The organism is Leclercia adecarboxylata, from assembly GCF_006171285.1.
Taxonomy (GTDB): domain Bacteria; phylum Pseudomonadota; class Gammaproteobacteria; order Enterobacterales; family Enterobacteriaceae; genus Enterobacter; species Enterobacter barmai.
The window spans coordinates 1-94,635 of record NZ_CP040895.1; the positions used below are offsets into that span (position 1 = coordinate 1).

The 94,635-nt window shown below is 51.5% G+C and carries 100 protein-coding genes and 13 pseudogenes; 62 read left to right on the plus strand and 51 right to left on the minus strand.

What is annotated here, in order from left to right; genetic code table 11:
- Positions 1–720, plus strand: a 720-nt coding sequence (locus tag FHN83_RS27460) for a replication initiation protein (RefSeq protein WP_001749982.1), incomplete at its 5' end; no start/stop codon positions are given.
- A 1,026-nt stretch (positions 721–1,746) separates the two neighbouring features.
- On the opposite strand, the gene FHN83_RS27470 is transcribed toward FHN83_RS27460, so the two are convergent.
- Together FHN83_RS27470 and FHN83_RS27480 are read right to left on the minus strand one after the other, a co-directional pair.
- Positions 1,747–2,316 (minus strand): recombinase family protein, encoded by a 570-nt coding sequence (locus FHN83_RS27470; RefSeq protein ID WP_001749988.1) that lies wholly within the window; start codon positions 2,314–2,316, stop codon positions 1,747–1,749.
- 392 nt (positions 2,317–2,708) lie between these two features.
- Positions 2,709–2,930 (minus strand): annotated as a pseudogene (locus FHN83_RS27480) (tyrosine-type recombinase/integrase); the annotation flags it as partial.
- Positions 2,931–2,995: 65 nt separating this feature from the next.
- On the opposite strand from FHN83_RS27480, the gene FHN83_RS27485 reads away from it, so the two are divergent.
- On the plus strand, positions 2,996–3,700 hold the full coding sequence (locus tag FHN83_RS27485) for an IS6-like element IS26 family transposase (protein ID WP_001067855.1): 705 nt from the start codon (positions 2,996–2,998) through the stop codon (positions 3,698–3,700).
- A gap of 53 nt (positions 3,701–3,753) precedes the next feature.
- A pseudogene (locus FHN83_RS27490) lies at positions 3,754–3,960 on the plus strand (DUF2790 domain-containing protein); the annotation flags it as partial.
- Between the two features lie 163 nt (positions 3,961–4,123).
- On the opposite strand, the gene ltrA (FHN83_RS27500) reads toward FHN83_RS27490, so the two are convergent.
- The 3 genes from ltrA (FHN83_RS27500) to FHN83_RS27515 form a co-directional block, all read right to left on the minus strand.
- The gene (ltrA, locus tag FHN83_RS27500; protein ID WP_047352390.1) at positions 4,124–5,545 is read right to left on the minus strand and encodes a group II intron reverse transcriptase/maturase; all 1,422 of its coding nucleotides are present in this window, start codon (positions 5,543–5,545) and stop codon (positions 4,124–4,126) included.
- A gap of 517 nt (positions 5,546–6,062) precedes the next feature.
- Positions 6,063–7,355 (minus strand): group II intron reverse transcriptase/maturase, encoded by a 1,293-nt coding sequence (gene ltrA / locus FHN83_RS27505; protein WP_017341082.1) that lies wholly within the window; start codon positions 7,353–7,355, stop codon positions 6,063–6,065.
- Between the two features lie 731 nt (positions 7,356–8,086).
- Positions 8,087–9,412: an OprD family porin gene (locus tag FHN83_RS27515; protein WP_077750296.1), complete on the minus strand. Its 1,326-nt coding sequence runs from the start codon at positions 9,410–9,412 to the stop codon at positions 8,087–8,089.
- 24 nt (positions 9,413–9,436) lie between these two features.
- On the opposite strand from FHN83_RS27515, the pseudogene umuC reads away from it, so the two are divergent.
- Positions 9,437–10,219 (plus strand): annotated as a pseudogene (gene umuC / locus FHN83_RS27520) (translesion error-prone DNA polymerase V subunit UmuC); the annotation flags it as partial.
- A gap of 3 nt (positions 10,220–10,222) precedes the next feature.
- Here umuC and FHN83_RS27525 read toward each other — a convergent pair.
- Entirely contained in the window at positions 10,223–10,612 is a 390-nt protein-coding gene (locus tag FHN83_RS27525; RefSeq protein WP_111969894.1) for a plasmid partitioning/stability family protein, read from the minus strand.
- A gap of 116 nt (positions 10,613–10,728) precedes the next feature.
- On the opposite strand from FHN83_RS27525, the gene FHN83_RS27530 reads away from it, so the two are divergent.
- Positions 10,729–11,957, plus strand: a protein-coding gene (locus tag FHN83_RS27530; RefSeq protein WP_110129298.1) for an IS3-like element ISEc36 family transposase whose coding sequence is annotated in 2 segments (ribosomal slippage) — positions 10,729–11,044 and positions 11,044–11,957 — 1,230 coding nt in all. Because the reading frame shifts where the segments join, the coding sequence is not laid out codon by codon here.
- A 10-nt stretch (positions 11,958–11,967) separates the two neighbouring features.
- Here the strand turns inward: FHN83_RS27530 and parM are convergent.
- Positions 11,968–12,924: pseudogene (gene parM, locus FHN83_RS27535) on the minus strand (plasmid segregation protein ParM domain-containing protein); the annotation flags it as partial.
- Between the two features lie 229 nt (positions 12,925–13,153).
- Here parM and FHN83_RS27540 point away from each other — a divergent pair.
- Positions 13,154–13,789: an AAA family ATPase gene (locus FHN83_RS27540; protein ID WP_111969896.1), complete on the plus strand. Its 636-nt coding sequence runs from the start codon at positions 13,154–13,156 to the stop codon at positions 13,787–13,789.
- 1 nt (position 13,790) lies between these two features.
- Positions 13,791–14,084: a hypothetical protein gene (locus FHN83_RS27545; RefSeq protein ID WP_111969897.1), complete on the plus strand. Its 294-nt coding sequence runs from the start codon at positions 13,791–13,793 to the stop codon at positions 14,082–14,084.
- Positions 14,085–14,238: 154 nt separating this feature from the next.
- On the opposite strand, the gene FHN83_RS27550 is transcribed toward FHN83_RS27545, so the two are convergent.
- From FHN83_RS27550 to FHN83_RS27565, 4 genes are all read right to left on the minus strand, one after another.
- A complete protein-coding gene (locus FHN83_RS27550; RefSeq protein ID WP_111969898.1) occupies positions 14,239–15,018 on the minus strand; it encodes a site-specific integrase in 780 nt (259 codons plus the stop codon).
- On the minus strand, positions 15,015–15,836 hold the full coding sequence (locus FHN83_RS27555) for a hypothetical protein (RefSeq protein ID WP_111969899.1): 822 nt from the start codon (positions 15,834–15,836) through the stop codon (positions 15,015–15,017). Before FHN83_RS27555 ends, FHN83_RS27550 begins: the two co-directional genes overlap by 4 nt.
- Before the next feature lie 958 nt (positions 15,837–16,794).
- Positions 16,795–18,603, minus strand: coding sequence for an ATP-binding protein (locus tag FHN83_RS27560; protein ID WP_139565671.1), 1,809 nt, complete (start codon positions 18,601–18,603; stop codon positions 16,795–16,797).
- A complete protein-coding gene (locus tag FHN83_RS27565) occupies positions 18,600–19,646 on the minus strand; it encodes an SIR2 family protein (protein WP_139565672.1) in 1,047 nt (348 codons plus the stop codon). Before FHN83_RS27565 ends, FHN83_RS27560 begins: the two co-directional genes overlap by 4 nt.
- A gap of 355 nt (positions 19,647–20,001) precedes the next feature.
- Here FHN83_RS27565 and vapB point away from each other — a divergent pair, with 355 nt between their 5' ends.
- The 3 genes from vapB to FHN83_RS27580 all read left to right on the plus strand — a co-directional run bounded on the left by vapB (position 20,002) and on the right by FHN83_RS27580 (position 21,160).
- Positions 20,002–20,232 carry a type II toxin-antitoxin system VapB family antitoxin gene (gene vapB, locus FHN83_RS27570; protein ID WP_039032651.1) on the plus strand — a complete coding sequence of 77 codons (231 nt, stop codon included), beginning with the start codon at positions 20,002–20,004 and terminating at the stop codon, positions 20,230–20,232.
- Positions 20,229–20,645 carry a type II toxin-antitoxin system VapC family toxin gene (locus FHN83_RS27575; RefSeq protein ID WP_103793600.1) on the plus strand — a complete coding sequence of 139 codons (417 nt, stop codon included), beginning with the start codon at positions 20,229–20,231 and terminating at the stop codon, positions 20,643–20,645. Before vapB ends, FHN83_RS27575 begins: the two co-directional genes overlap by 4 nt.
- 188 nt (positions 20,646–20,833) lie before the next feature.
- Positions 20,834–21,160, plus strand: coding sequence for a four-helix bundle copper-binding protein (locus FHN83_RS27580; protein WP_103793601.1), 327 nt, complete (start codon positions 20,834–20,836; stop codon positions 21,158–21,160).
- A gap of 366 nt (positions 21,161–21,526) precedes the next feature.
- Here FHN83_RS27580 and FHN83_RS28420 read toward each other — a convergent pair whose 3' ends face one another.
- On the minus strand, positions 21,527–21,592 hold the full coding sequence (locus FHN83_RS28420) for a hypothetical protein (RefSeq protein WP_406807662.1): 66 nt from the start codon (positions 21,590–21,592) through the stop codon (positions 21,527–21,529).
- A gap of 863 nt (positions 21,593–22,455) precedes the next feature.
- On the opposite strand from FHN83_RS28420, the gene FHN83_RS27590 reads away from it, so the two are divergent.
- Both FHN83_RS27590 and FHN83_RS27595 read left to right on the plus strand, forming a co-directional pair.
- Positions 22,456–22,641, plus strand: a complete 186-nt coding sequence (locus tag FHN83_RS27590) for a general stress protein (protein ID WP_103793602.1) — start codon at positions 22,456–22,458, stop codon at positions 22,639–22,641.
- A 1,479-nt stretch (positions 22,642–24,120) separates the two neighbouring features.
- Positions 24,121–24,357, plus strand: coding sequence for a glycogen synthase (locus tag FHN83_RS27595; protein WP_139565673.1), 237 nt, complete (start codon positions 24,121–24,123; stop codon positions 24,355–24,357).
- Here FHN83_RS27595 and FHN83_RS27600 read toward each other — a convergent pair.
- Positions 24,303–25,007, minus strand: coding sequence for an IS6-like element IS26 family transposase (locus FHN83_RS27600; RefSeq protein WP_001067855.1), 705 nt, complete (start codon positions 25,005–25,007; stop codon positions 24,303–24,305). The genes FHN83_RS27595 and FHN83_RS27600 overlap by 55 nt on opposite strands.
- A gap of 96 nt (positions 25,008–25,103) precedes the next feature.
- On the opposite strand from FHN83_RS27600, the gene FHN83_RS27610 reads away from it, so the two are divergent.
- Positions 25,104–25,709 (plus strand): hypothetical protein, encoded by a 606-nt coding sequence (locus FHN83_RS27610; RefSeq protein ID WP_032650439.1) that lies wholly within the window; start codon positions 25,104–25,106, stop codon positions 25,707–25,709.
- Positions 25,710–25,753: 44 nt separating this feature from the next.
- Here the strand turns inward: FHN83_RS27610 and FHN83_RS27615 are convergent, their stop codons facing one another.
- From FHN83_RS27615 to FHN83_RS27635, 4 genes are all read right to left on the minus strand, one after another.
- Positions 25,754–26,371: a DUF2913 family protein gene (locus FHN83_RS27615; RefSeq protein WP_032650436.1), complete on the minus strand. Its 618-nt coding sequence runs from the start codon at positions 26,369–26,371 to the stop codon at positions 25,754–25,756.
- Complete coding sequence (locus tag FHN83_RS27620; protein ID WP_157843898.1) at positions 26,368–26,811, minus strand: ProQ/FINO family protein; 444 nt, start codon at positions 26,809–26,811, stop codon at positions 26,368–26,370. The genes FHN83_RS27615 and FHN83_RS27620 overlap by 4 nt, the downstream gene beginning before the upstream one ends.
- A gap of 1,165 nt (positions 26,812–27,976) precedes the next feature.
- Positions 27,977–28,840: an incFII family plasmid replication initiator RepA gene (repA, locus tag FHN83_RS27630; protein WP_139565674.1), complete on the minus strand. Its 864-nt coding sequence runs from the start codon at positions 28,838–28,840 to the stop codon at positions 27,977–27,979.
- Positions 28,841–29,133: 293 nt separating this feature from the next.
- Positions 29,134–29,334, minus strand: a complete 201-nt coding sequence (locus tag FHN83_RS27635) for a hypothetical protein (RefSeq protein WP_139565675.1) — start codon at positions 29,332–29,334, stop codon at positions 29,134–29,136.
- Positions 29,335–29,997: 663 nt separating this feature from the next.
- On the opposite strand from FHN83_RS27635, the gene FHN83_RS27640 reads away from it, so the two are divergent.
- From FHN83_RS27640 to FHN83_RS27660, 4 genes are all read left to right on the plus strand, one after another.
- Positions 29,998–30,270: a sigma factor-like helix-turn-helix DNA-binding protein gene (locus FHN83_RS27640; RefSeq protein WP_139565676.1), complete on the plus strand. Its 273-nt coding sequence runs from the start codon at positions 29,998–30,000 to the stop codon at positions 30,268–30,270.
- A gap of 36 nt (positions 30,271–30,306) precedes the next feature.
- The gene (locus tag FHN83_RS27645; RefSeq protein ID WP_001067855.1) at positions 30,307–31,011 is read left to right on the plus strand and encodes an IS6-like element IS26 family transposase; all 705 of its coding nucleotides are present in this window, start codon (positions 30,307–30,309) and stop codon (positions 31,009–31,011) included.
- Positions 31,012–31,203: 192 nt separating this feature from the next.
- Positions 31,204–31,518, plus strand: coding sequence for a TrfB-related DNA-binding protein (locus tag FHN83_RS27655; protein ID WP_159439626.1), 315 nt, complete (start codon positions 31,204–31,206; stop codon positions 31,516–31,518).
- 52 nt (positions 31,519–31,570) lie between these two features.
- Positions 31,571–32,566: an IS630 family transposase gene (locus tag FHN83_RS27660; RefSeq protein WP_407214780.1), complete on the plus strand. Its 996-nt coding sequence runs from the start codon at positions 31,571–31,573 to the stop codon at positions 32,564–32,566.
- Between the two features lie 319 nt (positions 32,567–32,885).
- Here the strand turns inward: FHN83_RS27660 and FHN83_RS27665 are convergent, their stop codons facing one another.
- Both FHN83_RS27665 and FHN83_RS27670 read right to left on the minus strand, forming a co-directional pair.
- Positions 32,886–34,154 (minus strand): putative porin, encoded by a 1,269-nt coding sequence (locus FHN83_RS27665; protein WP_139565677.1) that lies wholly within the window; start codon positions 34,152–34,154, stop codon positions 32,886–32,888.
- A 196-nt stretch (positions 34,155–34,350) separates the two neighbouring features.
- Complete coding sequence (locus FHN83_RS27670) at positions 34,351–34,710, minus strand: hypothetical protein (protein ID WP_197228372.1); 360 nt, start codon at positions 34,708–34,710, stop codon at positions 34,351–34,353.
- Positions 34,711–34,822: 112 nt separating this feature from the next.
- Between FHN83_RS27670 and FHN83_RS27675 the strand changes: the two genes are divergently transcribed.
- Positions 34,823–35,740 carry an IS5-like element ISEc35 family transposase gene (locus FHN83_RS27675; protein WP_072657383.1) on the plus strand — a complete coding sequence of 306 codons (918 nt, stop codon included), beginning with the start codon at positions 34,823–34,825 and terminating at the stop codon, positions 35,738–35,740.
- Positions 35,741–36,060: 320 nt separating this feature from the next.
- Here the strand turns inward: FHN83_RS27675 and FHN83_RS28785 are convergent, their stop codons facing one another.
- The 4 genes from FHN83_RS28785 to FHN83_RS27695 all read right to left on the minus strand — a co-directional run bounded on the left by FHN83_RS28785 (position 36,061) and on the right by FHN83_RS27695 (position 41,099).
- Complete coding sequence (locus FHN83_RS28785; RefSeq protein ID WP_197228371.1) at positions 36,061–36,543, minus strand: MFS transporter; 483 nt, start codon at positions 36,541–36,543, stop codon at positions 36,061–36,063.
- Positions 36,544–36,611: 68 nt separating this feature from the next.
- The gene (locus FHN83_RS27685; protein ID WP_197228370.1) at positions 36,612–36,740 is read right to left on the minus strand and encodes a heavy-metal-associated domain-containing protein; all 129 of its coding nucleotides are present in this window, start codon (positions 36,738–36,740) and stop codon (positions 36,612–36,614) included.
- A gap of 309 nt (positions 36,741–37,049) precedes the next feature.
- Positions 37,050–38,054, minus strand: coding sequence for an IS110-like element IS4321 family transposase (locus FHN83_RS27690; protein ID WP_000427623.1), 1,005 nt, complete (start codon positions 38,052–38,054; stop codon positions 37,050–37,052).
- A gap of 78 nt (positions 38,055–38,132) precedes the next feature.
- A complete protein-coding gene (locus FHN83_RS27695; protein ID WP_003100881.1) occupies positions 38,133–41,099 on the minus strand; it encodes a Tn3-like element ISPa38 family transposase in 2,967 nt (988 codons plus the stop codon).
- Between the two features lie 158 nt (positions 41,100–41,257).
- Here FHN83_RS27695 and FHN83_RS27700 point away from each other — a divergent pair, with 158 nt between their 5' ends.
- The 8 genes from FHN83_RS27700 to FHN83_RS27735 all read left to right on the plus strand — a co-directional run bounded on the left by FHN83_RS27700 (position 41,258) and on the right by FHN83_RS27735 (position 45,182).
- Positions 41,258–41,548 (plus strand): nucleotidyltransferase family protein, encoded by a 291-nt coding sequence (locus tag FHN83_RS27700; RefSeq protein ID WP_001247892.1) that lies wholly within the window; start codon positions 41,258–41,260, stop codon positions 41,546–41,548.
- Positions 41,545–41,946 (plus strand): DUF86 domain-containing protein, encoded by a 402-nt coding sequence (locus tag FHN83_RS27705; protein WP_001293886.1) that lies wholly within the window; start codon positions 41,545–41,547, stop codon positions 41,944–41,946. Before FHN83_RS27700 ends, FHN83_RS27705 begins: the two co-directional genes overlap by 4 nt.
- Positions 41,936–42,292 carry a cupin domain-containing protein gene (locus FHN83_RS27710; protein ID WP_003465043.1) on the plus strand — a complete coding sequence of 119 codons (357 nt, stop codon included), beginning with the start codon at positions 41,936–41,938 and terminating at the stop codon, positions 42,290–42,292. The genes FHN83_RS27705 and FHN83_RS27710 overlap by 11 nt, the downstream gene beginning before the upstream one ends.
- 254 nt (positions 42,293–42,546) lie before the next feature.
- Entirely contained in the window at positions 42,547–42,873 is a 327-nt protein-coding gene (locus FHN83_RS27715; RefSeq protein WP_003100858.1) for a hypothetical protein, read from the plus strand.
- Positions 42,870–43,370, plus strand: coding sequence for a hypothetical protein (locus FHN83_RS27720; protein ID WP_003100856.1), 501 nt, complete (start codon positions 42,870–42,872; stop codon positions 43,368–43,370). The genes FHN83_RS27715 and FHN83_RS27720 overlap by 4 nt, the downstream gene beginning before the upstream one ends.
- The gene (locus FHN83_RS27725) at positions 43,367–43,738 is read left to right on the plus strand and encodes a hypothetical protein (RefSeq protein ID WP_003100853.1); all 372 of its coding nucleotides are present in this window, start codon (positions 43,367–43,369) and stop codon (positions 43,736–43,738) included. Before FHN83_RS27720 ends, FHN83_RS27725 begins: the two co-directional genes overlap by 4 nt.
- On the plus strand, positions 43,732–44,289 hold the full coding sequence (locus FHN83_RS27730; protein WP_003100847.1) for a recombinase family protein: 558 nt from the start codon (positions 43,732–43,734) through the stop codon (positions 44,287–44,289). Before FHN83_RS27725 ends, FHN83_RS27730 begins: the two co-directional genes overlap by 7 nt.
- 188 nt (positions 44,290–44,477) lie before the next feature.
- Positions 44,478–45,182 (plus strand): IS6-like element IS26 family transposase, encoded by a 705-nt coding sequence (locus tag FHN83_RS27735; RefSeq protein ID WP_001067855.1) that lies wholly within the window; start codon positions 44,478–44,480, stop codon positions 45,180–45,182.
- A gap of 52 nt (positions 45,183–45,234) precedes the next feature.
- Here FHN83_RS27735 and intI1 read toward each other — a convergent pair.
- A pseudogene (gene intI1 / locus FHN83_RS27740) lies at positions 45,235–46,032 on the minus strand (class 1 integron integrase IntI1); the annotation flags it as partial.
- Positions 46,033–46,184: 152 nt separating this feature from the next.
- On the opposite strand from intI1, the gene FHN83_RS27745 reads away from it, so the two are divergent.
- The gene (locus FHN83_RS27745; RefSeq protein WP_015060105.1) at positions 46,185–46,925 is read left to right on the plus strand and encodes a subclass B1 metallo-beta-lactamase IMP-4; all 741 of its coding nucleotides are present in this window, start codon (positions 46,185–46,187) and stop codon (positions 46,923–46,925) included.
- An 89-nt stretch (positions 46,926–47,014) separates the two neighbouring features.
- On the opposite strand, the gene ltrA (FHN83_RS27750) is transcribed toward FHN83_RS27745, so the two are convergent.
- Positions 47,015–48,364, minus strand: a complete 1,350-nt coding sequence (gene ltrA, locus FHN83_RS27750; protein ID WP_044067521.1) for a group II intron reverse transcriptase/maturase — start codon at positions 48,362–48,364, stop codon at positions 47,015–47,017.
- A 133-nt stretch (positions 48,365–48,497) separates the two neighbouring features.
- On the opposite strand from ltrA (FHN83_RS27750), the gene FHN83_RS27760 reads away from it, so the two are divergent.
- The 4 genes and pseudogenes from FHN83_RS27760 (at position 48,498) to FHN83_RS27775 (ending at position 51,499) form a co-directional block, all read left to right on the plus strand.
- Positions 48,498–49,618 (plus strand): IS3 family transposase gene (locus tag FHN83_RS27760; RefSeq protein WP_097432954.1). Its coding sequence is split into 2 segments (ribosomal slippage): positions 48,498–48,756 and positions 48,756–49,618, totalling 1,122 coding nucleotides; the frame shifts between segments, so codons are not numbered across the junction.
- A 707-nt stretch (positions 49,619–50,325) separates the two neighbouring features.
- Positions 50,326–50,484: pseudogene (mobC, locus tag FHN83_RS28790) on the plus strand (plasmid mobilization relaxosome protein MobC); the annotation flags it as partial.
- A 58-nt stretch (positions 50,485–50,542) separates the two neighbouring features.
- Positions 50,543–50,617: pseudogene (locus tag FHN83_RS28795) on the plus strand (EAL domain-containing protein); the annotation flags it as partial.
- Positions 50,618–50,734: 117 nt separating this feature from the next.
- Positions 50,735–51,499: an IS6-like element IS6100 family transposase gene (locus tag FHN83_RS27775; RefSeq protein WP_001389365.1), complete on the plus strand. Its 765-nt coding sequence runs from the start codon at positions 50,735–50,737 to the stop codon at positions 51,497–51,499.
- Positions 51,500–51,638: 139 nt separating this feature from the next.
- On the opposite strand, the pseudogene FHN83_RS28365 reads toward FHN83_RS27775, so the two are convergent.
- Positions 51,639–51,704 (minus strand): annotated as a pseudogene (locus FHN83_RS28365) (EAL domain-containing protein); the annotation flags it as partial.
- Positions 51,705–51,765: 61 nt separating this feature from the next.
- On the opposite strand from FHN83_RS28365, the gene FHN83_RS27790 reads away from it, so the two are divergent.
- Positions 51,766–52,974 carry a type II site-specific deoxyribonuclease gene (locus tag FHN83_RS27790; RefSeq protein ID WP_001749969.1) on the plus strand — a complete coding sequence of 403 codons (1,209 nt, stop codon included), beginning with the start codon at positions 51,766–51,768 and terminating at the stop codon, positions 52,972–52,974.
- A 33-nt stretch (positions 52,975–53,007) separates the two neighbouring features.
- Here FHN83_RS27790 and FHN83_RS27795 read toward each other — a convergent pair whose 3' ends face one another.
- Positions 53,008–54,441, minus strand: a complete 1,434-nt coding sequence (locus FHN83_RS27795) for a DNA cytosine methyltransferase (RefSeq protein ID WP_001288432.1) — start codon at positions 54,439–54,441, stop codon at positions 53,008–53,010.
- 98 nt (positions 54,442–54,539) lie between these two features.
- Here FHN83_RS27795 and FHN83_RS27800 point away from each other — a divergent pair.
- A pseudogene (locus FHN83_RS27800) lies at positions 54,540–54,812 on the plus strand (IS1 family transposase); the annotation flags it as partial.
- Between the two features lie 10 nt (positions 54,813–54,822).
- On the opposite strand, the gene FHN83_RS27805 reads toward FHN83_RS27800, so the two are convergent.
- Genes FHN83_RS27805 through FHN83_RS27830 form a run of 6 tightly spaced genes read right to left on the minus strand, consistent with a single transcriptional unit; the run spans position 54,823 to position 57,054 of the window.
- Positions 54,823–55,029, minus strand: coding sequence for a hypothetical protein (locus FHN83_RS27805; RefSeq protein ID WP_001749967.1), 207 nt, complete (start codon positions 55,027–55,029; stop codon positions 54,823–54,825).
- A gap of 4 nt (positions 55,030–55,033) precedes the next feature.
- Positions 55,034–55,675 carry a restriction endonuclease gene (locus FHN83_RS27810; protein WP_001749966.1) on the minus strand — a complete coding sequence of 214 codons (642 nt, stop codon included), beginning with the start codon at positions 55,673–55,675 and terminating at the stop codon, positions 55,034–55,036.
- Between the two features lie 55 nt (positions 55,676–55,730).
- Entirely contained in the window at positions 55,731–56,042 is a 312-nt protein-coding gene (locus tag FHN83_RS27815; RefSeq protein WP_001452736.1) for a hypothetical protein, read from the minus strand.
- A 35-nt stretch (positions 56,043–56,077) separates the two neighbouring features.
- Positions 56,078–56,392 carry a TrbM/KikA/MpfK family conjugal transfer protein gene (locus tag FHN83_RS27820; RefSeq protein ID WP_001749965.1) on the minus strand — a complete coding sequence of 105 codons (315 nt, stop codon included), beginning with the start codon at positions 56,390–56,392 and terminating at the stop codon, positions 56,078–56,080.
- Positions 56,389–56,733, minus strand: coding sequence for a hypothetical protein (locus tag FHN83_RS27825; RefSeq protein WP_001749964.1), 345 nt, complete (start codon positions 56,731–56,733; stop codon positions 56,389–56,391). The genes FHN83_RS27820 and FHN83_RS27825 overlap by 4 nt, the downstream gene beginning before the upstream one ends.
- Positions 56,734–56,748: 15 nt before the next feature.
- A complete protein-coding gene (locus tag FHN83_RS27830) occupies positions 56,749–57,054 on the minus strand; it encodes an H-NS family nucleoid-associated regulatory protein (protein ID WP_000960954.1) in 306 nt (101 codons plus the stop codon).
- 108 nt (positions 57,055–57,162) lie between these two features.
- On the opposite strand from FHN83_RS27830, the gene FHN83_RS27835 reads away from it, so the two are divergent.
- The 14 genes from FHN83_RS27835 (at position 57,163) to FHN83_RS27900 (ending at position 68,021) form a co-directional block, all read left to right on the plus strand.
- Positions 57,163–57,897: a lytic transglycosylase domain-containing protein gene (locus FHN83_RS27835; protein ID WP_001749963.1), complete on the plus strand. Its 735-nt coding sequence runs from the start codon at positions 57,163–57,165 to the stop codon at positions 57,895–57,897.
- Positions 57,898–57,905: 8 nt separating this feature from the next.
- Complete coding sequence (gene korA / locus FHN83_RS27840; RefSeq protein WP_000440698.1) at positions 57,906–58,187, plus strand: transcriptional repressor KorA; 282 nt, start codon at positions 57,906–57,908, stop codon at positions 58,185–58,187.
- A 9-nt stretch (positions 58,188–58,196) separates the two neighbouring features.
- Positions 58,197–58,490, plus strand: coding sequence for a hypothetical protein (locus tag FHN83_RS27845; RefSeq protein WP_001749962.1), 294 nt, complete (start codon positions 58,197–58,199; stop codon positions 58,488–58,490).
- A gap of 49 nt (positions 58,491–58,539) precedes the next feature.
- Positions 58,540–58,857 (plus strand): VirB3 family type IV secretion system protein, encoded by a 318-nt coding sequence (locus tag FHN83_RS27850; protein WP_000496058.1) that lies wholly within the window; start codon positions 58,540–58,542, stop codon positions 58,855–58,857.
- Complete coding sequence (locus FHN83_RS27855; protein WP_001749961.1) at positions 58,857–61,457, plus strand: VirB4 family type IV secretion/conjugal transfer ATPase; 2,601 nt, start codon at positions 58,857–58,859, stop codon at positions 61,455–61,457. The genes FHN83_RS27850 and FHN83_RS27855 overlap by 1 nt, the downstream gene beginning before the upstream one ends.
- 17 nt (positions 61,458–61,474) lie before the next feature.
- Positions 61,475–62,188, plus strand: coding sequence for a type IV secretion system protein (locus tag FHN83_RS27860; protein ID WP_001749960.1), 714 nt, complete (start codon positions 61,475–61,477; stop codon positions 62,186–62,188).
- Between the two features lie 7 nt (positions 62,189–62,195).
- A complete protein-coding gene (gene eexN / locus FHN83_RS27865; RefSeq protein WP_001749959.1) occupies positions 62,196–62,423 on the plus strand; it encodes an IncN-type entry exclusion lipoprotein EexN in 228 nt (75 codons plus the stop codon).
- 15 nt (positions 62,424–62,438) lie between these two features.
- Entirely contained in the window at positions 62,439–63,479 is a 1,041-nt protein-coding gene (locus tag FHN83_RS27870; RefSeq protein WP_001749958.1) for a type IV secretion system protein, read from the plus strand.
- Between the two features lie 100 nt (positions 63,480–63,579).
- Positions 63,580–63,708, plus strand: coding sequence for a conjugal transfer protein TraN (locus FHN83_RS28880; RefSeq protein ID WP_071882546.1), 129 nt, complete (start codon positions 63,580–63,582; stop codon positions 63,706–63,708).
- Positions 63,698–64,396: a virB8 family protein gene (locus FHN83_RS27880; protein ID WP_000646594.1), complete on the plus strand. Its 699-nt coding sequence runs from the start codon at positions 63,698–63,700 to the stop codon at positions 64,394–64,396. The genes FHN83_RS28880 and FHN83_RS27880 overlap by 11 nt, the downstream gene beginning before the upstream one ends.
- 10 nt (positions 64,397–64,406) lie before the next feature.
- Positions 64,407–65,291: a TrbG/VirB9 family P-type conjugative transfer protein gene (locus FHN83_RS27885; protein WP_000735066.1), complete on the plus strand. Its 885-nt coding sequence runs from the start codon at positions 64,407–64,409 to the stop codon at positions 65,289–65,291.
- Entirely contained in the window at positions 65,291–66,451 is a 1,161-nt protein-coding gene (virB10, locus tag FHN83_RS27890) for a type IV secretion system protein VirB10 (protein WP_000101710.1), read from the plus strand. Before FHN83_RS27885 ends, virB10 begins: the two co-directional genes overlap by 1 nt.
- Positions 66,452–66,492: 41 nt before the next feature.
- Complete coding sequence (locus FHN83_RS27895) at positions 66,493–67,488, plus strand: ATPase, T2SS/T4P/T4SS family (protein WP_000128596.1); 996 nt, start codon at positions 66,493–66,495, stop codon at positions 67,486–67,488.
- Positions 67,488–68,021: a phospholipase D family protein gene (locus FHN83_RS27900; RefSeq protein WP_000792636.1), complete on the plus strand. Its 534-nt coding sequence runs from the start codon at positions 67,488–67,490 to the stop codon at positions 68,019–68,021. The genes FHN83_RS27895 and FHN83_RS27900 overlap by 1 nt, the downstream gene beginning before the upstream one ends.
- A gap of 173 nt (positions 68,022–68,194) precedes the next feature.
- Here FHN83_RS27900 and FHN83_RS28885 read toward each other — a convergent pair whose 3' ends face one another.
- Positions 68,195–68,500 carry a DUF6710 family protein gene (locus FHN83_RS28885; protein ID WP_011742557.1) on the minus strand — a complete coding sequence of 102 codons (306 nt, stop codon included), beginning with the start codon at positions 68,498–68,500 and terminating at the stop codon, positions 68,195–68,197.
- 248 nt (positions 68,501–68,748) lie between these two features.
- Here FHN83_RS28885 and FHN83_RS27910 point away from each other — a divergent pair.
- A pseudogene (locus FHN83_RS27910) lies at positions 68,749–68,928 on the plus strand (ArsR/SmtB family transcription factor); the annotation flags it as partial.
- 64 nt (positions 68,929–68,992) lie between these two features.
- Positions 68,993–69,697: an IS6-like element IS26 family transposase gene (locus FHN83_RS27915; RefSeq protein WP_001067855.1), complete on the plus strand. Its 705-nt coding sequence runs from the start codon at positions 68,993–68,995 to the stop codon at positions 69,695–69,697.
- Between the two features lie 53 nt (positions 69,698–69,750).
- Here the strand turns inward: FHN83_RS27915 and FHN83_RS27920 are convergent.
- Positions 69,751–70,382, minus strand: a pseudogene (locus FHN83_RS27920) (transposase); the annotation flags it as partial.
- Between the two features lie 394 nt (positions 70,383–70,776).
- Here FHN83_RS27920 and FHN83_RS27925 point away from each other — a divergent pair.
- The gene (locus FHN83_RS27925) at positions 70,777–71,433 is read left to right on the plus strand and encodes a quinolone resistance pentapeptide repeat protein QnrS1 (protein WP_001516695.1); all 657 of its coding nucleotides are present in this window, start codon (positions 70,777–70,779) and stop codon (positions 71,431–71,433) included.
- Positions 71,434–71,751: 318 nt separating this feature from the next.
- Here the strand turns inward: FHN83_RS27925 and FHN83_RS27930 are convergent, their stop codons facing one another.
- Entirely contained in the window at positions 71,752–72,366 is a 615-nt protein-coding gene (locus FHN83_RS27930) for a recombinase family protein (RefSeq protein WP_014839983.1), read from the minus strand.
- A gap of 161 nt (positions 72,367–72,527) precedes the next feature.
- On the opposite strand from FHN83_RS27930, the pseudogene FHN83_RS27935 reads away from it, so the two are divergent.
- The 5 genes and pseudogenes from FHN83_RS27935 to FHN83_RS27955 all read left to right on the plus strand — a co-directional run.
- Positions 72,528–72,710: pseudogene (locus FHN83_RS27935) on the plus strand (DUF4158 domain-containing protein); the annotation flags it as partial.
- Positions 72,711–72,800: 90 nt separating this feature from the next.
- Complete coding sequence (locus FHN83_RS27940) at positions 72,801–73,391, plus strand: plasmid pRiA4b ORF-3 family protein (protein ID WP_012477564.1); 591 nt, start codon at positions 72,801–72,803, stop codon at positions 73,389–73,391.
- A gap of 136 nt (positions 73,392–73,527) precedes the next feature.
- Complete coding sequence (locus tag FHN83_RS27945; protein WP_001493762.1) at positions 73,528–74,100, plus strand: recombinase family protein; 573 nt, start codon at positions 73,528–73,530, stop codon at positions 74,098–74,100.
- A gap of 36 nt (positions 74,101–74,136) precedes the next feature.
- Positions 74,137–75,528: an ISKra4-like element ISKpn19 family transposase gene (locus FHN83_RS27950; RefSeq protein WP_014839878.1), complete on the plus strand. Its 1,392-nt coding sequence runs from the start codon at positions 74,137–74,139 to the stop codon at positions 75,526–75,528.
- A 33-nt stretch (positions 75,529–75,561) separates the two neighbouring features.
- Positions 75,562–75,765: pseudogene (locus tag FHN83_RS27955) on the plus strand (Tn3 family transposase); the annotation flags it as partial.
- 9 nt (positions 75,766–75,774) lie between these two features.
- Here the strand turns inward: FHN83_RS27955 and FHN83_RS27960 are convergent.
- The 4 genes from FHN83_RS27960 to FHN83_RS27975 are packed head-to-tail and all read right to left on the minus strand — an operon-like array spanning position 75,775 to position 81,323.
- Complete coding sequence (locus FHN83_RS27960; RefSeq protein ID WP_012561167.1) at positions 75,775–76,140, minus strand: DUF6710 family protein; 366 nt, start codon at positions 76,138–76,140, stop codon at positions 75,775–75,777.
- Positions 76,140–79,376, minus strand: a complete 3,237-nt coding sequence (gene mobF / locus FHN83_RS27965) for a MobF family relaxase (RefSeq protein ID WP_012561166.1) — start codon at positions 79,374–79,376, stop codon at positions 76,140–76,142. The genes FHN83_RS27960 and mobF overlap by 1 nt, the downstream gene beginning before the upstream one ends.
- Entirely contained in the window at positions 79,376–80,905 is a 1,530-nt protein-coding gene (locus FHN83_RS27970) for a type IV secretion system DNA-binding domain-containing protein (protein ID WP_000342688.1), read from the minus strand. The genes mobF and FHN83_RS27970 overlap by 1 nt, the downstream gene beginning before the upstream one ends.
- A 1-nt stretch (position 80,906) precedes the next feature.
- Positions 80,907–81,323, minus strand: coding sequence for a hypothetical protein (locus tag FHN83_RS27975; protein WP_001749975.1), 417 nt, complete (start codon positions 81,321–81,323; stop codon positions 80,907–80,909).
- Positions 81,324–81,813: 490 nt separating this feature from the next.
- On the opposite strand from FHN83_RS27975, the gene stbA reads away from it, so the two are divergent.
- The 4 genes from stbA (at position 81,814) to FHN83_RS27995 (ending at position 83,854) form a co-directional block, all read left to right on the plus strand.
- Positions 81,814–82,233 carry a plasmid stabilization protein StbA gene (gene stbA, locus FHN83_RS28800; protein WP_001749974.1) on the plus strand — a complete coding sequence of 140 codons (420 nt, stop codon included), beginning with the start codon at positions 81,814–81,816 and terminating at the stop codon, positions 82,231–82,233.
- 8 nt (positions 82,234–82,241) lie between these two features.
- Positions 82,242–82,958, plus strand: a complete 717-nt coding sequence (stbB, locus tag FHN83_RS27985) for a StbB family protein (RefSeq protein ID WP_001749973.1) — start codon at positions 82,242–82,244, stop codon at positions 82,956–82,958.
- Position 82,959: 1 nt separating this feature from the next.
- Positions 82,960–83,328 carry a plasmid stabilization protein StbC gene (gene stbC, locus FHN83_RS27990; RefSeq protein WP_000414913.1) on the plus strand — a complete coding sequence of 123 codons (369 nt, stop codon included), beginning with the start codon at positions 82,960–82,962 and terminating at the stop codon, positions 83,326–83,328.
- 181 nt (positions 83,329–83,509) lie between these two features.
- Positions 83,510–83,854: a hypothetical protein gene (locus FHN83_RS27995; protein WP_000999874.1), complete on the plus strand. Its 345-nt coding sequence runs from the start codon at positions 83,510–83,512 to the stop codon at positions 83,852–83,854.
- Between the two features lie 110 nt (positions 83,855–83,964).
- On the opposite strand, the gene ccgAII is transcribed toward FHN83_RS27995, so the two are convergent.
- The 10 genes from ccgAII to ardB form a co-directional block, all read right to left on the minus strand.
- Positions 83,965–84,285 (minus strand): protein CcgAII, encoded by a 321-nt coding sequence (ccgAII, locus tag FHN83_RS28000; RefSeq protein ID WP_001749971.1) that lies wholly within the window; start codon positions 84,283–84,285, stop codon positions 83,965–83,967.
- A gap of 54 nt (positions 84,286–84,339) precedes the next feature.
- Complete coding sequence (gene ccgAI, locus FHN83_RS28005; protein WP_000214483.1) at positions 84,340–84,519, minus strand: protein CcgAI; 180 nt, start codon at positions 84,517–84,519, stop codon at positions 84,340–84,342.
- A 725-nt stretch (positions 84,520–85,244) separates the two neighbouring features.
- A complete protein-coding gene (locus FHN83_RS28010; protein WP_000129958.1) occupies positions 85,245–85,754 on the minus strand; it encodes an antirestriction protein ArdA in 510 nt (169 codons plus the stop codon).
- 1,347 nt (positions 85,755–87,101) lie between these two features.
- On the minus strand, positions 87,102–87,434 hold the full coding sequence (locus tag FHN83_RS28015) for a hypothetical protein (RefSeq protein ID WP_012561126.1): 333 nt from the start codon (positions 87,432–87,434) through the stop codon (positions 87,102–87,104).
- Positions 87,435–87,642: 208 nt separating this feature from the next.
- The gene (gene ccgC, locus FHN83_RS28020; protein ID WP_001750002.1) at positions 87,643–87,927 is read right to left on the minus strand and encodes a protein CcgC; all 285 of its coding nucleotides are present in this window, start codon (positions 87,925–87,927) and stop codon (positions 87,643–87,645) included.
- A gap of 68 nt (positions 87,928–87,995) precedes the next feature.
- Positions 87,996–88,337 (minus strand): hypothetical protein, encoded by a 342-nt coding sequence (locus FHN83_RS28025; RefSeq protein ID WP_015344948.1) that lies wholly within the window; start codon positions 88,335–88,337, stop codon positions 87,996–87,998.
- Between the two features lie 14 nt (positions 88,338–88,351).
- Positions 88,352–88,648: a protein CcgD gene (gene ccgD, locus FHN83_RS28030; RefSeq protein WP_000545925.1), complete on the minus strand. Its 297-nt coding sequence runs from the start codon at positions 88,646–88,648 to the stop codon at positions 88,352–88,354.
- Between the two features lie 885 nt (positions 88,649–89,533).
- Entirely contained in the window at positions 89,534–89,773 is a 240-nt protein-coding gene (locus tag FHN83_RS28035) for a hypothetical protein (RefSeq protein WP_000932975.1), read from the minus strand.
- Positions 89,774–89,782: 9 nt separating this feature from the next.
- The gene (gene ardR / locus FHN83_RS28040) at positions 89,783–90,187 is read right to left on the minus strand and encodes an antirestriction protein ArdAB regulator ArdR (RefSeq protein ID WP_000881513.1); all 405 of its coding nucleotides are present in this window, start codon (positions 90,185–90,187) and stop codon (positions 89,783–89,785) included.
- Between the two features lie 57 nt (positions 90,188–90,244).
- Positions 90,245–90,670, minus strand: coding sequence for an antirestriction protein ArdB (gene ardB / locus FHN83_RS28045; protein ID WP_000447669.1), 426 nt, complete (start codon positions 90,668–90,670; stop codon positions 90,245–90,247).
- Positions 90,671–91,084: 414 nt separating this feature from the next.
- Between ardB and mucA the strand changes: the two genes are divergently transcribed.
- From mucA to FHN83_RS28065, 3 genes are all read left to right on the plus strand, one after another.
- Positions 91,085–91,525 (plus strand): translesion error-prone DNA polymerase V autoproteolytic subunit MucA, encoded by a 441-nt coding sequence (gene mucA / locus FHN83_RS28055; protein ID WP_000861760.1) that lies wholly within the window; start codon positions 91,085–91,087, stop codon positions 91,523–91,525.
- A complete protein-coding gene (gene mucB / locus FHN83_RS28060; protein ID WP_001749980.1) occupies positions 91,513–92,778 on the plus strand; it encodes a translesion error-prone DNA polymerase V subunit MucB in 1,266 nt (421 codons plus the stop codon). Before mucA ends, mucB begins: the two co-directional genes overlap by 13 nt.
- Positions 92,779–92,928: 150 nt before the next feature.
- On the plus strand, positions 92,929–93,720 hold the full coding sequence (locus tag FHN83_RS28065) for a SprT-like domain-containing protein (RefSeq protein WP_001452808.1): 792 nt from the start codon (positions 92,929–92,931) through the stop codon (positions 93,718–93,720).
- Positions 93,721–93,734: 14 nt separating this feature from the next.
- Here FHN83_RS28065 and ardK read toward each other — a convergent pair whose 3' ends face one another.
- Positions 93,735–94,076, minus strand: coding sequence for an antirestriction protein ArdAB regulator ArdK (gene ardK, locus FHN83_RS28070; protein ID WP_000057569.1), 342 nt, complete (start codon positions 94,074–94,076; stop codon positions 93,735–93,737).
- Positions 94,077–94,635 lie beyond the last annotated feature (559 nt).

The window sequence follows — 94,635 nt, forward strand, 5'->3', positions numbered from 1 at the left end:
ATGGATAAGTTGCTGAACAAAAAGATAAAAGTTAAGCAGTCTAACGAGCTTACCGAAGCTGCTTACTACCTCTCGCTAAAAGCAAAGCGCGTTCTCTGGTTATGTCTTATGCAGACGTATTTCACAGCTTCAGTAAGCGAAGATGATGATGAGATGGCTGTACTCGGTGACTCTACTTTCAAAGTAAAGGTGGCTGACTATGAGCAAATTTTTCAGGTAAGCCGTAACCAGGCTATCAAGGATGTTAAAGAAGGCGTGTTTGAGTTAAGCCGTTCTGCGGTAATCTTTTACCCGAAAGAAGGAAGTTTTGACTGCGTCGCGCGCCCCTGGCTAACAGAGGCTGGCAGCCGATCAGCTCGTGGTATCTGGGAAATCGAATTTAACCATAAACTCCTGCGGTACATTTACGGCCTGACGAACCAGTTCACCACCTACTCGCTCCGCGATTGTGGCAGTCTTCGAAATCCACGGACGATCCGCCTTTATGAAAGTCTTGCTCAATTCAAATCTTCAGGCTTATGGGTTACTACTCATGCTTGGTTAAATGACCGTTTCCTTTTGCCGGAATCCCAACAGAAGAACTTGGCAGAGTTGAAACGATCTTTCCTTGATCCTGCACTCAAGCAGATAAATGAGAAAACACCTTTACTTGCTAAGTATAGTATTGATGATTCAGGAAAATTTCTGTTCTCAATAATTGATAAGCAAAATCCCGTCTGACATAAATCAGCACACATGAGCCTGTCATTTGACAAATTTTTGTCATGAAGATGGGCGAATTTCCACACAGCACCGGCGCCCGGCAAGGTGGGCGGATTCCCACACGGCACCGGCGCCCGGCAAGGTGGGCGGATTCCCACACGGCACCGGCGCCCGGCAAGGTGGGCGGATTCCCACACGGCTCCGGCGCCCGGCAAGGTGGGCGGATTCCCACACGGCACCGGCGCCCGGCAAGGTGGGCGGATTCCCACACGGCTCCGGCGCCCGGAAAGGGTGGGCGGATTTCCACACAGCACCGGCGCCCGGCAAGGTGGGCGGATTCCCACACGGCACCGGCGCCCGGCAAGGTGGGCGGATTCCCACACAGCACCGGCGCCCGGCAAGGTGGGCGGATTCCCACACAGCACCGGCGCCCGGCAAGGTGGGCGGATTCCCACACGGCACCGGCGCCCGGCAAGGTGGGCGGATTTCCACACGGCACCGGCACCCGGCAAGGTGGGCGGATTCCCACACGGCACCGGCGCCCGGCAAGGTGGGCGGATTTCCACACAGCACCGGCGCCCGGCAAGGTGGGTGGATTCCCACACGGCACCGGCGCCCGGTAAGGTGGGCGGATTTCCACACGACAGCGGCGCCCGGCAAGATGGGCGGATTCCCATATCGACATGTATGTAGCTTGTGTTATCCGTGGATTGTGCAGCTCAGCGGGTCGCTGGTCGTATGGCGTAGTGTCCCCCGTAACCGGCCGCGTGCGGCCGCTAACTCGCAGTACGGCGCCGCGACCCGAAGGCGGGCCGCCGTTCCCGCGCGCAGGCGCGCGGCGCCCACTGCGCACCCCCGTGGGGGACATACGGCAGCTGTGTGGCGGTGAGCGGGATTAGGGCTTTGCAGGGAGGGGGCTGGGTCGGGCGATACGTTCAGCATTGCGGTTTCCGGCGATTTGCGGCCGGTGCCCGTTTAACTCCGGCGTGGTCGCCTTCCATGCCCTGACGGCATAAGAAAATAAAACCGCCATGCTGCGGTCATTCATGATTTTGTGGTGTAGCGATAAATAGTCATGCGAGAAACGTTGAAGCGCTTAGCAACTGCACCAACTGTCATTTCAGGATCAGCAAGTAAGATTCTAATTTGTTTAACATCTTCTTCAGAAAGTGACGGTTTTCTCCCTCCCACACGGCCCCTTGCGCGTGCAGCTGCAAGGCCTGAGCGCGTTCTTTCAATATTGCGGTTGCGTTCAAAGCTAGAGAATATCGCCATCAGATGAGTATAGATTTCCCCTATAACTGGCGCATTTGTGTCTATTCTGTCCTTGATGGCTATGAAAGTTATTCCGCGTTTCTTCAGGTCGTCGAGTAAAGTAATGACTTGACCCAATGAACCGCCGAGCCGATCTAGTGCCCAAACTACTAGGGTATCTCCCTCGCGCAATGCTTTCAGGCAGTTCTCCAGTTCCGGCGCACCTTTTTTGTCGCGCTTTGGGCCGCTACGTGAGGTCTGATCCTGATAGATTTGCTCACATCCAGCTTTTGTTAGTTCGTCAACCTGGTGCGCCACATCCTGAAGATGCGTAGATTTACGTGCATAGCCGATTTTCATTCTTTTCTCGCTAATTAGTTATGGGGTTATTGTTATGTTGATACAGTAACGAGTTTTGTTACATGAGGGGAGTCATTTTTCGGGAGAAGTCAGGACTTTTCAAGACTGTCACAAAAACCATCGTTTTTGATACATTAATTTAACCAATAGGTTGCAGATCAAATCGCCTGTAACAGCCTTTCTGGCTGTTTGTCGTTTTCAGAAGACGGCTGCACTGAACGTCAGAAGCCGACTGCACTATAGCAGCGGAGGGGTTGGATCCATCAGGCAACGACGGGCTGCTGCCGGCCATCAGCGGACGCAGGGAGGACTTTCCGCAACCGGCCGTTCGATGCGGCACCGATGGCCTTCGCGCAGGGGTAGTGAATCCGCCAGGATTGACTTGCGCTGCCCTACCTCTCACTAGTGAGGGGCGGCAGCGCATCAAGCGGTGAGCGCACTCCGGCACCGCCAACTTTCAGCACATGCGTGTAAATCATCGTCGTAGAGACGTCGGAATGGCCGAGCAGATCCTGCACGGTTCGAATGTCGTAACCGCTGCGGAGCAAGGCCGTCGCGAACGAGTGGCGGAGGGTGTGCGGTGTGGCGGGCTTCGTGATGCCTGCTTGTTCTACGGGGCACTGTTGCAAATAGTCGGTGGTGATAAACTTATCATCCCCTTTTGCTGATGGAGCTGCACATGAACCCATTCAAAGGCCGGCATTTTCAGCGTGACATCATTCTGTGGGCCGTACGCTGGTACTGCAAATACGGCATCAGTTACCGTGAGCTGCAGGAGATGCTGGCTGAACGCGGAGTGAATGTCGATCACTCCACGATTTACCGCTGGGTTCAGCGTTATGCGCCTGAAATGGAAAAACGGCTGCGCTGGTACTGGCGTAACCCTTCCGATCTTTGCCCGTGGCACATGGATGAAACCTACGTGAAGGTCAATGGCCGCTGGGCGTATCTGTACCGGGCCGTCGACAGCCGGGGCCGCACTGTCGATTTTTATCTCTCCTCCCGTCGTAACAGCAAAGCTGCATACCGGTTTCTGGGTAAAATCCTCAACAACGTGAAGAAGTGGCAGATCCCGCGATTCATCAACACGGATAAAGCGCCCGCCTATGGTCGCGCGCTTGCTCTGCTCAAACGCGAAGGCCGGTGCCCGTCTGACGTTGAACACCGACAGATTAAGTACCGGAACAACGTGATTGAATGCGATCATGGCAAACTGAAACGGATAATCGGCGCCACGCTGGGATTTAAATCCATGAAGACGGCTTACGCCACCATCAAAGGTATTGAGGTGATGCGTGCACTACGCAAAGGCCAGGCCTCAGCATTTTATTATGGTGATCCCCTGGGCGAAATGCGCCTGGTAAGCAGAGTTTTTGAAATGTAAGGCCTTTGAATAAGACAAAAGGCTGCCTCATCGCTAACTTTGCAACAGTGCCGTATGCAATTAGCCAGGGGAAAAGCGCCCCTGTGGCGAAAGAATACGAGTACGGGATGAAGGTGGATGTTGTAAAGGTGATCAGTGTGGTGCGGCCTGCAAAAGTCTGCGCAGTGGTGCCCGCCGCAATGACCTATGAAGATTCAAAAGGGCAGCTAAATACAATTAGGTACACTGTGGCTGGAGAGTGTCGCCAACGAGGTGGCTAGCAGCTATGCTGCTGTCAGAGGGATTCATAACGCTCAATTAACCTCAACAGTTAGAGGGGTCGGGCGTTTTTTATATGCTCGTGTTTTAACCGATCGAGTAGGAGGCGGATTTACATCCGCCGTCCTCTCACACCACCGTACGTACGGATCCGTATACGGCGGTTCAAGCTATGCGGTTAAGCCGGTTTATCGTATCCAGTACCGAGACTAGTCCAAGTTGATCCCATAGTTTCTTCGGCAATGCCTGATTCATATGAGATGCCCCTGAGCTCCACCATGGGCCACGACCATTGAACGCTGATATGCAGGCGCGCGCTTCGCTAAGCCCCAGGCGCATCAAGTTACGCGCCCTCGTTGAGGGCTGCTTCCATTGACGCCAGACGACGCAGCGAAGCTTGCGACGCACCCAGCCGTCAATTTCCTCAAGTGGCCGTTTGCTTTGACTTAGCTTGAAGTAGCCTGCCCAGCCACGCAGCACTGGGTTTATCCGCTCGATGACACTCGCCATCTTGTGGCCCCGCGCTCCGCGCAGCAGCTCTCTGAGCCGGTCGCGCAAGCGACGCAAGCTCATCGTTGCCACTCGTAAGCGTGGCTGTCGATGCCAGCTCATCCCATAGCCCAAGTAATCACACATCCACGACCCGGCTACTCGGCTCTTTTCCCGGTTCAGCGTCAGTTTCAGGCGCTGCCTCAGGAATCGCTCAACGCTGGCCATCACCCGCTCACCTGCGCGACGACTGCGCACATAAATGTTCGCATCGTCGGCATAGCGTACGAAACGATGGCCCCGTCGTTCTAGCTCGTGGTCGAGTTCGTTGAGCAGAATGTTCGACAGCAACGGCGAGAGCGGGCCGCCTTGCGGCGTCCCTTCCTGCCGTCGGCTGACGAGTCCACCTGACATCGTTCCCGCTTCGAGATAGCGACGGATCAGCGTGAGCACACGTTTATCTTCGATTTGACGCTCGATGTAGGCCATCAGCACGTCGTGGTTGACCCGATCAAAGAACTTCTCAAGATCGAGTTCCACGCAGCAGCGATGACCCGCCGCCACGTGGGCACGGGCAGTTTCGATGGCTTGGTGAGCACTTCTACCCGGACGGAAGCCGTAGCTGTAATCCGAGAACAGAGGGTCGAAGATCGGCGTGAGCTGTTGCAGCAGAGCCTGTTGGATCAGGCGATCCACGACGCTGGGGATACCCAGCTGCCTTGTCCCGCCTTTGGGCTTGGGGATTTCGACGGCACGTACACCTTGCGGGTGGTACTCGCCTGCCAACAACCGAGCCTTGAGGGTCGGCCAATACTGTTTCACGTAGCCTGACAAATGCTCGACCGTCATGCCATCGGCACCCGGCGCGCCTTTGTTGCTGACTACGCGTTGGTACGCACGTCTGAGGTTGGCGGGTGCAAGCACCCGCTCCATCAGCGTGTCCGGCTCCGCGTTCGTCCACGTCACAGACGCCGCCGATACCTGTGCGCTGTCAGCCGTCATCCTCGGATACTGTCCGGGACTCGGAGTAACAGTCTTCTCTTGGAGAAATTTCTGCATTTCGGTATTCAACGAGACTTTGACGCCTACTGGCGGCATAACTTGTTCGGCCCTTGGTGACGCGGTTATCCGCCACTTACTACGGCCTCGGCTGACTTCTGCACGTTCATCCCGTCGCCTCTCGACGCTCGGTAGCACTGTGGCAAACGTGCAGATCTCCCAGGGTAATTCGCGCGACCTTCCTGCTTATGCCTGTCGGATCTACGTCGCAGCGTCCCGTGCAAGTATTGGGCTTTAGGGAAACACGCCCCTTTACCCCGCTGCGCCGCCTCTATCCGCTTGCTGTTCGTCAGGCCAGCATTTTGCCTCGGGCTTCCTTCAGATTCGCGGTCACCCGCGACACCCTTGCCTCTGGCTAACACTTCCCCTTGCCGGGTGTGTAGAGGACTTTCACCTCCAAGTCACCAGCGAGGCCACCACAGCCAAGCTGGTTGCGCTTGCGCGCAACGCGCCATGCCTGGCGCACGCATCGGCATAGGGGACGGCCTTCATAGGCCGCTCCCCTGCCACACCACCCGGCATGCGGGTCCGCACCGGGCGGTTCGAGAGATTGAGGTTATGAGAGGCGCGCCAATCCCAGCCTGTCGAACCACGCAATATTCAGCACACGATTCAACTCAAAACGGCTATTACGCCACCAGCGATGAGAGTTACTGGCCACCCTCTGCGCCACCTGCTGGCTCGCCCCCAGTGTCCGCAGCTCTCGATAGATCGTAGGGCCACGCTTCCACTGCCTGAGCTGGATCGCTCTCAGTCGATGTCGTATCCATTCGTCCAGCTTGCGCCAGACTGCCGGTGTTTGCGACAACGTGAAGTAGGCTTTCCAGCCCAAAAGATAAGGCCGAAGATTATCTGCGACCTGTTGCAAGCTACGCCCGCAGGAGCGCCGGGTAAGCCAGCGGATACGCTGCTTGAACTGTTTCTGCGCCTTATAAGAGACCGCGCGCTTGACTTCACTTCGGGCTGACCACAACTCATAGCCCAGAAACTTGCGACCAAACGCGCTCGTCACTGCACTCTTGCTCTCGTTGACGCTCAAGTGCAGCTTTTCGTACAGCCGCCTCAGCAGGGCCATTACCCGCTGCCCCGCCTTCTGACTGCGCACATACACGTTCGCATCGTCGGCATAGCGCACGAAACAATGGCCTCGGCGTTCAAGCTCCCGATCCACTTCGTCCAGCAGCACGTTCGCCAACAACGGCGACAGTGGGCCGCCTTGCGGCGCCCCGCAGCGGCTTTTCTCGACCACGCCATTGATCAGCGTTCCCGCATCCAGATAGGCGCGAATCAGCCGGATAACCGCCTGATCCGTAATCCGTTTGCGCAAACGATCCATCAAGATGTCGTGATCGACCCGGTCGAAGAACTTCTCCAGATCAACATCCACCACCACTTTACGTCCTGAAGAGGCATAGCGCTGAGCCGCTAAAACGGCGTCCTGCGCACAGCGTCCCGGACGGAAGCCGTAGCTGTGTTCACTGAAGGTCGGATCGAGTAATGGCTGCAAGGCTTGCAGCAACGCTTGTTGGATCAAACGGTCGGTGACCGTTGGGATACCCAACTCGCGTTGACCGCCGTCAGGTTTGGGAATGACCACACGCCGTACCGGACTGGGCCGGTAGACTCCTGAAAGAAGCTGTTCACGAATCCCCGCCCATTGGGTCAGCAGGTACTCGGCCGTCTGATCAATATCCAGACCGTCGACTCCCGCTGCACCTTTGTTGGCCTTGACCCGTTTCCACGCCCGTTTCAGGTTTTCTCTCGCAAAGGCCCGTTCCAGCAGCCCTTGTCCTGCGTTATCGGGTTCATTTTGCGGGCGATTGACCTCGTCGCTGACAGGATTTCTCACGGTTTCACCGCTCGTTATCTCCGTCCGCCCCGCGTTTGGCAGGCATCTGACTTCCGGTCTTTCGCATCAACATGGCCTATGACGCTTTCTCTCGTTCGGCCCTTCGTCAAAAAAAAAGACTACTACGGCCTCTGCTGACTTCTCGCTCCGACTCGCGCCGTCGCCCTTTCAGGCACAAGGCGAGATCTCCCCAGGTAAGAACGCAATCCTTCACCGCACAACCGCCGGATTTACGCTGCCTGACCCTTGACCACAAGAGCTTCGCGGTTTTATGCCCGCTCGCCCTGGTCGGCTTCGCCTTGTATCCGGTTCTTGTACATCGGCTCGCGGTTTCGATTCACGCTTCCTCCCCACACTCGGTCGCCCTCATGCAGTTGCGCTTCACTTCGTTCGCTGTGGTCAGCTTACGGCGGGACTTTCACCCACAAGATTGCGCCCATGCTGGGCGCACATAAAAAAGACGTCCCGAGGGACGTCTTAAAAATTCACCTTTTTCCAAAGGAGCTTCTAAAGGTGAGCTTGGAGCTTTAACTGAATAGCAATGAGTTTCAGATTTTCACAGACTAGCTACTTGTCTGTAGGACTCCAACCAGATGCGCTAGCTAGGTTCCTATTAACTCCCACTTACTATAGGTGATTCAAGTTAACATGGGAATGACTGAAAAATTACATTTTTGAAATCTTTCGACTGAAAACGGGATGTTCGTCCAGTGAATCATCCCATTCAGGTATTACAGAATCGCTAGTGGATACTCAATGATCACACGAACTTCATCCAGATCCGATTCAAATTCAGTTGAGCGAAAGTTCATTTGTCGCAAGCGGAAGGACATATCTTTCAAGGAGCCTGCCTGAACGACGTATTTTACTTCGATGTCGCGCTCCCAACGTTTCTGATCGGTCAACGGGTTTCCATCCGCATCGCGCCGCATGTATGTGGCGTTGGCGTTGGAGTAGTCGGCGTCGGTGCCACGACCATAACGTGTCATAAACGACAAGCCAGGTACACCATACGAGCTCATGTCGAGGTCGTAACGCACCATCCATGAACGTTCTTTTGGCGAGTTGAAGTCGCTGTACTGGATTGAGTTGTCGAGAAAGATGGAATCCGACTGACGCAGATAGTCGAAGTCGTCGTTACCATTATTTCGCTGGTGAGAAAGTGCAAGTGAGTGTGCGCCATACTTCACGCCAACCTTAGCGCTCCAAATATTGTTGTCGAACTCGCCCAGCAGTTTTTTCCCTTCATCCACGGCCTTGTAGTAATTCACACCGCCGAATACAGAAAGCTCATCAGACAAGGAGTAGTTCAACCCGGTACCAGCATAGTATTGATTCCAGGCGTCTTTGAGACGACTGGAGTAAAGACTAACGATAATATTCTTATTCACATTGTAGTCGCCACCAAAATAGCCGACCCAAGGTGAGTTAACAGGGCCTGCATAGAAGGTTGCGAAGTTGTCGCGCATATTGCTGGAGACTGGTTGACTCATAGCATGCAGGCGGCCACCCTGAACTGTCAGCCCTTCGATGCTGGTATTGGTAGCGGTCACACCCCGGAAACTTTCCGGTAAAAGCCTTGAGTCGCCAGACGCCACGACAGGGTTGGCGGGAAATACATCACCTACTTTCACCACAGTGTCAAAAGCGCGAACTTTTGCCGCGCCACCGACTTTCGTGTATTCATCTCGAGCTTCGCCGTCGCCATTGACAGGTAGTACATCGAATGAACTACGACCGCCGTTACGACCGTCACCCGTATCAAGCTTCAAACCGATCATCGCGAAAGCGTCGACGCCCACGCCTACAGTGCCTTGGGTAAACCCGGATTCGAACTTACTGATAATCGCATGCGACCAAGCTTCGGAGTAGCCATTGCCCGTGGGGCTTGATTGACCGTTGCGATGATCACGATTGAAGTAGAAATTTCGATTGAGCACGGTAAGGCTGCTGTCTTCGATAAATCCCCCAGTCTTTTCCTCCGCAAATACCATAGACGGCCCAGAACTGACAACCAACGCCAAAGCGGCCATCGAAAATTTTGTATTGTTATCCATTAATCACTCCTTAGGTTCGGCAGGATTACCCTCCATCCCAACAATCCCCGTAGAATAGCAAAGTTACTAGCATTACAGCCAGTAGAGGAAGTCTGGGGTGTTGGCAGTCGCATAGCAAAAAAGCTGAGCACAATGGGGATCACTACAGCCCTGCAACTGGCGCAAGCAAACCCATCCTTCATCCGCCGAAATTTCAATGTCGTGCTTGAACGAACAGTTAGGGAACTTAACGGTGAATCCTGTATTGCTCTGGAAGATGCACCTGCAGCAAAGCAACAGATCGTATGCAGTCGCTCATTTGGTGAACGTGTCACAACCTATGCTGATATGCGGCAGGCTGTTTGCCAGCATGCTGAGCGTGCAGCTGAAAAATTGAGGGGAGAACGTCAGTTCTGCCGGCAGATAGCACTATTTATCAAGACATCCCCATTTTCGGCAGCGCCCTATTACGGGAATGTGGCCTGCGAAAAGTTATACACACCAACACGCGATACACGAGACATTATTGCTGCAGCTACGAATGCACTTGATCGGATCTGGGTCGATGGGCATCGATATGCGAAAGCAGGAGTAATGCTGAATGATTTCACTCCTACAGGCGTGTCACAGTTAAATCTTTTCGACGACGTTCAGCCACGGAAGCATAGTGAGGAACTGATGAAAGTCCTGGATGGCATAAACCATTCAGGACTCGGAAAGATATGGTTTGCGGGGCGCGGAATTGCACCAGAATGGCAAATGAAAAGAGAGATGCTTTCTCCGGCATACACAACGAGATGGTCCGATATTCCCAGCGCCTCAATTTGAGTATTAAATGAAGTTTTTCATTTTTTTTCTGGCCTCATCCATACGTCTTTGCTCATCATCATCTGGCAATTCATGCTGAACAGCAGGGCCAGACAGCCCTGCCCCCAATTCAGCAAGGACAACCCGGATGTCTGCCTGTGATGGCTTCCACCCTGTAGTCTGGCTGAGCAAACTGACCAGTTGATCTGCTGAAAAATCCTGATTTAGCAATACGGCAATCAAGCCAGGAAGCCGCGAGTCGAGCTGATGAAGAGCTAACCCAGAGATTAGGGACTTCCTGAACAAATCCCCCCTCTCGTTTCGGGGAACAGACTCAATGATATCCAATGACACACGGTCTGCCTCCTGATCCGGGTGAAGATAGATAGTTAACTTCTTCCGCTCGTCAGTCACAACATCACTCCCCTTTAAATGCGGCTAGACTGGCCCCCTGAATCTCCAGACAGTTGGTATCACTTAAGTTAGTGATAGTCTTAATACTAGTTTTTAGACTAGTCGTTGGAGTCCGAATGATTGATGTTTTAGGTCCAGAGAAGCGCAGACGGCGAAGTGTTCAGGAAAAAATCGCCATTGTTCAGCAGAGTTTTGAGCCCGGAATGACCGTGTCGCTGGTCGCCCGTCAGCATGGCGTTGCTGCCAGTCAGCTGTTCCTGTGGCGTAAGCAGTATCAGGAAGGCAGCCTTACAGCCGTTGCCGCAGGAGAACAGGTTGTGCCCGCGTCGGAGCTGGCATCTGCGATGAAGCAAATTAAAGAGCTGCAGCGCCTGTTGGGCAAGAAAACCATGGAAAACGAGCTGCTAAAAGAAGCCGTTGAATATGGCCGACAAAAAAAGTGGATAGCGCACGTGCCCTTGTTGCCGGAGGATGGCGAATAAGCCTTGTCAGTCGTTGCCTCCGGGTCTCACGTGCGCAACTGCATGCCATGGCCCGTCGGTCGAAGGACTGGCAGGATCGTCGGTGCAAGCGCAAGCCTGATGATACTGACGCGCTGGCCCGTATCCATACCGTTATCGGCGATCTGCCCACCTATGGTTATCGTCGGGTATGGGCACTGCTGCGCAGACAATCAGAAACTGACGACATGGCGGTGATCAATGCCAAACGCGTATACCGCATCATGCGTCAGAATGCGCTGCTGCTTGAGCGTAAACCGGAAATACCGCCATCGAAGCGGGCGCATACAGGGAAAGTGGCCGTTGGAGAAAGTAACCAGCGGTGGTGCTCTGACGGCTTCGAGTTCAGCTGTGATAACGGTGAAAAACTGCGGGTCACGTTCGCTCTGGACTGTTGCGATCGCGAGGCACTTTACTGGGCGGCCAGTAACGGTGGATATGACAGTGAAACCGTGCAGGACGTCATGCTGGGTGCCGTGGAGCGTCGCTTCGGTAACAGCCTGCCGACATCCCCAGTTGAGTGGCTGACAGACAACGGTTCAGCCTACCGTTCTTATCAGACGCGTCAGTTCGCCAGAATGGTAGGACTGGAGCCTAAACATACGGCGGTACGTAGCCCGGAAAGCAACGGGATGGCAGAGAGCTTCGTGAAAACGATGAAGCGCGATTACATCAGCATCATGCCGAAACCCGACGGGTTAACAGCGGTAAAGAACCTTGCGGAGGCCTTCGAACATTACAACGAATGGCATCCGCATAGTGCACTGGGGTATCGTTCGCCACGGGAATATCTGCGGCGACGAACCAGTCATGGGTTAAGTGATAAAAAGTGTATGGAAATATAGGGGCCAATCCAGCGGCAATAGCTTCCACAAGTGAAGTCTGTGGAGAATCCATCATAACGACTTTAGAACCCAGATGCTGCCATGCCGCTTTAACTGCATCTTCAATCAGTGGGGCTCCCCCACCAACAATGTAAACACGATTCACATGACGGAAATCGGCAAGGTCATCGACTACACGGGCACCCAAGCTGGCGATCGCGCTTTCTATGGTATCCAGCACAAGCGCTGTTTTGCTTTCATCATTCACAACCTGGCGAACAAAGTCAGCGTCTTTACGCTGCTTAATTAGCTCATCAGCGATTAAAGAACTGGTATCACTGGATGCCATCTTTAATGCTGTGCGGGCAGCGTTCGTCACCATTGATACACCGATCTCAGAATTACCATGAATTGCGCTAACCGAGTCGAACTGGCCAACAATGATCCCAACATCGAGGGTAGTACCACCAAGGTCAATAACTAGAGACTTCTCGTACTGCCCAACGTTGTCCTTCACCAGTCGAGCAAATACCGCAGGCAAGGATTCTGGCATCACATCTACATGCTCGATGGTAAATACCTCACCTTTATTCAGTTTTACCGGACGCATCAGGTTGTCGATCTTCCGTTGAATATTCAGCTCATTCTTCTGGCACTCTTTGGTGTAGAACTCACTGATCGGTAAGGTCACTGTCAATGATACTGGTTGAGGTTTCAGACCACTGTTCAGAAGAGCATGGTGAACTGCCAGAGCGTTCACATCTGTATACTGATACTCAATATGAGTAGTTATGATGGATTCATTACTGACTTCGTCATAGGTATATTTCTTACCTTCGAGTTCATAGTTGAAGGTCTGTCGAACCCCCATTCCCTCCACCTTCCAACCCTGACGGAAAGAGTTAGATGACAATGACTTATGAAGTTTTTTATTGTCTAGCCACGCAAGTTTAACGGTTGTAGAACCATCATCACAATACACTTTCATCTTGAACCCCTTGATACTCAAATTGAGTAAACCGATTAAACATGAGCGCCTAAGCACTCAAATTGAGTATTAAATCATAAGTATGAATTAATAAAACACAAGTAATATTTATGATGTCATATGAATTACTTCATACTTCATACTTCACAAATTTGATTTGTTCAGTTGACTCTGTGGGGGCTTATGAGAGAATACTTCATACTTCACACATCACATTTATGAGGCTGAAATGATTACTGTCGTAGGCGGAAACAAAGGTGGGTCCGGTAAGACAACCACAGCTGTAAATCTGGCGGTGGCTCTAGCACTTAGGGGGGAAGATGTTTGCCTCTTGAATGCAGATTTACAGCGATCTGCCGCCAAATGGCATGCTGAGCGTGAGGCATCCGAGATGAATCCAACGCTAACTTTAATTGAAAAGTTCGATAATCTTACGTCGACATTACGGGCTCTTGACGAAAAGTACACGCACGTCATCGTCGATGTAGCTGGACGCAATTCACGTGAATTTATCACCAGTGGGGTTGCAGCTCACCAAATTATCGCGCCATTGCAGTGCTCACAACCAGACCTTGATACCCTGGTTGAGTTACAGCAGCAAATTGAAGCCATGAGAGACCTTAATCCAGATTTAAAAGTTTTCTGCCTGCAAAGCATGGCAACAACAAATCCAGTCCTTCGAGGGAACGAGAGAAAAGAGTTCCTAGAGTATTTAGAAGAATTCCCAACTATAAAAACTATGGAGACTGTTATCTGCTTTAGAAAAGTATACAGGGACTGTATGAGTAATGGCTCCGGTGTTCTGGAAACAGATAATAAGGCCGCGATAGCAGAGATCGAGCAACTTGTGACAGAGGCATTCTAAAATGGTAAAAAAACCCAGCCTGCAAGCCTCTTCCAATCGACCAAACATTACGGACGAACAATCAGAAGCCCTTGCACAACGTCTGGCAGATAAGCCTTATGGGGCGACCGAGAGACTGGAGCCAGAAAAAAATGAACAAGAAGTACAGTGTCGTACAACAATTTCACTTGGCGAAGCCATGCTAAGGAAAACAGAAGACCGGGCATTACGTAACAAACGAAGTGGTAAAGACCCTAAAAACGTCAGCGCCATTGTCAGAGAAGCACTAGACCTCTATTTCGAAAAAAACCCATAGTTAATACTTCATAAGTGTGATTTATGATAGTACCGGGCCGGGATTAAATGTAATCCCGGTTAAATCCAATCCCGCATCACCCCAAAAATCTTACAAATCACAACCCCTGTGGCTTTGTTCCCGTCTGACGGGAGTCTCACCAAACTGTGAAAAATTACCTGCGTTCTTTCAGCATCGCCACTGCATCCATCTCGGGCATCTGAAATTGCACCCTGTGCCGTGCAGCGACATCGAGAGCAAACACCTTCGTATACACTTCTGTCGAGCTGACCGATTTGTGCCCCATCAGGCTCTGCAGCACCTTCAGCGGAATTCCCGCGTACAGCATGTGCATCGCATAGCTGTGGCGGAAGGTATGTGGTGTCACCGGTACGGAGAACATTACGCCGTCGGCCGCAGCCGCTTCCACGGCTTCACTCAGCCAGGTACGGACCGTGCGATCGGTGATTTCCCAGATACGCGCCTTCTCTGTCTTGCCGGTTCGCTTATTGCGGCGCTCCAGCGGGATCTTCAGGGTGGCCACCATCGTCTCCAGCTGGCTGACATAGTTCGCATCGGAAAGCGGAACGATACGATGACTCTGGCTACCGGCCGGAGCGCGGCCGGCCGTTCTGGTGGCTTTTTCGGTCCGCTGTTTGAGCGTGGCCAGTTGCACGAACGGGTAGGGCGGTGCCAGCGAAAAATCCCCCCGTGTCAGCGCCAGCGCCTCATTAATACGCGCCCCGGTATTCCACAGGGTTGCCAGCAGCATCTTGCGGTGCAGATCGGGCACGTAGTGGAGCAGGGCGCTCACTTCCGGGGCCAGCAGGTATTTCGGCAGTTCGTCCTGGACCAGAGCCATCTGACGTAGGGCCAGAGCGGCTGGATAGTCGATAGACACAGGTAACTGAGCACCTGCTGCCGAATGCCCTCCCAGGGTAACGAGTCCGGTCATGAGGATGACTCTCCCTTCGGAGATATGCGCAGTGCTGACGCGATGATTTCCCGGTTTTCTTCATTACGCCAGTTACCAAACAAGTCAATTTCCTGCCGCATCGACAGATCTGCAGCATCAATTAGTTCTGACACTTTCTGCAGGGCGTTCTGCAGCTGCTGTGCTGAGATCACTCGAGGCTCATCGTGTTCATCCACACCGTTACGGTGTACCAGGTCGTTTCGCCAGTCTGCGATGATACCCAGCGGCTGAACCGGCCAGACGGGCGGAATGTGCAGCACGGCGCCGAAATAGCGCTCAATGGTTTTCACGTTATGAAAGGTCATCCGGGAAACAAAATTCTGAGCCGCAGGCCGGAAAAGTGAAAGATCCATTTCACGTGCCGCATGTTTTACCGGATTTTTGATTTTATCGGACTTCATATAAAACTCATCCCTGAAGCGTGTAAGCGGCCAGTCATGCTCCAGCAGGGCCCTGGCACAGTACATCAGGTACGCCTCCATGACCGTCACTGCATGGACGAAAGACATCCTGTACACCAGTTCAGGCTGCTCCTTATCGAGCAAGGTATATAGTTTCTTCAGTTCCTGCTTTGCGTGCAGATAACGCTGATGAACATTGTTCAGGGAAGCCACAAACAGACCGTGTTCATGATCCCACTGAGCCTGATCGGCAATCGCCTCCTGCTCCCAGTAGTAAAGGTTCGCGGCCTGCTCCCATTCTTCAGAGTTCGGGACAACATCCGGGTAATTATCCGCAAGCCATTCATCAAATCGTTCAGATTCAATATCCATCATCTGCTCTTTCATGCTTCCCATAAGGCCAGTCCCCTTCTGTGTTGTTCTTTAAGTTAGAAATCCCGCCAGCCATTATTTTTTCCTTAATACCAGTTACAGTCCGAGGAAAATGAGACCACTATAAATACTGTTGTGATCAAGATAAGTATCAGAAGGTGGGCAAAGATAAATTTCATCGGACTGTTCATGGAATGCGGTTCTTCCTGTTTGAGACAGGTCAACAAGAAACCAGCATTCATAGCCAGGCAACCATTCTGCGATAACCAATCCTGTTCCGGTAACGATGACCGGCTGGCCTTCGTAACTCGACCCTCGCAAATTTGTCTGATACTTCGAGGGCCAGGTTCTGTAATCCAGCCACAAATGCTTATGCTCGAATGTTCCAGTAAGCGCCATCCATATAGTTTCAACCCCCTGATACATAGTGCCTCGCTAATAGTCACTCAGAGTAATGATGACGCGCAGCACAATCGGCTGAGCACCACCCACATCTGTCACGCTAATGATTTTCACTGCCGTCATCATTTCTGTTCTGATAATAAGCAGCCATATAACCACGGGATTAAATTACCGGAAGCCCGGTTCGCGGTGATCCGATTTTTTCCATATTTACAGGTTTCCGGAAGTGTACCACGCACGAGGAATAAGCAAAGCGGCAATATCGGCCGCTGGGCAGCAGGTCACGATCAGGGGGCGGAATACAACATATAGCGTCATCAGCAGCTGATAAGGACACTACATGTTGTGTGGCGGGGCCGGTGAGCAGCCGGTGACGATCAGCAGATCCGGAACCTGGGGTTTTCGGATCTCTGGAAAAGAAAGGAGTGGGAGATAAAACCTGTTCACTATTAAAGATATAAAAGCAATGTTTAAAACAATAAAAAGCACTTTCTGTTCTTACTACTAGCACTAGCGCGCCCTGTGGAATCTCTGACACGCAGACATGCTGCCGTTCTTTTCTGAGAAGCGGCAGCCGTGACTAGAGCATTAAGTCCTCAAAATTCAGCGTACGGCTGTGAGGCTTTCTGCGGAAAGACAACTCGTTTATACGGAGCTTAAGTGGCATCGGGCAGATCACGCCACTGAATATGCAGGTGCCAGTTGCAAGCGTTGGAATAGATTCTTCAGTCATGCGATCTATATAGGAAACTGATTTCTCAATGGCATATAGATCGTTCTGGTTTATCAGCCGGTGAATGAAATAGTTATGTGCCTGAGAAATAATAGTCGGGGAGATGTCATTTGGCCGCTGGCTAGATATCGTCACAAAGACGCCAAATTTCCTGCCCTCCTTAATTATCTCTTCAAAAGTTTCGAGCCGATAATCCTTCCAGCTTTCTGACTCCCTGAATGAGGTGTTCGAGAGGATATTGTGTGCTTCGTCTATGATGAGATTAAGAGTGGACAACGCCTTATCCATTTTTTTTGCTGCATAAGCCCATTTGGCTATCAAAAGTGGAAGCGTTTTTTTCATGGTCAGATTAACCATATTGAGGTTTAAAACAACAAAGTTCGTTTCTGCCCAGATGGTTCCACCGGCCGCAGTATTGAAAATTTTGCGGATATCCTTTTTCAGTCCGCTCATCCTGTTGATGACAGGAGAAAGATGTTCAGGGTTTGAACGACTTGAAAGATATTCAATAATTAGCTGAACATACATATAATCCAGCAACTCCTCCATTATATCGCCGGGGAATTCATAATTCTGAGCCTTACAGTACATATTACACTGATGAGTGTTTTCTTCATTAGAAAAGTAAACACCTGTCTTTGTTCGCCATACTCCGCCGTTGTTGTAAAAAAATTCAATATCCGCTACCAGGTCTTCGTCCTTCAGAACGGGCCGGAATAAATCAATCAGGTCGTCGCTTTTTTTCTTTTCGCAACCAAACAGAGTTTCGGTGACCCGCCTCTTCAGAATTTCACGAAAGTAGGACTGTGGATTCTGCTTTGACTCCACTCGCTTTTTGAGTTCAAGCACTCGCTTCAGAAAAGGTTTCTGAGTTTTGTCGGTAGCATCCGTCAGAACAGAGAGGATTTCATGCTCAAGCAGTATCTCTGCAGGCATCGGAATGCGGTCACCTTCTTCATCATGCGTACTAAGATTGTAGACCACCTTGTCGCGCGTGATGCAGCCTCTCCCACCGTATTCACCATTGAAATCAAATAAAAGAAACCGTGACTGACTCCTGAATCCTTCGCCAAGTAGGGTTTTAAGGGCCGCATAGCCATGCTGGTAAAGCGCAGCCAGTGTATTGGACTTACCGCTGCCGGTATTACCGAATATGGCGATGTGCGAATTAAGAAGGCCGCTTATCGGAAGAGTGATATCAATATCCTCGAGATCGGTGCGCGAAAAGTTCAGCCCTCCCTCGCCCGCTGGCGCGATCGAGTGGATAAGATGAAGTTGTTCCTCAGTCATCAGAAAAACTTCATTGCCGATTAGAGGCAACTCGCGTGTTCCGCCGGTAAAGCGTCCGTTCCGGTCAATGTAGCCTGCCAGTGAGGCCGTAAGGTAGCGCCGGAAGCGAAGCGAATCGCTTCCGCTACCAACAGGCGATTTTTCCTCAACAATTTTCTCGGTTTCTACCTTCGCAATTAGGCTCGTGAAGCCTTTCTTGACTTCAATGAAACTGCCCACCGAAACATTTTTAAGCACCTTACCGTGATAGAAAAGGTCACTCAGATTTTTGTTTTTATCAACAAGCACGCTGAGCGTTCTACCCGACACTTCACGGACCTCACCGATCCTTAATATTGCTTCTTCGTTAACAAAAGCTGAGGTCATTTCATACCTCCCAGAAAGCTGATTATAATTTCATTCATCTTTTTAAAGTCCAACGGCGCACCAGGCGTAGAAACTACGTCAACGTTGGAATAATCACGAAATTTATCAAGAAATAGCTCTTTCGCCGCCTCGTTGTAGGCGAATATCACAATTTTGAGCGTGGCGTTTCGCAGCGCTTTTTTGGTAAGGGTTTCAATATGCTCGTCCGCAAAAGAAAATCCGAAAACCATAAGCAGAGAGCCTTCTTTATCCAGCTCATTTGAGTAAGTCCGTAGCAAATCGTAATATACGTTTTCCAGTAAGGTCTCACGAAATTTATCCTTCCGCGGCAGAACCAATTGATGGGACATAACCCAGTCCTGCCTATCTTTTGGTGTACGGAACGTAACTGGCTTCATATCCTGAATGGCATAGTAAATTTCTTTATCATAGCTATGCCATGAAAGGGAACCATGCAGCTTGATGAGATTCACCGTAGGTAGTTCTACGCTGTAATTATAAAGGTTCCCTGTTGCGTGTATGGTCTGATAAAAGCATTTAGCGTCGAATACTATACGGTTGTAAATATCGGCGCGCTGACGGAATCCATCATTTAGAATAACGTTGTTATTTTTAACCGCCGCATCCTCAATGAATAAATCGTAGTTAGTCGTAAAGAGATTGACGCGCCGCGGTAGCAATCCAGTTCGCCGCCTTGTCAGAAGCATTTCTAATGCACGCATGAATTTTGCGTAATTGTCCTGTGTCGATCTGACATCATCCATTAACGCAGGGAGAATTACCTCTTCGGGCCTGCTTCGCTTCAGGAGGACGTTGTTTGCCTTCCATACACTGTCCAGAAAAGACTCAGATTTACTGAAGTATTCATCATCTTTTCCGGCGCGGACCAGACTCTCAAGGTCGCTTTCAATATCGCCCAGTACGCTGATTGCGGGCAGTGAAGCTCCTGAGCCAATGATGAAATTGATGTTTGCTGACTGAAATATGCGTTCAAAATATTCACGATCTCTGTCCTGACCGTAGTAAGCCCGATAAGTAGCCACGCTGTGCTTTTCCTCAAGTATCGTAGATAAGATTTATCTTACATGCTTCAACAAGCGATGCACCCTGTTCAAACTGCATTCTTTGACCCATATAACAACGGAGCTAAATGAATCAGTCGGGTAGTTGGATCACTTCCGGCTTTACCTTTTTTCGGATCTGCGCAAAAAAGAGAATACTCCGTATAGGCTGACCATATCCATATGCCATACATCTGCATATCTAGACTCTATACATATGCCTCACATCTGCATATACTATACCTATGCAATGGTGGGTGGTGTTTTTTTATTCGCCTGTGCTTTTCACAGGCCATGCCCAGAGTATCGGGCGCATGCATTATGGGGTGTAACGTAAATGAGAACCGTATCCATTTTTAAAAATGGCAACAACCGCGCCATCCGCCTCCCCCGCGATCTCGATTTTGAGGGGGTGAGCGAGCTGGAGATCGTCCGGGAAGGGGACAGCATTATTTTGCGTCCCGTCCGGCCGACCTGGGGCTCGTTCGCGCAGCTCGAGAAGGCAGACCCGGACTTTATGGCGGAGCGCGAGGACGTTGTCACCGACGAAGGACGATTTGATCTGTGAATAAAACCTATATGCTGGACACCTGTATCTGCTCATTCATCATGCGCGAGCAGCCGGAAGCCGTCCTGAAGCGTCTGGAGCAGGCGGTGCTGCGCAACCAGCGTATCGTGATCTCGGCCATCACCTATTCCGAGATGCGCTTCGGCGCCACCGGCCCGAAAGCCTCCCCGCGCCACATCCAGCTGGTTGACGCATTCTGCGCCCGCCTCGATGCCATCCTGCCCTGGGACAGCGCTGCGGTGGACGCCACCACGGACATTAAGGTCGCGCTGCGCCTCGCCGGGACGCCAATCGGCCCTAACGACACGGCAATTGCCGGGCATGCGATTGCTGCTGGTGCCGTCCTCGTGACGAATAATGTGAGAGAGTTTGAACGCGTGCCGGGCCTGGTGCTGGAAGACTGGGTTAACTGACGGCAGACAGAACGGAGAAAGGGGGATGTCCGCTTTGTGCCAGAAGCGGGCATTGGTGCTTAAGTAACCCTAAATTTGCATTTAAAATCATATGAGTGAAACCTTGAAAAGGTTATTAACTAATTCCATTATTGTATAATCAGTTATCTCTTCTATGCTTAATACGTAACCTTAGCTGAGGAGATATTATGTTAGACGAATATAAAAAATGCATCGAATCCTGTTATCTATGCGCAACTGCATGTGATAACTGTGCGGCTTCGTGTCTCGAAGAAGAGAATCTTGAGATGATGCGCGAGTGCATAAAACTGGATATGCAATGTGCAAATATCTGCCGTCTTGCAGCTCAATTCATGACACTAAATAGCGATTCAGCCCAAGCGCTCTGCCGTCTTTGCGCTGACGTTTGTCAGAAGTGCGGCGATGAGTGTGGAAAGCATGAACATGACCATTGCCAGGAGTGCTCCAGAGCTTGTCATCACTGCGCAGAGCAATGCAGAAAGATGGCCGCCTGAGAATAAATTCAAATTACTAAACCCGCTTCGGCGGGTTTTTTACTCCCGGTGATAAGCCGTAGGTGAGTGAGAAAGGTGAGTTTAAGGGGGCGGGCGGGAAATGGATCTACCCGAAAGTGCTGGCCTTAATGACAAATTTTGGCACAGATTATTTGAATGGCTCAATGTCCGCTTCCCGCTCATAGTGGACATTAGAGGCCACAAGGGGAGACATTAAATCTCCCCCCGCCATGGCGTTCAAATTTATGCCGCTTCTTATACCGGACACTCATCACTGTCAGTTAAGTTGAAGAAAAATGCCACCCGTCCCACCACTTCGGCTTCTTCCTCAGACTTACCCCTCGATCTCCGCAGCATCACTGGATATCAGCGTACGATCAGCAGAGCAGAAAATCTCATCGTATAACGAGGCGACAACATATCCCGCTTCATCTGTCACTGCTGCTGTAGCCCCTGTCCTGGCCCCATTTGCGCCTGCGCCGTTGAGCCAGGCAACGACCTGAAAAATTGCCTTCTTAAAGTAATTGTTTATGCTGTCGATAGGTTATATACCTGCGTCCTGAGCGCGGGATTGATAACAAAACTAAGGGAATTATGCCCGCTCCCGTGCGGGCTTTTTTCTCTCCAGTTCGATCGTAAATGCGCCAACGGGTAATTACTGCTGAATAGGCCATGGCTTCCGGCTGGCGCTGGTTCCGGATGTTTTCTGCGGGCATTTCCACGCGGACAGATATGTACAATTTTGTCCGACAATATGGATCTATTGAAAAATATCAAACCTGACGCTAAAAGTGTCGAGAATATTTATGATCGTTATATTCTGAACGTTAGTATGTGATACAGGCATGGTCACCTCTTATGTAATTCAACTTGTGAAAAATGAAAACAACAGCTAGCCTGAAATAGTATGAAAGCATCTGGATTTCCCTTGTTTACAGCCGCTCCCCAGCGGCTTTTTTTTGGCCAAAATAAGAAAAATCCGTTTTATATCTTTGGAAACTGATTGCTTACACATGAAAACATTGTGCTTTGCGCTTCGTTAACTACTTTTAGTCTTTGATTTTTGTTACAGGCCCTCCCATAAAACAGCAGGTTACTGGCGTAAGTGTGGTCGATTATATAAATCAAGCGAAACGTAAAATCACCCCCCGTAATATCAGGAAACCCTCACGCATGATAAAAAACAGGTTTGACAGGACCTGCACATCGACTAAATTTATTTATCGAACGACGAGAGATATGAAATACTTACGTATCTTACTGACATAACCAATATATGAGAGATGAGGTTTAATATGGCAGAGCATCGTGGTGGTTCCGGTAATTTCGCTGAAAACCCTGAAAAAGCTTCTGAAGCTGGACGTAAAGGCGGGCAGCATAGCGGAGGGAATTTTAAAAACGACCCGCAGCGCGCATCGGAAGCTGGCAAGAAAGGGGGACAAAACAGTCACGGCGGAGGCCGTAAATCTGACAACTCCTGATTTTATAGCCAGTTTATTAAACTGCTAGAAATCATACTGCGGGCCTGCTGGCTCGCAGTTGCTTTTTACCGGAATGAAGATATCAATGTAAAGCACCTGTGAATTATTCTTACCTCTCCTGACACGCCCCTGGAGAATCTAAAAGCTACTTAACCGTTTTCAACCAACGCAGCCGTCGTCTCCGGCTGACGATGATTCCGGATGTTGTCGTCGTTTACGCTGATGGATGTTACCCGGAAAAAACCGCTAGGTTCTGGCCCGGGATTATTCCTGGACCCGGGAATTTGCGCTTGTTATACATTGGGCTTCGGGGAATTGTGCCCTGTTCACAGGCCTGCCTGCAGCTGTGAGCGCCAAGCCAGTCCGGTCATTAACGCAAAGGAAAAATATTTTCCGGCAGTCAAACCTCTTATCGCCTTGTAAGCATATAAACGCATATTTGCCCTTTATTAGGTCGAACGCTCATTACCCTGACGGGTTCATTATTAGCGAACCTCTGTATCTGAACCATGACATATCACTTCTGCATTTAGTTCATCACCCGCAGACAAAAAGAGCGTGATAACCATTGGGGAAAAGCCGGTGCATAATTTATAGGGCAGACATCTGACCCCGGTATCGATTATGTTTCACTGCCGGAGTATTGTACAGGGTGCAGAAACACCATATATTGGCAGTGAGTAAAATATATCCTGTATATTATTGCAGCGCTTTTTCCTTAATCTGGATATCCAGGGTCTGATACCGCACAAAAAGCCTAAAGATAAGATGTATTTTATTTGCCATTTAACCCCTGACTGTTATGGTGTTTACGTTATCAACGCTCGAAGCACACAAACATAAGAACAGTTTTGACTCAAAGTTGCCCCGCAACTGGGGCTTTTTTTAAGTATTGATTATCAATGCCGAAACTGGCAGTTAATTCGGAACCGCAACTTTACTGCTGTAGACATCATCCTGCTGTGTCTGGCGCTGTTTATGTGTTATGAAACGTGCCGGTACTCATGCTTCAAAATCAACAAAAATATGTATATATATTTTTTTGGTAACAATGTTAATTATATGGAAAAGCAAAGAATCTGCAATCACCTCTCCATTAGCTATCAGTACTCACCATCATCTCCTTTTTATCTGGTTTATATTTATGAATGGCGGAGCGGGGAATATCTTTCTTCTGTTGCGTCTAACAGCAAGGAATCGTTGTTCAGACAAATTAAGGAGTATGCTCAACTGAATGAGCAGGAACAGGCCCATCTCCGTAGATTTATCCTCTGAATATTGTCTTTTTCACCACTTTCACAGATTCTTAAATCTGTCAGCATTTCGCATGCCACGATTGTTATGTGCCTGCCAGCCGGTCAGTTATCTCGTGACGATTTCAGACCTGCTTCCGTGAATGGAATGATCGCGCAGAAAATTTTTTGAGTCATACTTATAACAGTCACATTTTTCTTTTTTGGATTGTCCAACAGAGGAGGAATGTATGCAGTAAGTGAGAAGGGTGTTGTGTCTTCCCGGGATTTAGATTTTCTTGCCTGTAGCTTTGCCCGGATGCATTTGCATGGCCGACATCTTTGTACGGATGCAATAACCGGCAACATGGATGAAGGGCACTGTTGCAAAGTTAGCGATGAGGCAGCCTTTTGTCTTATTCAAAGGCCTTACATTTCAAAAACTCTGCTTACCAGGCGCATTTCGCCCAGGGGATCACCATAATAAAATGCTGAGGCCTGGCCTTTGCGTAGTGCACGCATCACCTCAATACCTTTGATGGTGGCGTAAGCCGTCTTCATGGATTTAAATCCCAGCGTGGCGCCGATTATCCGTTTCAGTTTGCCATGATCGCATTCAATCACGTTGTTCCGGTACTTAATCTGTCGGTGTTCAACGTCAGACGGGCACCGGCCTTCGCGTTTGAGCAGAGCAAGCGCGCGACCATAGGCGGGCGCTTTATCCGTGTTGATGAATCGCGGGATCTGCCACTTCTTCACGTTGTTGAGGATTTTACCCAGAAACCGGTATGCAGCTTTGCTGTTACGACGGGAGGAGAGATAAAAATCGACAGTGCGGCCCCGGCTGTCGACGGCCCGGTACAGATACGCCCAGCGGCCATTGACCTTCACGTAGGTTTCATCCATGTGCCACGGGCAAAGATCGGAAGGGTTACGCCAGTACCAGCGCAGCCGTTTTTCCATTTCAGGCGCATAACGCTGAACCCAGCGGTAAATCGTGGAGTGATCGACATTCACTCCGCGTTCAGCCAGCATCTCCTGCAGCTCACGGTAACTGATGCCGTATTTGCAGTACCAGCGTACGGCCCACAGAATGATGTCACGCTGAAAATGCCGGCCTTTGAATGGGTTCATGTGCAGCTCCATCAGCAAAAGGGGATGATAAGTTTATCACCACCGACTATTTGCAACAGTGCCTTCCACGCAAGCACATGCAGAACCGGAGCGGACATGACAGCCAAAAAAATGACACTAAGAGATGTTTTTGAACTGATTCAGGTATGCATTCAGCTCAAACCCCAGGTCACTGACACAGATATGCGGGGAATGGTTACGCACCTGTTTCCCCGCACACTCCACCCCTATACCCGGTTTACTGGAATGGTTTCCGAATCAGCTGCGCAAGCACTCGAAAATATGAAGGGGAGCTATCAGGGTCACCGCGTTATCCGGGAACACCCCCACAGGATTCAGGCACAGCTGACTCAGTTGGTTAAAAGGATGCGTGAAACCGGTGAGTGGAATTTTGAGTTATTTGAAGAGTCCATAAAAAATTGGTCAGCTATCAACATTACTACAACGAAAGAAAACAGCATGTTACGCAAGAAGGGGGCGACTTACGAAAGTTTGGGAATAACGCTGGTTCACTGGGATACACTCAGTCCGGATGTCCGGCATTTGATTAAAAAATCAATCCTGTGTAAAGGTATCGTCAACCGCCATGACTGGTCAATGGACATGTCGATCGTACCGGTAGTTAATGACGAAAAAGAGGAAAGCCTGCTTACCGACTCAGTCGGCATAGAAATTCACGAGAATGAACAATGTCAGAGCTGAAATATCCAACAGCGTTATCCTTCAGGCATCACCCGCCTCCAGCCTTATTCAAACGTGCAGCGCGTTTCGGCACGGAAATGAAAAAGGAAGTCAGTCCCTGCGGTCTCTGTGGGTACCACTTTCCAGCCAAAGCGTAACAGCAGAGTTGAAAGACCGGCGATATTACCGGTGATTCTGGCCAGAAGCTCACCTTCCTGTCTGCCGTCTTCATCAAACGCTGCATCGAGAGAAGATTTAGACAGATAAAGGCAGTTTATAACGTGATTCAGCGGCAAGGCACGGCGGCCACTCCATTCGCGCTCGCTGAGCAGCCGGTATGTCCATTGCATGCTCTTTGCGGTCTCAATGGCGTAGGTCAGCCGGAACAGATCGCTCTGCGCTGAAATTTCCCCCGTACAGGCGTGCCAGAGGTATTCCAGTTTACTGGCAAGCTTCGCCCTGACACCGTAGAGGCGCCCCTGTTTCAGCAGCCACTCTATATCCGGCGCCACTTCACGCGAGAAACGTTTTTGCTTCATCGCAGTGGCAAGCCAGCGTGTCAGGAACAGGTTTTCCTGTGACTCACCTTTAACCACGCCGTCCATACGAGCGAGATGGAGGGCAACCAGGGCACACCAGGCCATGTTGCCGGCCAGGGTCGTCAGTGAGGTGGGTTCTGTCATGGTGAACCTGTCCTTTCAGAAATCCTCTGATCAGCAGCTTTCCTGGCGGCGCGCGCTTTTATACGCTGATGCGTTTCCTTGATACGCAGAAGAGAGTATTTCTCGTCCTCTGCCGTCACTTGCTGGACGGGGTGGCCGTCCAGGTTATAGCGGTAGGAACCTGCTTTAACCTGCTCCAGGTAACTCAGACTTCCCGTGACATAAAACATAACCCTGGCAATATCCTGATGGGTCAGGTCAGGATCGGGATTCGCCTTCAGCTGGTCATGCATCTCCTGACCCACGCCAAGAGCTACTGGACGGAACTTCCGTTTTTTCCATTCTGGCCACAGCCCGGGCCAGCGGGAACACACTTTTTTCAGCATCTGGCTGAGCTCGTGTTTTTTTCGCTCTTTCTTTGTCATCTTTTCAGGTGAGGATGGTTGCCCGGGAATACTCATGAAGGACCTCATCTTAAAGGTATCTGTATCTGTTTAATTATAGCGCGCTTATGTTTTTAACTGAATGTTAAATAAGGTTTTTTATATTAATAATATGACCCAGAAGGCCCGATTCAGCGGACATTCTTTATGTGCCGCCAGGCACATGACGGTGACGGCAGAAAGAGTGTTGGAATAATCACCGGGGGTTATTCCGTCGGATCGCCCGGTGTAACCGGTAATAAGATTTGATGTCTGGGGTGAGAATGCCGAGCAGCGCGCAGGCATTCAATAAATGCGCCGAAGGCGCATGAAGGCGCCCTCTGTCGCTGAATATTGCTCTCGTGTAAATGGCGCCGTAGCCCGGCGCAGCCGGTTACAGTTTTGATAGATTCCACCAATCCATCCCTTCGCCCTGCTAAGCCATAACCCGCTGACAGGTGGCAGAGGAAATGATGTGCGCCGTCGGAGTGGTCACGACAAGGCGTAGCCGCTGTCGGGGCGTATCTCCGCGTTAGCGGGCCGTCAGGACCGCTTACGGGCGTGTTACACAGGACCTGCCGCAGTATGAATTAAAGCGACTTGGAACCTAGTTACAACATCCATCATTAAAAGCGATGTCTTCCGGCCCGTTGGGCCGGGTGGCGGCGCTTTTCAGTGGTGGGTCCTGTGGTTAAGGCTACAGATATGCTGGTTCCGGTTCTGACTTCAAAGGATGTTGTGACGTTCTGCACCCTGCCCGCCAGGATGGCGGGTGCTACCTGGAGTCGCGAAGCGACGTTATCGAACCGGCGCGGACGTAGTCCGCTGCAAGGGCGATCGTTAACTGAGACTGTCCACAGGACAGACGGCGAATAGGTTATTTATTTAAATGATAGAAACTTAAGTCTTTTAAAAGAACTAGAGAGCTGGGGTTTAAATGATATTACGCACCTTGAAACCTTTACGAGTAGCGCCCTGTAGCCTTATCGGTTTTAGCCTTACGTAAAGTTCCCTTGCAGTTAAATGTGTATAACCAGTATGAGCAGCACAGGCGTACGAAAAACCACAGATCTGGGGAAGATTTGTAGTGTCAAAGGGTGAACGGCATCAGATAAAACAGACAAAGGTGGTTACTTAACAAACAGGAGGGAGCTTCTGACGTGCGAAATCCTCCGGCTCAGCCGGATGAATTAAAAGCACAGGATCAGGTTGTAACTGGAGACAGCCGGGTATAGTTGTTATTGCGGGATAAGAGCATTCGCTCCTTCACCCTTCGTGCTACTTCACGTTTAACGGCTTCGTGATCCCCGAAGAACCGTTTCCGGGCAATATCACGGGTCAGCTGCTGCCTGACCAGCGCTTCAACATCTTTACGTTGGCGATCGGCATCACGACGTGCTGTAGCGCGTTTCTGCCCGTGCGCTTTACGCTCTATCTGGTAACTACGGAAACGCTCACGAACAAACCGCCAGGCTTTTGCTATCAATTCATCCATTTCAAGCGGCTCTAACCGCTGTTTCTTCCGCTTTTGATTTTCCCATTCCACGCGGCTGCGGCGTGCAGCTGCCACAGCAACGTCAGAGATATCCAGGGCAGAAAACATCACCGGTGTAAAAGTGATATCAGTCGGAATATAGCACCCTATCTGCGGATCATATTCAGTCTGGTATGTAATTTGGCCCAGCTCGGCCATGAACTGAAGAGCGCGGGTAGCACGGGTGATGGATAAATTGCCATTTTTGGATTCGGTGGCCAGACCGGACTCGATAGCCAGAGTCGTAATAGAGCACTGAACCCGGTTGGCCAGGGGATCGTAATGGAAACACAATGCCTGTAAAAGCGCATCAATCGCACGCCGGCGCAGCAGTGGAGGCATGCGTTTACGCACACCTAACGCCCGCATGTATGCGACGTGGATTGCAAAATCGAAACGGGACGTAAAGCCTTCAGCTTTAGCCATTAGTTTTCGACAGAATGGCAATGTTTTCTTGCCTTCTGAGGGGGTGAATACCGGTGTAGGGTTTTTAACCTGTCGGTATTGGGTTAAAGGTGTTTGAACCTCAGCCACGCCTTCCTGCGCTTATGTTGCACAGAAGGAGCAGGCACGGAAAGACTTGTCTTTTTTCGCGCACGAGTTATACTCCCCAACAGATACAACATTATCTGTTGGATTCTAGGAACCCCGGATATCTTTCTCGTCCCGCCAAAGATGAAGAAGATTTCGGGGTTTTTGTCATTTTAAGGTCCACTGGAACCTAAATAATGTCGCCTTATGGCGCGACTACCTAAGAATTCATTGAATTGTATTGAACTTTACCACCTGATTTAGAAGGGATCAATTTGAAGCCCTGACGCAGTTACTCAGGCTGATTTGCCTGATTCAAATTGCTCAAAAGCAAATTGCATACGTTCAAAGAGCTCAGATGGCACGCAGTAAAAAGCTGGTTCATTGTAGCTAAGAACAGCAACAGGCTCTCCCTTTCCAGATGCAACAGCTTCAACAGGATTTCTCTTAAGCTCTGTCAAACCTAAAACTCTTCTGCAATGTATAAGATGAGTCATGTTTCTCTCCTAACTACTGAATAACAACTCGATTAAGATGTTAGCACAACTGTAGACCGATTAAAGGTATTTTATGTGTTTTAGCGTGCATGATCTTAGAGTGATCAATGCACTACTTTCTCCTAAAAACATGGCGATTCATAACAACTGCGGTGATTGACTAACAAGATATACAGAAGTACCCTACTTTGGCAGCAGCTAGTTCCGCTGCCGGGCGTAGGAACCCGCTTATATCTCTGTGAGAATGTTTTTGACCTTTTCACAACCAAAGCCAAGCTTCCAGAAATGGATCTCGCCAGTATTTCTATGGTAGCTCAGGCGGGGCAGCTCTCGGGCTGGTCGGTAAAGAGATAACCGGCATTCCTACCCCCGTCTGGGCTATCGCCATAATGAGTGTAGGAACTCAGGCGTATGCGATCCTCTGCCTTATCTCTGGAACTAAACATATGACCACTACGTTAAACCTGCCTAAAGCACCCTCTTTAAAGCTCACTCCCTGCATGGGCATCAGCAGTAAATCCTCAACGGATGTTTGCTCTCATCGTTCCGGCTTTGAAAAGCTATTTCAATTCATGTACCTACCGATTCTATCCCTGCAATCCTGAACAAGTGCAACTCGATTTTGCATCATTTTTTAGTTTTGATTAGCAATAGGATATCTACATGAAACAGAGAGAAACATTCGAATCACTTGAAATTCTTTTTCCTGAACTCTCACCTAAGCAGCTCGAAATTAGTACGCTCTACGCTCTCGGTACACCACATGAAACCATTGCTAAGACATGCAACGTATCAACCGAAACTGTTCGTACTTATTTGAAGCGCAGTATCAAGGCTCTTAAATTGGAAGGGCATGACGGACTACGCACAACAATTTTACTTAGGTCGTTCATTCACGCGATTAATAAGGGCACTGTTGCAAATAGTCGGTGGTGATAAACTTATCATCCCCTTTTGCTGATGGAGCTGCACATGAACCCATTCAAAGGCCGGCATTTTCAGCGTGACATCATTCTGTGGGCCGTACGCTGGTACTGCAAATACGGCATCAGTTACCGTGAGCTGCAGGAGATGCTGGCTGAACGCGGAGTGAATGTCGATCACTCCACGATTTACCGCTGGGTTCAGCGTTATGCGCCTGAAATGGAAAAACGGCTGCGCTGGTACTGGCGTAACCCTTCCGATCTTTGCCCGTGGCACATGGATGAAACCTACGTGAAGGTCAATGGCCGCTGGGCGTATCTGTACCGGGCCGTCGACAGCCGGGGCCGCACTGTCGATTTTTATCTCTCCTCCCGTCGTAACAGCAAAGCTGCATACCGGTTTCTGGGTAAAATCCTCAACAACGTGAAGAAGTGGCAGATCCCGCGATTCATCAACACGGATAAAGCGCCCGCCTATGGTCGCGCGCTTGCTCTGCTCAAACGCGAAGGCCGGTGCCCGTCTGACGTTGAACACCGACAGATTAAGTACCGGAACAACGTGATTGAATGCGATCATGGCAAACTGAAACGGATAATCGGCGCCACGCTGGGATTTAAATCCATGAAGACGGCTTACGCCACCATCAAAGGTATTGAGGTGATGCGTGCACTACGCAAAGGCCAGGCCTCAGCATTTTATTATGGTGATCCCCTGGGCGAAATGCGCCTGGTAAGCAGAGTTTTTGAAATGTAAGGCCTTTGAATAAGACAAAAGGCTGCCTCATCGCTAACTTTGCAACAGTGCCGCTCGGTACATAAGGCGAAGCTGAGCGTGATAAAAAATAAATTAATGGATTAACCGCTCAGGCCACTAGCGAATTACCTACTACAAAAATGATCACTGCGCTAAGCTGTGTCCTTTGACCCATAAAAAATGGACATCCTAATGGCAAGATTCAACGGCGTCATGAAGAACGGTAAGGACGTTCCAATGGATGCGGACGACTTTGATATGCTGATTCAGAAGGTAGATCGACTAACACTCAAATCACTCTATGCCGTCAGACTTGTTTTAGTTGAAAAAATGAATCGTGAGGACGCCAGTGATAAGACTGGGCTTTCCATGAAGGGGATGCAACTAGCTCTTAGTAAAGTAGCAAGAGTCCGAATGGGAGTGCGTGACGACTGGATAGAAGTTAATACCTGGGCTCCCCCTGAAATGGCTGCCGAGTTCATGCGAAAGCTTCAAGAGATAGAGTGATCTAGTGTGCTGTTCTCGAATTAACATTTCTCCAATCTTGGTTACACTTGTTGTGTCATCCAACGTTCGGAGAAGCTCAGGTGAACGCCCCAAAATCACCCTCAGTCCAGAAGAGCACGCCGAGCCGAGCCGGTGCGTACGTTCGGCCACCATCAGCCAGCGCGACGGTCGTCGGGCACGAGTAATTCTGTTGGCAGCTCAAGGTTGCACGAGAGTAGAGATTGCCCGGCTCACCGGGTTCTCACTCCTCGTAATCACTTGCTGGTGTCAGCGGTTCGGTTTGCTCGATAAACCAGGTCGAGGTCGTAAACCTTTTCTGCCCCTTGAAACTGTGCACCGTGTTCTTGAGCAATTCTTTCAACCGCGCATCGGTGAACCTCGATGGAGCTGCCGAAGCATGGCACGAGCGGCTGGAATTTCGGCTACCCGCGTGCACAAACTCTGGGCGGCCAATGACTTGAAATCGCACCTGACTCGCACCTTCAAATTGTCCAATGACCCGAATTTTGAAGAGAAATTCTGGGACGTTATCGGACTCTACCTGGACCCGCCGGACAAGGCGCTGGTGCTCTGCTTTGATGAAAAAAGCCAGATGCAAGCACTTGAACGCACCCAGCCTGGGTTGCCTTTGGGCATCGGCCATATCCGCACGCAGTCGCACGATTATGTACGCCACGGCACCGTCAGGTTGTTCACCGCGCTGGACTATCTTCAGGGACGCTTGATCAGCAGTATTGAATATCAGCACCGGCATCAGGAGTGGTTGGAACTTCTCAAGAAAATCAATCGAGAAACACCCAAGCACCTTCAGTTGCACTTGATCGTTGACAACTACGTCACTCACAAGCATCCAAAAGTGAAGGCGTGGCTGGAAAAACATAAACGCTTCCATGCATTTCACTCCGACCTCCAGCTCATGGTTGAACGCTTTTTTCGGGGCATCACGGTGTATTTACGTGAGGGCAGTTTCAGTTCAGTGCGCGAGCTGGAAAGCTCGATTACCACTTTCCTGGCCCTGCGTATTGCGCAACCAACTCGGTATGCCTGAAACGCCAAAGGCGAAGATATCTTGAAAAAATTCAGCGCCCCCGCGAAGCAATGGCCTCACAAGCTAATGGGTAAATTATTTCGCACACAAAATTCGGTACACCCCCTCAAAAAGCGACGGAGATCACCCGCTCGCGAAAATGAATCGCGCACTCACACTTGTTGCCGGGGGACGACCAGTGAAGCTGGTCAGTAAATGTCTCAGTATGGCGCGCTCGCAATTGATTGATGTGATGAGGATCTACACGCCAATACTCGCCGATATATAGCGGAAAACGCTGAATGACTTCAGCGTTCCGATCACGACGCAAGGGCAGACCTTAGAATTTCGCTTCCACATCCAACTGCAGGGTGTTGGTATCGGCGTTCTGCTGAGAGCGGCTGGAGTAATCTGCATCAGCCAAGAAGTATGTAGCACCGATCCCAAAGTTCTTGTCGATGTCGTAACCCACCTTGAATTTGTGTCCACGCGAGCCGGTAGTACCGTAGGCAAAATCGGAATCAGTGAAGGCGCCGACCACAGCGTTGCGCTGAACATCGCGGTAGTTGTAATCGAGGTTGAAGTCATACACCCGAGTCTTGAGGCCCGTCAACCAAGCGGTGTCCTGGTTGCTGTCGGTCTCGTTGTTGACCACATATTGCCCATAGAGGGAGAGTGGGATTGGCAAGCCGCTGATGTCGATTTGGCCAAAGGCTTCGTACAGGCGAAACTTGTTAGTGGAGTTGCCATTGACAGCCAGCGCACACGGCGTGCTGGTGCTGGTGCAGCGGCTGTCCTTGTCGTTGTCATAGCTATAGACGCTACCGCCCAAGGTGACCTTGAGGTTGTCGGACGGAGCGAAGCGGGCACCGAGCTGGCCGGCGTACAAGCGCAGATCGTGGCGAAATTGCACACCCTCGCCATCTACGCTGTCCTTGAGCGTGTAGTAACCAGCGCTGCCGAATAGCTCTGCGTCACCGAGCGGGTATTTGTAGGTGGCAGCTAAACCTTCAGGATTAATGTCACCGTCCCAGATCACATCTCCCATGCTCACCCATGGCTGCGCCATCTTGCCGCCGATAATATGAAGGTTCTTCACGGCTGTAGGGTGGAAATCGATGTAGGCCTGGTCCAACCACAGTTGTTTCTTGTCGAAGTAGTTGTCCAGGTCCTGGTTGGTGGAGCGGGCATCGTCACCACCTCCTGTAGCGATGCGGATACCGGCGTCAACTTGTGGGTTGACTTCGCTATAGGCACCGAGACGAGCACGGATACGCTGGCGATCCTTGTCGCGACCACCGTCAATCTTGATTGTCTCTTGACGCACGCGCACGTCGCCTTTGATTTGGGTCTTGGCAGCCCAGGCCAACTTCTGTTCAAACGCCGTCAAGTCTTCCTTCTTGATTTGTTGACCGGCCAATTGTTGGTTGGCTTGCATGTCACGATTCAACTCGGTCTTCAACTCAGAATACTGCTCTGGCGTAATGGAGCCATTGGCTTTGAGCATTTCGAGCAGTTTCGCATCGACTGCGGCACCGGCCGGAACACTCATGGCCAACACCAAGCCACCACACAAGCCCGCTGCAATTCGTGTAGAAACAAAACGCATATTGATCTCCAAAATAAGATGAGATGGCGCAGGCCACCTCAAGAAAAAGCCAGCCTTAAAGACGCGTAAAAAAGGACTAGTTATCCCGCGCTCTAAAAACTGGCGCCATTTTTACCGGAGACCATTACAGAAAAGTGGCAATGTGATGGCAGTTCGATGACAGCGCCGTTTGATCGAAAAGGCTGCGTTAGAGCGGTTAGTGCCACGAGGAAATGAAGATTTCTTGTTGGTCCGCGATACTCACTTGAATGTCAGGCCCCGCGCGTTCAGCGTAGTACCAGCCCTGCGCGCTTCCAGGCTTGGCCGAGATCCAGTAAGTGAGGATCGGCGACAGGATGCCGGCGCTGGCAGCGACCGCACCGATCACGACCAGCATCAACATAAAATCAGATGCCCAAGGTACAAGGAACAACCCAGCAGCCAGCACGGAGAATGCGGGTGCGATGAGCCATCGGGTCGTGTCCGGCTTAAACCAAGGTGAGAATACGATTGCTTGCATCCCAAACATGACCAGGCTGCACTCGGTGAACATCAGCGCAATCTGATATGGACTCAAACCTAGTTCCTGTTTCCCACGCAGGGCGAGCCCGAGGCGTTGTTGCTCAAATCAGGGAACTATCCCGCAGTTTGGTGATCTGATCTCTTAGGTTCACCACCGGGAGCGCCAGATGGGCAAGTCCAAGCACAAGATCAGCAACTGGAAACAGTACAACCAAGCCTTGGTGCAACGTGGTTCGTTGACCGTCTGGATGGATGAGCAAGCCATCCAGCAGTGGCATTGCCAGACCCATCATGGCCGCCGAGGGCGAGGCTTCCATTACAGCGACTCCGCCATTGAAACCGCGCTGATGCTCAAGGCGGTATTCAAGCTACCGCTGCGTGCCTTGGAAGGCTTCATCAACTCGCTGTTCCAGCTGATGAATGTGCCCTTACAGTCGCCGGACTACAGCTGTATCAGCAAGCGCGCCAAGACGGTCGAAATCAAGTACCGCCTACCGAGCCATGGCCCAGTAGCTCACCTGGTCATCGATGCCACCGGACTCAAGGTCTATGGCGAGGGCGAATGGAAAATTCGCAAGCACGGCAAGGAGAAACGCCGCGTCTGGCGCAAGCTTCACCTGGCCGTAGATGCGGCGACCCATGCCATCGTCGCAGCCGAAGTCAGCCTGGAAACGGTGGGCGATAACGAGGTGCTGCCCACGCTGCTCAACCCCTTGCGCCGCAAGATAGAACAAGTCAGCGCCGATGGTGCCTATGACACCAAAGCCTGTTATGCCCTACTACAAAAGAAGGGCGCCAAGGCCACCATACCGCCGAGAAAAAATGCGGCATTCTGGAAGACAGGCCATCCACGCAACGAGGCGGTTGCCGCGCTCAAGGCAGGAGAGCTGGAGCAATGGAAAAAGGACTCTGGCTATCATCAGCGCTCGATAGCTGAGACCGCCATGTATCGCTTCAAGCAGCTCATCGGTCCGAAACTGAGTCTGCGGAGCTACAACGCCCAGGTGGGTGAGATCCTGGCTGGGGTAAAAGTCATGAACAAGGTCATAGGGCTTGGTATGCCCATTCGGCAGGCCGTCAACTAAGCCCGCCCGGCGGGTTGGGGAGCGAGTATCCGACTTTGGATTTGATCAACAAGGCCCGAGCCCGACCTCGAAGGTCCCGACGCCCACCGAAACGATGAAAGTGAGGATGAGTAGTTTTGGCACGAGCCATGCTTTTTGATCGGCCAAGGCATTAGATATCTTCTTTGTCCGACCAAGGCCTTCAATACTTGGTACTGAAAACGCAACTCCACCGGCCACTAAAAAGGCGAACAGTCCCGTCACCGCGAGCGGAACCGCGACGGATCCTGCCGGCAAAGCGCGTTACGAACACGCTCAGCATCGGTCCAAGCAGGAAGCCGCTAATCCCTGTCATGCTGACGAACGCAAGCCGACGGGCCCGTCCCTGCTCGGTCGTCGCGACGTTGCCGAATACAGCCGCTGCAACAGGCGTCACCGCTGCAGCAAACATGCCGCTTATGAAGCGCTCGGCGTAAACAGCGATGAGACTCAACAAAAGAGAAAACCAGCATGGTTACGCCAAAGCCGAGAAGTCCTACAAGTAGTACACCTCGCGGGCCGCGCTGATCGGAAAGTCGGCCCCACATGGGTGCAAATAAAAAAAGTGAGAGAGTGTAGACAGCAGTCAGTAACCCAGTGTGCTGGGAAACTAGCGCAGCATCACTTTCAGCTCCCAAGAGTCGCTCAATTAGGTAGGGTAAAAGCGGAAGCACGATGCCAAAACCAACCGACACAGTGAACACGCCGAGCATAAGCGCGGCCGTAGTCGCTACGGGCAAACCTGCTGAGCGCGCGCTGGTGACCTTCATGTAGCCGCAGGCCATCGAGTCATGCCTGCGGTCCAACTTCTGAGCATCATAGGGACGAGTTAACCGCAGCAACCACCCTTGGATTAATGATTGGGCGTGGCCTTGGCCGCACTCACTCCATAGCCCGCGCCTTTCACGGCCGATTTCAGTTGATCGGGCGAGGTGAGTTGCTCGTCATAACGCACGGCAGCCTCGCCGGTCGAGAGCGACACTACTACGTCATCGACTCCGGGAATTGCTTTCAGGGGTCGTCTCAGAAAACGGAATCTATGGTCACTCCCGTTTTTGCAACACCGATTTTGACGACAAGTTGGCTTGCTTGAATCTATCCGGCGTCTGAATGGGATTTTATTCCCGCGCCTTGATGAGTTCCGCGCCTGATGAACCTCCAGAAAATATACGGCTTCAATGAGCCTTTCCGTTTTACAGGTTCCTCAACAGGCCGGTGGGCCGTTAGTATCATCAATATCAGTATTCGCAAAACCAGATCAGTAATTCTTTAAACCGGTGTATTTCTGCCGTTATGCTACATAAGTTTGCTGTCGTGCCGTTAGGGCCCAGGCTATTCTGGCCAGCTTGTTTGCCAGAGCACAAGTGACGACAAAGTTGCTTTTCCGGCACAGTAAATCCCTGACCCAATCGGCCAATTTGCCAGACTGGTGTTCCAGTTTTTGTATGAATACCCTGGCACATTGAACCAACAAAGTTCGGATCTTTTTATTACCTCGCTTACTAATTCCCAGCAATGTCGTCCTACCTCCCGTGCTGTACTGCCGAGGTACAAGCCCTGTTGCCGCCGCAAAGTCACGGCTGCTGGCGTACTGCTTCCCGTCGCCAATCTCAGTTGAAATAGTACTCGCTGTCAGTGTTCCGACGCAGGGAATGCTCAGCAAGCGCTGTCCAACCTCATCTTCGTCCAACTTTCGTTTCAACTGGGATTCCAAATCTTTAATCTGCTCAACAAGATAGTGATAATGCTGTTGTAATTTCAGCAATAACTGGCTGAGGTAAAGAGGCAAACTATTATCCTCAAGAATGGTACTCAGTCGGCTAATAACGGCAGCTCCTCGGGGAACGCTAATGCCAAATTCCAGCAGAAAAGCATGCATTTGATTGGTTGTTTTTACCTTATCCTGAACCAGGGATTCACGGACACGATGCAGAGCCCGCATTGCCTGCTGAGATTCCGTTCTGGGCTGCACAAAACGCATAGACGGACGCGATGCAGCTTCACAAATAGCTTCGGCGTCGACAAAGTCGTTTTTATTGCTTTTAACGAACGGGCGGACAAATTGTGGTGATATCAGCTTTGGGGAATGCCCCAACTCTTCCAACTTGCGTGCCATAAAGTGAGAACCGCCACAGGCTTCCATTGCGATGGTTGTAGCGGGGCATGTCGCCAAAAATTCGATCAACTTTGGCCGGGTAAATTTTTTACGGTAAACAGCCTTCCCGCGACGATCCTGGCAATGAATATGGAAAGAGTTTTTACCCAGATCGATACCAATGAGCGCAATGTTTTCCATGATAGTTCTCCGAATGAAAGCCTGTCCTCAGCATAGTACCGGGAAGGAGGGAGTGACCATCTCATTAAATAAAGCACGCTAAGCCGGTTGCAGCGGCCGTAGCGGCCTGAACTTGCCCGCGCCGATCTTGGCGCTGCTGCGCCAGAGGTAATCGCCGGTCAGGTTGATGTGCTCCCAGCCGAGCGGCGACAGGTACTGCAACAGGCCGTCATCGACGGCTTGACCGTGGCCACGCAAGGCGTTCGCGGCCCGCTCCAGATAGACCGTGTTCCATAGCACGATGGCCGCCGTCACCAGGTTGAGGCCGCTGGCCCGGTAGCGCTGCTGCTCGAAGCTGCGGTCGCGGATTTCCCCCAGGCGGTTGAAGAACACGGCGCGGGCCAGCGCGTTGCGCGCCTCGCCTTTGTTCAGCCCGGCATGCACGCGGCGGCGCAGCTCGACGCTTTGCAGCCAGTCCAGGATGAACAGTGTGCGCTCGATGCGTCCCAGCTCACGCAGGGCGACGGCCAGGCCGTTCTGGCGCGGGTAGCTGCCAAGCTTCCTGAGCATCAGCGAGGCCGTCGCCGTGCCCTGCTTGATCGAGGTGGCCATCCGCAGGATTTCATCCCAATGGGCGCGGACGTGCTTGATGTTGAGCGTGCCGCCGATCATCGGTTTCAACGCCTCGTAGGTGGCATCGCCCTTCGGGATGTAGAGCTTGGTGTCGCCCAGGTCACGAATGCGCGGGGCGAAGCGGAAGCCCAGGAGGTGCATCAACGCGAAGACGTGGTCCGTGAACCCTGCCGTGTCGGTGTAGTGCTCCTCGATCCGCAGGTCGGATTCGTGATACAGCAGGCCGTCGAGCACGTAGGTCGAGTCGCGCACGCCGACGTTCACGACCTTGGTGTGGAACGGCGCGTACTGGTCGGAGATATGGGTGTAGAACGTCCGCCCTGGGCTGCTGCCGTATTTCGGATTGATGTGGCCGGTGCTCTCGGCCTTGCTGCCGGTGCGGAAGTTCTGGCCGTCCGACGATGACGTGGTGCCGTCGCCCCAATGCTCGGCGAAGGGATGTCGGAACTGCGCGTTGACCAGCTCGGCCAGTGCCGCCCCGTAGGTTTCGTCGCGGATGTGCCAGGCTTGCAGCCAGGCCAGCTTGGCGTAGGTCGTGCCGGGGCACGATTCCGCCATCTTGGTCAGGCCCAGGTTGATCGCGTCGGCGAGGATCGTGGTCAGCAACAGGTTTTTGTCCTTGGCCAGGTCGCCTGACTTCAGGTGGGCGAAGTGCCGGGTGAAGCCCGTCCATTCGTCTACCTCCAGCAGCAATTCGGTGATCTTGACGTGCGGTAGGATCATCGCCGTCTGGTCGATCAGGGCCTGTGCGGTATCGGGCACCGCCGCATCGAGCGGCGTGATCTTCAGGCCCGACTCCGTGATGATGGCGTCCGGCAGCTCGTTGGCCAGCGCCATGCGGTTGACGGTGGCGAGCTGCGTTTCCAGCAGCGTCAGCCGGTCATGCAGGTACTGGTCGCAATCGGTGGCCACGGCCAGCGGCAATTCGCTGGCCTGCTTGAGGCTGGCGAATTTCGCGGGCGGCACCAGGTAGTCCTCGAAGTCCTTGAACTGGCGCGAGCCTTGCACCCAGATGTCGCCGGAGCGCAGCGCGTTCTTCAGCTCCGACAGCGCGCACAGTTCGTAGTAGCGCCGGTCGATGCCGGTGTCGGTCATCACCAGCTTCTGCCAGCGCGGCTTGATGAACTCGGTCGGCGCGTCGGTGGGCACCTTGCGGGCGTTGTCGCTGTTCATGCTGCGCAGCACCTCGATGGCGTCGAGTACGTCCTTGGCGGCGGGCGCGGCCCGCAACTTGAGCACGTCGAGAAATTCCGGCGCGTAGCGGCGCAGCGTGGCGTAGCTCTCGCCGATGCGGTGCAGGAAATCGAAGTCCTCGGGTTGCGCGAGCCGCTGCGCTTCGGTGACGCTCTCGGCGAAAGCATCCCAGGACATGACGGCCTCGATGGCGGCGAACGGATCGCGGCCCGCTTGCTTGGCCTCGATCAGCGCCTGGCCGATGCGCCCGAACAGCCGCACCTTGGCATTGATCGCCTTGCCGGATGCCTGGAACTGCTGCTGATGCTTGTTCTTGGCGGCATTGAACAGCTTGCCCAGGATGCGGTCATGCAGGTCGATGATTTCGTCGGTGACGGTGGCCATGCCCTCGATGGCGAGCGCCACCAGGGTCGCGTAACGCCGCTGCGGCTCGAACTTCGCCAGGTCGGCGGGCGTCATCTGGCCGCCCTCGCGGGCGATCTTGAGCAGCCGGTTCTGGTGAACCAGCCGCTCGATGCCGGAGGGCAGGTCGAGCGCCTGCCACGCCTTGAGGCGTTCGATGTGTTCCAGCATGTGCCGCGAGTTCGGTTTGACCGGGGATTGCCGCAGCCAGGCCAGCCACGTCGTCTTGCCGTTGTCGCGGCGCTTGAGCAGATCGTCGAGGCGACGGCGATGCACGTCCGTCAGCGGCTCAGCCAAGGCGTCGTAGAGACGCCGGTTGGCGCGGGTAATCGCTTCGGCGCTCGCCCGCTCGACGGCGTTGAGGGCGGGCACAATGACCGACTGCCGCCGCAGGTGCTCGATCAAGGCTCTGGCCAGCACGATGCCCTTGTCGGTTTGCATGGCCAGCTCGGTCAGCAACTGGACAGCCTGCCGGTAGTGGCCAATCGTGAACGGCTGGAAGCCGAACACCGTTTGCAGCTCGACCAGGTGCTCGCGTCGGGTCTGCTCACGCTGCCCGTACTCGTCCCAGCTTTCGATGCCGACCTTGAGCTGGTTGGCGACCAGTCTCAGCAATGGCGGGAACGGTGGCTCATCAGCGCCAAGGATGACGCCGGGAAAGCGCAGGTAGCAGAGCTGCACCGCGAAGCCCAGCCGATTGGCCGGGCCGCGCCGCTGCCGGATGATGGAGAGGTCGCTTTCGCTGAACGTGTAGTGACGGATCAACTCATCCTTGGTGTCCGGCAACGCCAGCAGGCTTTCGCGCTCGGCGGCGGAGAGGATCGAACGGCGGGGCATGCGGTTTCCTTCTTCTTGAAAACGTAGGTTTGTGACAAGCCCGCCAAGGCAACCGGCGCGGCACGGGAATCAAGGCATTGCGATTCTCGAAAATAGTTCTTGAAATTCTATTCTTGATTGCATATCATCTCAACGAGTTTCGATAAGAAAGGATGCGCATGCGACCGTCTGTTGTGCTTGACATGAAGCGAAGCGCAGTGCGTGAAGCGGTAGGCCGCTTTCGCGCCGCGAACCCGCGCGTCTTCGGCTCGGTGCTGCATGGCACCGACCGGGATGGCAGCGACCTCGACCTGTTGGTCGATGCGCTGCCCGGTGCCACGTTGTTGGACTTGGGCGATTTGGAAGAAGAACTGAAATCGCTGCTCGGCGTTGACGTCGATCTGCTGACTCCCGGCGACCTGCCGCCGAAGTTCCGGGCCAAGGTGCTCGCGGAGGCGCAACCGATATGAGCGAGAACCGCCTGCCCGATTACCTCGACCACATTCAGCAGGCCGCAACCGATGCGCGCAGCTTCGTGGAAGGGATGGCCAAGGACGACTTCTTGGCCGACAAGCGCACCCAGCAGGCCGTCATCATGAGCCTGATCGTCATCGGCGAGGCGGCCACAAAGGTGATGGATGGCTACGTCGAGTTCACCCAGGCGCATGCCGACGTGCCGTGGCGCAGCATGCGCAATATGCGTAATCGCATGGCTCACGGCTATTTCGACATCAACCTCGATGTGGTGTGGGAGACGGTACAGGAATGGCTGCCGGCGTTGCTCCAGCAATTGCCCGCCGTGCGTCAGGATGCCGACGATGAAGACCGTAACGACAACTGTGAAAGAGGGATCTCCGATGACTGTTGAATCGAGAATATTTTCTGTAGCCGAGTATGTTCAGCCGTCCGAAGGCGAGCCTATTCGTTCCGTTGTGCTTGAAACCCGAGACTCAATTATCGTGGTTTGGCATGTCCATCCCGGGCAGGAAATTGCGGCTCACATTCATCCTCACGGCCAAGACACGTGGACTGTTTTGTCGGGAATGGCTGATTACTTTCAGGGCAATGGGATTGTTCGTGCCCTCAGGGAAGGTGAGATAGCCGTGGCAAGACCGGGCCAAGTGCACGGGGCGCGAAATACAGGTACCGAGCCATTTGTGTTCGTCTCGGTTGTGGCATCAGCCAATGCCGGTTTCGTATTGGCTGAGCGATAGAGCCCAATCTCTGGAGTTGGTCCAATGAGCGGTCGGGGAGATAGGTAACAGACATGCAGCGGACACGGCTGCTAAACCAGGTCGCAAACCTCCTTGCGTCGCAGCGTGCCGCAAGCGACGCGATCAATCGAATGGGGTCGGCATGAGACTGAACACCATCCAGTTCCCGACCGCGTAGCCGCCTGTCCTGCCGATCAGGTCTTGACCATCGACGCCTGGGATCAGTCCTGAATGTTCTTGGAGACCACTACGTTATGAGCCGCAGCCGCCGCAAAACACCCATCGTCGGGCACACGACCTGCGGCAGCGAGCGCGAGGACAAGAAGCTCTGGCATCAGCGCTGGCGCACCCGTGAGCGCACGGCGCTGACCAGCGCGTCGCCCGAAGCCCTGAGCGCCCATCTGCCCCTGCTGGAAAACCAGGCCAGCAGCGTCTGGTCGATGGGCAAGGATGGCCGCTCCTACTGGCCCGTCAAGCGCCAGGCCGCCACGGCGGATCGCATCGCCAATCACAAGGGACGCAACCCGCAAGAACGCGCCTCCCTGAAAAAGCGCCTGCTGCGCAAGTGGATGAGCAAATGAAGCTCTCCTTCCATCAGCACATTGCGCTGTTCTGGATGATCGGTGCTCCGGGCGTCTTCGCGCCCGTGATCGAGAACGCCAAGCGGCCCGATGCCGGCGCCGTCATGGCGTGGGGTGTCGCGATCGTGGCGGTGATGATCCTCTTCACCCCTTTGCTGCTGCGCTGTCCACCATTCCGGCGCTGGTATGGCCGGACGGATGCGCTGTCGGAGCGGCAGCGCCAGGCGCTTGCCGAGCGCGGCCTGCGCCGCTACTACCAGACCGCTTTCGATGACGGCTACGTGCCCCGCGTGATGCCCTACGTGTGGCGCATCATCTGGACGGTCGGCGGGTTGATGGCTGTGACCGCCGTACTGCCTACCAACACCGGACGGCCAGCCTTCGATGCCTTGGTGGTCTTCTCGACCTGGTATCCGATAGGCGTGATGCTGCTGGTTTTCGCGTCGAGGCCCCTTGGCCGGTTGATTCGCCAAAGAGCACAGGAGCGGCGGAAATGAGCACGTCAACCATCGAGGCGCTGGCCAGCGCCTGGGCAAGGATTGCCGAGGAAGCGGAATTCCCCGCTGACTACGAGGGGACTGCCACACCACAAGCGCATCGGGCTAGCGAAGCTATTCAGGAGCAGATTCGGGAGCGCATCGTCGCCACCAACGACATGCGGCTGTTCAGCCTGCTGCACCTGCTGGGTCAGGCGTCGCTGCGCATGGAGCAAGCGCTGTGGCCGGAGGATTACGAGCGGATGACGCGCGAGGTTGAGGAAGCCCTGCGGCAAGCCACCGACGCCAACGCCAGATCGTACACCCACGAAGAAGTGATGCAGGCGATGCAGGAACGCATCGACCGGGCGCGAGACAAGCCATGTTGATTGGCTATGCGCGCGTCTCGACGCAGGATCAGAACCTGGAGCTGCAACGCGAAGCCTTGAGCAAGGCCGGATGTAAAAAGGTCTTCGAGGACAAGGTGAGTGGCACGCGGGCAGACCGGCCTGGCTTGGCCAAGACGCTCGAAATGCTGCGCGAAGGCGATACTTTGGTCGTCTGGAAGCTCGACCGGCTGGGCCGGTCGGTCAAGCAACTGGTCGATCTGGTCGGCGATCTGCACAAGCACGGTGTCCAGTTCAGGAGCCTCACCGACTCCATCGACACCGGCACACCATCCGGGCGGTTCTTCTTCCACGTCATGGCGAGCCTTGCCGAAATGGAGCGCGAGCTGACCGTCGAGCGCACCCGCGCCGGGCTGGAAGTCGCCAAGCAGCTCGGCCGCAAAGGCGGCCGCAAGCCGAAGATGACCGACAGCAAGATCGAGTCGGCCAAGAAGCTGCTGGCCAGCGGGGTGCCGCCCAAGGACGTGGCCAAGAACCTCGGCGTGTCCATTCCGACGCTGTACCGCTGGGTGCCAGCCTCCACGCACGCTTAGCGTGCTTTATTTAATGAGATGGTCACTCCCTCCTTCCCGGTACTATGCTGAGGACAGGCTTTCATTCGGAGAACTATCATGGAAAACATTGCGCTCATTGGTATCGATCTGGGTAAAAACTCTTTGGCACTGTTGCAAATAGTCGGTGGTGATAAACTTATCATCCCCTTTTGCTGATGGAGCTGCACATGAACCCATTCAAAGGCCGGCATTTTCAGCGTGACATCATTCTGTGGGCCGTACGCTGGTACTGCAAATACGGCATCAGTTACCGTGAGCTGCAGGAGATGCTGGCTGAACGCGGAGTGAATGTCGATCACTCCACGATTTACCGCTGGGTTCAGCGTTATGCGCCTGAAATGGAAAAACGGCTGCGCTGGTACTGGCGTAACCCTTCCGATCTTTGCCCGTGGCACATGGATGAAACCTACGTGAAGGTCAATGGCCGCTGGGCGTATCTGTACCGGGCCGTCGACAGCCGGGGCCGCACTGTCGATTTTTATCTCTCCTCCCGTCGTAACAGCAAAGCTGCATACCGGTTTCTGGGTAAAATCCTCAACAACGTGAAGAAGTGGCAGATCCCGCGATTCATCAACACGGATAAAGCGCCCGCCTATGGTCGCGCGCTTGCTCTGCTCAAACGCGAAGGCCGGTGCCCGTCTGACGTTGAACACCGACAGATTAAGTACCGGAACAACGTGATTGAATGCGATCATGGCAAACTGAAACGGATAATCGGCGCCACGCTGGGATTTAAATCCATGAAGACGGCTTACGCCACCATCAAAGGTATTGAGGTGATGCGTGCACTACGCAAAGGCCAGGCCTCAGCATTTTATTATGGTGATCCCCTGGGCGAAATGCGCCTGGTAAGCAGAGTTTTTGAAATGTAAGGCCTTTGAATAAGACAAAAGGCTGCCTCATCGCTAACTTTGCAACAGTGCCTTCTACGGCACGTTTGAAGGCGCGCTGAAAGGTCTGGTCATACATGTGATGGCGACGCACGACACCGCTCCGTGGATCGGTCGAATGCGTGTGCTGCGCAAAAACCCAGAACCACGGCCAGGAATGCCCGGCGCGCGGATACTTCCGCTCAAGGGCGTCGGGAAGCGCAACGCCGCTGCGGCCCTCGGCCTGGTCCTTCAGCCACCATGCCCGTGCACGCGACAGCTGCTCGCGCAGGCTGGGTGCCAAGCTCTCGGGTAACATCAAGGCCCGATCCTTGGAGCCCTTGCCCTCCCGCACGATGATCGTGCCGTGATCGAAATCCAGATCCTTGACCCGCAGTTGCAAACCCTCACTGATCCGCATGCCCGTTCCATACAGAAGCTGGGCGAACAAACGATGCTCGCCTTCCAGAAAACCGAGGATGCGAACCACTTCATCCGGGGTCAGCACCACCGGCAAGCGCCGCGACGGCCGAGGTCTTCCGATCTCCTGAAGCCAGGGCAGATCCGTGCACAGCACCTTGCCGTAGAAGAACAGCAAGGCCGCCAATGCCTGACGATGCGTGGAGACCGAAACCTTGCGCTCGTTCGCCAGCCAGGACAGAAATGCCTCGACTTCGCTGCTGCCCAAGGTTGCCGGGTGACGCACACCGTGGAAACGGATGAAGGCACGAACCCAGTGGACATAAGCCTGTTCGGTTGGTAAGCTGTAATGCAAGTAGCGTATGCGCTCACGCAACTGGTCCAGAACCTTGACCGAACGCAGCGGTGGTAACGGCGCAGTGGCGGTTTTCATGGCTTGTTATGACTGTTTTTTTGTACAGTCTATGCCTCGGGCATCCAAGCAGCAAGCGCGTTACGCCGTGGGTCGATGTTTGATGTTATGGAGCAGCAACGATGTTACGCAGCAGGGCAGTCGCCCTAAAACAAAGTTAGAAAAGGGAAAGTATGAGCAAGTTATCTGTATTCTTTATATTTTTGTTTTGTAGCATTGCTACCGCAGCAGAGCCTTTGCCAGATTTAAAAATTGAAAAACTTGATGAAGGCGTTTATGTTCATACTTCGTTTGAAGAAGTTAACGGGTGGGGCGTTGTTCCTAAACATGGTTTGGTTGTTCTTGTAGATGCTGAAGCTTATCTAATTGACACTCCATTTACGGCTAAAGATACTGAAAAGTTAGTCACTTGGTTTGTGGAACGTGGCTATAAAATAAAAGGCAGTATTTCCTCTCATTTTCATAGTGACAGCACGGGCGGAATAGAGTGGCTTAATTCTCAATCCATCCCCACGTATGCGTCTGAATTAACTAATGAGCTGCTTAAAAAAGACGGTAAGGTTCAAGCTAAAAATTCATTTGGCGGGGTTAACTATTGGCTAGTTAAAAATAAAATTGAAGTTTTTTATCCAGGCCCAGGACACACTCCAGATAACCTAGTAGTTTGGCTGCCTGAAAGGAAAATATTATTCGGTGGTTGTTTTATTAAACCGTACGGTCTAGGTAATTTGGGTGACGCAAATTTAGAAGCTTGGCCAAAGTCCGCTAAATTATTAATATCCAAATATGGTAAGGCAAAACTGGTTGTTCCAAGTCACAGTGAAGCTGGAGACGCATCACTCTTGAAACTTACATTAGAGCAGGCGGTTAAAGGGTTAAACGAAAGTAAAAAACCATCAAAACTAAGCAACTAAATTTCTAATCGGGTAGCCGGAGGTATCTAGCCTCCAGCCCCCACACCACCCTGCATGCGGCTCCGCACAGGGCGGTTCATTTAGAACTCCTAACCTGTTATTTGGCTAGGATAATGAACTGCAATCCATCCATCTCTTAGTGAATACAATCCAGCTTTCTCTAGGTACTCGTTACTCAGCGCTTGCTGTATGCCTGGCGTTTTCGAACTACGCCAAGGGCCTTTACTTGTGAGTCCACAAGCAACGGCAGCTTGGATCCTGACACCTCGTTTAAGTAGGTTCTGCACCTTAGTCCGTGGTTTTCGCCACTGACGCCAGTAGCACATACGCACTCGGCGACGGATCCAGTGGTCTAAATCGACGCAACCTTGATAAGCGTTGGCTATGCCAAAGTAATTGATCCAACCTTGCATATATTGCCGCAGTTTAAACAGTTGATAGCTCATGCTGACTCCCCAATTGCGGTTCGTCAGTCGTCGTATCTTTTGTTTGAAAACGTGCAACGTGTTGGCATGCCATTGGATCTTTCCTCGGTTAAAGGTGAAGCCAAGGAACTTGCTTTGACCTACCTTAACTACTTGGCTTTTATGCTCGTTAACGATCAGTTTTAGCTTCGTACCAAGATAATGAGTAATACTCTTGAGAACACGTTCTCCCGCCCGTTGAGACTTCACCAAGATGATAAAGTCATCAGCGTAGCGGGCGAAGTGATGTCCTCGGCTTTCCAATTCTTTATCCAAACTATCCAGCATGATGTTTGATAATAAGGGTGAGAGTGGGCCGCCCTGAGGTACACCTTCGAAGCTTGCTTCAAATTGGTCGTTGACCATGACGCCCGCTCGCAGGTATTTGCCAATAAGCGCTAGCAGACGCTTATCCTGCACCTTACTCCTTAACTGAGTCATCAACAGATCGTGGTTGACGCGGTCAAAGAACTTGGACAGATCAACATCAACGGCAAATTTGCGCTTCTGTTTGATGATATTCCTGACTTGTAGTACCGCCTGCTGGGCGTTTCTGTTCGGCCTAAAGCCGAAGCTATTGACTGAAAAGTAGGGGTCAAACAACGGCGTGAGTATCTGAGCGATTGCTTGTTGTATCACACGATCAATCACGGTGGGGATCCCCAATTTGCGTTTACCGCCATCGGGTTTATCGATCTCCACGCGCCTGACCGCTGAGGGTTGATATTCTCCTCGCTCAAGCTGAGATTTACACTGTTGCCAGCCGCCTTGTTGCATCCAGCGCGGGAAGGCTTCGATGGTCATGCCATCGATACCCGACGCGCCTTTATTGGCTTTCACTTGTCGCCAAGCTCGGTGTAGATTCTCAGGTTCGAGTAGTTGCGGAAATAGATTGCTGCTGAAGGCTGGTTGCGGGCTAATACGCTGTTGATAGTAATCGTCTGACGACGTAGTGAGTACCGACAAGTTTGGCAAGACTCCTCCTTCTTCTAAATGTTCAGGCCTTCACCATATCCCATCCATTACGATAGGCGTTGTGACCTGCTCCCCGTTGATTAATACACCCCGATGTTAGTAATGTCTTCATAAGCCACATGAGGACATCCCCATGAAGAAGCGTTTTTCCGACGAACAGATCATCAGTATTCTCCGCGAAGCGGAAGCCGGAGTTTCTGCCCGCGAGCTCTGCCGTAAGCACGCCATTTCAGATGCCACCTTTTACACCTGGCGCAAGAAGTATGGCGGTATGGAGGTGCCCGAGGTTAAGCGGCTTAAATCTCTTGAAGAGGAGAACGCCCGCCTCAAGAAGCTACTTGCCGAAGCCATGCTGGATAAGGAGGCACTTCAGGTGGCTCTGGGGCGAAAGTACTGACGACAGGCCAGAAGCGGGAAGCCGTTGAGTTTATGTGTGATGCGACCGGTCTGTCGCAACGTCGTGCCTGCAGGCTTACAGGTTTGTCTCTGTCGACCTGCCGCTATGAGGCTCAGCGTCCGGCAGCTGATGCGCTTTTATCAGGGCGCATCACTGAGCTGGCACTGGAGCGCAGGCGTTTTGGCTACCGCCGCATCTGGCAGCTGCTGCGTCGGGAGGGCCTTCGCGTCAATCACAAGCGGGTATACCGTATTTACCACCTTAATGGACTGAGCGTAAAACGCAGACGACGCCGTAAAGGGCTGGCAACCGAACGGTTTCCGCTTCTGCGCCCGGATGCGCCGAACCTGACATGGTCGATGGATTTCGTTATGGACGCACTGGCCAACGGCCGGAGGATCAAGTGCCTGACCTGTGTGGATGATTTCACGAAGGAGTGTCTGACGATCACCACTGCTTTCGGTATTTCAGGCGTTCAGGTCACGCGTATTCTGGACAGCATCGCGCTGTTTAGGGGCTATCCGGCGACAATAAGAACCGATCAAGGCCCGGAATTTACCTGCCGCGCGCTCGATCAATGGGCCTTTGAGCATGGTGTGGAACTACGTCTTGTCCAGCCAGGTAAGCCAACGCAGAACGGATTTATTGAGAGTTTTAACGGACGCTTTCGCGATGAGTGTCTGAATGAACACTGGTTCAGCGATATTCTTCATGCCCGGAAAACGATTAATGACTGGCGGCAGGACTATAACGAGTGCCGTCCCCATTCATCGCTGGATTACCAGACACCAGCTGAATTCGCAACGGACTGGCGAAACAGGAAATATGAAGAAAAACCAACCGACATTACTAACTGAAGGTTGTATCTAATCCTGGGGGCAGGTCAGTTGGGCTACTATGCCGTCTGCTGACTTCTGCTTAATCACATGCCGAGTTGCCCCGTCATGCGCTATCGGTTTTCATCTAATTCGCTCTTTCCAGTTGATGAAATTGAAAAGCCAAGACACTTGTAGACCAGAGCCTTACTGGTTAATGACCGATCGCATGCTAAGCAGATCTCCCCAGATAAGGACATGAACTTTCTTTGCACTGCTGCATCATTTACGGTGGCCGTTAGATCACGTGGTTTCGTCGTCTTGTGCCAACTCACCTTCAGCCTACGCCTCATATGATGTTCTTGTTCATCAGCTCGCAAATTTGCTAGCGGCTTCCTTCAGACCGCCCCTCACGGGTAAGCCCTTGCCATTCGCTAGTAGTTAACGTTTAATAACAGCATGTTATCGAACGGTGACCTTCCTACAGAGGACTTTCACCTCATTAGTTCATGCCCATGCTGGGCGTACACAAAGCTATGCAATCGACGGCAAAAAGCTTCGTTCGCTTCGCGCACTACGCCTTTTCCGCGATTGATAGCGACGTTATGTGAATATTGAAATGAGCATTCCAAAGAAAGGAAGTAGAAAAATTATCGTGGGCGAAAATGAGTTTTTGTGGCTCATTAGGTCAAAACTCACATATTCGCAGGACTGTTTAGGTACAGAAATGACTGCGGTCGTTGAACCGGATGCCGGTCCTCACTGATGAAGAAGTGAACACCGTACGGGAATCGTGCCGGCAGCTTGGAGCTATCGGCCGGAACCTCAACCAGGTGGCCAGGGCCTTGAACATCGAGTTCAGGGAAAGTGACAAGCTCAAGCAAGAGGCCATCGAAAAACTGGCCGAACGGATCGACCAGCATTTGGACCATGTGTCTGAGCTGTTCGATAAGACCTGGAGCCGGTGGCACGATTGTCATTTTCAGAAGACGACTGCACCAGTTGATTGGGCGTAATGGCTGTTGTGCAGCCAGCTCCTGACAGTTCAATATCAGAAGTGATCTGCACCAATCTCGACTATGCTCAATACTCGTGTGGGCTCTGTTGCAAAAATCGTGAAGCTTGAGCATGCTTGGCGGAGATTGGACGGACGGAACGATGACGGATTTCAAGTGGCGCCATTTCCAGGGTGATGTGATCCTGTGGGCGGTGCGCTGGTATTGTCGCTATCCGATCAGCTATCGCGACCTTGAGGAAATGCTGGCGGAACGCGGCATTTCGGTCGACCATACGACGATCTATCGCTGGGTCCAGTGCTACGCCCCGGAGATGGAGAAGCGGCTGCGCTGGTTCTGGCGGCGTGGCTTTGATCCGAGCTGGCGCCTGGATGAAACCTACGTCAAGGTGCGGGGCAAGTGGACCTACCTGTACCGGGCAGTCGACAAGCGGGGCGACACGATCGATTTCTACCTGTCGCCGACCCGCAGCGCCAAGGCAGCGAAGCGGTTCCTGGGCAAGGCCCTGCGAGGCCTGAAGCACTGGGAAAAGCCTGCCACGCTCAATACCGACAAAGCGCCGAGCTATGGTGCAGCGATCACCGAATTGAAGCGCGAAGGAAAGCTGGACCGGGAGACGGCCCACCGGCAGGTGAAGTATCTCAATAACGTGATCGAGGCCGATCACGGAAAGCTCAAGATACTGATCAAGCCGGTGCGCGGTTTCAAATCGATCCCCACGGCCTATGCCACGATCAAGGGATTCGAAGTCATGCGAGCCCTGCGCAAAGGACAGGCTCGCCCCTGGTGCCTGCAGCCCGGCATCAGGGGCGAGGTGCGCCTTGTGGAGAGAGCTTTTGGCATTGGGCCCTCGGCGCTGACGGAGGCCATGGGCATGCTCAACCACCATTTCGCAGCAGCCGCCTGATCGGCGCAGAGCGACAGCCTACCTCTGACTGCCGCCAATCTTTGCAACAGAGCCTCCGTCGCCATGCTCACCTCGCTTTGGTGCACACGAGTATTGAGCATAGTCGAGATTGGTGCAGATCACTTCTGATATTGAACTGTCAGGAGCTGGCTGCACAACAGCCATTACGCCCAATCAACTGGTGCAGTCGTCTTCTGAAAATGACACTGTTTGTATATAATCATGAAAAAATGGTGAGTAGAGTTTCAGGGTAACAGGGGATGCTTATGTCGGTTTTCCACAACTGGCTACTTGAGATCGCATGTGAGAATTACTTCGTCTACATCAAACGCCTTTCCGCCAACGATACCGGCGCAACAGGTGGTCACCAGGTAGGGCTTTATATCCCTTCAGGTATCGTTGAAAAACTCTTTCCGTCTATCAACCATACCCGTGAACTGAACCCTTCGGTTTTTCTCACCGCACATGTGTCATCGCATGATTGCCCTGACAGCGAAGCCAGGGCAATTTATTATAACAGCCGTCATTTTGGTAAAACCCGGAATGAAAAAAGGATTACCCGCTGGGGTAGAGGCAGCCCACTTCAGGATCCTGAAAATACAGGGGCTCTGACGCTCCTGGCTTTCAAGCTTGATGAGCAAGGGGGGGACTGTAAGGAAGTAAATATTTGGGTATGCGCCAGCACTGATGAAGAGGACGTCATTGAGACCGCTATTGGTGAAGTTATACCCGGAGCGCTTATATCCGGCCCCGCAGGACAGATTCTAGGCGGACTATCTCTACAGCAAGCGCCAGTAAATCATAAATATATTCTACCTGAAGACTGGCACCTGCGCTTTCCGTCGGGAAGTGAAATTATTCAGTATGCAGCCAGCCATTATGTGAAAAATTCCCTTGATCCGGATGAGCAACTTCTTGACCGCCGGCGCGTGGAGTACGACATATTTCTATTGGTTGAGGAACTGCATGTTCTGGATATCATCCGGAAAGGATTTGGCTCTGTGGATGAATTTATTGCGCTGGCCAATTCTGTCAGCAATCGCCGTAAATCCAGAGCCGGGAAGTCGCTGGAACTGCACCTGGAGCATCTATTCATTGAGCACGGCCTGCGACACTTTGCGACGCAGGCCATCACAGAAGGTAATAAAAAACCCGATTTCCTTTTCCCTTCCGCAGGGGCTTACCACGATACTGAGTTTCCCGTAGAAAATCTGCGCATGCTGGCAGTCAAGACTACCTGTAAGGATCGCTGGCGTCAGATACTGAATGAGGCCGATAAAATTCATCAGGTGCATCTGTTTACACTCCAGGAGGGAGTTTCTCTGGCTCAATATCGGGAGATGCGGGAGTCGGGTGTCAGATTGGTCGTGCCATCATCTCTGCACAAAAAATACCCGGAGGCGGTGAGAGCTGAGCTAATGACGCTAGGTGCGTTTATTGCTGAGCTGACAGGGCTTTACGCAGATATTCCATAGATTATCTCCCGGCATAAATACCGGGAGGAGCGATCAGATTCGTTCAACCTTGCACGAATCGGCATTAACCGCTTTCAGGATATAAGGTTCAAGCAGTTTGGCTACGGCTTCAAACACGGGCACCACTACGGAGTTACCGAACTGCCTGTACGACTGAGTGTCTGACACAGGAATGCGAAAAGGCCTGCCATCTACTTTTTCAAAACCCATAAGGCGCGCGCACTCTCGCGGAGTCAGCCTGCGGGGCCGATGCGCCTGATTTTCTTCGTTCGCGAAGTCTGTTTCACCTGTGGCCATATCCCAGCCACGGTCTATCAGAATTTCAGACCCGTCTTTGTGATAGCGAGCAGAAAGCGTACGGGCAATGCTTTCTTTATTTTCAGGATTAACGAGGCCAAAACCGAATCCGTTACCCTTAGCTGCGTGCTTTTTGGCGTAGTTATAGAGATACTCCCAGAGTTTCGGCGTCAGTATATATTTGCTGTCAACCACGGGTTCCAGCAGTTCGCCAAATGACGGACGCTGTTCCGGATAAAAACGACTAATATCGCGCAGGGTAAAGCCCTGGTGAATGTTCAGATCACGGCGGAAACCGACCAAAACGATACGTTCTCGGTGCTGAGGTAAAAAGTGCTTTCCGTCGATAACTTTAGGATCGTTTTTGCCCATCTCAGCTGCATCCGCAACTTCATAGCCCAGTTCGTCGAGGGTATCCATGATGACTTTAAAGGTTTTACCCTTGTCATGGCTCTTCAGGTTTTTAACGTTTTCAAGAACAAAGATGGCAGGTTTTTTTGCGCGGATAATACGCGCCACATCGAAGAAAAGCGTTCCCTGAGCCTCACATTCGAAACCATGCGCGCGCCCGAGCGAGTTTTTCTTGCTTACGCCCGCAAGGCTAAACGGTTGACAGGGGAAACCTGCTAGAAGTACATCATGATCCGGCACATGCTCATTAATGTAAGCATAGGCATCGTTTTCAGGTACTTCAGGTTTATCACTGAGCGTGACTTCACGAATATCGAGATTGAAAGTGTGTTCCTGAGCATCGTTAAACCAGTTAGCTTTATATGTGCGCACAGCCTCTTTATTCCATTCACTGGTAAAAACGCACTGGCCACCGATGGTTTCGAAGCCCTTCCGTATACCTCCAATCCCAGCAAACAGGTCAATAAACCGGAAGGCATAGTCAGGGTGATGTGCAGGCGCTTCCGGAAGCATTTTTCGTAGAAGTTCCTCTTCGGCTAACGTCAGCGTCTTAGGTGAGCACTTACCATTAATCCAGCGATTAAGAGTCTCGCGACTCCACTCATTTTTACCAACTTTTCTAAGCAGTTCAGCCACGTACTTCTGGTCATAGATTTCCAGCACCTGCCCGAGCAGCTTTTTATCATTTTCCTGTCGCAGTTGTTCTTCCGCTTCTGCTTTCTCAAGCAGATCCTGCGCCAGTAATTCAAATTCAGACATATTGCCTCCATTGGGTCTTATGGGTGAAACTGTATCACTCATTTGACCCAGATTGAATGTTTTTATCTGGATATTTAAACAGGTTTATTGTTAGGTAACGCACGTTGGCCACGCTGGAGCGTCTTCTGGGCCTGCTGTCGGCCTTTGAGGTCGTGGTATGGATGACGGATGGCTGGCCGCTGTATGAACCCCGCCTGAAGGGAAAGCTGCACGTTATCAGCAAGCGTTACACTCAGCGCATTGAGCGACATAACCTGAATCTGAGACAACATCTGGCAAGGCTGGGACGGAAGTCACTGTCGTTCTCAAAATCGGTGGAGCTGCATGACAAGGTCATCGGGCATTATCTGAACATAAAACACTATCAGTAAGTTGGAGTCATTACCGGTTCTCTTTGTCTTTTAGTGATTCTATAAACCTCATTACGTCTGAATATAAAAATCTATTATTTGATTTATGTGGCTCATGAGGTTGTGGGATGGTCTTGTTTTTGAATGTGCCAGTTTTCTTAATGGCAAAGATTAACTCACCTTCTGTTATTCCTAACATTTCAGCAAATGTTTTTGCTTCTATAGTTACTGACTTCATTTAATTAACTCTCATGGTATCGATTTTCTTTACCGGCATCTTTAACAATGGTGCTCGTTTCTAGTGTTGCTGCGGTACGCTTCATCATCGTCTGCGGGGCGGTTGCGATAGTGAAGGAGCTGCCGGGCGTGAGCAAATCTATCAGGCGCTGGCCGCTGATAATCTCCATCCGTTCACTGGCAATACTGACAGATTTTGAACCTGCGCCGGTTTTCCCGGTATGGCAAAACAGACCGCGACAGTTATGACGTTTAAGCAACTTCTCGAACTCCTGTACGTGCTGTAAAGCAATATGGCCGCGATAGCGTTTAGCCTGAATAAGATAGCGATATTTTCCTATTATTACCTGGCCGTCAATGCCTCCATCGCCGGTATAGCGTTTGTTTCTGATGGTTCTGAAGCCATGCGCTTCAAATCCTTCCAGCAACAGTTCTTCAAACACAAAAGGATCAATTTTCCTCAGGTAGTTAATTTTTTGTGGGAAGCCCGGCAACGTCTTTATGCGCTCCAGCACCCGCCGCGCACTTTGCTGCTTCCTTTTGTGTCGCCTGTGCCGTACTGAACGCCGGAAGAATACAACGGCAAGCAGTGCGATGGCGCTGCAAGCCCATAGAATAAGGTTTTCTGTAGTGGGGAAGGGGATCATGGTCATAGTGGGCTTTCTGAGGGTAAAGAAAAGGGCGGTTAAACCGCCCTGGTGTTTAGCGACGGCTGTATACCTGCCACGAAGCGCTGCCTGACTGATTCTGGCAAATCCGCCCGTAAAGTACGGTGCCGGTCGAGTAGCGGGCGCCATTCAGATAGCAATAGCCGCTGGATTGCAGCAGTTCGTTGCGCAGCTTTTCTTCCTGCTTTGATAGCCGGGACTCCGCAGACTGCAAACGAACGGATAATTCGTTAATCTGGCGTTGCTGGTTATTCAGCTGGCTCTGCATCGCATTACCTTTATCCTGGCTGACGCAACCAGTTAAGAGAGCTGTACAGGCTAATGCACTTAATATTATTTTTTTCACGTTGGCTCCTTAAATTGAGATTATTCCTAGTTCGCCTATAAGCGAACTTTCCCGTATTTACTTATGATCTGGCTTATCATCGACTGGTTACTTCCACCTTCGCCATTATCCGGGCATTCATTAAGAAAAGCCTTCCTGGCATCCTTCGTGTGGTTGGGTAAAAAGCCGTGCTTGTTCTTTTTAACGATATTGAAGAAAGCAGCTTCAGCACTGTTACACTCGCTTCCGCCGCTATCGCCGGTGAGCTTGCCCGCCATGCACATAATAACTTTGCAGGGATCTTCAGCATGGCTGGCAGGAATATAAAGCAGACTACCAGCTGCTATCAGAGGTATTAAGAGTTTCTTCATTGTTTTGTCCTTAACAGTTTGTTCAGATATACACTCGCCAGAATGTTGATAACGGTAAGCAATATTAATAATAACGCTGCGTTATAAATAGATTTGTAACCTATATCGCCTGCAATATATTCGACAACAAAAACGAAAATCGTTAAAATTGTGTAAAACTTGATTAACTTTCCTGTAATTTTCTTAACAATATAAGCAACTGAATAAGAGCCGGATTTGATGATGCTGGCGAGTAACCTGATCGCATGGACACGAAATTTTCTAAAAATGGGCGGAATGGAAGATGCCTTTTTCTTCCTTCTGCTTTTTTGCCTTTCCGCAAAATCAATAAGTTCGCCCATTTTTATACCCTCCGGTTATATCTTCAGATCATCAAGTGATAAACCACTATCAAGCAGCTCTTTGAGCCATGTGGGTCGGCGGCCAGTCCCGGACCAGGTATTTTCTGCGTTCCTGGGGTCGCGGTATTTTGCTGGTCTATGTTCTCTGGGGTTGGCTACGCCCTGCATCTTCATGGCTTCCAGGCTAATGCCAGCGTCCAATTTTGCAGTTAGCCAGGCCGGGCGCTTCCCTATACCAGTCCACGTATTAAAAGGGTTATCCGGGTCACGATACACGGGTTCGCCTTTTGGTCGTTTTTCTGATTTCAGGGGAACCAGCATCACCTTCCTTCCTTCAGCGGTTTTCTTTTCGTTTCTTCTTGACACGATCTCATTAGCCCTTATCATAAACAAAAGTCGTCGAAATTACAATTACGCGGTGAAACATAAATGAGTAAACATCCAAAACTCCTGGTTCTCGCTCTGGCCTGCCTTGCTTGTGCTGGCCGTGCCAGTGCTGCGCCTGCCTCCGATGAAGTTGCCAGGCTTGCGCAGAGATGTGCGCCTGATGTTTCACCCTTAACGATGGCGTACATCGTCGGCCATGAGTCCTCAAATGGGCCGTACAGGATCAATATTAACGGTAGTATTCAGTTAAAACAGCAACCGCGTACTGAAGCTGAGGCCGTCAGCGTTGCGAAAGTTCTGCTGAAGGATAATAAAAGTTTTGATATGGGCCTTGCACAAATTAACTCAAATAATTTAGTGGGCCTGGGTCTTTCGGTTGACGATATTTTCAAACCCTGCATCAACCTGCGGGCGAGCCAGACCATCCTTAAAGCCTGTTATGATAGCGCCCTGAAATCCTACCCAGCCGGGCAGGTTGCGCTGAGACACGCGCTTTCCTGCTACAACACCGGCTCACTCACAAACGGGATTTCTAACGGGTATGTCACGAAAGTTATCAACGTGGCGCGTCAATCAACTGATTTGAAAATCCCTACGCTGCTACCTGACGGCCAGACCAGTGAGGACAGCACCGCGACTGAGCCTCAGCAGGCAAAAAGTACGGCGCCGCAGTATGACGGTGAACAAGATGTTTTTGGTTCGGGTGATGGCGATGCCTTCAGCCGAAATAATACGGATGCCTTTTTAACCAGACAGGAAACAGCGAAGGGGGAATGAGGTTATGGATGGAACGTTTGTACCTTGTATTGCAATCACAGATCCTGGAGCTATTTGAAGCAGGAAAAGTGAAGGAGGTAACGATAGAACGGGTTTCATTAAAGAAGTGGTATCCCGTTTTTCAGATAGACGATGAACAGCTGGGCCAGATCGCATGTTCCATTAGGGTTAACAAAGAGCATGAGCTACGAACCTGGGCTGATTTAAGGCTACTGGCAGAGTTTTTGAAAGATAAGTGTGGCGTTGAAGAATGCCGGTTAAATCTGCAATCAACAGAAGATAGTGAGTAAGGAGAAAGTATGACCACGTTGTTTAAGAAGTATGGCCCTGCGGTAGTTATGGGCGTTTTGTCCATTGCCCTGCCGCAAATTGCGCTGGCCGCTGGCACCGATACTGGTGAATCAACCGCTACATCAATCCAGACGTGGTTGAGCACATGGATTCCAATTGGTTGTGCTATTGCGATCATGGTTAGTTGCTTTATGTGGATGCTTCACGTAATCCCAGCCAGCTTTATTCCTCGTATCGTAATCTCGCTGATTGGTATTGGTTCTGCATCATTTCTGGTTTCCCTGACGGGCGTAGGAAGCTGAACAACGCGAAAAGGGGGGACTTTTGTCCCCCAAAGTGAGGACTACAAAGATGTTCGTTGACGGGAAAAGACCGCTTTTCAAAGGTGCGACTCGCTTACCTCGCGCGCTGGGTGTACCACGTAATGTAGCTATGATGATATTCATGATTTCTGCCTCGCTTTTTATGATTATTCATATGTGGGCGATTCTGGTGTTCGTCTTTTTGTGGATTCCTTCAGCTGCATTAACAAAATATGACGACCGCATGTTTCGAATTATGGGCCTGTGGTTGAAAACCAAATTCAGTAATTGGTTTGATTCTCCGTTTAAGCAGTGGGGAGGATCGTCTTATTCCTCTGTTGACTACAAACGTAAGGGTTTAAAATAATGAGAGCTGCCACCGCTACGAAGCCAAAAAAAATTGATGCCTACCGTAAGGAGCCATCAGTAAATAAAAAGTATTTGCCCTATTCTTATCACCTCAATGATTACGTGATTTCGATGGAAAACGGCGATCTGATGGCTTTTTTCAAGCTGGATGGCCGCACACATGACTGCGCATCAGATCGGGAACTGGTCACCTGGCATAAAGACCTTAATACGCTGGTCAAGAGCTTCGGAACAGACCATGTAGAGCTGTGGACGCATGAATATCACCATGAGGCTAAAGAGTACCCGGATGGTGAGTATGACCATTTTTTCCCTGCTTATGTTGATCAATATAACCGTAAGCTGCACGGTGATTCCAAGCAGCTGATTAATGACCTTTATCTGACCGTTATTTACAAACAGGTAGGGGATAAAACACAGAAGTTTCTGGCGAAATTTGAAAAGCCGACTCGTGACGAAATTCAGCAAATGCAGAATGAGGCGCTTGAAGGTCTGGAAGATATTTCTGAACAAATCCTGGAAGCAATGAAGCCGTATGGCATTCAGCAGTTGGGTATCTATTATCGTGACAAACGCGGTGTTGAAATTCCTGCGCCTGATAAAAAAGAACGTGAAGAACTTGCTGAAGTCGATGAATCAGACATTTTTGACGAAGCCATTGTTATCGAACGCAACGAGCCTGAACCTTCGCAGGCTCACGCTTATTCAAAAGCGCTGGAGTTCCTTTATTTCCTCGCAAATATGGAATGGGCCATCGTGCCTGTTTGCCGTGATCGTATCCGTGAGTACATCATGGACAACCGCCCTGTTAGCTCCCTGTGGGGGGATGTTGTCCAGATCAGAACGGTAGATCACAACTTCTATACCACCGGCATTGAATTTCGTGAATACGAAGAAGATACAGAGCCAGGCCAGCTTAACATGCTTAAAGAAGCCGATTTTGAATACCTTCTGACGCAGAGTTTTTCTTGCCTCTCTGAATCTTCAGCTAAAACGTTTCTGACGCATCAGGAAAAATCTTTGCAGGAAACGCGCGACCGTGCGCAAAGCCAGCTGGCACAGCTTGGTACTGCGCTCGATATGCTGACGTCCAGAGAGTTCGTGATGGGCTACCATCATGGAACCGTGCATGTCTGGGATAATGACCAAAACGCGGTACAGCGCAAAGCGCGTCGTGTGAAGGTTATGCTAACCGGCTGTGGCGTGGTTGGCGGGACTATCAGCCTGGCCTCTGAGGCTGCATATTATGCGAGACTGCCTGGCAACCAGAAATGGGCGCCGCGCCCGGTTCCGATAAACTCATGGAACTTCCTGCACTTCAGCCCGTTCCACAATTTTATGCGTGGCAAGCCTGACAATAACCCGTGGGGGCCAGCGCTGACCATGTTCCGCACGATCAGCGGTACGCCACTCTATTTTAATTTCCATGTGACCCCGCTTGAAGAACTTTCCTACGGTAAACGCCCGCTGGGCCATGCGTTAATAACGGGTATGTCGGGGGAAGGTAAAACCACGCTGCTTAACTTCCTGCTGGCGCAGTCAATGAAGTACAACCCGCGGCTTTTTGTTTATGACCGTGACCGCGGTATGGAGCCGTTCATTCGAAGCGTTGGTGGCTACTATAAAGTTCTGCAACAGGGTATGCCGTCCGGGTTTGCCCCGCTTCAGATTGAACCGACCAAACGCAATATTGCCCTCATTAAAAACCTGTTCCGCATTTGTGTGGAAACCACCAATAACGGGCCTATCAGCGCAACGATGGCTACCGAACTGGCTGAAGGCGTTGATGCGGTTATGGGGGAAGGCTCACTTATTCCACGCGAGGCGCGCACCGTTACTATCCTGGACGGGTACGTGAATGAAGTTGTGGAAAATGGCGTATCACTGAAAGGGCTGCTGCGCGAATGGACGCGCGAAGGCCAGTATGGCTGGCTGTTTGACAATGATAAAGACAGCCTGGATCTCAGCGCGAATGATATTTTTGGCTTCGATTTATCCGAGTTTATCGCAGCCAAAGAGGAAGTATCCAGCCCGGCCCGTACTCCGCTCATGATGTACCTTCTGTACCGGGTACGTGACTCCATCGACGGCAAACGCCGCGTCATTCAGTGCTTTGACGAGTTCCACGCCTACCTTGACGATCCGGTTATCGAGCGTGAAGTTAAGCGTGGTATCAAAACTGACCGTAAGAAAGACGCTATCTATGTGTTTGCCACGCAGGAGCCGAACGATGCGCTGTCCAGCCGTATTGGCCGCACGATCATGTCGCAGACCGTCACAAAAATCTGCCTGCGCGATCCGGAAGCTATCCGAGAGGATTATGCCTTCCTTACTGATGCTGAATACGACGCGCTGATGTCGATTACCGAACACTCCAGACAGTTCCTGGTTAAACAAGGGCAACAGTCTGCGATTGCTTCTTTCAATCTCTACCCTCGCAACAGCGACGATATTGATGCAGATATTAAGACAATGGACAACGTTCTTAGCGTGTTGTCCGGTGAACCACAAAACGCCGAAATTGCGCATGAGCTGGTTGAACGGCTCGGTAATGACCCTGAAGTATGGCTCAAAGAATACTGGCGCCTGACGGCTTAACAACGAGGCAAAACACCATGAAAAAAACACTGACGGCAGTATTGCTGACCACCGGCCTGATTCTGGGAGGCGCGCAAAGCGCTTCCGCAGGCATCATCGTGACCAACCCTACTGAGCTGGCTAAACAGGTCGAGCAGCTTCAGCAAATGGCGCAGCAGCTGGAGCAGCTTAAAAGCCAGCTGCAAACGCAGAAAAATATGTATGAGTCGATGGCAAAGACAACCAACCTGGGCGATCTGCTGGGGACGTCTACCAGCACGCTGGCAAATAATTTGCCGGACAACTGGAAGGAGATCTACAGCGACGCCATGAACTCCAGTTCTTCCGTCACGCCTTCAGTTAACAGCATGATGGGCCAGTTTAATGCGGAAGTTGACGACATGACGCCCAGCGAAGCAATTACCTACATGAACAAAAAGCTGGCTGAAAAAGGCGCTTATGACCGCGTTATGGCAGAAAAAGCCTACAACAACCAGATGCAGGAACTAACCGATATGCAGGAGCTGACGGAGCAGATTAAAACGACTCCAGACCTGAAATCGATTGCTGACTTACAGGCCCGTATCCAGACGTCACAGGGTGCTATTCAGGGTGAGCAGGCGAAGCTGAATCTGATGAACATGTTGCAGCAGTCACAGGACAAGCTATTACGTGCGCAGAAAGAACGTGCCACCCACAATTTTGTTTTTGGAACCGGCGGGGACGTTACCGCGTCACCTTCAATTAACTGAGGTAATTATGAAAAAACTACTGCTTGTTATCCCTTTCCTCCTGGTGGCCTGCGATGCCTCGCATGACGTGGAGTGGTACAAAAAACATGAGAAAGAGCGCAAGGCAACAATTCAGGAATGCAAGAAAGACGCGGATGAACTTCAGAAACCTGATTGCAAAAACGCGCGCGAAGCCGATCGTCAGCTGTTTGTGTTCGGCAAAAAAGACGGCGAAATCAATTCACCGAAAATTTAGGAGTAAGGAGGCAATATGGCATTCACCCTAGTCGCAGACATTTTCGCAAAAGTAGACGGGGCGATTACGTCAATGGTGAGCGCCAATGTTGCCACCATTATCTCTGATGTAACGCCTCTGATTGCCACCTGTCTGACAATCAAGCTGATGGTTCAGGGGATGTACTCAGCGTTTAATCCGGGGGCGGGCGACAGCCTGAGTTCGCTGATTAAAGAGTATCTTTCCATAGCCCTTATCCTGAGCTTTGCAACGGCGGGCGGCTGGTATCAACAGGAACTGGTCAACGTGGCGCTTCACCTGCCGGATGATTTTGCCGGGATACTGTCTGCCCCTAATAAAGTCGGTGCAAGTGGCGTACCGGCGATTATTGATAGCGGTATTGAAAAAGGTATCAAGATCGTCAACACCGCATGGGAAGCCGCAGACGTGTTTTCATCGAGCGGCCTGGCCGCGTATGCCATTGGCGGCATTATGATGATTGCTACCGTTGTGCTGGGCGGCCTCGGTGCGGGCTTTGTGATCATGGCTAAGATCCTTCTGGCCGTTACGCTTTGTTTTGGCCCGATTGCAATCTTCTGCCTGCTGTGGGGAGCGACAAAAAACATCTTTGCTCGCTGGCTGGCGTCGGTCATTAACTATGGCCTTGTCGTCGTCATTCTTGCGCTCGTGTTTGGTTTCATCATGCAGATGTTCGACAACCTCCTGTCCTCGATGAACTCTGATGCCGCTTACTCATCAATCACTGGTTCTATCTCCGCCTTATTACTGACGGTCATTTCCGTTTTCGTTCTGTTCCAGATTCCGCAAATTGCCGCCAGCTGGGGTAGCGGTATCAGCGCCGGAGTTGCTGACGCCGCACGCTCTACGGGTTCTTCCATGCAGGCGCTTGGCAATATGGGCAGCCACGGCATGTTTGGCGGTAATGCGTTCAGAGGCGGTAACAGTGGCGGCGGCCAGCAATCGGCAGGTGGAGGAAGTGGCAGCAACAGCGGAGGAAGCAGTGGTTCTAATTTAAGTGGTAAGGCAAGGGGCAGTCGCGGGAAGAAGGCTGCATAAAATTAAAACAAAAGTCGTTGAAATTGCAATTTCGGCGACTTATTATAATTAGTACGTTCAACAACCGATAATGGATGCCGTAATGCGCAGCTTATTGCTTATGGGAGTTCTTCTGATTAGCGCCTGTTCCAGCGGGCATAAACCGCCACCGGAGCCGGACTGGAGCAACACCGTTCCAGTAAACAAAACAATCCCGGTTGATACGCAAGGTGGTGCAAATGAAAGCTAATAAAAAAACAGGGCTTACACGTGAAGCCATTAAAGAGTTCAACGAAAGCCGTAAAGGGCTTGAAGTTGATCTGATGGATGAAGTGCTGAAGTCCCGGCGTACCGCCTGGATGGTTGCCACCGGTTCAGCGGTGGTAACTGTTTTTGCACTCTCTTTAGTTGGTTACGTGGTGCATAAGTACAGCCAGCCAATCCCCGCACATCTGCTAACGCTCAACGAGGCCACTCACGAAGTACAGCAGGTCAAGCTGACCCGCGACCAGACCTCTTATGGTGACGAAATTGATAAGTTCTGGCTGACACAATATGTCATTCACCGTGAGAGCTATGACTTCTATTCAGTTCAGGTCGACTATACGGCCGTTGGCTTAATGTCCACGCCGAACGTGGCAGAGTCTTACCAGAGCAAGTTCAAGGGCCGCAACGGTCTTGATAAGGTTCTGGGCGACAGTGAAACGACCCGCGTGAAGATTAACTCTGTGATCCTCGATAAACCGCACGGCGTAGCAACGATACGCTTTACTACGGTTCGCCGCGTGCGCAGCAATCCCGTTGATGATCAGCCGCAGCGCTGGATTGCCATTATGGGGTATGAATATAAATCGCTGGCGATGAATGCTGAGCAGCGTTATGTCAACCCGCTGGGTTTCCGCGTGACGAGTTATCGCGTCAACCCTGAAGTTAACTGAGGGCTGCCCCATGAAAAAACTACTTCTTTCAGCAGTCGTTTTGTCAGTCCTGGGAGGCGCGGCCACTAACGTTATGGCGCTTGAGGTTGGCCGCAATTCTCCTTATGACTATCGCATTAAAAGCGTTGTTTATAACCCTGTTAATGTGGTCAAAATTGACGCTATCGCCGGTGTGGCTACCCACATTGTTGTCGCGCCTGACGAAACCTATATCACTCATGCTTTTGGCGATTCTGAAAGCTGGACGTTTGCGCACAAAATGAACCATTTTTTTGTGAAGCCGAAACAGGCCATGAGTGATACCAACCTGGTGATCGTCACCGATAAGCGCACCTATAACATCGTCCTCCATTTCATCGGTGAAGAAACGAAGAAAAATGCAGACGGTACGGTATCAAAATCCTTTATTGAAACGCCGTGGGCTGTGCGCCAGGCCGTTCTTCAGCTGACCTATGAATATCCGTTTGAGCAGCAGGAAAAAGCCAAAAGCGCGGCTGATAAAAAACGCATTACGCAGAAGCTGAAGCAGACGGCTTTTGCGGGGGCGAAGAACTATCAGTACGTAATGAGCGAACAGCCTGAAATGCGCAGCATCCAGCCGGTTCACGTCTGGGATAACTACCGCTTTACCCGGTTTGAGTTTCCGGCCAATGCGGAGTTACCGCAGGTCTACATGATCTCGGCCAGTGGCAAAGAAACGCTGCCTAACTCTCATGTTGTGGGTGAGAACCGCAACATCATCGAGGTGGAAACCGTCGCTAAAGAGTGGCGTATTCGTCTGGGCGATAAAGTCGTTGGCGTTCGTAATAATAATTTCGCACCGGGCGCCGGTGCGGTAGCAACCGGTACGGCTTCCCCGGATGTGCGCAGGGTTCAAATTGGGGAGGATAACTGATGGCCCGTAAAAGTGTCGATGTAGATCAGGAACTCGATGAAAACACCGGAGACGGTGAATTTGAAAGCGAGCGTGGCGGATTTAAAGGCAGTAACCGCCGTTCGGCTCCTGGTATGAAAGCCTTTGTCATACTGATGGCGCTGCTTGCTTTGGTATTCATCGGGATTACGGTCATGGGTAAAATTCGCACCCCGGCTAAAGCTGAAGCTGATAAAGACGGTGGTAAAGCGCAACAGGCCAATACACTGCCAAACTACAGCTTTAACAGCGATCCTGATGTTAATAAACCTGCAACTGCGCAGAATAGCGCCACTGATGCCCGTGCTGTGCAGGCTGCCGCACAGGCAGATGCAGATGCGGGCAGCAGCAATACCGCCGCGCGTACCTCTAATAAGCGTAAAGAACCTTCGCCTGAAGAACTGGCTATGCAGCGTCGTCTGGGCGGCGAGCTGGCCCAGACTAATCAGGCGGCTACAAGCAATAGTCCCGGAGTGCAGCCCCAGGACAACGAAACAAGCGAAGGTAGTTCAGCACTCGCTAAAAACCTGACTCCTGCAAGGCTGAAGGCTAGCCGCGCTGGAGTCATGGCTAATCCCAGCCTGACTGTTCCGAAAGGCAAAATGATCCCCTGTGGTACCGGCACCGAGCTGGATACCACTGTTCCGGGTCAGGTTTCCTGCCGGGTTTCACAGGACGTTTACTCAGCTGATGGACTCGTTAGGCTGATTGATAAAGGCTCATGGGTTGACGGGCAGATTACCGGTGGTATCAAAGACGGCCAGGCGCGCGTGTTTGTTCTCTGGGAGCGTATCCGCAATGACCAGGACGGGACAATCGTTAATATTGACAGTGCCGGAACGAACTCACTCGGCAGCGCGGGGATTCCGGGCCAGGTGGATACCCATATGTGGGAGCGTCTGCGTGGTGCGATCATGATTTCGTTGTTCTCTGACACCTTAACGGCGCTGGTTAACCAGACGCAGAGTAATAACATTCAGTACAACAGCACAGAAAACAGCGGTGAGCAGCTGGCGTCTGAAGCACTTCGCTCTTACATGTCTATCCCCCCTACCCTCTACGATCAGCAGGGTGATGCGGTGAGCATTTTTGTTGCCCGCGACCTCGATTTCAGCGGCGTTTATACGCTCGCAGACAACTAAAAAAGTGGGCGCTTAGCGCCCGCTTTTCTTCAGGAGTAATCATGACTGATGCAGCTTTCTATCAACTTGGCCCACTGCGCGAGTATTTAGAAGATCCTACTGTTTTTGAAATTCGCATTAACTGCTTTCAGGAAGTTATCTGTGATACGTTCAGCGGCCGCAGGGTTGTGCAGAACGCGGCAATTACGGCAGATTTTATTAGGAACCTTGCTAAATCGTTGGTGAGCAGCAACAAGCTGACCATGCAGGCCATTAATGACGTGATCCTGCCTGGCGGGATCAGGGGCGTTATCTGTCTGCCCCCTGCGGTGATTGACGGTACAACGGCCGTAGCGTTTCGTAAGGATTTGGCGGCCGATAAAAATCTGGAGCAGCTGACCAGCGAGGGGATTTTCAGTGACTGCCGGAAGATTACCGGCAGCAAGCAAAGCCTAACGGATGATGATTTTTTCCTTAAAGAGCTGCACAGCAGCGAAAAATGGCCCGCATTCCTGCAAACCGCCGTTGAGAAGAAACGCACTATCGTGATCTGCGGTGAAACCGGGTCGGGGAAAACGGTACTCACGCGCGCGCTGTTAAAATCGCTACATAAAGACGAGCGTGTAATTATTTTAGAGGACGTTCACGAAGTCACGGTCGATCACGTTGTAGAAGCCGTTTATATGATGTACGGCGATGCAGGAAAGATCGGCCGCGTCAGCGCCACTGATGCCCTGCGAGCCTGTATGCGTCTGACACCGGGCCGTATCATCATGACTGAGCTTAGGGATGATGCTGCGTGGGATTATCTTAAAGCACTTAATACCGGCCATCCAGGCGGTGTTATGTCAACGCACGCTAACTCTGCGCGCGATGCCTTTAACCGTATTGGGCTGCTTATCAAGGCGACCCCTATCGGCCGTATGCTCGATATGAGCGATATTATGCGAATGCTCTACTCCACCATTGACGTTGTGGTGCATATGGAAAAGCGGAAAATCAAAGAAATTTATTTTGACCCTGAATATAAAATGCAGTGTGTGAACGGGAGCCTGTAATGAAAAACTTAGCAACCTGGCTTCTGGCCGCAGCATTTACGACAGCCGCCCTGCCCGCCTTTGCGGTGGAACCATCCGTTCAGGTTGGCTACTCGCCTGAAGGAAGCGCCCGCGTTCTCGTCCTGAGCGCCATTGACTCCGCAAAAACCTCGATACGGATGATGGCTTATTCTTTTACCGCCCCGGATATTATGAAGGCACTGGTAGCAGCCAAAAAACGGGGAGTTGATGTGAAAATCGTAATTGATGAAAGGGGCAATACGGGGCGCGCCAGCATTGCGGCCATGAACTACATAGCGAACAGCGGCATCCCTTTGCGTACTGACAGTGATTTCCCTATCCAGCATGACAAGGTGATCATCGTGGATAATGTGACCGTTGAAACTGGCAGCTTTAATTTCACCAAAGCGGCCGAAACGAAAAACTCGGAGAATGCGGTGGTGATCTGGAACATGCCTAAGCTCGCTGAATCATTCCTCGAACACTGGCAAGACCGCTGGAATCGGGGGAGAGACTACCGTTCCAGCTACTGAATACTGACCGCCGAAAGGCGGTTTTTTTTGTTCAAAGAAACTGATCTCAGTATCGCGCACGGGGCAGCTGGCCAACGTCGCCGGCATCGCGCCGGCAAAAATCGAAAAACAGAAATATCAGCAAGATAGCTTAAACAGGTGTCGGGAAATTTCGTTGAGATATTTTGAAGGAATCACAGTGTAAGCAGGCGGCCTATTTCAAAAAAGGCGGCTGTACGGTAGTCACTGACTCTCTCGCAGATCTTCCCGCTCATGTACCAGTAATACCCGTCAGTGCTGACAATATCGAGCAAATACCGCATATCATAAACCGTATCGGGTATTACCTCACCCTCACCGGCCAGAACGCCGCTGGCAATAGAATGGTTCCCTCCTCGTACAAAGCCTATCCGCCAGGGCAACCACAAAGTAACGCGGTGGTTAATATCCTGTACCCACGGATTGCCCTTAGCGCTGCCTATATGGGGTCTGAGGTCCAACCATGCGAAAAACCACGTTAAGAAAGCAACCTTCTGAAAAGGCGACGTTTATCAGTTTTTTTTCCGGCCATAAAGGGGGCGGAAATTATTCCCTGCACGGGTATTCGCAAGGATTTCGGTAGTGCTCTGGCTCTGCCCCCCATAACCTGGCGGACAGAGCATGATTGGGAAAGCGGTACCCTCACGGCAGAAACGATTGACGCAGGCTATATTTCTATTATTCTGGAAATATAGATAAAGGAGGTATTATGGATTTAAACACTGCTGCAAACGCACTTCGAGAACTGGGCCACCCGACACGTCTCAGCATATACCGGGAGCTGGTCAGGGCGGGTCATGAAGGCCTGCCGGTTGGCGAACTGCAGAAGCACCTTGAGATTCCTGCCTCCACGCTCAGCCATCATCTTTCAGCGCTGATATCCGCTGGACGGCACTGTTGCAAATAGTCGGTGGTGATAAACTTATCATCCCCTTTTGCTGATGGAGCTGCACATGAACCCATTCAAAGGCCGGCATTTTCAGCGTGACATCATTCTGTGGGCCGTACGCTGGTACTGCAAATACGGCATCAGTTACCGTGAGCTGCAGGAGATGCTGGCTGAACGCGGAGTGAATGTCGATCACTCCACGATTTACCGCTGGGTTCAGCGTTATGCGCCTGAAATGGAAAAACGGCTGCGCTGGTACTGGCGTAACCCTTCCGATCTTTGCCCGTGGCACATGGATGAAACCTACGTGAAGGTCAATGGCCGCTGGGCGTATCTGTACCGGGCCGTCGACAGCCGGGGCCGCACTGTCGATTTTTATCTCTCCTCCCGTCGTAACAGCAAAGCTGCATACCGGTTTCTGGGTAAAATCCTCAACAACGTGAAGAAGTGGCAGATCCCGCGATTCATCAACACGGATAAAGCGCCCGCCTATGGTCGCGCGCTTGCTCTGCTCAAACGCGAAGGCCGGTGCCCGTCTGACGTTGAACACCGACAGATTAAGTACCGGAACAACGTGATTGAATGCGATCATGGCAAACTGAAACGGATAATCGGCGCCACGCTGGGATTTAAATCCATGAAGACGGCTTACGCCACCATCAAAGGTATTGAGGTGATGCGTGCACTACGCAAAGGCCAGGCCTCAGCATTTTATTATGGTGATCCCCTGGGCGAAATGCGCCTGGTAAGCAGAGTTTTTGAAATGTAAGGCCTTTGAATAAGACAAAAGGCTGCCTCATCGCTAACTTTGCAACAGTGCCGAAGCAGATTATGCGTTCTCATAATGCGATACACCCGCTTTGCATTAACCACAGGCAGGCCGTCCCGCTCCGACTCCCGTCGCAGCAGCGCCCACACACGGCGATAACCATACGTCGGCAGGTCAGCCACCGCCATGTTTATCCGGGACAATACGGTGGTATCGTCAGAACGGGGCTGCCGTCTGCGATCCTGTCAGTCAGATGGCCGGTGAACCCGAATGCTCAACTGCGCACGCGACACGCCAAGACTTCTGCAAACGTCGCTTATTCGTCGTTCCCAGGCAACGAGGGCGCATGCGCAATCCATTTTTTTGCCCGGCCGAACTCCACGGCCTCTTTGAGTATCTCGGCTTCCATCGTCTTTTTGCCCAGAAGGCGCTGGAGTTCGCGAATTTGCTTATTGGCGGCAGCGAGTTCGGAGGCCGGCACCACTTCCTCGCCCGATGCAACAGCCGTCAGTGAACCGTCTTAATATTGCTTGCGCCATTTGAATATCTGGTTTGCATTGATGCCATGCAGGCGCGCGACATGAGACACGGTCATACCGGGCTCCATAGTCTGCTGAATAATGGCAATTTTTTCCTGCGGTGTACGACGCCGACGCCGCTCAGGTCCTGATAACACTCCAACCATCTTATCGTTCTGACTGGTATTAAACATAGTTCCAAGACTACCTCTTATTTTAAGAGAGTCGAAGTGTCTGGTGATCTATGGGGCCAGTCTAGCCCTCTTCCAAGTGTAGGGAGATATAGTCAAAGTTTGCTTCTCCGCCGATGAGTCCGCCCTGCGTCGGATAGTCCGATTTTTTACCGGCGAAGCACGGCTCTCCTAACCCTATCTAAAGCGAATAACTTTTTTCAACAGGGCCGCGTGCCAATGCAAGAGCGATAGGCGCTCTACGCGCCAATTTGACCACTTAAAACAGGTAAATTGAGGGGTTGTAATGTGTTGATGTAACAGGCTTTTATTTTAATGTCTTGGCATATGTATAATGGTAGTCTAGCCCTCCTTTCAACAAGGAGTACTCATGGAAACCTACAATCATACATATCGGCACCACAACTTTTCACATAAAGACTTAAGTGATCTCACCTTCACCGCTTGCACATTCATTCGCAGCGACTTTCGACGTGCTAACTTGCGTGATACGACATTCGTCAACTGCAAGTTCATTGAACAGGGTGATATCGAAGGCTGCCACTTTGATGTCGCAGATCTTCGTGATGCAAGTTTCCAACAATGCCAACTTGCGATGGCAAACTTCAGTAATGCCAATTGCTACGGTATAGAGTTCCGTGCGTGTGATTTAAAAGGTGCCAACTTTTCCCGAACAAACTTTGCCCATCAAGTGAGTAATCGTATGTACTTTTGCTCAGCATTTATTTCTGGATGTAATCTTTCCTATGCCAATATGGAGAGGGTTTGTTTAGAAAAATGTGAGTTGTTTGAAAATCGCTGGATAGGAACGAACCTAGCGGGTGCATCACTGAAAGAGTCAGACTTAAGTCGAGGTGTTTTTTCCGAAGATGTCTGGGGGCAATTTAGCCTACAGGGTGCCAATTTATGCCACGCCGAACTCGACGGTTTAGATCCCCGCAAAGTCGATACATCAGGTATCAAAATTGCAGCCTGGCAGCAAGAACTGATTCTCGAAGCACTGGGTATTGTTGTTTATCCTGACTAATTGCTTTGATGTGTGATTTTAAACGCTCAAATTTATAAAACGAATAATATTGTCAACCTTGCAATAATAGACATAGGGACAACCATGTATAAATTTTTACCCTCAGGCGTCTTCACAATAGAGCCATATAGCAGTGGGTCACTTAGTGGGCTTAATTTTTCCATTAAAGATAATATTAATATTGCTCAGTATAAAACATCATATGGTAGCCCATCTTGGCAAGTAAACATAAGGCTGCCATTTATAAGGCACTGTTGCAAAAATGTGGAGGTGATAGGGGTACTACGCCGGAACCCCAGATTTTTCCGTCCGTTCAAATTATCCACGGTTGAACAGCTTGATCCCGTCCGCCCGCAGTTGACCAACAGGGGAAATATGCCTGTACAAAGTTTGCCGGGTTATCCCAAGTTCCTGGCATAGCGTACTGACCTTTGTTTCTGATTGTCCCATTGATGCCATTGCCAGTCGCAGTTTGACTGGCGTCATTTTATAAGGTCGGCCGCCGTTCCGCCCACGGGCTCTTGCTGATGCCAGACCTGCAGTCGTTCTTTCAGCAATCAGTTCGCGCTCAAACTCCGCCAGTGCGGCAAAGATACCGAAGACAAGCTTGCCAGCGGCCGTTGTTGTGTCGATAGTCGCCCCGTGACCGGTCAGCACTTTCAGACCGGTCCCCCTCGCGGTCAGGTCGTGCACTGTATTAATGAGATGACGAAGATCACGACCGAGGCGGTCCAGCTTCCATACGACCAGCGTGTCTCCGGGTCGTAGTGCTTTCAGACAGGCTGTAAGTCCAGGACGCTCTTCTCGTTTGCCCGATGCCCGGTCCTCATAAAAATGTGCGGCATCAACACCTGCGGCGATCAGTGCATCACGTTGTAAATCATTCGTCTGCGAACCATCCGCTTTTGACATCCGAATATATCCGATGAACATATTTCCTCTGTCACATATACGTTCGATTATGTGACATTCTGATTTGGGTACCATAATCTGTCAACGGTAGTCACATTACCCGTAATTTAAATTATGACACGTAAAGGTTCTATGTTAATGATAATGTGACAAGCGCGTTTAAATAGGCATAAGGATCAGAGATGCCTACTAAAAATAAGCTCCTCAGTATTCTTTCGGACGCCGAGCAGGAAGCGCTCTATGGTCTACCTGATTTCGATGATGCACAGCGGCTGGAGTTTCTGGCGCTGAATGAATATGAACTGGCGCTGGCCTGCAGTCGCCGGGGGCTTCACGCTCAAATTTATTGCATCATCCAGATCGGAGAGCATGAAAAACCTCGGGGCAGCCATCGAATGATGCCATCTACAGGGGTTAAAATAACCACCATCATTTCATAACAATACCTGCTGACTATGAAGATCTACGTCATCAAAATAGCAGTTCATGGAGTCAGTCCGATGGTCTGGCGTCGGCTGAGAATTGCTGCCGACACGTCACTGGCCGCGCTTCACTTCATTTTCCAGATAGTGCAGGGCTGGGGGGACGACCATCTCCATCAATTTCACATTTATGGCAAAGATTACGGTATCTCCTACGAAGGAGGCATCGGTTTTGTCGATAATCCGTTCCGGGTCGTGATTGATGATTTTGCTTTTGATGCTGGCGATCGCTTTACCTATGAATACAATTTCTTTGAGCACTGGCTTCATGACATTCGTGTTGAGGCCATTTATGAAAACTCTACGCTGAAAGCGCCGTTTTGTATAAGCGGCCATGGTATGCCCGGAGCCACAGCTGCGGATGAGTTCGATAAAACCCTGGCGTTTCTTGAAGCTATCGTTAATGCGGATGATGAAACAACGGTCGGCGAGATCCGCCCTTTTGCTGACGACCTGGATGCTGTCAGGTTCAACCGCCACAAAATCAACCGGCAACTGAGCAGGCTCGACCTTGCATCTCCGGTACTGGAGCCTGAAGTTATCTGGCTGGGCCGTCGTCGCTGACTGATGTCTATAAAGGTATACGTTTTCAGCATGCCTCTCAGATCCCCGAAAAAATGTCTATAAACCTCCCTAAATCAGTGTTTATGGATTATTCTTTAAATCTCTATGATGTTTAAAGACCTTCCGGAGGTTTTGCGTGCAATATGCCTACATCAGGGTAAGCTCGGCCGATCAGAATACGGCCCGTCAGGAAGAGGCATTGTCAAAGGCGGGTTTTCAGCCTGATAAAATTTGTGTTGAGCATGCCAGCGCGAAGGACACAAACCGCCCGGGGTTACAGGAACTCCTGGGGCAATTACGCCCTGGTGATACGCTTCTGGTTCATTCCATCGATCGCCTTTGCCGGAATATGTCGGATATGTGCGCTGTCACCACCCGGCTTCGTGACCAGGGCGTTACCCTTATTTTTCTGAAAGAGCAGCTGACGTTCAGCGCCGGCACAAACAATCCGATGCAGGAACTGCAGCTGCACATGATGTCGGCATTCAGCCAGTTTGAACGAGCCTTACTGAAGGAAAGGCAGGCCGACGGCATCGCCGCGAAAAAAGCACGGGGTGAAAAAACAGGGCGCCCCGGCGCCGATATTAAAAAGATCCAGGAAATTGACGCACTCAGAAGCAGAGGGGTCAGGCTCAGGATCGCCTGCGACCATGCGGGCCTTGGCGTTTCCACATATTATAAGCTTCGTCACCAGATGAACAACCAGTAGCCGGGAGATAGTCATCCACCACAGCAGGAGGCAATGATGCAACTGACGCTCCAGATAGTCATCACCGATGAATCAGGCTCCAGTCGAACGGAGGAACTGATGACAATCCAGAAATCAGGGGAGACCCGGAACGACATCGGATTATCGGTGTCAGAATCCAAGCTGTTGCTGAATACGGTCCAGCAGTCGGTGGTCCAGCTGCAGGCAGACGAATATACTCAACACCATATCCGGTGCCCTCACTGCCTTGCTGCGCGCAGAATCAAAGGCAAACAGAAAATACGGTACCGGACGCTGTTTGGCGTTATTCCGGTATCCGGGCTTCGGGTGTACCGGTGCCGTTGTGAAGAGAGTGATACAAAGACAGTCAGTTTGCTCAGCGACTGGGCCGGCGATTATTCTCACCCGGCACTGAAATATATTGAAACCCGCTGGGCCTCGATGATCTCCTATGAAATGACGACTCGTCTGCTGAAAGATATTCTGCCGGTGGGCCACAGCCTGAATGCCTCAACGGTGAGGAATCATTTATGCCAGGTGGCGCAGCGTCTTGACGCTGAGGCTGAAGCTCATTCAGGTTTTCTTTCCGGCTGCCCCCGCGACTGGGGGAACCTGCCCAGGCCAGGAAAACCGCTTGTGGTGGGTATAGATGGTGGTTATGTTCGCGATCGGGATGACAAAAAGCGTAATTTTGAAATTATTGCCGGGAAGTCTTTTTCCGTTGGTGCGCCTGCTGACACCCGCCGCTTCGGTTTTGTTCAGAAGGATGACTGTCATCCGGAACGCAGGCTCATGACCCACCTTTCAGCGCAGGGAATGCAGGCCAACCAGCAGATATTTTTTCTGTCCGACGGCGCGGATAATCTCAGGGACCTCCAGTTCGGTATGTACCCTGAGTCAACGCATGTGCTGGACTGGTTTCATATCACCATGAGGCTGACGGTGCTCATGCAATATGCCCGGGGACTGCTGGTATCAGATCCAGAGGCGGGGAGTAAAGTTCTGGCACTGCTGGAAAGCATTAAACGATATCTCTGGCATGGCAATGTTGTCGCTGCGCTGGAACATATTGATAATTGCGTTATGTATTGCGATGACCCTGAACTCAGCTATCCTAGCCTGAAATCCCTGCAAAAACATCTGGATGAAATGTATACCTACATCCGGAATAATAAGATGATGATCCCAAACTACGGCGAAATGCGTCGGTACGGAGAGCCGGTATCAACCGCGTTTGTGGAATCCACGATCAATGAAGTGATCGCCAGACGAATGGCCAAAAAGCAGCAGATGCAGTGGAGCAGAAAAGGGGCTCATTATTTGTTACAGACCCGGACCGCCGTTTTGAATAACGAACTGCAGGATAAATTTGTCTGCTGGTATCCGGGTTTTCAAAGTGACGGGAAGGGACCAGCGATGGCAGCATAGCTCACGCTGCCCCAATATTTTTTATGCTCTCCGAACACGCTTTATATGCAGGAAGCGCTATCACATTTGCGCAGCGCTGGTGAGATCCCGGAAGACGAGCATATCTCACGCCTGTCGCCACTGATGTACGGTCATATCAACATGCTGGGACATTATACGTTCACGCTGCCGGAAAATATTCTGAAGGGAGAGTTGAGGCCATTAAATTTCAATTCAAACAATGAATTATTGCCTTAACGTGGTTTTTTACACGATTGAACCTCGAACCCCTATATCGGCTAAAGCACTCCGGTAGCTTGATTCACCCCACGGCCACGGCAGGATCTTGGCCGTCGCAAGCGCCAGGGGAAAATCTTCAGCTGCAAGCCTGAGTGATTTCATGTGCGTGTAATCCATCGCCCAGATGATTTTTGTGAAGAAGAACTCGCGCTCGTTCATGTCCGGGCGCGCGTCCTGGCCCTCCGTGCCAACGGCCAGCAAGTAATCGGCCTGAATTGGCAGTATCAGCGCGCGTAGTAAGTCATGGATCGCCGGTTGCGGCAGTCTGCGCGCCAGATTAATTACCCGGTCGAACTTCAGTTTATCCTGCTTGCGCTTGTCGGTCTGCTCCATCAGATTTCATGGCCCCCTTCTTCATGCTCATGCTCATGGGTGTGTTCTTTTCCGGTATGGCTCTGTTCCGCCTGAGACGTCTGCGGCATGGCGTAATCGTCGTAAATGCTGCTGTCAAAGTCGTAGTCTGATGCTTCGGCATAATGCTCGTAATCGGCATACTCCTGCGCGCTCCACTGCTGATCGTCGGCAGCAGCATAATCATGGGCCAGTTCTGCATCATTTTGCTGTGCTTCATGACGCCGCAGGCCAACGGAATCATCCATAGGGTTCTGCTTAAGATGAAAGGCGTCCTCTGCGTTGCTCACCGGCTGATAATCAGTGCCGGTTGTCATGTTATGTTCATCGGGTTTCTGGTTAAACGCCATGCTTTCCCCCGTGGCTTCTGGCAGACCTTTTTCAGCTGATCGGGTTTCTAAACTGGTATCGCGGCCAATATCCTTAAACCTGGCCTCAAGCCCAAAGAAACGGTCAATTTCTGCGGCCGTGGTTTTCGGGCTGTCGCGGCTCACGCTCGATGCCAAAGATTTTTTATCGTCGGTAAAAATTTCCACCTCATGACGCGCACGCGAAATACCAACATAAAAAACGTCCTTAGAAGTGGTAAGCGATTTGGTATCTATGTTGAACAACACGCGATCACAGGTAAGCCCCTGGGATTTGTGGACGGTGGTTGCATAAGCATAGGAAAGATAAGAAGCCTGTTTTTTGTCCAGCTCAACCGTGCGCCCTTTTTTGTCCTCAAGCGTCAGTTTTTCACCCTCCACGGTTTTCACCGTGAAGCGGTCGCCGTTGGCAACGTCCAGCGTTTTATCGTTACGCGTTACCATGACCTTATCGCCCGGCGCCAGTTCGGCGCTGACTGCCTGGTATACAGACAGCTTGGTGTGTGTACGCGGGCTGAAAGCGATCTGCTCACCGCTGCTGCTTTCAACCGTCAATTTGTTGCCCGGCCCGGTATCAAGAACCTGGTAAGACTCGCCCCGCTTCATACCATTTTTGTAATCCTGTTCGGGGATAATGATTTGCCCTTTACTGAAATAACGGCTGTCGCGGCGTTCCGCCTGTGTCGAATCCACGCGGTCAAGTAGCGTGAACGTTTCGCCGGTTCCGGCAAGCCCCAGATTGCCCCGGATGTAGTCATTGAGGGTTTTGCGTGAGGCGTTCGTACCAGAGATTATCAGGGTGGCATCCTGTTGTTCTGAGGACAGAGACAGGTAGCGATCGGCAAGTTGAGCGAGTCGGGGCGCTTCTTCCTTCAGTTCGTTCACGCCGGTGATATTTTTCAGGGCGCGCGCGGCATTACCTTCAGCGGCATACTTAACCGCCTCAAGCAAAACTTCATTCTTCTGTCGCTGAATGTCTTTCATGTAGCTGGTCTGCATACCTGCTTTAATCAGCTGCTCAAAAGGCTTACCGGCTTCTACCGCTTTCGTCTGTGACGTATCCCCCAGGAATACCGCGCGAGCGTTATGCTTCTCGATCACCTCCATCAGCTGTTTCATCTGCCGGGCGGGTATAACCCCGGCTTCATCAATGAATACGACTGATTTTTCATCCAGCTTTTTATCCTTCGCTTTGAGGAAGGCGGCAACGGTGCGGGCCGGTAATCCATCATCTTCAAGCGCTTTTTTCTGTGTCCCATAGGGGGCCAGCGCCGTGACCTTCAGCCCTTGTGACTCCAGCAGCTCTTTAGCGGCCATCGTCATATAGCTTTTACCGGTACCGGCGTAACCATGTGCGGCCACAAAACGATCTTTGCTCGTCACAATTTCTGTAACTGCGCGCATCTGCTCATTCTTGAGGGTTTTCCCGGCGAGCAGCTGGCCTGCAATCTCTGCGGTCAGCTGTCGCGGCATCTGCCCCCGGCCGCGTGATTCGATAGTCAGAATGGAACGCTCAAGGCGAATACCCTCCACGGTAGTGACGCGGTGGCTGGTCTTTTTAAGCCTGCCGTTTTTAATACCATCATCTACCGCAAAACGGGCTTTATCCGCACGCATCCCGCTATTCGTCAGCGAGTCGATCCACTCTTTGCGCGTCAGAGTTTCGGCCATAACTGAAGCACCGACCTTCAGCGTTGATTGATACCGGGCTTCGCCCTCGATGATGGCGCCCTTCTGTACCGCCTTCAGGTACGCTTTTTCAACATCGGCCATTGTGGCATGGCCCAGCACCTGCTTATTAGCGATCTGAATCAGCTTCTGGCGTTCAAAGCTGGCATCGCGCTCTGACAGCGACTTAACTGCAAACTGGATAGCCCGGTCAGCTTTAACCTCAGGGCTGGTAAAATCCGGGGCCATGTTGCGCGCAATATCAGCCTCCAGAGGTTTACCGTGTCCCTGCCATTCACGGTTATCAAAATCAATGCCTAGCGTTTTGGCGCGGCTGGCCCATTCCTGGTGAATTTCTTCACGGGAATGCTCTGTTTTCTTTTCACGCGTCGCCATCGAGACGCGGCTTTTCGTCTGAGCATCGGCGGTTTCCCGCGTCAGGCCCATTGCAGCGAGTCCCTTTTCAATTTGCTCCGACCGGCGGGAAAAAGCGCGAATCTGTTCGTCTGAAAAATGGGCCATATCGAACGTGTTATTTTTGCTGTTGTAACGCAGCTCATAACCGGCTTTGGTCAACTCCAGCGCCAGCTCCTGTTTGTAAACATCGCCCAGGTGCATTTTGTTACGCATCAGCTCATCATTTTTGAGCGCGCGCCACTGGCCGTCCTCGCGCTGGGTCATGTTCATGACAAAAGCGTGGGTGTGCAAATCAGGATCTAGCGCCCTGGACGTTTCGTGGCGAAAAGTAGCGACGACAAGGTTATTGGTATTCTGGGTTACTGATTTCCCCTGGCGAGTCGTCCGGGCCTGCGCGAGTTTTTCAGCTTCACGCACAGCAGCGGCAACAGCTTTTTCATGAGCCTCGATAATGGTTTTATCGCCGTGTATCAGCGCCTGCATGGATACCCCTTTAGGCGCTGAAAACGTCAGGTCGTAGCCCAGACGCTCTTTTTTGGCATCACCCACGTGTCGCTGCATATGCGTGAAGGTATCTATCTCTCCGACAAGCAGCTCTTTAAACCGGGCTGATTCAACGTCCCCGGATAAGCCGAGGGCTTCAGCTCCGGTTCCCTGCCAGGACGTGAATGATGAATCCTTACTGTAGTAATCATCCTTTGCATCAGAGTAGTAGCCCACAACGCTAGTGACGTTCTGGCGGGTAATCGTGGTTATATCAAGCATCAGATCTCCCTCAGTTCAATGCCAGGAACAGGGTTTTTGCGATGGTATTTAACGTGTTTAGCCTTGAACTTAGCGACGGGCATATCACCAGGCAACGCCAGATAGCCGGTGAGGTTTGGCAACATTGATATTTCGGTAGGCGTTACGGCACGAACAACTTTAACGTCGCGGCGTTTACGGACAATCCAGGGCTTCTGAGGATCGGATTCTTTACGCTCAACTTCGCCTTCTATCTCACCGAGTGAGCGCGACATTTGATCCAACGTTTCATCACCGAGACGGCTGCCGCCCAGCACGATGTTAGAACGCATGTTAGCCAGAATTGTCTGAGCCATATCCCGACCATAAACCTTAACCAGCTGAGAATAGGTTTGATAGCCAGCATAAACACACAGACCGCTTTTACGCCCTTTGGTCAGTGCATCGTTGAGGTTTGGCAGAAACTGGAGTGATTCCAGCTCGTCAATAAATACATTAATGCGGCTTTCTTTTTCACCCATACCCAGCACGATAGAAAAAATCGAATCCAGCCAGCAGGAAATTAGCGGATTAAGTGACCTTTTCATTTCTTCCTGCCAGGTGATAAACAGGGTTCCCGGCTTTCCATCATCAAGCCAGTCACGCAGGGAAAAATTACCTTCCGGCATTTTCAAATGTGGGGCAAGATTCTTACTGAGAACAAATCGCGCGCTTCCAACTGCTTTTTCAGACCCGGAAAAAATAGCTTCGGCAGGCGTCCCCATTAAAAATTCTTTTAATTTTTTCTGGTCAACGTTACAGGCCCAGTGAATAACTTCTTCCATAGTTACTGTGCTATATAGGCTGTGAAGTTTTTTCGAAACTTCACTAAAAATAAGACGGCCATAGCCGAACCATTCTTCAGTAGCCATATCAGGGCTTTCCTGAACAATAGAGTTCACTAAGCGCTCGTAATCATATGAACGGCGAATTTCATTGAAAAACACCCAGCCTTCAGTGCGTTTATCATAGGCGTTTAAAATAACATCGCCGGGACGATAGAAATTCTTTAAGAAGCCCCCATTTGGATCTAAAGCAATATTTTTGCCGCCTCTAATGATGCTCTTAAATAACAGTTCATTGAAAATTGTGGTTTTACCAGTACCGGTTGTACCGGCAATCGAAAAATGCAAGTTCTCAGCGTATGTAGGTATGGGGATATTAGCCACGGTTAACTGGTTGACACCTCTTTCGCGTGTTTTATCAGCGAGTGTTCTGGCGCGAACAAGCTCTGTACCACGATAAATCTTTTTGAATCTTTCGCCTTTAAACACGCGTGATTTATCATAAATGATAAAAGCGATCAGACCGCCAACACCAATAAACCAGCCAGCAATTAAAGCTGACCATAAAGGCCATAGCGAAAAAGTATTCTTAACCAGATACGGAATCAGGTATTTAGCCGTGGATGGATCAATACCGTAGGTAAATTTTGCAACTAGAAACCATACCATCACTGGAGGCAAAGTAATTGCAAATAAAAATGCTAAGCCTCTTTCTCTATCGTCCATTTCAGCGCTCCTTTTTTGGTTCCCAGACTTTGTAGCCGTTACGTTCAACCTCTGCTTTTGCCGCTTTGGTTTTGCCCGGTTCTGCTATCGAGCGCAGGAGGATTAGCGTTTCAATAGCGAGTGATTCATGCAACATCATCTGTCCTGCCGGTGGGAATTTTACGCCAGATAGCGTTTCGGTTATTGCCTTCAGCTCATCGCGCAGTGGGCCAAAATCCGCATCTGAAGCACGGTCAAAAAGATAATCCAGTTTGCGATTTACGTCGCTCAGCCGGTCGGCAACTATTTTCAACCCGGACTCCCGATCACCTGGGCCAGCTTCAATGCAGCGCCGCAGATAATCTGACCGATTACCTCCTGAAACCAGGTCTATATAGGCCAAAAGTTCATCTGATACTTTTGCGGTTATTATTGGCATTCAGTCCTCACATTGTGCATTTTTTAAACAAAAAATTGGGATCTAACAAGCTGAAATCTTAGTATTACCAAAGTAATAAAGCAAACTCATTATAAAACAATGAGTTATTGGGTGTTTTTAATACCTAATTATTACCGAATATTGTTGCTATTTATTTTTTTATCTTTTAAATCAGTATGATAGCGTGATTTATCGCGCTGCGTTAGGTGTATAGCAGGTTAAGGGATAAAAAATCATCTTTTTTGGTAGGGGCGATCTACGTAGGTTAAGGACTAACTGGCTAAAAAGCGTTCAATATTCCGTATTCATGCTTGCATGAATACCAGTACAACAAAAGTACATCAAAATTACATCAAAATTACATCACTTGAAGGTTGACAGTACAACAAAATTACATCATTCTTTGGTCATGAGGTAGCCAGTACAACAAAAGTACATCAAAAGTACATCAAAATTACATCAAAATTACATCATTCTAAATGAGGGTACTATGAAGCCCAAAAGTATCAGGGCGGCACTTCAGTTGATGTTGCCGGAAATAGAAGAAATGCTGTCACTGGGAGTTTCCAGGGAGGAAATTTATAAGGCAGTTTCTGAACGCTTCGGCCTGGAAGGTGTGAACGTTCGTAGCTTTGATACGTCCCTATATAGAGCGCGGCAAATCCGGAAAAATGGAATGCACAATACACATGAAAGGATGCCGAACAATGATGATAGTGTATTGCACAATACACAAAAAGGAGGTAGCGAGAAAGGTGCAGAGGAAAGTGTATTGCACAATACACAAACGCCGCCTGAGCCTGAACCGCAAGGAAGTGAAAAAAAAGAAAGTCCCGGCATTATTGATAAAGAGTTCTTCAATAAAATCAGTGAAGATTTCGACCCTAAGATGTTCAATAAAAAATTCTGAGGTGATTTATGAAAGTAGCGGTAATTAATTACAGTGGCAGCGTTGGTAAAACCTTAATTTCATCCTACCTGTTAGCCCCGCGTCTGACTGGAGCAAAATTCTATGCGGTTGAAACTATCAACCAGTCTGCTTCCGATCTGGGGATTGAGAATGTTTCCATTTTTAAAGGTGATGACTTTTCACGGTTGATTGAAGATATTGTTTTTGAAGATGCCGGGATTATTGATATTGGTGCGTCAAACGTAGAAGCGTTCCTGATGGCAATGTCCCGCTTTGACAGTGGCGCGAATGAATTTGATAAGTATGTAATCCCGGTTACGCCTGATAATAAGGCCATTGATGAAAGCCTGAAAACAGCACATACGTTAAGTAAGGCAGGTGTAAGCAGCGATAAAATCATCTTTGTTCCAAACCGCATTAGTCCAGATAGTGAAGTAGAGGATGTACTGGCGCCGGTATTTGAATTTGTCAAACGAACGAAAGTTGGCAAAATCAGCAAGAAATCTGTTATTTATAACAGTGAAGTTTTCGAATATCTCGCGTATCACCGTATCTCATTCGAAGCATTGACCGCTGAAGATCCAGAAGAATTTAAAGCCCGCGCTAAACAAACAACGGATGCTGACGAGCGCAAAAAACTGGCCCGCCGTTATACCTACATGAAACAGGCAATTCCTGTTAAAGCTAATCTCGATAAAGCATATGCGGCTTTAATGGGAGAATAAAATGGAAAAGCAGCCAGATAAATTTGAAGTTCTGATGGATTGGTTTTTAGGTGACGCGAAGGAAATCACCGCAAGTCAGAAAGAAATGACTGAGATACTTTCTGCGCTTTCGGAAAAGCTGGCAAAAGACACCGAAAGTTTAGGAGAGACGGCAGACTCTCTTAAACGGACTTTAGTAGAAAACCAGCGTTCAATTAGCCTGGCAATTAGTGATGATGCTAAGGCGCGTGAGGAATTTCTGACGAAGTTCCGCCGCGCGCAGGCGTCCAGAGCTGAGACGTTAACCCGTCAGATCCTTTTTATTACAGCTGGCTGCACTATTGTGGGCGCCGCCGTGGGTGCCGCGATAGCCATAATTCTACTGAGATAATGTAAACCGGGCATGTCCCGGTTTTTTTTCAAGCGAAGCGCGGAGGCCGCAGGCCGGAGGCATTAGTGGCCGCCGCCCGAAGGGGCGAGACGCGTAGCGGCTCGATGCGCAGCACGGCAGAACGGCCCCGCAGGGGTAATGCCCGGTTTAATTCAACGTGACAGTCACGTGGAGGAAAAATATGAATGACCGACAGCGTGAACAAGCCCGTATTCGCCAGGCCCGGCGCCGCGCGCGACTCAAAGAGGAAGGCGCTAGCGTGACAGTCACGCTAACAAAACAGGAAGAAGCAATGTTACAGGAGCTTTGCCGGGTTCGTCGTCCAGGACGAACAGCCTATTCCACGAATGAGTTTTTCCAACTGCTGCTGATCCGAAACTGGCAACAGTGGCAGGAGCAAAAGGCGCAGCTGGGGAAATGCCAGGCTTGCGGAAAGCTGAAAGCGGAGGGAGGTTGCGGCGGCGAACGGCAGAGCGAAACCTTTAACTGCTGGCTAGCCGTCGAAGCAAACGAGCTTAATGTGTAGTGTATTGTGCTATACAGAAATTGCCAAAAGCAGCGCGGAGTAATAACTGAAACGGCCGCGCAGCGGAAAGAAAAAAGCCCGGTCAATCCGGGTTTTTTTCTTTCGGCGGCTCAGTAATCGTCTAGATCTCCGCAGCCCAGCGGGCAACAATTACGCTCAATACCGTGGCTGCAATAATCGTTTTCCCGATCCTGCCGGATTTCTTCCGCGATCTCGTCTTGGGTCAGATAGTCAAATTCACGCCGCGCTACCGCGATCAGTTCTTCCCGATACTCGGCCGGAACGCCAGCAAGATAGCCGTCAATAACCGCGCTCAGGCGGCGCTGATACAGTTCATAAATCAGGCCGCAGCGGGGCTGCTGTTCGCGCGCAAAACTCTCACACTGGCGACGAAAATCTTCAAGAGTCTGCTCAAGGGTTTGTGTGGTCATGTCGTTTGTCCTCGATCTTTCTGTTAAAGACCCGGCTTGGCCGGGTCGTCAGTGCTATTTAGTTTGTTGCAGCAGCTGGTCTAATTTTGCCGCCAGTGCATACGTCGATGTGAAAGCGCCTTGCAGGCGCTGATTAGGCAGCTGGTTGAACGCTTCGAGGCAGGCGCGCAGCAATAATTCTTTCTGAGATTCGACTTCTTTTTTCAGCTGGGAAGGGGTGGTAACAGTGGTCATGCTTACTCCTTAGTGATCCGATACCGGCAATTTTTCGGGTGGCGGTATTGCCTCCCGATGATTTAATTATCGGTGATTACGCCTTTAAAGTCAATACAAGTACGGAATTTATTTACATGTTTTTATGCCCGTCAGGGCATGGAAGGCGACCGCGCCGGACTCCACCGGACACCGGCCGCAAATCGCCGGAAACTGCGGGACTGACCGGAGCAACAGGCCAACCCCCCTTCCTGCTAAGCCATAACCCAGCCCGCCGCCACGCAGCTGCCGCACGTCCCCACGGGGGTGCGCAGTGGGCGCCGCGCGCCTGCGCGCGGGTACAGCGGCCCGCCTGCGGGTCGCGGCGCCGTACTGCGAGTTAGCGGCCGCCGCGCGGCCGGTTACGGGGGACACCGCACCGTCACGGCCAGCGCCCCGCTGAGCTGCACAATCCACGGATAACACAATAGCGCACTGGCAAAGGATGCCGACGCCTGAAGGGCGTTGGCACCCCGAAGGGGCGGGGCGAGACGGGAACCGGCTCGATGCGCAGCACAGCAGAGCGGCCCCGAAGGGGTAACGCCCTGTGTGGCATCAGGATTTAGCGCAATGGCAGAACATGAGCTGGAGAGATCACCGGCAAGCAGCAGCAAAGGGGCGGCGCAGCCGCCCAGATGGCTGTTTGCCGATACCGGCGATTAATTAGAGCGGTGTTTAATATCCCCCGCGTGGCGGGGGACTAGGTTTCAGCAAGTCATGTTAAATACGTGTCCGTCATGTAAACTGAAATCCCCAATAAACAGATCCCGCGCATAGGCTACGATGTCAAAATATCGGGCTACGGATTCAGGAATTTCATTCAGTAGACCGCTATCATTCAGGTATTCCTCTGCAAAAGTTTCTTCGTCCTTAGCTTCGCCCATATAGGCATCTCTAAACAGGTCGAAATCAGTGCTATTAAACAGATCAACAAAGGCCACAAACGCCGCTTCGTTTCCTTCCTCGCGGGCTTGTTTAAAGCCGTTAATAAAATCCCAGTTGATATGGCACTCTGACGCCATATCAGACGGAATACCCTCCCAATCCTGGAACATAAATTCTGGATCAGCCTCATTTGCGTGTAACTCGCGGCAGCGCTCGTAAAACTCCTCTGAGCTATCAAAATCGGTCAGATCGAGCCAGGCTCCCGCAATGCTTCCGCAGTTGTATTTATGGTAAGTGCCAACATAAACAGAAGGGGTCGTAATATCAGTCATGGTGTACTCCTTAAAGCGCCGATACCGGCAATTTTTCGGGCGGCGGTATTGCCTCCCGATGATTTAATTATCGGTGATTACGCCTTTAAAGTCAATACAAGTACGGAATTTATTTACATGTTTTTATGCCCGTCAGGGCATGGAAGGCGACCGCGCCGGACTCCACCGGACACCGGCCGCAAATCGCCGGAAACTGCGGGACTGACCGGAGCAACAGGCCAACCCCCCTTCCTGCTAAGCCATAACCCAGCCCGCCGCCACGCAGCTGCCGCACGTCCCCACGGGGGTGCGCAGTGGGCGCCGCGCGCCTGCGCGCGGGTACGGCGGCCCGCCTGCGGGTCGCGGCGCCGTACTGCGAGTTAGCGGCCGCCGCGCGGCCGGTTACGGGGACACCGCACCGTCACGGCCAGCGCCCCGCTGAGCTGCACAATCCACGGATAACACAATAGCGCACTGGCAAAGGATGCCGACGCCTGAAGGGCGTTGGCACCCGAGGGCAGGGCGGCCGCTTGCGGCCGGGCGAATCCGGCGCAGGGTGTGGCCTGCCAAGCGGAGCGCGGAGGCCGAAGGCCGGAGGCGTTAGCGGCCGCTGCCCGCGTAAGCGGGGCGAGACGGGAACCGGCTCGATGCGCAGCACAGCAGAGCGGCCCCGAAGGGGTAACGCCCTGTGTGGCATCAGGATTTAGCACAATGTCAGAACATAAACTGGAGAGATCACCGGCAAGCAGCTGCAAAGGGGCGGCACAGCCGCCCCGATGGCTGTTACTTGTCTTTGTCGCGTAGCACTTTGATTAGGCCGGTTACGGCCGTAATCAGAGCGGCCAGCGAGGTGATGATTTGCGGTAGGTTTTCGAGGATGGTAGAGGTCATATAGCACCTGTAGAGAAGTTGGCGGGGTGTCGTTTCCGACGGCCGCACTGTAACCGGGCGAATAAGGCAGGTTGTCAACAGCTTGAGCGAAGCGTCTGTTGACAACCTGCCGCGCCCGGTTTCACTGCGGTCATAGGCGGAACGACCCACGCCAACGGAACGGCTTTATGACCGGGCAGCTGAGATACCGGCGAACCTGGCTGGCGGCTGACGCCAGCCGCCAAGCGCCAGCGCGGAGGGCGAAGCCCGGAGGCCAAGCGGAGCGCGGAGGCCGAAGGCCGGAGGCGTTAGCGGCCGCTGCCCGCGTAAGCGGGGCGAGACGGGAACCGGCTCGATGCGCAGCACAGCAGAGCGGCCCCGAAGGGGTAACGCCCGGAGTCTGCCGCTGTTTATCTCTCGTTCCATCTGAAATCGGCGGTAAGGCCATTAAAAGGGTCAGTTTATCAGGGGGGCGTTAGCCCCCCATGTTGTTAATCATCAGGCAATATCGTCTTTGTAGCAGGCATAACCGAAGCTAAGCTCTGTTTTCATATAGTGGCGGGCAAAGTCCCAGGCATCGTGGCCGAAGTCCTCATAATCTGCCAGGACGATTTCGCGGGCTTTGTGCCATTGCTGTACGGAAGAAAGCGGCAGAACAGGGCAGGGAAGCGACCAGTCAGTGACGGTGTTGCAGATCATATCTGCCAGACGCTCCAGGGAGCCGTAAACCAGCTCTGTGCGCAGATCCGCCACCATGCGTTGTTTACGCAGTGATGCCAGATAATCAATCTCTTTGGTTATATCAGAATTTAAGCGGGTCTGGTAATCCATGATGTACTCCTTTGCGCGCCGATACCGGCAATTTTGCGGGCGACGGTGTTGCCTCCCGATGATTTAATTATCGGTGATTATGTCCTCAAAGTCAATATAAGTACTGAATGTGCATACAAAATTTTATATCTTGCAAAGCGTTCATAGAGTGCCTGAATCGCTTTCTGACAGCCTCAATAAAAAAGGCGGGGATTACCCGCCTTTTTTCTTACAGCTGCTTACGTGGCTTTTTACGCGTCATATACAACGGTATCGCGCAGTCTACCGCGTACAAAAAGCACGCCAGCGCGCCGCAACCGTACAGAAACGCAAGCGGCTTATTATCGAAGTAGCTGAAAACCCCTGTCGCCGCACACAGGCCCAGAACAGAGACGCAGGCGCAGGTGATCTGCACCAGATCCCTGTATCCCGCACGAACGATAAACCAGGGCAGGGCAAGCGCAGCGGCGCTAAAAATTAATGCGAGAGGGACAAAAACGAGATAGTGATACATGTGAACTCCTTGATGGTTGCCGATACCGGCGATTGTTCGGGCGGCGGTATTGCCACCCGATGATTTAATTAGAGGTTTTGCGCGTCCAGGAGATTGACCTGAGCCGGGGTAACGTGAAACTTTTCCCCTTTATGGATCACGTTATGCGGGGCGCTAATTTCATCACTGATAAAGCTAACCGGGTAACGTTTTTTACCGCAAATCCGCTCGCTAAACCACGCCACTTTTGCCGCTGGCCGATCCACTGGATGAACAATCACACCGGCCATGCTGCAACCCGTTGCGGGTTCGTCCAGCGTAATGCTTACCGGGACTGTATCCCGGTAAAAAAACTTAACCGGCGGCACACCTGCCTGCGTAGCGGCTGCGACAACTGCAAGCCCGATAACCGCTATCCGATTAATAAGCATTTTATTCCCCTTACTCATGCTGATATCACCTTGCCAGCTGTTACCAGTTTACGAAATTCGCTTTCATGAATTTCACGCCCATGCTCAAGCGTTGAATACACGTTGCCGATAAGCCAGTTACCAGCCGTTTTTGTCTCGGTATACCACCATGCTTCTGTCAGAGTAAGCAGCGGTTCGCTATCCTCGCCCTTCTCATAGATCCAGATTTTAGTGACGTCTTTACCCGTTTCGTTGCTGCCCTGAATGGTAGGGTCAAAGGTATGTTCAATCTCTATATCGAAGTAACGCTGAAGGAAGTTAGTAAAGTGCATGACGACTCCTGTAAGCGCCGATACCGGCAATTTTTCGGGTGGCGGTGTTGCCTCCCGATGATTTAATTATCGGTGATTACGCCTTTAAAGTCAATACAAGTACGGAATTTATTTACATGTTTTTATGCCCGTCAGGGCATGGAAGGCGACCGCGCCGGACTCCACCGGACACCGGCCGCAAATCGCCGGAAACTGCGGGACTGACCGGAGCAACAGGCCAACCCCCCTTCCTGCTAAGCCATAACCCAGCCCGCCGCCACGCAGCTGCCGCACGTCCCCCACGGGGGTGCGCAGTGGGCGCCGCGCGCCTGCGCGCGGGTACGGCGGCCCGCCTGCGGGTCGCGGCGCCGTACTGCGAGTTAGCGGCCGCCGCGCGGCCGGTTACGGGGGACACCGCACCGTCACGGCCAGCGCCCCACTGAGCTGCACAATCCACGGATAATGCAGGAGACGAATCATGATAGGAGGCTGAAGGGGAAATGAGCGGCAGCAGGGGAAGGGGTTGCCAAGCGGAGCGCGGAGGCCGCAGGCCGGAGGCGTCAGTGGCAGCTGCCCGCGTGAGCGGGGCGAGACGCGTAGCGGCTCGATGCGCAGCACAGCAGAACGGCCCCGGAGGGGTGACGTCCGGGGGTTCGCTTTTAAAGATTTTCGACCACATCAGTAAATCGTAGTGACACCATGAAGCAAAAGTATCGTGCAGACCAGAATCAACAACAGTAACAGCAGACCTTTTTTTCGACGTAATAAAACCGGCCCCAAAGCGCCCGCAAGAAGCACACTCAACACGATTTCCGTTATGCTAATCGTATTCATAATCTCTCACGTTTCCCTTTTTAGAACTCTGCCACACACGGATAAAACCTTATAACAAAGCAACAAAACCCGTTATTCAGACACGGTAATGCCTAGTTTTTTTGCCAGAATTTCAGATGACAAAGAAACCCTTATCGACTTCCCGGTTACAAGGTGAATGATTGTGGCTTCATGCCCTTCAACAGAGTGGGATATTAACTCACGCTGAATGATATGCGTCTCTCCATCATTTCCCGTCACGGCTATTAGGCTCTCTGTAGAACAGGGGTTGATACTACTAATGTTGGTGTTGTTTTCGGTTTTGTTCAGCATCGCTGATCCTCAAATATCGGTTTGTGTTACGTCTGCCGCTTTGCGCTGGATAAGCGACTTAAAGAAATCCGACGCCTTCAGAATATCGCTATCCTGGAAGTCGGGAAATGTCGCTTCTGTCAGCTCCTGCGCCGTACCTGCCCGTATAACGGTTTCATCGCGGATCATCGTTCGCTTAACGCCATCAGCCTGTTTTTTGCTGAAGGAGTGCCGGAAAATAATCGCGTATTGGCCGCCGCTATCCTGATGAACAGAAGTATCCCAGCGATGATTACCCTGTTTACGATAGTGGTGATAGATTTGCTGGCCGTAGCGCTCCTGATCGGAATTACGGTAATCGAACATTAACAGTTCCAAAAGCATTAACCGATCTGGCAATTGCCAGGCGGTAGGGTGTTGAAGTGTCGCTAACATAGTTTCCCCTGAGCGTGACAGTCACGATAAGGCGGGCTTTGCCCGCCTGGTTATCAGTTAATCAATGGCACGATAAATACGATTCTGGCTTTCGTTCTCCAGCGTATTAACGTACTCCCGCAACAGGTGATACCGGTTAGCCATCGTTTCGTTCAGTTCGGCTTTGCCTTCTTCATATGCCAGCCCGCAAAAGTAACTGTAGGCATACAGACAAACAATAATCCCTACTTCGCGCGCGCTGCATTCACCTTCAAAATAGTTAGGTAACGAGAGCCAAAGAGGTTGGGGCGCTTCCATAAAAAACGCGCCATTGCTGGCCTGAAGGTATTCCCAATACCCTCCCTGGTAGTCTTTAGCGTAACGATTCAGAAAGGACTGAATGAAGTGATCTGCGCTGAAGAAAGCGCCACGAAATGCCGCAGGCATGAAGTTCATGCGGGCGTTTTCAGAAATGTAGCGGGCGGTGATTTCGATAGTTTCCATGATACTTCCTCTTTAAGCCGATACCGGCGATGGTTAAGCGGCAGGCACATCACCTGCCACTTTTTAATTATCGTACAATGGGGCGTTAAAGTCAATACAAGTACGGATTATATTTACCTAATTTTATGCCCGTCAGAGCATGGAAGGCGACCTCGCCGGACTCCACCGGACACCGGGGGCAAATCGCCGGAAACTGCGGGACTGACCGGAGCGACAGGCCACCCCCCTCCCTGCTAGCCCGCCGCCACGCGGCCGGTTACAGGGGACACTGAGAAAGCAGAAAGCCAACAAACACTATATATAGCGTTCGTTGGCAGCTGAAGCAGCACTACATATAGTAGAGTACCTGTAAAACTTGCCAACCTGACCATAACAGCGATACTGTATAAGTAAACAGTGATTTGGAAGATCGCTATGAAGGTCGATATTTTTGAAAGCTCCGGCGCCAGCCGGGTACACAGCATCCCTTTTTATCTGCAAAGAATTTCTGCGGGGTTCCCCAGCCCGGCCCAGGGCTATGAAAAGCAGGAGTTAAACCTGCATGAGTATTGTGTTCGTCACCCTTCAGCAACTTACTTCCTGCGGGTTTCTGGCTCGTCAATGGAAGATGGCCGCATCCATGATGGTGACGTACTGGTTGTGGATCGCTCGCTGACGGCCAGCCACGGCTCAATCGTAGTCGCCTGCATCCATAATGAATTTACCGTGAAGCGGCTACTGCTGAGGCCCAGACCCTGCCTGATGCCGATGAACAAAGATTTTCCTGTGTACTACATTGACCCGGATAATGAGAGCGTTGAAATCTGGGGAGTGGTTACGCATTCCCTTATCGAGCATCCGGTATGTTTGCGCTGATTGATGTCAATGGCATGTACGCCAGCTGTGAGCAGGCATTTAGGCCAGATCTGGCAAACCGAGCAGTGGCCGTTTTATCCAACAATGACGGCAACATTGTGGCCCGTAATTACCTGGCGAAGAAAGCGGGCCTGAAAATGGGCGATCCGTACTTCAAAGTCAGACCCATAATCGAGCGTCATAACATCGCTATTTTTAGCTCTAATTACACTCTCTATGCCTCCATGTCGGCCCGGTTCGCGGCCGTAGTTGAGTCCCTTGCAAGCCACGTCGAACAGTATTCAATCGACGAGCTTTTTGTTGACTGCAAAGGGATAACGGCCGCCATGAGCCTTGACGCTTTCGGGCGCCAACTGCGCGAGGAAGTCAGGCGACACACAACGCTGGTATGCGGGGTCGGTATTGCCCGTACTAAGACGCTGGCGAAGCTGTGTAACCACGCTGCAAAAACATGGCCCGCTACTGGCGGGGTGGTTGCTCTGGACGATGGCGCCAGACTGAAGAAATTAATGAGCATCCTGCCGGTTGCGGAAGTCTGGGGCGTCGGCCATCGTACAGAGAAAGCACTCGCCACAATGGGGATCAAAACGGTGCTGGATTTAGCCAGGGCAGATACGCGCCTAATCCGTAAGACGTTTGGTGTTGTGCTTGAAAGAACGGTACGGGAGCTACGCGGCGAGGCTTGCTTCAGCCTGGAAGAAAACCCTCCGGCGAAGCAGCAGATTGTTGTATCGCGCTCATTCGGCCAACGCGTAGTAGCCCTGGCGGATATGCAGCAGGCGATCACCGGATTTGCAGCGCGCGCAGCTGAAAAACTGCGTAATGAGCGGCAATACTGCCGCGTCATAAGCGTCTTTATCCGCACCAGTCCTTATTCAGTGCGTGATACACAGTATGCCAATCAGGCAACCGAAAAACTGACGGTGGCAACCCAGGACAGCCGCACGATAATTCAGGCGGCACAAGCCGCGCTGGCGCGGATCTGGCGGGAAGATATTGCGTATGCAAAAGCAGGGATCATGCTGGCCGATTTCAGCGGAAAGGAGGCCCAGCTGGATTTATTCGACTCTGCTACGCCTTCAGCTGGCAGCGAGGCGTTAATGGCTGTTCTCGATGGCATAAACCGGCGTGGCAAGAGCCAGCTGTTTTTTGCAGGCCAGGGCATCGATAACTCCTTTGCCATGCGCCGTCAGATGTTGTCACCTGATTACACGACAGACTGGCGCTCGATACCAACAGCAACCATCAAATAATTACCGGCGCCGCACGCGGGCCGGTCAACCCCTCAACCGGCCGAAACGAGTTTCGGCGCGGTTTCGCGGTTTTCGGTAAAAGGCGTTTCATCTGTATAAAAGATCAGCTAAATTATGTGTATTGCACAATACATATATGTGAGGTTAACAGTGAATTTGCCTACGCCCGAAACCTACGATGAACTTCAGAGAGCCTACGATTTTTTTAATGAGAAGCTATTCAGCAACGAGCTGCCGCCATGCCTGATAACGTTGCAGCGTGAGAAGCGAACGTATGGCTATTGTTCCTTTAAGCGTTTCGTCGGCCGTGAGAGTGGGTACACGGTAGACGAGATCGCTATGAATCCGGTGTATTTCTCGATCAGAACCATAAAGGCCACGCTTTCAACACTGGTGCATGAGATGGTTCATCAGTGGCAATTCCATTTTGGCGAGCCTGGCCGCCGTGGCTATCACAACAAACAGTGGGCGGCCCGGATGGAACGGGTAGGACTAATGCCTTCTGATACCGGCGAACCGGGAGGCAGGAAAGTGGGCCAGAGCATGACCCATTATATTATTGCCGGTGGCCCTTTCGATATGGCCTGTGATGAACTGCTGACAGGCCATTTCCGGCTTTCCTGGATGGACAGGTTTCCGCCTTACCAGCCTAAGCCTGGCGCTGTGCTAAGCCCTACAGGAAAAGGCTATATTGACGACGAGGAAGATGATAGCGAACACGAACAGGAGGTGGAGGAAGGGCGCGACCCGGTTGAACTCGACGACGAGATCATAGAGGCCATGCGATTTGTAACCCCGCCGCCTGAAGCGCCGGTGAACAAAACAAACCGGGAAAAGTACAGCTGCCCGGTGTGTCATATCAATCTCTGGGGTAAACCGGGGATAGTGGTTTACTGTGGTGGCGAGCACTGTAATAAAGCCGCGTTAGTAGTCTTAAAATAAAGTCCTTTCGGACTTTATTTTTTTTCCATTTCCGAGGTCGTGATGTTATTAATGCTGTACTTCGCGGCTTCTTTTAAAACAGTTTCAGCAAGGCTTGCTGGTATCCAGACCTGAACTAATTTTAATGGTTCGCCGTTCTCGGCTTTAAGAGTGGTGTTCTGGTACAAATCCCAGATTCGCTTAACGGTGCTGGAAATGTTTTGCTTGGAACGGCCTACTCGCGTGGCTACGTCTGATGATTTCTCACCTTTGACAAGCACGGAATAGCCAATATCTGTTGTGATGTGTGCAAAGGAAGCCATTTGCGGCAGCAGCTGTTTCCATTCTGTTTCTGAAATTCTGTTTTTCTGAGCCATCTGTGGCGCCTCCGTAGTTTTGGTTACAGAAAGGATATACTCAGAATAAACTGGGGTCAATACAAGTACGATTTTTATAAACTTTATTTTATTTGAGGGTGAGGCCCGGTGCGGCAGCAGCGCGGGCCTCGATGGTGCCGCGAAGGTGCTGGCGCCATGCTTGGATTAAAACATGAACCGTGAAGAACTGCGAAACTTGTTTTCGCGGTTCTGAGGGGTTGACCGAGCCGCGAAGCGGCGCTGGTAAGCGATGATATGCACATATCCACAGGCATATTTTTAAAAGGTATTTTATAGATTTTTTATCTTTTTAAAGTCTTTTAGAGCTATATAACTCATTGATTTAAAATCATAAATAAGTGTTATCTCTGGGAATCCGCCCACCTTGTTATGGGAATTGGCCCACCTATCTATGGGAAACACCCCACCTTACTATGGGAATTAGCCCACCTTGTTATGGGAATTGGCCCACCTTAGACGAAACTGTAAAAAATGTATTTACTTGTTTGAACTTTGTGGTAGTGTGGAGAGTAATTTTTAACCCACAAAGGCAAGGCTC

Coding starts and splice junctions, on each gene's coding strand:
- FHN83_RS27560 (WP_139565671.1), bottom strand. CDS start 18,603: ATGACCTCAGCTTTTGTTAACGAAGAAGCAATATTAAGGATCGGTGAG.
- FHN83_RS27700 (WP_001247892.1), top strand. CDS start 41,258: ATGCGACCGTCTGTTGTGCTTGACATGAAGCGAAGCGCAGTGCGTGAA.
- FHN83_RS27830 (WP_000960954.1), bottom strand. CDS start 57,054: ATGCTGGTTCCCCTGAAATCAGAAAAACGACCAAAAGGCGAACCCGTG.
- FHN83_RS27855 (WP_001749961.1), top strand. CDS start 58,857: ATGAGAGCTGCCACCGCTACGAAGCCAAAAAAAATTGATGCCTACCGT.
- FHN83_RS27900 (WP_000792636.1), top strand. CDS start 67,488: ATGAAAAACTTAGCAACCTGGCTTCTGGCCGCAGCATTTACGACAGCC.
- FHN83_RS27790 (WP_001749969.1), top strand. CDS start 51,766: ATGTCGGTTTTCCACAACTGGCTACTTGAGATCGCATGTGAGAATTAC.
- FHN83_RS27640 (WP_139565676.1), top strand. CDS start 29,998: ATGAAACAGAGAGAAACATTCGAATCACTTGAAATTCTTTTTCCTGAA.
- FHN83_RS27805 (WP_001749967.1), bottom strand. CDS start 55,029: ATGAAGTCAGTAACTATAGAAGCAAAAACATTTGCTGAAATGTTAGGA.
- FHN83_RS27580 (WP_103793601.1), top strand. CDS start 20,834: ATGTTAGACGAATATAAAAAATGCATCGAATCCTGTTATCTATGCGCA.
- FHN83_RS27710 (WP_003465043.1), top strand. CDS start 41,936: ATGACTGTTGAATCGAGAATATTTTCTGTAGCCGAGTATGTTCAGCCG.
- FHN83_RS27940 (WP_012477564.1), top strand. CDS start 72,801: ATGAAGATCTACGTCATCAAAATAGCAGTTCATGGAGTCAGTCCGATG.
- FHN83_RS27730 (WP_003100847.1), top strand. CDS start 43,732: ATGTTGATTGGCTATGCGCGCGTCTCGACGCAGGATCAGAACCTGGAG.
- FHN83_RS28785 (WP_197228371.1), bottom strand. CDS start 36,543: ATGGCCTGCGGCTACATGAAGGTCACCAGCGCGCGCTCAGCAGGTTTG.
- FHN83_RS27645 (WP_001067855.1), top strand. CDS start 30,307: ATGAACCCATTCAAAGGCCGGCATTTTCAGCGTGACATCATTCTGTGG.
- FHN83_RS27745 (WP_015060105.1), top strand. CDS start 46,185: ATGAGCAAGTTATCTGTATTCTTTATATTTTTGTTTTGTAGCATTGCT.
- stbA (WP_001749974.1), top strand. CDS start 81,814: ATGAAGCCCAAAAGTATCAGGGCGGCACTTCAGTTGATGTTGCCGGAA.
- FHN83_RS27825 (WP_001749964.1), bottom strand. CDS start 56,733: ATGGGCGAACTTATTGATTTTGCGGAAAGGCAAAAAAGCAGAAGGAAG.
- FHN83_RS27725 (WP_003100853.1), top strand. CDS start 43,367: ATGAGCACGTCAACCATCGAGGCGCTGGCCAGCGCCTGGGCAAGGATT.
- FHN83_RS27515 (WP_077750296.1), bottom strand. CDS start 9,412: ATGGATAACAATACAAAATTTTCGATGGCCGCTTTGGCGTTGGTTGTC.
- FHN83_RS27540 (WP_111969896.1), top strand. CDS start 13,154: ATGATTACTGTCGTAGGCGGAAACAAAGGTGGGTCCGGTAAGACAACC.
- FHN83_RS27860 (WP_001749960.1), top strand. CDS start 61,475: ATGAAAAAAACACTGACGGCAGTATTGCTGACCACCGGCCTGATTCTG.
- FHN83_RS27880 (WP_000646594.1), top strand. CDS start 63,698: ATGAAAGCTAATAAAAAAACAGGGCTTACACGTGAAGCCATTAAAGAG.
- ccgC (WP_001750002.1), bottom strand. CDS start 87,927: ATGTATCACTATCTCGTTTTTGTCCCTCTCGCATTAATTTTTAGCGCC.
- FHN83_RS27950 (WP_014839878.1), top strand. CDS start 74,137: ATGCAACTGACGCTCCAGATAGTCATCACCGATGAATCAGGCTCCAGT.
- stbB (WP_001749973.1), top strand. CDS start 82,242: ATGAAAGTAGCGGTAATTAATTACAGTGGCAGCGTTGGTAAAACCTTA.
- FHN83_RS27930 (WP_014839983.1), bottom strand. CDS start 72,366: ATGTTCATCGGATATATTCGGATGTCAAAAGCGGATGGTTCGCAGACG.
- FHN83_RS27555 (WP_111969899.1), bottom strand. CDS start 15,836: ATGGGAAGCATGAAAGAGCAGATGATGGATATTGAATCTGAACGATTT.
- FHN83_RS27850 (WP_000496058.1), top strand. CDS start 58,540: ATGTTCGTTGACGGGAAAAGACCGCTTTTCAAAGGTGCGACTCGCTTA.
- FHN83_RS27925 (WP_001516695.1), top strand. CDS start 70,777: ATGGAAACCTACAATCATACATATCGGCACCACAACTTTTCACATAAA.
- FHN83_RS27960 (WP_012561167.1), bottom strand. CDS start 76,140: ATGGAGCAGACCGACAAGCGCAAGCAGGATAAACTGAAGTTCGACCGG.
- FHN83_RS27675 (WP_072657383.1), top strand. CDS start 34,823: ATGGGCAAGTCCAAGCACAAGATCAGCAACTGGAAACAGTACAACCAA.
- FHN83_RS27775 (WP_001389365.1), top strand. CDS start 50,735: ATGACGGATTTCAAGTGGCGCCATTTCCAGGGTGATGTGATCCTGTGG.
- FHN83_RS28015 (WP_012561126.1), bottom strand. CDS start 87,434: ATGGATTACCAGACCCGCTTAAATTCTGATATAACCAAAGAGATTGAT.
- FHN83_RS27735 (WP_001067855.1), top strand. CDS start 44,478: ATGAACCCATTCAAAGGCCGGCATTTTCAGCGTGACATCATTCTGTGG.
- FHN83_RS27690 (WP_000427623.1), bottom strand. CDS start 38,054: ATGGAAAACATTGCGCTCATTGGTATCGATCTGGGTAAAAACTCTTTC.
- vapB (WP_039032651.1), top strand. CDS start 20,002: ATGAGAACCGTATCCATTTTTAAAAATGGCAACAACCGCGCCATCCGC.
- FHN83_RS27820 (WP_001749965.1), bottom strand. CDS start 56,392: ATGAAGAAACTCTTAATACCTCTGATAGCAGCTGGTAGTCTGCTTTAT.
- FHN83_RS27835 (WP_001749963.1), top strand. CDS start 57,163: ATGAGTAAACATCCAAAACTCCTGGTTCTCGCTCTGGCCTGCCTTGCT.
- FHN83_RS27715 (WP_003100858.1), top strand. CDS start 42,547: ATGAGCCGCAGCCGCCGCAAAACACCCATCGTCGGGCACACGACCTGC.
- FHN83_RS28880 (WP_071882546.1), top strand. CDS start 63,580: ATGGGAGTTCTTCTGATTAGCGCCTGTTCCAGCGGGCATAAACCGCCA.
- ardK (WP_000057569.1), bottom strand. CDS start 94,076: ATGGCTCAGAAAAACAGAATTTCAGAAACAGAATGGAAACAGCTGCTG.
- FHN83_RS28010 (WP_000129958.1), bottom strand. CDS start 85,754: ATGACTGATATTACGACCCCTTCTGTTTATGTTGGCACTTACCATAAA.
- FHN83_RS27550 (WP_111969898.1), bottom strand. CDS start 15,018: ATGACCGGACTCGTTACCCTGGGAGGGCATTCGGCAGCAGGTGCTCAG.
- FHN83_RS27655 (WP_159439626.1), top strand. CDS start 31,204: ATGGCAAGATTCAACGGCGTCATGAAGAACGGTAAGGACGTTCCAATG.
- FHN83_RS27870 (WP_001749958.1), top strand. CDS start 62,439: ATGGCATTCACCCTAGTCGCAGACATTTTCGCAAAAGTAGACGGGGCG.
- FHN83_RS27545 (WP_111969897.1), top strand. CDS start 13,791: ATGGTAAAAAAACCCAGCCTGCAAGCCTCTTCCAATCGACCAAACATT.
- FHN83_RS28035 (WP_000932975.1), bottom strand. CDS start 89,773: ATGCTGAACAAAACCGAAAACAACACCAACATTAGTAGTATCAACCCC.
- FHN83_RS28025 (WP_015344948.1), bottom strand. CDS start 88,337: ATGCTTATTAATCGGATAGCGGTTATCGGGCTTGCAGTTGTCGCAGCC.
- FHN83_RS27810 (WP_001749966.1), bottom strand. CDS start 55,675: ATGATCCCCTTCCCCACTACAGAAAACCTTATTCTATGGGCTTGCAGC.
- FHN83_RS27610 (WP_032650439.1), top strand. CDS start 25,104: ATGACAGCCAAAAAAATGACACTAAGAGATGTTTTTGAACTGATTCAG.
- FHN83_RS27995 (WP_000999874.1), top strand. CDS start 83,510: ATGAATGACCGACAGCGTGAACAAGCCCGTATTCGCCAGGCCCGGCGC.
- FHN83_RS27635 (WP_139565675.1), bottom strand. CDS start 29,334: ATGACTCATCTTATACATTGCAGAAGAGTTTTAGGTTTGACAGAGCTT.
- mobF (WP_012561166.1), bottom strand. CDS start 79,376: ATGCTTGATATAACCACGATTACCCGCCAGAACGTCACTAGCGTTGTG.
- FHN83_RS27720 (WP_003100856.1), top strand. CDS start 42,870: ATGAAGCTCTCCTTCCATCAGCACATTGCGCTGTTCTGGATGATCGGT.
- FHN83_RS27485 (WP_001067855.1), top strand. CDS start 2,996: ATGAACCCATTCAAAGGCCGGCATTTTCAGCGTGACATCATTCTGTGG.
- FHN83_RS27705 (WP_001293886.1), top strand. CDS start 41,545: ATGAGCGAGAACCGCCTGCCCGATTACCTCGACCACATTCAGCAGGCC.
- mucA (WP_000861760.1), top strand. CDS start 91,085: ATGAAGGTCGATATTTTTGAAAGCTCCGGCGCCAGCCGGGTACACAGC.
- FHN83_RS27845 (WP_001749962.1), top strand. CDS start 58,197: ATGACCACGTTGTTTAAGAAGTATGGCCCTGCGGTAGTTATGGGCGTT.
- FHN83_RS27590 (WP_103793602.1), top strand. CDS start 22,456: ATGGCAGAGCATCGTGGTGGTTCCGGTAATTTCGCTGAAAACCCTGAA.
- FHN83_RS27600 (WP_001067855.1), bottom strand. CDS start 25,007: ATGAACCCATTCAAAGGCCGGCATTTTCAGCGTGACATCATTCTGTGG.
- FHN83_RS27470 (WP_001749988.1), bottom strand. CDS start 2,316: ATGAAAATCGGCTATGCACGTAAATCTACGCATCTTCAGGATGTGGCG.
- stbC (WP_000414913.1), top strand. CDS start 82,960: ATGGAAAAGCAGCCAGATAAATTTGAAGTTCTGATGGATTGGTTTTTA.
- FHN83_RS27595 (WP_139565673.1), top strand. CDS start 24,121: ATGTATGCAGTAAGTGAGAAGGGTGTTGTGTCTTCCCGGGATTTAGAT.
- ccgAII (WP_001749971.1), bottom strand. CDS start 84,285: ATGACCACACAAACCCTTGAGCAGACTCTTGAAGATTTTCGTCGCCAG.
- ardR (WP_000881513.1), bottom strand. CDS start 90,187: ATGTTAGCGACACTTCAACACCCTACCGCCTGGCAATTGCCAGATCGG.
- FHN83_RS27695 (WP_003100881.1), bottom strand. CDS start 41,099: ATGCCCCGCCGTTCGATCCTCTCCGCCGCCGAGCGCGAAAGCCTGCTG.
- FHN83_RS27915 (WP_001067855.1), top strand. CDS start 68,993: ATGAACCCATTCAAAGGCCGGCATTTTCAGCGTGACATCATTCTGTGG.
- mucB (WP_001749980.1), top strand. CDS start 91,513: ATGTTTGCGCTGATTGATGTCAATGGCATGTACGCCAGCTGTGAGCAG.
- ccgAI (WP_000214483.1), bottom strand. CDS start 84,519: ATGACCACTGTTACCACCCCTTCCCAGCTGAAAAAAGAAGTCGAATCT.
- FHN83_RS27970 (WP_000342688.1), bottom strand. CDS start 80,905: ATGGACGATAGAGAAAGAGGCTTAGCATTTTTATTTGCAATTACTTTG.
- korA (WP_000440698.1), top strand. CDS start 57,906: ATGGAACGTTTGTACCTTGTATTGCAATCACAGATCCTGGAGCTATTT.
- virB10 (WP_000101710.1), top strand. CDS start 65,291: ATGGCCCGTAAAAGTGTCGATGTAGATCAGGAACTCGATGAAAACACC.
- FHN83_RS27895 (WP_000128596.1), top strand. CDS start 66,493: ATGACTGATGCAGCTTTCTATCAACTTGGCCCACTGCGCGAGTATTTA.
- FHN83_RS27795 (WP_001288432.1), bottom strand. CDS start 54,441: ATGTCTGAATTTGAATTACTGGCGCAGGATCTGCTTGAGAAAGCAGAA.
- FHN83_RS27885 (WP_000735066.1), top strand. CDS start 64,407: ATGAAAAAACTACTTCTTTCAGCAGTCGTTTTGTCAGTCCTGGGAGGC.
- ardB (WP_000447669.1), bottom strand. CDS start 90,670: ATGGAAACTATCGAAATCACCGCCCGCTACATTTCTGAAAACGCCCGC.
- FHN83_RS27975 (WP_001749975.1), bottom strand. CDS start 81,323: ATGCCAATAATAACCGCAAAAGTATCAGATGAACTTTTGGCCTATATA.
- ltrA (WP_047352390.1), bottom strand. CDS start 5,545: ATGCCGCCAGTAGGCGTCAAAGTCTCGTTGAATACCGAAATGCAGAAA.
- ccgD (WP_000545925.1), bottom strand. CDS start 88,648: ATGCACTTTACTAACTTCCTTCAGCGTTACTTCGATATAGAGATTGAA.
- eexN (WP_001749959.1), top strand. CDS start 62,196: ATGAAAAAACTACTGCTTGTTATCCCTTTCCTCCTGGTGGCCTGCGAT.
- FHN83_RS27615 (WP_032650436.1), bottom strand. CDS start 26,371: ATGACAGAACCCACCTCACTGACGACCCTGGCCGGCAACATGGCCTGG.
- FHN83_RS27665 (WP_139565677.1), bottom strand. CDS start 34,154: ATGCGTTTTGTTTCTACACGAATTGCAGCGGGCTTGTGTGGTGGCTTG.
- FHN83_RS27620 (WP_157843898.1), bottom strand. CDS start 26,811: ATGAGTATTCCCGGGCAACCATCCTCACCTGAAAAGATGACAAAGAAA.